This is a genomic window from Streptomyces griseiscabiei (assembly GCF_020010925.1).
Classification (GTDB): domain Bacteria; phylum Actinomycetota; class Actinomycetes; order Streptomycetales; family Streptomycetaceae; genus Streptomyces; species Streptomyces griseiscabiei.
Genome location: NZ_JAGJBZ010000004.1, coordinates 288,358 through 398,047, shown reverse-complemented (window position 1 = coordinate 398,047; position 109,690 = coordinate 288,358). Strand labels below are relative to the sequence as shown.

At 71.6% G+C, this 109,690-nt stretch carries 112 protein-coding genes, 1 tRNA gene and 1 pseudogene (2 of these 114 running past the window's edge); 34 read left to right on the top strand and 80 right to left on the bottom strand.

Going from position 1 to position 109,690, the window contains the following annotated elements:
- Positions 1 to 416, top strand: partial view of an MFS transporter gene (locus tag J8M51_RS41225; RefSeq protein ID WP_086760412.1) — the 3' portion only. 1,045 nt of this gene lie to the left of the window's left edge; only the last 416 of its 1,461 coding nucleotides appear in the window; its start codon lies beyond the left edge, outside the window; its stop codon occupies positions 414 to 416.
- 6 nt (positions 417 to 422) lie between these two features.
- On the opposite strand, the gene J8M51_RS41220 is transcribed toward J8M51_RS41225, so the two are convergent.
- Positions 423 to 1,856, bottom strand: coding sequence for an NAD(P)/FAD-dependent oxidoreductase (locus J8M51_RS41220; RefSeq protein WP_086760415.1), 1,434 nt, complete (start codon positions 1,854 to 1,856; stop codon positions 423 to 425).
- A 116-nt stretch (positions 1,857 to 1,972) separates the two neighbouring features.
- Between J8M51_RS41220 and J8M51_RS41215 the strand changes: the two genes are divergently transcribed.
- Positions 1,973 to 2,863, top strand: coding sequence for an aminoglycoside phosphotransferase family protein (locus tag J8M51_RS41215; RefSeq protein ID WP_398857921.1), 891 nt, complete (start codon positions 1,973 to 1,975; stop codon positions 2,861 to 2,863).
- A 16-nt stretch (positions 2,864 to 2,879) separates the two neighbouring features.
- Here J8M51_RS41215 and J8M51_RS41210 read toward each other — a convergent pair whose 3' ends face one another.
- The 4 genes from J8M51_RS41210 to J8M51_RS41195 form a co-directional block, all read right to left on the bottom strand.
- Positions 2,880 to 3,446 (bottom strand): AMIN-like domain-containing (lipo)protein, encoded by a 567-nt coding sequence (locus J8M51_RS41210; protein WP_216588929.1) that lies wholly within the window; start codon positions 3,444 to 3,446, stop codon positions 2,880 to 2,882.
- Positions 3,447 to 3,595: 149 nt separating this feature from the next.
- Positions 3,596 to 5,185, bottom strand: coding sequence for an MFS transporter (locus tag J8M51_RS41205; RefSeq protein WP_216588903.1), 1,590 nt, complete (start codon positions 5,183 to 5,185; stop codon positions 3,596 to 3,598).
- The gene (locus tag J8M51_RS41200; RefSeq protein WP_086762840.1) at positions 5,182 to 6,501 is read right to left on the bottom strand and encodes a nucleotide disphospho-sugar-binding domain-containing protein; all 1,320 of its coding nucleotides are present in this window, start codon (positions 6,499 to 6,501) and stop codon (positions 5,182 to 5,184) included. Before J8M51_RS41200 ends, J8M51_RS41205 begins: the two co-directional genes overlap by 4 nt.
- A 36-nt stretch (positions 6,502 to 6,537) precedes the next feature.
- Positions 6,538 to 8,028, bottom strand: coding sequence for an FAD-dependent monooxygenase (locus J8M51_RS41195; protein WP_267299967.1), 1,491 nt, complete (start codon positions 8,026 to 8,028; stop codon positions 6,538 to 6,540).
- Positions 8,029 to 8,337: 309 nt separating this feature from the next.
- On the opposite strand from J8M51_RS41195, the gene J8M51_RS41190 reads away from it, so the two are divergent.
- Positions 8,338 to 8,892 (top strand): antibiotic biosynthesis monooxygenase, encoded by a 555-nt coding sequence (locus tag J8M51_RS41190; protein WP_216588906.1) that lies wholly within the window; start codon positions 8,338 to 8,340, stop codon positions 8,890 to 8,892.
- Between the two features lie 7 nt (positions 8,893 to 8,899).
- Here the strand turns inward: J8M51_RS41190 and J8M51_RS41185 are convergent, their stop codons facing one another.
- From J8M51_RS41185 to J8M51_RS41155, 7 genes are all read right to left on the bottom strand, one after another.
- Positions 8,900 to 9,847 carry an alpha/beta hydrolase gene (locus J8M51_RS41185; RefSeq protein WP_216588907.1) on the bottom strand — a complete coding sequence of 316 codons (948 nt, stop codon included), beginning with the start codon at positions 9,845 to 9,847 and terminating at the stop codon, positions 8,900 to 8,902.
- A 101-nt stretch (positions 9,848 to 9,948) separates the two neighbouring features.
- On the bottom strand, positions 9,949 to 10,080 hold the full coding sequence (locus J8M51_RS41180) for a hypothetical protein (RefSeq protein WP_267299966.1): 132 nt from the start codon (positions 10,078 to 10,080) through the stop codon (positions 9,949 to 9,951).
- Positions 10,081 to 10,176: 96 nt separating this feature from the next.
- A complete protein-coding gene (locus J8M51_RS41175; RefSeq protein WP_267299965.1) occupies positions 10,177 to 11,139 on the bottom strand; it encodes a Gfo/Idh/MocA family protein in 963 nt (320 codons plus the stop codon).
- The gene (locus tag J8M51_RS41170; RefSeq protein ID WP_216588909.1) at positions 11,136 to 12,533 is read right to left on the bottom strand and encodes an NDP-hexose 2,3-dehydratase family protein; all 1,398 of its coding nucleotides are present in this window, start codon (positions 12,531 to 12,533) and stop codon (positions 11,136 to 11,138) included. Before J8M51_RS41170 ends, J8M51_RS41175 begins: the two co-directional genes overlap by 4 nt.
- On the bottom strand, positions 12,530 to 13,834 hold the full coding sequence (gene rfbH, locus J8M51_RS41165) for a lipopolysaccharide biosynthesis protein RfbH (protein WP_216588910.1): 1,305 nt from the start codon (positions 13,832 to 13,834) through the stop codon (positions 12,530 to 12,532). The genes J8M51_RS41170 and rfbH overlap by 4 nt, the downstream gene beginning before the upstream one ends.
- Entirely contained in the window at positions 13,831 to 14,826 is a 996-nt protein-coding gene (gene rfbB / locus J8M51_RS41160) for a dTDP-glucose 4,6-dehydratase (protein WP_216588911.1), read from the bottom strand. The genes rfbH and rfbB overlap by 4 nt, the downstream gene beginning before the upstream one ends.
- Positions 14,823 to 15,893 carry a glucose-1-phosphate thymidylyltransferase gene (locus J8M51_RS41155; protein WP_086757661.1) on the bottom strand — a complete coding sequence of 357 codons (1,071 nt, stop codon included), beginning with the start codon at positions 15,891 to 15,893 and terminating at the stop codon, positions 14,823 to 14,825. The genes rfbB and J8M51_RS41155 overlap by 4 nt, the downstream gene beginning before the upstream one ends.
- Before the next feature lie 150 nt (positions 15,894 to 16,043).
- Here J8M51_RS41155 and soxR point away from each other — a divergent pair, with 150 nt between their 5' ends.
- Positions 16,044 to 16,496: a redox-sensitive transcriptional activator SoxR gene (gene soxR, locus J8M51_RS41150; protein ID WP_086757663.1), complete on the top strand. Its 453-nt coding sequence runs from the start codon at positions 16,044 to 16,046 to the stop codon at positions 16,494 to 16,496.
- Between the two features lie 113 nt (positions 16,497 to 16,609).
- Here soxR and J8M51_RS41145 read toward each other — a convergent pair whose 3' ends face one another.
- The 23 genes from J8M51_RS41145 to J8M51_RS41035 form a co-directional block, all read right to left on the bottom strand.
- The gene (locus J8M51_RS41145; protein ID WP_086757665.1) at positions 16,610 to 17,203 is read right to left on the bottom strand and encodes an NADPH-dependent FMN reductase; all 594 of its coding nucleotides are present in this window, start codon (positions 17,201 to 17,203) and stop codon (positions 16,610 to 16,612) included.
- Positions 17,204 to 17,275: 72 nt separating this feature from the next.
- Positions 17,276 to 18,637 carry a nucleotide disphospho-sugar-binding domain-containing protein gene (locus tag J8M51_RS41140; protein WP_086757667.1) on the bottom strand — a complete coding sequence of 454 codons (1,362 nt, stop codon included), beginning with the start codon at positions 18,635 to 18,637 and terminating at the stop codon, positions 17,276 to 17,278.
- Positions 18,638 to 18,666: 29 nt separating this feature from the next.
- A complete protein-coding gene (locus J8M51_RS41135; RefSeq protein WP_086757669.1) occupies positions 18,667 to 19,275 on the bottom strand; it encodes a dTDP-4-dehydrorhamnose 3,5-epimerase family protein in 609 nt (202 codons plus the stop codon).
- A 3-nt stretch (positions 19,276 to 19,278) separates the two neighbouring features.
- On the bottom strand, positions 19,279 to 20,430 hold the full coding sequence (locus J8M51_RS41130; RefSeq protein WP_086757671.1) for a DegT/DnrJ/EryC1/StrS aminotransferase family protein: 1,152 nt from the start codon (positions 20,428 to 20,430) through the stop codon (positions 19,279 to 19,281).
- An 86-nt stretch (positions 20,431 to 20,516) separates the two neighbouring features.
- Entirely contained in the window at positions 20,517 to 22,049 is a 1,533-nt protein-coding gene (locus J8M51_RS41125) for an MFS transporter (RefSeq protein WP_086757673.1), read from the bottom strand.
- Positions 22,050 to 22,153: 104 nt separating this feature from the next.
- The gene (locus J8M51_RS41120) at positions 22,154 to 22,306 is read right to left on the bottom strand and encodes a hypothetical protein (RefSeq protein WP_179203194.1); all 153 of its coding nucleotides are present in this window, start codon (positions 22,304 to 22,306) and stop codon (positions 22,154 to 22,156) included.
- Positions 22,303 to 23,214 (bottom strand): SCO6745 family protein, encoded by a 912-nt coding sequence (locus tag J8M51_RS41115; RefSeq protein ID WP_086757675.1) that lies wholly within the window; start codon positions 23,212 to 23,214, stop codon positions 22,303 to 22,305. Before J8M51_RS41115 ends, J8M51_RS41120 begins: the two co-directional genes overlap by 4 nt.
- A gap of 73 nt (positions 23,215 to 23,287) precedes the next feature.
- On the bottom strand, positions 23,288 to 23,794 hold the full coding sequence (locus J8M51_RS41110) for a nuclear transport factor 2 family protein (RefSeq protein WP_086757676.1): 507 nt from the start codon (positions 23,792 to 23,794) through the stop codon (positions 23,288 to 23,290).
- Between the two features lie 244 nt (positions 23,795 to 24,038).
- Positions 24,039 to 24,269 (bottom strand): acyl-CoA carboxylase subunit epsilon, encoded by a 231-nt coding sequence (locus J8M51_RS41105; protein ID WP_256965225.1) that lies wholly within the window; start codon positions 24,267 to 24,269, stop codon positions 24,039 to 24,041.
- A 47-nt stretch (positions 24,270 to 24,316) separates the two neighbouring features.
- Positions 24,317 to 25,882: an acyl-CoA carboxylase subunit beta gene (locus tag J8M51_RS41100; protein ID WP_086757678.1), complete on the bottom strand. Its 1,566-nt coding sequence runs from the start codon at positions 25,880 to 25,882 to the stop codon at positions 24,317 to 24,319.
- Between the two features lie 30 nt (positions 25,883 to 25,912).
- Entirely contained in the window at positions 25,913 to 26,854 is a 942-nt protein-coding gene (locus J8M51_RS41095) for an ACP S-malonyltransferase (RefSeq protein WP_086757679.1), read from the bottom strand.
- A complete protein-coding gene (locus tag J8M51_RS41090; protein ID WP_086757681.1) occupies positions 26,851 to 27,735 on the bottom strand; it encodes a 4'-phosphopantetheinyl transferase family protein in 885 nt (294 codons plus the stop codon). Before J8M51_RS41090 ends, J8M51_RS41095 begins: the two co-directional genes overlap by 4 nt.
- Positions 27,732 to 28,109 carry an acyl carrier protein gene (locus J8M51_RS41085; protein WP_086757683.1) on the bottom strand — a complete coding sequence of 126 codons (378 nt, stop codon included), beginning with the start codon at positions 28,107 to 28,109 and terminating at the stop codon, positions 27,732 to 27,734. The genes J8M51_RS41090 and J8M51_RS41085 overlap by 4 nt, the downstream gene beginning before the upstream one ends.
- A complete protein-coding gene (locus tag J8M51_RS41080; RefSeq protein WP_086757685.1) occupies positions 28,106 to 29,596 on the bottom strand; it encodes an MFS transporter in 1,491 nt (496 codons plus the stop codon). Before J8M51_RS41080 ends, J8M51_RS41085 begins: the two co-directional genes overlap by 4 nt.
- Positions 29,597 to 29,761: 165 nt before the next feature.
- A complete protein-coding gene (locus J8M51_RS41075) occupies positions 29,762 to 32,080 on the bottom strand; it encodes an SDR family oxidoreductase (protein WP_086757686.1) in 2,319 nt (772 codons plus the stop codon).
- Positions 32,081 to 32,082: 2 nt separating this feature from the next.
- Positions 32,083 to 33,027, bottom strand: coding sequence for an aromatase/cyclase (locus J8M51_RS41070; RefSeq protein ID WP_086757688.1), 945 nt, complete (start codon positions 33,025 to 33,027; stop codon positions 32,083 to 32,085).
- A 49-nt stretch (positions 33,028 to 33,076) separates the two neighbouring features.
- Positions 33,077 to 33,862, bottom strand: coding sequence for a 3-oxoacyl-ACP reductase FabG (gene fabG, locus J8M51_RS41065; RefSeq protein WP_086757689.1), 786 nt, complete (start codon positions 33,860 to 33,862; stop codon positions 33,077 to 33,079).
- Positions 33,863 to 33,975: 113 nt separating this feature from the next.
- Positions 33,976 to 34,245, bottom strand: coding sequence for an acyl carrier protein (locus J8M51_RS41060; protein ID WP_086757691.1), 270 nt, complete (start codon positions 34,243 to 34,245; stop codon positions 33,976 to 33,978).
- A 111-nt stretch (positions 34,246 to 34,356) separates the two neighbouring features.
- Entirely contained in the window at positions 34,357 to 35,574 is a 1,218-nt protein-coding gene (locus J8M51_RS41055) for a ketosynthase chain-length factor (protein WP_086757693.1), read from the bottom strand.
- On the bottom strand, positions 35,571 to 36,839 hold the full coding sequence (locus J8M51_RS41050; protein WP_086757695.1) for a beta-ketoacyl-[acyl-carrier-protein] synthase family protein: 1,269 nt from the start codon (positions 36,837 to 36,839) through the stop codon (positions 35,571 to 35,573). The genes J8M51_RS41055 and J8M51_RS41050 overlap by 4 nt, the downstream gene beginning before the upstream one ends.
- 37 nt (positions 36,840 to 36,876) lie before the next feature.
- Positions 36,877 to 37,206, bottom strand: coding sequence for a TcmI family type II polyketide cyclase (locus J8M51_RS41045; protein WP_086757697.1), 330 nt, complete (start codon positions 37,204 to 37,206; stop codon positions 36,877 to 36,879).
- 28 nt (positions 37,207 to 37,234) lie between these two features.
- Complete coding sequence (locus J8M51_RS41040) at positions 37,235 to 37,894, bottom strand: TetR/AcrR family transcriptional regulator (protein WP_086757698.1); 660 nt, start codon at positions 37,892 to 37,894, stop codon at positions 37,235 to 37,237.
- A gap of 181 nt (positions 37,895 to 38,075) precedes the next feature.
- The gene (locus tag J8M51_RS41035) at positions 38,076 to 39,560 is read right to left on the bottom strand and encodes an FAD-dependent monooxygenase (RefSeq protein WP_086757700.1); all 1,485 of its coding nucleotides are present in this window, start codon (positions 39,558 to 39,560) and stop codon (positions 38,076 to 38,078) included.
- A gap of 390 nt (positions 39,561 to 39,950) precedes the next feature.
- On the opposite strand from J8M51_RS41035, the gene J8M51_RS41030 reads away from it, so the two are divergent.
- Positions 39,951 to 40,865: a hypothetical protein gene (locus J8M51_RS41030; protein ID WP_143673252.1), complete on the top strand. Its 915-nt coding sequence runs from the start codon at positions 39,951 to 39,953 to the stop codon at positions 40,863 to 40,865.
- A gap of 255 nt (positions 40,866 to 41,120) precedes the next feature.
- On the opposite strand, the gene J8M51_RS41025 is transcribed toward J8M51_RS41030, so the two are convergent.
- From J8M51_RS41025 to J8M51_RS41015, 3 genes are all read right to left on the bottom strand, one after another.
- On the bottom strand, positions 41,121 to 42,893 hold the full coding sequence (locus J8M51_RS41025; RefSeq protein WP_267299964.1) for an acetyl/propionyl/methylcrotonyl-CoA carboxylase subunit alpha: 1,773 nt from the start codon (positions 42,891 to 42,893) through the stop codon (positions 41,121 to 41,123).
- Positions 42,894 to 42,981: 88 nt separating this feature from the next.
- A complete protein-coding gene (locus tag J8M51_RS41020) occupies positions 42,982 to 44,043 on the bottom strand; it encodes an NAD-dependent epimerase/dehydratase family protein (protein WP_086762954.1) in 1,062 nt (353 codons plus the stop codon).
- Positions 44,044 to 44,069: 26 nt separating this feature from the next.
- A complete protein-coding gene (locus tag J8M51_RS41015; RefSeq protein ID WP_086762952.1) occupies positions 44,070 to 45,095 on the bottom strand; it encodes a ScbA/BarX family gamma-butyrolactone biosynthesis protein in 1,026 nt (341 codons plus the stop codon).
- Between the two features lie 344 nt (positions 45,096 to 45,439).
- On the opposite strand from J8M51_RS41015, the gene J8M51_RS41010 reads away from it, so the two are divergent.
- The 3 genes from J8M51_RS41010 to J8M51_RS41000 all read left to right on the top strand — a co-directional run bounded on the left by J8M51_RS41010 (position 45,440) and on the right by J8M51_RS41000 (position 47,761).
- Positions 45,440 to 46,237, top strand: a complete 798-nt coding sequence (locus J8M51_RS41010) for a response regulator transcription factor (protein ID WP_086762950.1) — start codon at positions 45,440 to 45,442, stop codon at positions 46,235 to 46,237.
- A 109-nt stretch (positions 46,238 to 46,346) separates the two neighbouring features.
- The gene (locus J8M51_RS41005) at positions 46,347 to 46,994 is read left to right on the top strand and encodes a ScbR family autoregulator-binding transcription factor (RefSeq protein ID WP_216591101.1); all 648 of its coding nucleotides are present in this window, start codon (positions 46,347 to 46,349) and stop codon (positions 46,992 to 46,994) included.
- A 227-nt stretch (positions 46,995 to 47,221) separates the two neighbouring features.
- Positions 47,222 to 47,761, top strand: coding sequence for a TetR/AcrR family transcriptional regulator (locus J8M51_RS41000; protein ID WP_086760293.1), 540 nt, complete (start codon positions 47,222 to 47,224; stop codon positions 47,759 to 47,761).
- A gap of 140 nt (positions 47,762 to 47,901) precedes the next feature.
- On the opposite strand, the gene J8M51_RS40995 is transcribed toward J8M51_RS41000, so the two are convergent.
- Positions 47,902 to 47,975 (bottom strand) — tRNA-Thr (locus tag J8M51_RS40995).
- A gap of 233 nt (positions 47,976 to 48,208) precedes the next feature.
- Here J8M51_RS40995 and J8M51_RS40990 point away from each other — a divergent pair.
- From J8M51_RS40990 to J8M51_RS40980, 3 genes are all read left to right on the top strand, one after another.
- Positions 48,209 to 49,339 (top strand): ABC transporter ATP-binding protein, encoded by a 1,131-nt coding sequence (locus J8M51_RS40990; protein ID WP_086760295.1) that lies wholly within the window; start codon positions 48,209 to 48,211, stop codon positions 49,337 to 49,339.
- 243 nt (positions 49,340 to 49,582) lie between these two features.
- Positions 49,583 to 50,032, top strand: a complete 450-nt coding sequence (locus J8M51_RS40985) for a hypothetical protein (protein ID WP_086760297.1) — start codon at positions 49,583 to 49,585, stop codon at positions 50,030 to 50,032.
- Positions 50,033 to 50,334: 302 nt separating this feature from the next.
- Positions 50,335 to 51,066: a nucleotidyltransferase family protein gene (locus tag J8M51_RS40980; RefSeq protein WP_086764745.1), complete on the top strand. Its 732-nt coding sequence runs from the start codon at positions 50,335 to 50,337 to the stop codon at positions 51,064 to 51,066.
- Positions 51,067 to 51,247: 181 nt separating this feature from the next.
- On the opposite strand, the gene J8M51_RS40975 is transcribed toward J8M51_RS40980, so the two are convergent.
- From J8M51_RS40975 to J8M51_RS40950, 7 genes and pseudogenes are all read right to left on the bottom strand, one after another.
- Positions 51,248 to 53,008 (bottom strand): DoxX family protein, encoded by a 1,761-nt coding sequence (locus J8M51_RS40975; RefSeq protein WP_267300036.1) that lies wholly within the window; start codon positions 53,006 to 53,008, stop codon positions 51,248 to 51,250.
- Between the two features lie 110 nt (positions 53,009 to 53,118).
- A pseudogene (locus J8M51_RS46190) lies at positions 53,119 to 53,226 on the bottom strand (TrmH family RNA methyltransferase); the annotation flags it as partial.
- A 92-nt stretch (positions 53,227 to 53,318) separates the two neighbouring features.
- Positions 53,319 to 54,257, bottom strand: a complete 939-nt coding sequence (gene rlmB, locus J8M51_RS40970) for a 23S rRNA (guanosine(2251)-2'-O)-methyltransferase RlmB (RefSeq protein WP_086756063.1) — start codon at positions 54,255 to 54,257, stop codon at positions 53,319 to 53,321.
- A gap of 132 nt (positions 54,258 to 54,389) precedes the next feature.
- Positions 54,390 to 55,793: a cysteine--tRNA ligase gene (cysS, locus tag J8M51_RS40965; protein ID WP_086756061.1), complete on the bottom strand. Its 1,404-nt coding sequence runs from the start codon at positions 55,791 to 55,793 to the stop codon at positions 54,390 to 54,392.
- A gap of 228 nt (positions 55,794 to 56,021) precedes the next feature.
- Positions 56,022 to 56,534: a 2-C-methyl-D-erythritol 2,4-cyclodiphosphate synthase gene (gene ispF, locus J8M51_RS40960; protein WP_267299963.1), complete on the bottom strand. Its 513-nt coding sequence runs from the start codon at positions 56,532 to 56,534 to the stop codon at positions 56,022 to 56,024.
- Positions 56,524 to 57,300, bottom strand: a complete 777-nt coding sequence (ispD, locus tag J8M51_RS40955) for a 2-C-methyl-D-erythritol 4-phosphate cytidylyltransferase (protein WP_086762312.1) — start codon at positions 57,298 to 57,300, stop codon at positions 56,524 to 56,526. Before ispD ends, ispF begins: the two co-directional genes overlap by 11 nt.
- A 367-nt stretch (positions 57,301 to 57,667) precedes the next feature.
- Complete coding sequence (locus J8M51_RS40950; protein WP_003953493.1) at positions 57,668 to 58,150, bottom strand: CarD family transcriptional regulator; 483 nt, start codon at positions 58,148 to 58,150, stop codon at positions 57,668 to 57,670.
- 667 nt (positions 58,151 to 58,817) lie between these two features.
- Between J8M51_RS40950 and J8M51_RS40945 the strand changes: the two genes are divergently transcribed.
- Positions 58,818 to 59,519: a copper chaperone PCu(A)C gene (locus J8M51_RS40945; protein ID WP_086762306.1), complete on the top strand. Its 702-nt coding sequence runs from the start codon at positions 58,818 to 58,820 to the stop codon at positions 59,517 to 59,519.
- A gap of 83 nt (positions 59,520 to 59,602) precedes the next feature.
- Here the strand turns inward: J8M51_RS40945 and J8M51_RS40940 are convergent, their stop codons facing one another.
- Together J8M51_RS40940 and J8M51_RS40935 are read right to left on the bottom strand one after the other, a co-directional pair.
- On the bottom strand, positions 59,603 to 60,283 hold the full coding sequence (locus J8M51_RS40940) for a response regulator transcription factor (protein WP_009340348.1): 681 nt from the start codon (positions 60,281 to 60,283) through the stop codon (positions 59,603 to 59,605).
- Positions 60,280 to 61,596 (bottom strand): sensor histidine kinase, encoded by a 1,317-nt coding sequence (locus tag J8M51_RS40935; RefSeq protein WP_086762304.1) that lies wholly within the window; start codon positions 61,594 to 61,596, stop codon positions 60,280 to 60,282. Before J8M51_RS40935 ends, J8M51_RS40940 begins: the two co-directional genes overlap by 4 nt.
- Before the next feature lie 298 nt (positions 61,597 to 61,894).
- Between J8M51_RS40935 and phoU the strand changes: the two genes are divergently transcribed.
- From phoU to J8M51_RS40910, 5 genes are all read left to right on the top strand, one after another.
- Complete coding sequence (gene phoU / locus J8M51_RS40930; protein WP_086762302.1) at positions 61,895 to 62,584, top strand: phosphate signaling complex protein PhoU; 690 nt, start codon at positions 61,895 to 61,897, stop codon at positions 62,582 to 62,584.
- A gap of 239 nt (positions 62,585 to 62,823) precedes the next feature.
- Complete coding sequence (locus J8M51_RS40925; protein WP_179203598.1) at positions 62,824 to 62,985, top strand: hypothetical protein; 162 nt, start codon at positions 62,824 to 62,826, stop codon at positions 62,983 to 62,985.
- A 160-nt stretch (positions 62,986 to 63,145) separates the two neighbouring features.
- The gene (locus J8M51_RS40920; RefSeq protein WP_267299962.1) at positions 63,146 to 63,394 is read left to right on the top strand and encodes an SCO4226 family nickel-binding protein; all 249 of its coding nucleotides are present in this window, start codon (positions 63,146 to 63,148) and stop codon (positions 63,392 to 63,394) included.
- Between the two features lie 159 nt (positions 63,395 to 63,553).
- Entirely contained in the window at positions 63,554 to 63,853 is a 300-nt protein-coding gene (locus tag J8M51_RS40915; RefSeq protein WP_216591369.1) for a class I SAM-dependent methyltransferase, read from the top strand.
- Positions 63,854 to 63,973: 120 nt separating this feature from the next.
- Positions 63,974 to 64,294, top strand: coding sequence for a DUF6234 family protein (locus J8M51_RS40910; protein ID WP_256966399.1), 321 nt, complete (start codon positions 63,974 to 63,976; stop codon positions 64,292 to 64,294).
- 141 nt (positions 64,295 to 64,435) lie between these two features.
- Here the strand turns inward: J8M51_RS40910 and J8M51_RS40905 are convergent, their stop codons facing one another.
- Positions 64,436 to 65,197: a phosphoglyceromutase gene (locus J8M51_RS40905; RefSeq protein WP_086761865.1), complete on the bottom strand. Its 762-nt coding sequence runs from the start codon at positions 65,195 to 65,197 to the stop codon at positions 64,436 to 64,438.
- Positions 65,198 to 65,385: 188 nt separating this feature from the next.
- Here J8M51_RS40905 and J8M51_RS40900 point away from each other — a divergent pair, with 188 nt between their 5' ends.
- On the top strand, positions 65,386 to 66,696 hold the full coding sequence (locus tag J8M51_RS40900) for an MDR family MFS transporter (RefSeq protein ID WP_086761863.1): 1,311 nt from the start codon (positions 65,386 to 65,388) through the stop codon (positions 66,694 to 66,696).
- Positions 66,697 to 66,724: 28 nt separating this feature from the next.
- Here the strand turns inward: J8M51_RS40900 and J8M51_RS40895 are convergent, their stop codons facing one another.
- The gene (locus J8M51_RS40895; protein ID WP_086761861.1) at positions 66,725 to 67,183 is read right to left on the bottom strand and encodes a DUF2000 domain-containing protein; all 459 of its coding nucleotides are present in this window, start codon (positions 67,181 to 67,183) and stop codon (positions 66,725 to 66,727) included.
- A gap of 49 nt (positions 67,184 to 67,232) precedes the next feature.
- Here J8M51_RS40895 and J8M51_RS40890 point away from each other — a divergent pair, with 49 nt between their 5' ends.
- Positions 67,233 to 68,087, top strand: a complete 855-nt coding sequence (locus tag J8M51_RS40890; RefSeq protein WP_086761869.1) for a helix-turn-helix transcriptional regulator — start codon at positions 67,233 to 67,235, stop codon at positions 68,085 to 68,087.
- Positions 68,088 to 68,108: 21 nt separating this feature from the next.
- Here the strand turns inward: J8M51_RS40890 and J8M51_RS40885 are convergent, their stop codons facing one another.
- Together J8M51_RS40885 and mshA are read right to left on the bottom strand one after the other, a co-directional pair.
- A complete protein-coding gene (locus J8M51_RS40885) occupies positions 68,109 to 68,684 on the bottom strand; it encodes a type III secretion system chaperone family protein (protein WP_256966152.1) in 576 nt (191 codons plus the stop codon).
- A gap of 38 nt (positions 68,685 to 68,722) precedes the next feature.
- Positions 68,723 to 70,063 carry a D-inositol-3-phosphate glycosyltransferase gene (gene mshA / locus J8M51_RS40880; protein WP_267299961.1) on the bottom strand — a complete coding sequence of 447 codons (1,341 nt, stop codon included), beginning with the start codon at positions 70,061 to 70,063 and terminating at the stop codon, positions 68,723 to 68,725.
- Between the two features lie 341 nt (positions 70,064 to 70,404).
- Between mshA and J8M51_RS40875 the strand changes: the two genes are divergently transcribed.
- From J8M51_RS40875 to J8M51_RS40865, 3 genes are all read left to right on the top strand, one after another.
- Positions 70,405 to 71,214 (top strand): class I SAM-dependent methyltransferase, encoded by an 810-nt coding sequence (locus J8M51_RS40875; protein ID WP_267299960.1) that lies wholly within the window; start codon positions 70,405 to 70,407, stop codon positions 71,212 to 71,214.
- Between the two features lie 281 nt (positions 71,215 to 71,495).
- Positions 71,496 to 72,620 carry a C40 family peptidase gene (locus J8M51_RS40870; protein ID WP_086765134.1) on the top strand — a complete coding sequence of 375 codons (1,125 nt, stop codon included), beginning with the start codon at positions 71,496 to 71,498 and terminating at the stop codon, positions 72,618 to 72,620.
- 420 nt (positions 72,621 to 73,040) lie between these two features.
- On the top strand, positions 73,041 to 74,498 hold the full coding sequence (locus J8M51_RS40865; protein ID WP_267299959.1) for a PP2C family protein-serine/threonine phosphatase: 1,458 nt from the start codon (positions 73,041 to 73,043) through the stop codon (positions 74,496 to 74,498).
- 175 nt (positions 74,499 to 74,673) lie between these two features.
- Here J8M51_RS40865 and J8M51_RS40860 read toward each other — a convergent pair whose 3' ends face one another.
- The 3 genes from J8M51_RS40860 to J8M51_RS40850 all read right to left on the bottom strand — a co-directional run bounded on the left by J8M51_RS40860 (position 74,674) and on the right by J8M51_RS40850 (position 76,465).
- Positions 74,674 to 75,027 carry a DUF2516 family protein gene (locus tag J8M51_RS40860; RefSeq protein WP_398857899.1) on the bottom strand — a complete coding sequence of 118 codons (354 nt, stop codon included), beginning with the start codon at positions 75,025 to 75,027 and terminating at the stop codon, positions 74,674 to 74,676.
- A 245-nt stretch (positions 75,028 to 75,272) separates the two neighbouring features.
- On the bottom strand, positions 75,273 to 75,878 hold the full coding sequence (locus tag J8M51_RS40855) for a hypothetical protein (RefSeq protein WP_216591340.1): 606 nt from the start codon (positions 75,876 to 75,878) through the stop codon (positions 75,273 to 75,275).
- Positions 75,879 to 75,979: 101 nt separating this feature from the next.
- On the bottom strand, positions 75,980 to 76,465 hold the full coding sequence (locus J8M51_RS40850; protein ID WP_086762871.1) for a helix-turn-helix domain-containing protein: 486 nt from the start codon (positions 76,463 to 76,465) through the stop codon (positions 75,980 to 75,982).
- A 132-nt stretch (positions 76,466 to 76,597) separates the two neighbouring features.
- Between J8M51_RS40850 and J8M51_RS46390 the strand changes: the two genes are divergently transcribed.
- On the top strand, positions 76,598 to 77,617 hold the full coding sequence (locus tag J8M51_RS46390; RefSeq protein WP_398857896.1) for an NUDIX domain-containing protein: 1,020 nt from the start codon (positions 76,598 to 76,600) through the stop codon (positions 77,615 to 77,617).
- A gap of 144 nt (positions 77,618 to 77,761) precedes the next feature.
- Positions 77,762 to 78,670 (top strand): GNAT family N-acetyltransferase, encoded by a 909-nt coding sequence (locus J8M51_RS40840; protein WP_267299958.1) that lies wholly within the window; start codon positions 77,762 to 77,764, stop codon positions 78,668 to 78,670.
- Here J8M51_RS40840 and J8M51_RS40835 read toward each other — a convergent pair.
- On the bottom strand, positions 78,607 to 79,032 hold the full coding sequence (locus tag J8M51_RS40835; protein WP_256966293.1) for a hypothetical protein: 426 nt from the start codon (positions 79,030 to 79,032) through the stop codon (positions 78,607 to 78,609). The genes J8M51_RS40840 and J8M51_RS40835 overlap by 64 nt on opposite strands.
- Between J8M51_RS40835 and J8M51_RS40830 the strand changes: the two genes are divergently transcribed.
- Positions 79,031 to 79,192: a hypothetical protein gene (locus tag J8M51_RS40830; protein WP_179203496.1), complete on the top strand. Its 162-nt coding sequence runs from the start codon at positions 79,031 to 79,033 to the stop codon at positions 79,190 to 79,192. The genes J8M51_RS40835 and J8M51_RS40830 overlap by 2 nt on opposite strands.
- On the opposite strand, the gene J8M51_RS40825 is transcribed toward J8M51_RS40830, so the two are convergent.
- Positions 79,173 to 79,931: a dienelactone hydrolase family protein gene (locus J8M51_RS40825; protein ID WP_086763581.1), complete on the bottom strand. Its 759-nt coding sequence runs from the start codon at positions 79,929 to 79,931 to the stop codon at positions 79,173 to 79,175. The two genes, J8M51_RS40830 and J8M51_RS40825, sit on opposite strands and share 20 nt — an antisense overlap.
- A 213-nt stretch (positions 79,932 to 80,144) precedes the next feature.
- Here J8M51_RS40825 and J8M51_RS40820 point away from each other — a divergent pair, with 213 nt between their 5' ends.
- A complete protein-coding gene (locus J8M51_RS40820) occupies positions 80,145 to 80,783 on the top strand; it encodes a DinB family protein (protein WP_086763575.1) in 639 nt (212 codons plus the stop codon).
- Between the two features lie 361 nt (positions 80,784 to 81,144).
- Positions 81,145 to 82,047: a nitroreductase/quinone reductase family protein gene (locus tag J8M51_RS40815; protein WP_086763577.1), complete on the top strand. Its 903-nt coding sequence runs from the start codon at positions 81,145 to 81,147 to the stop codon at positions 82,045 to 82,047.
- A gap of 237 nt (positions 82,048 to 82,284) precedes the next feature.
- On the opposite strand, the gene J8M51_RS40810 is transcribed toward J8M51_RS40815, so the two are convergent.
- The 4 genes from J8M51_RS40810 to J8M51_RS40795 form a co-directional block, all read right to left on the bottom strand.
- Positions 82,285 to 84,447, bottom strand: coding sequence for a HelD family protein (locus tag J8M51_RS40810; protein ID WP_267299957.1), 2,163 nt, complete (start codon positions 84,445 to 84,447; stop codon positions 82,285 to 82,287).
- A 40-nt stretch (positions 84,448 to 84,487) separates the two neighbouring features.
- A complete protein-coding gene (locus tag J8M51_RS40805) occupies positions 84,488 to 85,138 on the bottom strand; it encodes a TetR family transcriptional regulator (RefSeq protein WP_086761373.1) in 651 nt (216 codons plus the stop codon).
- Between the two features lie 113 nt (positions 85,139 to 85,251).
- Complete coding sequence (locus J8M51_RS40800) at positions 85,252 to 87,447, bottom strand: phosphotransferase (RefSeq protein WP_179203221.1); 2,196 nt, start codon at positions 87,445 to 87,447, stop codon at positions 85,252 to 85,254.
- A gap of 353 nt (positions 87,448 to 87,800) precedes the next feature.
- Complete coding sequence (locus J8M51_RS40795) at positions 87,801 to 88,871, bottom strand: aminoglycoside phosphotransferase family protein (protein ID WP_086758300.1); 1,071 nt, start codon at positions 88,869 to 88,871, stop codon at positions 87,801 to 87,803.
- Between the two features lie 246 nt (positions 88,872 to 89,117).
- Here J8M51_RS40795 and J8M51_RS40790 point away from each other — a divergent pair, with 246 nt between their 5' ends.
- Positions 89,118 to 89,891 (top strand): HAD family hydrolase, encoded by a 774-nt coding sequence (locus J8M51_RS40790; protein ID WP_086758299.1) that lies wholly within the window; start codon positions 89,118 to 89,120, stop codon positions 89,889 to 89,891.
- A 78-nt stretch (positions 89,892 to 89,969) separates the two neighbouring features.
- Here J8M51_RS40790 and J8M51_RS40785 read toward each other — a convergent pair whose 3' ends face one another.
- Positions 89,970 to 90,857 carry a GntR family transcriptional regulator gene (locus J8M51_RS40785; protein WP_256965387.1) on the bottom strand — a complete coding sequence of 296 codons (888 nt, stop codon included), beginning with the start codon at positions 90,855 to 90,857 and terminating at the stop codon, positions 89,970 to 89,972.
- Positions 90,858 to 91,051: 194 nt separating this feature from the next.
- Between J8M51_RS40785 and J8M51_RS40780 the strand changes: the two genes are divergently transcribed.
- A complete protein-coding gene (locus tag J8M51_RS40780; RefSeq protein WP_086758296.1) occupies positions 91,052 to 91,234 on the top strand; it encodes a hypothetical protein in 183 nt (60 codons plus the stop codon).
- A 23-nt stretch (positions 91,235 to 91,257) separates the two neighbouring features.
- Here J8M51_RS40780 and J8M51_RS40775 read toward each other — a convergent pair whose 3' ends face one another.
- Both J8M51_RS40775 and J8M51_RS40770 read right to left on the bottom strand, forming a co-directional pair.
- Entirely contained in the window at positions 91,258 to 92,112 is an 855-nt protein-coding gene (locus tag J8M51_RS40775) for an HAD family hydrolase (protein WP_086758294.1), read from the bottom strand.
- Complete coding sequence (locus J8M51_RS40770; protein ID WP_086758293.1) at positions 92,061 to 92,951, bottom strand: GntR family transcriptional regulator; 891 nt, start codon at positions 92,949 to 92,951, stop codon at positions 92,061 to 92,063. Before J8M51_RS40770 ends, J8M51_RS40775 begins: the two co-directional genes overlap by 52 nt.
- Positions 92,952 to 93,116: 165 nt before the next feature.
- Here J8M51_RS40770 and J8M51_RS40765 point away from each other — a divergent pair, with 165 nt between their 5' ends.
- Entirely contained in the window at positions 93,117 to 93,308 is a 192-nt protein-coding gene (locus tag J8M51_RS40765) for a hypothetical protein (protein WP_086758291.1), read from the top strand.
- Positions 93,309 to 93,368: 60 nt separating this feature from the next.
- Here J8M51_RS40765 and J8M51_RS40760 read toward each other — a convergent pair whose 3' ends face one another.
- From J8M51_RS40760 to J8M51_RS40750, 3 genes are all read right to left on the bottom strand, one after another.
- Positions 93,369 to 94,223: a winged helix-turn-helix domain-containing protein gene (locus tag J8M51_RS40760; protein WP_086758289.1), complete on the bottom strand. Its 855-nt coding sequence runs from the start codon at positions 94,221 to 94,223 to the stop codon at positions 93,369 to 93,371.
- 395 nt (positions 94,224 to 94,618) lie between these two features.
- Complete coding sequence (locus J8M51_RS40755) at positions 94,619 to 95,884, bottom strand: GNAT family N-acetyltransferase (protein ID WP_267299956.1); 1,266 nt, start codon at positions 95,882 to 95,884, stop codon at positions 94,619 to 94,621.
- Between the two features lie 259 nt (positions 95,885 to 96,143).
- The gene (locus J8M51_RS40750; RefSeq protein WP_086752951.1) at positions 96,144 to 96,785 is read right to left on the bottom strand and encodes an RsiG family protein; all 642 of its coding nucleotides are present in this window, start codon (positions 96,783 to 96,785) and stop codon (positions 96,144 to 96,146) included.
- 215 nt (positions 96,786 to 97,000) lie between these two features.
- Between J8M51_RS40750 and dtd the strand changes: the two genes are divergently transcribed.
- Positions 97,001 to 97,426, top strand: coding sequence for a D-aminoacyl-tRNA deacylase (dtd, locus tag J8M51_RS40745; RefSeq protein ID WP_086752974.1), 426 nt, complete (start codon positions 97,001 to 97,003; stop codon positions 97,424 to 97,426).
- Between the two features lie 58 nt (positions 97,427 to 97,484).
- Here dtd and ygfZ read toward each other — a convergent pair whose 3' ends face one another.
- The 6 genes from ygfZ to J8M51_RS40715 form a co-directional block, all read right to left on the bottom strand.
- Complete coding sequence (ygfZ, locus tag J8M51_RS40740) at positions 97,485 to 98,450, bottom strand: CAF17-like 4Fe-4S cluster assembly/insertion protein YgfZ (RefSeq protein WP_086752953.1); 966 nt, start codon at positions 98,448 to 98,450, stop codon at positions 97,485 to 97,487.
- Between the two features lie 9 nt (positions 98,451 to 98,459).
- Entirely contained in the window at positions 98,460 to 98,972 is a 513-nt protein-coding gene (locus J8M51_RS40735; RefSeq protein WP_086752955.1) for a Fur family transcriptional regulator, read from the bottom strand.
- A 15-nt stretch (positions 98,973 to 98,987) separates the two neighbouring features.
- Entirely contained in the window at positions 98,988 to 99,563 is a 576-nt protein-coding gene (locus tag J8M51_RS40730) for an FABP family protein (RefSeq protein ID WP_086752957.1), read from the bottom strand.
- Positions 99,564 to 99,812: 249 nt separating this feature from the next.
- On the bottom strand, positions 99,813 to 100,739 hold the full coding sequence (locus tag J8M51_RS40725) for a hypothetical protein (RefSeq protein ID WP_256964065.1): 927 nt from the start codon (positions 100,737 to 100,739) through the stop codon (positions 99,813 to 99,815).
- Positions 100,736 to 101,599, bottom strand: coding sequence for a hypothetical protein (locus J8M51_RS40720; protein ID WP_256964066.1), 864 nt, complete (start codon positions 101,597 to 101,599; stop codon positions 100,736 to 100,738). The genes J8M51_RS40725 and J8M51_RS40720 overlap by 4 nt, the downstream gene beginning before the upstream one ends.
- A complete protein-coding gene (locus J8M51_RS40715; RefSeq protein WP_256964067.1) occupies positions 101,596 to 102,303 on the bottom strand; it encodes a hypothetical protein in 708 nt (235 codons plus the stop codon). The genes J8M51_RS40720 and J8M51_RS40715 overlap by 4 nt, the downstream gene beginning before the upstream one ends.
- Before the next feature lie 174 nt (positions 102,304 to 102,477).
- On the opposite strand from J8M51_RS40715, the gene J8M51_RS40710 reads away from it, so the two are divergent.
- Positions 102,478 to 102,840: a DsrE family protein gene (locus tag J8M51_RS40710; RefSeq protein WP_059084269.1), complete on the top strand. Its 363-nt coding sequence runs from the start codon at positions 102,478 to 102,480 to the stop codon at positions 102,838 to 102,840.
- 216 nt (positions 102,841 to 103,056) lie between these two features.
- Here the strand turns inward: J8M51_RS40710 and J8M51_RS40705 are convergent, their stop codons facing one another.
- From J8M51_RS40705 to J8M51_RS40675, 7 genes are all read right to left on the bottom strand, one after another.
- A complete protein-coding gene (locus tag J8M51_RS40705) occupies positions 103,057 to 103,320 on the bottom strand; it encodes a DUF3099 domain-containing protein (protein ID WP_086752961.1) in 264 nt (87 codons plus the stop codon).
- A 90-nt stretch (positions 103,321 to 103,410) separates the two neighbouring features.
- Positions 103,411 to 103,698: a DUF1416 domain-containing protein gene (locus J8M51_RS40700; protein ID WP_004986406.1), complete on the bottom strand. Its 288-nt coding sequence runs from the start codon at positions 103,696 to 103,698 to the stop codon at positions 103,411 to 103,413.
- 66 nt (positions 103,699 to 103,764) lie between these two features.
- Positions 103,765 to 104,604, bottom strand: a complete 840-nt coding sequence (locus tag J8M51_RS40695; protein WP_086752963.1) for a sulfurtransferase — start codon at positions 104,602 to 104,604, stop codon at positions 103,765 to 103,767.
- 428 nt (positions 104,605 to 105,032) lie between these two features.
- Positions 105,033 to 105,767, bottom strand: coding sequence for an LmeA family phospholipid-binding protein (locus tag J8M51_RS40690; RefSeq protein WP_216591474.1), 735 nt, complete (start codon positions 105,765 to 105,767; stop codon positions 105,033 to 105,035).
- A gap of 301 nt (positions 105,768 to 106,068) precedes the next feature.
- Entirely contained in the window at positions 106,069 to 107,268 is a 1,200-nt protein-coding gene (locus tag J8M51_RS40685) for a hypothetical protein (protein ID WP_267299955.1), read from the bottom strand.
- 10 nt (positions 107,269 to 107,278) lie between these two features.
- A complete protein-coding gene (locus J8M51_RS40680) occupies positions 107,279 to 107,533 on the bottom strand; it encodes a MoaD/ThiS family protein (protein WP_086763195.1) in 255 nt (84 codons plus the stop codon).
- A gap of 72 nt (positions 107,534 to 107,605) precedes the next feature.
- On the bottom strand, positions 107,606 to 108,565 hold the full coding sequence (locus tag J8M51_RS40675) for an alpha/beta hydrolase (protein WP_179203481.1): 960 nt from the start codon (positions 108,563 to 108,565) through the stop codon (positions 107,606 to 107,608).
- A gap of 159 nt (positions 108,566 to 108,724) precedes the next feature.
- Between J8M51_RS40675 and J8M51_RS40670 the strand changes: the two genes are divergently transcribed.
- Positions 108,725 to 109,513 (top strand): winged helix-turn-helix transcriptional regulator, encoded by a 789-nt coding sequence (locus tag J8M51_RS40670; RefSeq protein WP_086763199.1) that lies wholly within the window; start codon positions 108,725 to 108,727, stop codon positions 109,511 to 109,513.
- A gap of 94 nt (positions 109,514 to 109,607) precedes the next feature.
- Positions 109,608 to 109,690: the 5' end (the start) of a LacI family DNA-binding transcriptional regulator gene (locus tag J8M51_RS40665; protein WP_086763201.1), read on the top strand. Its footprint extends 940 nt past the window's final position; only the first 83 of its 1,023 coding nucleotides appear in the window; the start codon lies at positions 109,608 to 109,610; its stop codon lies beyond the right edge, outside the window.

Sequence of the window (109,690 nt, the reverse complement as noted above, 5' to 3'; positions counted from 1 at the left end):
TGGTCCCCGGCACGCTGCTCGCCGCGACCGGCATGCTGATCCTGACCCGGCTCACGGTCGACTCGGCGTACACCACCGCCGTCCTCCCGGCACTGATCCTGATGGGCCTCGGCATGGGCATGACCTTCATGCCGGTCTTCTCCACCGCCACCGCCGGGGTCGCCCCCGAGGACGCGGGCATCACCTCCGCCGCCCTCAACACCGCCCAGCAGGTGGGCGGTTCCCTCGGCACGGCCCTGCTCAACACCATCGCCACCACCAGCGCCACGGCCTACCTCGCGACCCACCCGGCCCGCGAGAGCGTCGTCCACGGCTACACCACCGCCCTCTGGTGGGCCGCCGCCATCCTCGCCCTCGCGTCCGTGACCGCCGCGACGATGATCACGGCGAGGGCGCCGCAACGCACCGCCGCCTGAGCGCGCCTACCGCCCCGCCACCCGGTCCGCCAGCCGCGCCAGCCTCGACGACTCCCCGCTGGACGAGGCGGCCTCGCGCCGGTCGGCGGTGCGGTACGTCGCGTACATCCCCTGCACGCCCACCCAACGGAACGGCTCCGGCTCCCACTTGCGCACCCGGTGGTTCACCCACGGCAGCGAGGTCAGCTCCGTGGCCCCGCCCTGCCCCGAGTCCCGCCGGACCAGGTCGCGGAGCGTGCGGGCGGCGAGGTTGGTGGTGGCCACACCGGAGCCGACGTAACCACCGGCCCAGCCGAGCCCCGTGGCCCGGTCGAGGGTGACCGTGGCGCACCAGTCGCGGGGCACCCCGAGCACCCCGGACCAGGCGTGCGCGACGCTCACCCCCGCCAGCGAGGGGAAGAACCGCACGAGGATCTCGTACAGCGCCTCGATCGTCGCCGGCTGCGTCCGCCCGTCGTTGTCCGTCCGCGACCCGAAGCGGTACGGCACCCCGCGCCCGCCGAGCGCGATCCGGTCGTCGGCGGTGCGCTGGGCGTACATATAGGCGTGCGCCATGTCGCCGAGCGTCTCGCGCCCCTCCCAGCCGATCTCCGCCCACTGCTCGGCGGTCAGCGGCTCGGTGGCGATCATCGAGGAGTTCATCGGCAGCCAGGTCCGCCGCTGCCCCCTGAGGGCGGCCGTGAACCCCTCCGTGCAGCGCAGCACATAGGGCGCCCGGACGGTCCCGTACGGCGTGACCGCGTGCCCCGGCCGGATCTCGGTGACCGGCGTCAGCTCGTGAACGGTCACCCCGAGTCCCTCGACCAGGGCCGCCAGCCCGGTCACCAGCTTCACCGGGTTCAGCCGCGCCCCGTGCGGCGTCCACGTCGACCCCACGGCGTCCGCGACCCTGATCCGCCCGGCGGTCTCCCGGGCGCCGTACAGCTCACGGTCGTCCTCCCCGAAGGCGGCCTCATGCTCGTGAAAGGCCTTCAGCCGCCCCAACTGCGCCGGTGTGCGGGCGACTTCGAGCACCCCGCCCCGATGGATGTCGGCGTCGACGCCCTCCTCCCCCGCCACCCGCACGACCTCGTCGACGGTCTCGTTCATGGCCCGCTGCAAGCGCACGGCGGCCTCCCGCCCGTGCAGCCGCGCGTACCGGTCCCGCCCGGCGATCCCGTTGTAGAGCCAGCCGCCGTTGCGCCCCGAGGCCCCGTACCCGCAGAACTTCTGCTCCAGCACGGTGATCCGGAGGGAGGGGTCGGCCTTCTTCAGGTAGTAGGCGGTCCACAACCCGGTGTACCCGCCCCCCACGATCACCACGTCGACCGCCGCGTCCCCGGCCAGCGGCTCCCTCGGAACGGGAAGCCCGGCCTGCGCGTACCAGAAGGAGACCCCGCCGTTGACGGTGCCGGCCGTACCGGCGGTCGCGCCCGGGGTGCTGCTCCGCGAACTGCTCATGCCCGGACGCTAACCCTTCCCGACAGCCCTGTCTCCTACGGATTCCGTGGCGTACGGGCGTCTCGGGGCCGGAAATCCAAAGGAATACGGGCGGGGGCGCGCGTAGGGTCGACGGCGTGATCAATATTCCGATCGATGTTCCGGAGGAACTGGCCGAGACTCAGGAGGAGATCAACGGGGAGGCGGGGCGGCGATTCATCGCGGACCTCCCCCGCCTGACCGCCGACTTCCTGGACCGCTGGGACCTGCGCCTCGACGGCAGCCCCATGCACGGCATGTGCGCCCTGGTGGTGCCGGTGGTCGGCATCAGCGACGGCACCCCGGCCGTCCTCAAGCTCCAGATCCTGGACGACGAGAGCGAGGGCGAGCCGGTCGCGCTGCGCGTCTGGGACGGCGACGGGGCCGTACGACTCCTGGACCACGACCCCGGCACGGGCACGATGCTGCTCGAACGCCTCGACCCGGCCCGCATGCTGTCCCACGAGCCCGACACCCACCAGGCCATCGAGGTCATCGCCCGCCTCCTGGCCCACCTGACCGCCACCCCGGCCCCGCCGACCGTACGCCGCCTGTCGGACATCGCGGCGGACATGCTGGACCGCACCCCGGCGGTCCTGGCCGACATCGCCGACCCGGCCGACCGCCGTCTGATCGCGGACTGCGCGGCGGCGCTCCGCGAAGTCGTCACCGAGCCCGGCGACCGGCTCCTCCACTGGGACCTGCACTTCGACAACGTCCTGGCCGCCGACCGCGCCCCCTGGCTGGCCATCGACCCCAAACCGCTGGCCGGCGACCCCGGCTTCGACCTCTGGCCCGCCCTCAACAACCGCTTCGACCCGGCCGACGTCCCCTGGCGCTTCGACGCGATGACGGAGGTCCTGGACCTGGACCGCGAACGGGCGAGGGCCTGGACCCTCGCCCGCCTCCTGCAGAACGCCCTCTGGGAGATCGAGGAGGACCGCTCCCTCGACCCGGACGACCTGGAACTCGGCCGGCGTCTGCGCTGACCGGTCCCGGCCGGGCTCACCAGGTGTGGGCCACATCCACCACGACACGGTCCGGCAGCTGGATCACCCGGAACGGCAGCCGGGCCCGGACCCCCAGACCGACCTGGCTCTGCCCCTCGAAGGTGCCGCCGAACTTGGCGTCCCGGAAGGTGCTGTACCCACCGAGGTTCACCCCGGGCAGGGCCTCCCCGTACTCACCGGGGTACGTCGGCTCCCCGGCCTCCAGGTCATAGCTCCACGCGCCGATCCGGATGTCGAGGATCGCCCCGCCGGCCACCGGGATGTACTCACCCGAGGGGTCCGCCTGGAAGCGGTCCACGTACTGCACGTAGTACCCGACCGCGCCGCCCCCGCCGGGCACGTCGAACACCATCCGGTCATAGCACTCGTGCCGCCCGGCCCGGATGTCCACCAGATGCTCGGCTCCCTGAGCGGCACCTCCCTTGGCCCCACTCCCCCACCCGGTCGCACAGGCGGCAGCCGCCTTGGAGGCCTCCCCCGCGGCCCCCGCGGTACCCGCCGCCATCCCCACCGTGGCCCCCGCCAGCACGAGCACCGCCGCAGCCGCTCCGAATCGCCGCATCATGTCCCCCTGTGTGTCCGTCACTCGACGTCCCTGATGCCGGTAGAGACGACTCGGTACGCCGGAAGGTTGTACGACAGAAAGGGGCAAACCCGGGAATCCCGCACTCCGCTTCACGATGCCCGGTGCCCTGTGCCCTGTGCCCTGTGTCAGCCGGCCCCGGGGCCGACCGCGGCCTCGCGGGCAGTGGGGGTGCCGGACTCCTCCCCGTCGCCGGAGGGCACGTCGCCGGTCGCGGGTGCCTGGCGCAGGAACACGGCCACCAGGGCAGCGGTCACCAGGGCGATCGCCACACAGACGAGCGCGGTGACGTGGAAGGCGTCGGTGAAGGACTGCCGGGCGGCGTCGACCAGCGGGCCGGTCCAGGCGGTCTCGCCGTACTGCTCGACCGCCGCCAGGGTGCCGCCGAGGGTGTCGCCGACCGCGGCGTCGGGTGCGGCGGACGGTGCCCTGTCGCCGATCTCGGTCTGGTAGGCGGCGTTGAAGACGCTGCCGAGGAGGGCGAGGCCCAGGGCCCCGCCGAACTCGGTGCTGGTCTCCTGGATCGCGGACGCCTCGCCGGCCCGTTCCGGCGGCGCGGAGCCGACCAGGATGTCGGTGCTCAGCACGCCGGCCGGGCTGAGGCCCGCGGCGAAGACGACCGAGGCGGTCACGATCATGCCGACGCCCGAGGAGCTGTCGAGCCGGGTGAGCATGAAGAAGCCGACGGCGGAGACGGCCAGGCCGGCGGCGATGATGACGGCGGGGCGCACGGTCCGGACCAGGGTCGTGGAGATCATGACGGCGATCATCGCCATCACGGTCATCGGCATCATCCACAGTCCCGCCTTGAACGGCGGGAGATCGGCGACCAGTTGGAGGTACTGGGCGACCAGCAGGTTGATGCCCATCATCATGAGCGTGCTGAGCGTCATCGCGGTCAGTGCCGTGTTGAAGGACCGGCTCCTGAAGAGGTTCAGGTCCAGGAAGGGCGTGCTCAGGGCGCGCTGCCGGCGGACGAAGACCGTGCCGAGGGCAAGTCCGGCCAGCAGGAAGGCGAGCGGCACCGGCCCGAGGCCGTCCGTGGCGGTCTTCTTCGCTCCGTAGACGACGCTGAGCACGGCGAGCAGCGACAGCAGGGCGCTGGGCAGGTCGAGCCGGCCGGCGTCCTCGTTGCGGTACTCGGGCAGGACCAGGGGGCCGACGATCAGCAGCAGCACCATCACGGGGACGGCGAGCAGGAAGACCGAGCCCCACCAGAAGGAGCCGAGCAGCGCACCGCCGACCAGCGGGCCAGCGAGGGCGCCGACCATGAAACTGGTCATCCACACGCCGATGGCGACCGACCGCTGTCTGGCGTCGAGGAACATGTTGCGGATCAGCGACAGGGTGGACGGCATCAGGGTGGAGGCGGCGATGCCGAGCAGGGCGCGGGTGACGATGAGCATCGTGGCGCTGGTGGACAGGGCCGCGAGCACCGAGGCCGCGCCGAAGGCGACGCCTCCGATCAGCAGCAGCCTGCGGCGGCCCACGCGGTCGCCGAGGGTGCCCATGCAGATCAGGAACCCGGCCAGGGTGAAGCCGTAGATGTCGGTGATCCACAGCAGCTGGGCGGCGCTGGGGTCGAGGTCCGCGCTGATCATGGGTACGGCGAGATGCAGCACCGTGAGGTCCATGGACAGCAGCACGGTGGGGAGTGCGAGGGCAACGAGGCCGATCCACTCGCGCCGCCCGGCGCGGGGGGCGGGTGCGGTGCTCATGAGGCATCCTTCGGGTCGTGCGGGGCGGAGGTGCCACGGTGTGCGGCGATCAGGGCCTCCAGCTGCGGGACGATGTCGGCGGGGGCCGGTTGCGCCGCGATGTCGGCCCGGAGCGCGGCGGCTCCGCCGCGGAAGGCCGGTTCGGTGAGCACGCGGTGCAGCCGGGCCCGCATGGCCTCGACGGTGGCCTGGCCGGCCTCGACGACGAGCCCCGCCTTGCGGTCCTCGACGTACCGCGCCATGTCGACGTACTCGGAGCCTTCGAGCGGAAGTATCAGCTGGGGCAGTCCTGCGGCGACGGCGGCGGAGATCGTGCCGCCGCCGCCGTGGTGGATGACCGCCGCGCAGGTCGGCAGGAGCTGAGTGAGGGGGACGTAGTCGACGGCGCGGACGTTGTCGGGCAGGTCTCCCACTCCGGCGAGCTGCTCGGCGGTGAGGGTGGCGACGAACTCCATGTCGAGGCCGTCCGCGAGGGCGAGCAGTCGTGCGGTGAACTCCTCGTTGCCGGCGAACAGGGCGCGGGCGCTGGTGCCGAGGGTCACGGCGACGCGGGGCCGGGCGGGGCGTTCGCGGAGCCAGTCGGGCAGGGGCGCGGCACCGGTGTAGGGGACCCAGCGCACGGGCACGGTGACGCCCTGGACCGGGAGCTGCATGCCCGGGGGTGTGGGGTCCACGCTCCACTGGCCGAGGAGGACCTCCTCGTCGAAGGTGTCGCCGTAGCGTTCGAGGAGGGGTCGGATCATCTCCGCCATGAGGTCGCGGCCGGGCGGGCTGGTGCGCCGGAGCGCCTCGACGTACTGTCCGCGGACCCAGCCGAACTGGTCCAGTCCCCACAGGAACCGGGCGTGGGGGACTCCGGCGGCACGGGCGGCGACGGGGGACGGTGTGAACAGCGGGTCCCAGAGCACCAGGTCCGGCCGCCAGTTCCGCAGGAACCCGGTGAGTTCGTCCACGGCCGACGGTGGTCCGTCGGCGTCCGGGGCGCGTTCCCCGGCCGCGGTGTACATCGCGTACAGGGCCGGCAGGTAGTGCCGGACCATCTGCCAGCGATTGGTGTCCCCGGGGTCGACGCCGAGGGTGCGGGCGATGCGCTCCAGCCGCTCGTCGTCGGCCGTCGCGGCGACGGCGGCACCGATGTCGATCTCTTCGCGCAGCGGTACGGCCGTCAGGCCCGCGGCGGTGATGGCGTCGACGGTCTCCGGGTGCGCGTGGGTGACCACCCGCACCTCGTGGCCCTGGCTCTGCAGGGCCCAGGCGAGTGGCGTCAACGGGAAGAGATGCGCCGTCACCGGCAGCATCGTGAAGACAACACGCAAGGGTCTCTCCGTCGGTCGGGAGCGGTGCGGCGCGGTTCAGCCGCGTCGGCGATGGGGGGTGCCGAACCAACGGTTCAGCGCGGTCTCCAGCCCGTCGTCGGTGCCGGGGGAGGTCCACACGACATGGCCGTCGGGTCGCAGCAGCACCGCGTCGGTCCCGGCGAACGGGTGGGCGGGGGGCAGGTTCTGGAGGGTGCCGGTGACCACGTCGACGCGGTCGTCCCAGGGTGCGGCGAGGGCGCGCGGTCCGGGGTCGTCGGCGAGGTCGAGGAGGACGCCGCGGGCGGGTCCGAGCAGTTCGTGGACCGGGGTGGCGGAGGTGGGGGCCTGTGCGGTGACGACGTCGAGGGCGGGGACGCACAGGCCGAGGGCCGGGTGGGTGCCGGTGCCGACGTCGTAGCGGATGTCGAGGCCGCTGGCCTGTCCGATGAGGAAGCGGTTGGGCTCGTCGAAGCCGATGAGGCGGCCGACCACGTCGCGCAGCGGCTGGGTCTCGGAGCCGCCGAAGAAGAGTGTGCCCTGGGCGAGGGTGTTGGTGATGAGGGTCCGGCCGACCGGGTGGCGTTCCTCGTGGTAGGTGTCGAGCAGGGACGCGGGCGCACGGCCCGTGACGACGGAGCCCAGCTTCCAGCCCAGGTTGAAGCTGTCCTGGAGGGAGACGTTCATGCCCTGTCCGCCGGCGGGGAGGTGGATGTGGGCGGCGTCGCCCGCCAGGAGGACGCGTCCGCGGCGGTAGGTGTCGACGAGGCGGGCGGCGTCGGTGAAGGAGCTGACCCAGTGCGGGGTGGCGTCGCCGATGTCCTCGCCGGTCAGCTTCTCCCAGGCGGTGGCGACTTCGGCGAATTCCACGGGGCCGGTGCGCTGCCGGGGGCGGGTGCCGTGGAGGCGGATGACGATGCGGGTGACGTCGGGGCCGAGGGGGGCGGCGAGCACGATGCCGGCGGTTGACCGCTCGCCGGTGAAACGGGGGGCGACGGCCGGTCCGCTGATGTCCGCGAGGAGCAGTTCCACGGTGGCGTCGTGGCCGGGGAAGCCGAATCCGCCGAGTCGGCGCACGGTGGAACGCCCGCCGTCGCATCCCACCAGGTAGGCGGCGCGGACGCGTTCGGTGCCGTGCGGGCCGGTGATCTCCGCCTCGACGGCGTCGCCGTCGTCGGTGAGGGCCGTCAGCTCGCGGCCGTACGCCACGGTGACGCCGAGGCTCGTGACCCAGTCGTGGAGGACCTGCTCGGTGAATCGCTGCGGGATGCCCGAGACGCCGGCGTGTGCGCCGTTCTCGGGAGTGAAGTCCAGGGGAAGGCTGCCGAAATGGCCGGCGATGGGGGTGATCACGTCACCGAAGTGGTGGAGCAGACCGCGCTGGCGGAACATCTCCATCGTGCGGGCGGTGAAACCCATGCCGCGCGATTCGCCGGTCAGGCCGTCGAGACGGTCCACGAGGACGACGTCGGCGCCCGCCAGGCGGAGCTCCCCGGCCAGCATCAGGCCCGCGGGGCCGGCACCGACGACAATGACGGACGTATCCATTTTCCTCCCTCGCGTGCCGAAAGCACTGACGCGTCCAGGATCGAGGAGAGCGGCTGCCGGGCTCAATGGCTTCAGGTACAGAGCTTTGTCAAATCACGTCATATCTCTGAAAAGCCTTGCCGGAATGGGCTGTTCGGCCCCGACATTAGAATTGCCGAACGCTCAGCAGTCGACGACTACGGGAGATTCACCGTGATGACCAGCAGCGTCCCGTTGCCTCGTATGGACAGGCCGGACGCGGAATGCGTGCTTGTGAGCCGCCGGTTCGTCGGGGACCGGGACCGTCAGAAAATAGCCGTGGAAAGCGTCATGGCTCAGTGGTCGGCCCTCGATCCGCCCGCCGGATTCCGCTCACTGAGCTGTTTCGAAAGTGTCGACGGCGAGCATGTGATGACCGTGTCGCAGTGGGCGGACGACGCGTCGGCCGACGCGTTTCTCAGGGCTCGTCCGCCGCTGCCGGTCCCCGGTCTGGAGACGGAGGCGGACGCCGGCCGGCTGCGTCCGCAGGTCTTCCACCGCTACCGGAGCAACACCTCGGGCGGAGCGGGCGACGCCGTCTGTGTCGTCACCCCGGTCTTCGACGTGGACGGTCCGGAGCGCCAGCGGCGGGCGGTGGACGCCCTGCTCGACGGGCCGCTGGGCGAGCCGTTCCCGGGGCTGAAGGCGATGCACTTCCATCTGAGCAACGACGGGGTGCACGTCCTCAACTACGCCGAGTGGACCTCGTTGGACGCCCACCGGGCCTTCCTGGAGAGCGAACTGGCCGACCGGGCGTTCGCCGCGCTGCAGGGGCTCGGCGGGGTGCGCGGTCTCGGCGGCAAGGCGTATGTGCTGCACAACCGGCTGCGCGACCCGCTCTCCTGACGGCCGGTCACGCCACGTGCGCGGCCCGGCCTCGCGCGGCCGGCACCGGGCGGCCGGCCGACGGTCCGCGGGCCGGTGCCGCGTCACGGGCCAGGAGGCACTCCTCCAGGAAGCCCAGGGCCCTGAGGTGGTAGGTACGGGCCGCCCAGCCGAGGCTGATGTTGTGCCCGGCGTCCGGCTGGTGGTCCACCGTCACCCGGGCGGCGGCCAGGGGTGCCGTGAGCGCCGCCAGGGCCTCCGCGTCGCATCGCCACCACTGTTCCTGCTCGGCGAAGGTGAAGCGGACGGGGACGGTGACCCGGGCGGCGATGCCCGGATACAGCAGGGGCCACAAGGGGCCCTCGCTCGCCTCCAGTCCGGGCACCGGCGACACCAGTGCGCGGCTGAGGCGGAACGCGTCCGGCGGGTAGAACCGCAAGGAGCCCCAGTGCCGGCGCCAGTCCCCGTGCCCCTCCGGCCCCGGCAGCCGGTGCGCGTCCACGGCCAAGGTGCTGCCGAGTCCGGAGATGTCCAGGCCCACGAGGCGGCAGGCCGCCTCGCCCGGGGGGTGCGCGGCGGGCCACCCGGCAGCGGTGACCAGAGCGAGCTTGCCCCCGTTGGAGTGGGCCACCAGGAAGACCTCGGCACCGGTGCAAGAGGTCACCGCGAAGTCGCCGAGCGCGGCGTGGAGGGTCGCCGCCTGCTGGTCGAGGGTCTGTCCCTCGGGGAGGTACGGGGCGGAGGCCCCGTATCCGGGCCGGTCCACGGCGAGCACGGCGTAGCCGAGGCGGGCGCCCAGTGCGAGCAGGGAGAGGCCGGGGCTGGAGCGGCTGTCGAAGTAGCCGGCGCTCATGCCGGCGCCGTGGATGGCCACCACCAGGGCGCGGGGCGGGCCGGCGGGTTCGGCGAGCAGGGCGGACAGCGGGACACCTGCGGCGTCGAGGGTGATGCTCCGGATCTCCGGTGGCTCGGCCATGTCGGTTTCCTCTCTGGGCCGTGCGGTGGACCCGCCGGGGCCGGCCCCGCCGCGCGGGGGCGGGCGCGGGGCGGGCCGGCCGGGCGGGCGCGGGAGCGCGTTCAGTCGGTGCCGCGGTAGATGCACCGGTCGGGGACGTCGTCCTCCTCGCCCGCGAGAAGGACGGGCGGGCCGTACCCGGGGACCGGCGGCTCGTCGGCTGTCCGTGCGCGCTCCATGCTCTCGGCTTCCATCGGTGTCCTTCCAGTCAGGGATCTCGCGGCGGCTGGGCCGCCCGCGGGTCAGGGTGGCGGTCGACGCGGCGACGGACGACCTGCGCCCGGGTGAAGTCAACGTCCCGCGGCCCGGCGGATCGCGAGGAGCAGCTCCGCCTGCCGCAGGAGCGTGCCGTCGGGCGCGGCACCCGCGCGGACGCCCCGGACGAACGCCTCGACCGTCGCGAGAACCTGGTCCTGGGCGGGCAGACGCAGCGTCCGCGCCTCGGCGCCCCGGCGGAGCCGCACCTCGGGCCGGTGGTCGGCGGGCGGGGTGAACACCCGGTCGACGGTCAGGCTGCCTTCGCTGCCCCAGAGCTCGTAGCGGGAGCGGTAGGCGTGGTCGAGGCCGAAGGACAGCTGGACGGCGACGCCCTCGGGAGTGCTGAGGAGGGCCGTGCCGGCGGTGTCCACCTCACGGCCGGGACCGTCGGTGAGGACGGCGCCCCGGACGGTCAGCGCGTCGCCGAGCAGGTGCATCGCGGCGCGCACCGGGTAGACGCCGGTGTCCCACAGAGCGCCACCGCCGAGGTCGGCGCGGTAGCGGATGTCGTCGTCGGCGAGCCGGGGCACGGCGAAGGCGGCGCTGAGACCGCGGAGTTCGCCGATGGCGCCGTCGGCGAGAAGCCGACGTACGGCCTCGTGCTGTCCGTGGTGGACGAACATGACGTTCTCCATCAGGAACAGGCCGGAACTCCGGGCCAGGGCGAGCAGCCGTCCGGTGGCGGCCGGGTCGGTGGTCAGCGGCTTCTCGGCGAGGACGTGCTTGCCGGCTCTCAGCGCCGCCTCGGTCCACTTCTCGTGCAGCGCCGCGGGCAGCGGCACGTACACGGCGTCGACGTCGTCCCGGTCCAGGAGCTCCTGGTAGCCGCGGACGGGGCGGGCGCCGTACGGGGCGGCCGTCTCGCGGGCCCGGGCCGCGTCACGGCCGGCGACCGCGGTGAGCGCGGCGCCCCCGGCCGCGGCGATCGCCGGGAGTACGCGGCGCCGGGCGATGGCGGCGCAGCCCAGGACGCCGATGCGCAGGGCATCGCTCACGTGCGGCCCACCGTCGAGTTGAGGCAGGCGAGGAGGGTGCGGGCCTGCACGTTGACATAGTGGCCGTGCCGGACGAGAGAGGTGAGCTGCCCCGGTGTGACCCAGCGGTACCCCTGCGGCGGGTCGAGCGGCACACGGGGGTCGCCGTCCGCGTCCACGAGGAGGTAGCGGCTCTGGGCGTCGAGGAACCGGCCGCCTTCCTCGGAGTGCACGGCTTCGTAGCGGACGCGCTCGGCGGGGACGGTGAGCACCAGGTCGAGGAAGGGCGGGCGGCGGTCGCCGGGCAGGTGGGCGAAGTTGCCCGGGGTGTACTGCACGGTGGGTCCGAGCTCGACCGTGTCGAGGAAGCCGCCCTCGACACGGGCGTGGGCGAGGACGTGCCGGACACCGCCGATGTCCCGGGTCAGAAAGGCCGTGACGCCGAGTCCGTGGGGCTCGAACATGGGCTGGGTCCAGCGGGACACCTCCCGGTTGCCGGCCTGCACGCCGAGGGCGACGACGCGGAAGTGACGGCCGTCCTCGTGGTCGATCGACGACTCGCCGCGGTGCCACCCGCGCACCTCGCGGAGCGGGACGCGCTCGGCGCGCACGTCGTGGCGGGAGCGCTCGGCGGTGAACCAGGACAGCAGGTCGGTGTCGCTGTGCAGGGCACCCGCCTCGTCGTGCGGGAACGGCGCGCAGGCGAGGACGGTGCGCGAGTCCATGTTGACGACGTTGTCCCGGTGGAGGAGTTCGCCGATCTGGCCGAGGGTCAGCCAGCAGAAGTCGTCGTCGAGGGGCACGTCCTCGACGGTCTCGACGATCATGTTGCGGTTGCTCTTGCGGAAGAACCAGGAACCGTGCTCCGACTGGAGGACGTCGGCGACGACACTGCCGCGGCCGGAGCGGACGAAGTGGTCGATGTACTTCACGTCCGCGCCCCGGTGCACCTTGGTGTAGTTGCTCCGGGTGGCCTGCACCGTGGGGGAGAGCTGCAGCAGGTTGGGGTTGCCGGGTTCCATCTTGGCCTGCATGAGGAAGTGGAGGACTCCGTCGAACTCCTTGACGAGGAGTCCGAGGATGCCGACCTCCGGCTGCTTGATGATGGGCTGGTGCCACTCGGGGTGGGGTTCCTCGTCCGTGCGCACATGCAGCCCCTCGACGGTGAAGAACCGTCCGCTGCGGTGCCCGAGGTTGCCCGTGACCTCGTCGAAGGCCCAGCCGTCCAGGTCGGCGAAGGGGATGCGGTCGACACGGAACCGGTGGGCGCGGCGGCGGCCGTCCAGCCAGTCGGCGACATCCTCGGTGCGCAGATGGGCACCGGTGACGGCGGTCGCCGACCGGGCGATGCGCCGGGCGGTGCCGGTGTCCTCGCGGGCGGTCAGGGCGGCCGGGTGCCGAAGGGTCACGGTCATGAGCGGGCCTCGACGAACTCCTTGACCGAGGCGATCACATAGTCGAGCATCTCGTCGGTCAGGCCCGGGTAGACGCCGACCCAGAAGGTGTGCTCGGTGACGATGTCGCTGTTGGTGAGGTCGCCGACGACGCGGTGCGGCTGGTCGATGTAGGCCGGGTGCCGGGTGAGGTTGCCCGCGAACAGCCGGCGGGTGCCGATCTTCCTGTTCTCCAGGAAGTCGACGAGTTCGGAGCGGTGGAAGGGCGCCTCGGGGTCGACCGTGACGACGAAGCCGAACCAGCTGGGGTCGCTGCCCGGGGTCGGCTCGGGCAGCAGCAGGTGCGGCACGCCGTCCAGCCCCTCGCGCAGGCGGCGCCAGTTGCGGCGGCGGGCCTCGATGAAGCCGTCCAGCTTGGTGAGCTGCGTCAGGCCCAGCGCCGCCTGCAGGTCGGTGGCCTTCAGGTTGTACCCGACGTGGGAGAAGATGTACTTGTGGTCGTAGCCCTGGGGCAGGGTGCCCATCTGGTACTCGAACCGCTTGAAGCACGTGTTGTTCTTCCCCGGCTCGCACCAGCAGTCGCGGCCCCAGTCGCGCAGGGACTCCACGACCCGCGCCAGCTTCAGGTCGCTGGTGACGACGATGCCGCCCTCACCCATGGTGAGGTGGTGCGCGGGGTAGAAGCTGACGGTGGTCAGGTCGCCGAACGTGCCCGTGAGCCGGCCCTGGTAGGTGGAACCGACCGCGTCGCAGTTGTCCTCGACGAGGAACAGGTCGTGTTCCTCGGCGAGCTGGGCGATCTCGGCCACCTCGAAGGGGTTGCCGAGCGCGTGCGCGATCATGATGGCCCGTGTCTTCGGACCGATCGCCCGCGCCACCCGCTCGGCGGTCGTGTTGTAGGTACCGAGCTCCACGTCGACGAAGACCGGCACCAGGCCGTTCTGAACGATCGGATTGACCGTGGTCGGGAAGCCGGCCGCGACGGTGATCACCTCGTCGCCGCGGCGCAGCCGGCGCTCCCCGAGGGTGTGGGAGGTCAGCGAGGTGAGGGCGAGCAGGTTGGCGGAGGAACCGGAGTTGGTGAGGTGTGCCTTGCGGCGGCCCAGGAGCCGCGCGAAGGCCGACTCGAACTTCTTGGAAGCCGGTCCGGCCGCGATCCTCATGTCGAGGGCCGCCTCGACGAGCGCGGCCCGGTCGTCCTCGTCGAGGACGGCGCCGGAGGGCCATATCTCGGTGGTGCCGGGCACGAAGCCGCCGGTCGGCTGGAGGTCCTGGTGGTACTTGCGGGCGGCGTCCAGAACCTCTGACTTGTACTGGCTCATGCTCGGGCTCCTTCGGTGTCGGCGGGGCGGTGCTTGACCGCCTTCCACCAGTCGGGGTTGTCCTGGTACCAGGTGACGGTGTCGGCCAGGCCGGCCTCGAAGGAGACGGCCGGGGCGTAGCCGAGCTCCTCGCGGATCTTGGTCTCGTCGAGGGCGTAGCGCAGGTCGTGGCCCTTGCGGTCCGCCACCCGGCGCACCATCGACGGGTCGGCGTCCAGCAGGCCGAGGAGGCGTTCGGTGATCTGCAGGTTGGTCTGCTCGTTGCCGCCGCCGACGTTGTAGATCTCGCCGGCCCGGCCGCGGGTGAGGACGAGCTGGATGGCCCTGCAGTGGTCGTCGACGTGCAGCCATTCGCGGACGTTGCGCCCGTCCCCGTAGAGCGGGACCTGTTCGCCTTCCAGGAGGTTGGTGACGAACAACGGGATCAGCTTCTCGGGGTGCTGGTAGGGGCCGTAGTTGTTGGAGCAGCGGGTGAGGGAGACGTCCAGGCCGTGGGTGCGCCAGTAGGACCGGGCGATCAGGTCGGAGGCCGCCTTGGACGCCGCGTAGGGCGAGTTGGGCAGCAGCGGCCACTCCTCGGTCCAGGCGCCCTCGGCGATCGAGCCGTACACCTCGTCGGTGGAGACGTGGACGACGCGCTCGACGCCGGTGGCGAGGCAGGCGTCGAGCACCGACTGGGTGCCGCCGACGTTGGTGCGGACGAAGTCGGCCGCCGAGTGCAGCGAGCGGTCGACGTGCGACTCGGCGGCGAAGTGGACGACGGCGTCGTGTCCCGGCAGGAGCTCGCGCAGCAGGCCGGCGTCGCAGATGTCGCCCCGGACGAAGGTGAGCCGGGGGTGGGCCTCGGGAAGGTTGGCCCGATTGCCCGCGTAGCTGAGCAGGTCCAGGACGGTGACCTGGGCGTCCTCCCAGCCGGGGTGGCCGCCGTCCAGGATCATGCGTGTGTAGTGCGAACCGATGAAACCGGCGCCACCGGTGACCAGGACCTTCACGCCGCCACCTCGATCCGGGTGTGGTCGCCGACGACCAGGCGGTGGTAGGTGCCGACGTCGTCGCCGGCGTCGACGGTCGCGCTCCGGCCGATGATCGACCCCCGGATGCCGGGGACGCGGGAGATCGCGGCACCGTCGAGGACGATGGAGTCACGAATACGGGTCTCACGCAGGGTGCAGCCCTCACCGATGGCGGTGTCCGGGCCGATGTGGGAGTCCTCGATGACACTGCCGGCGCCGACGACGACGGGTCCCTCGATACGGGAACGCATCACGCGCGCGCCGGCCTCGATGCGCACCCGGCCGATGAGCTCGCTGGCGTCGTCGGCCTCGCCGAGAACGGCCGGACGCAGACTTCCGAGCAGGTGACGGTTGCACTCCAGTACGTCGTCGGCGCGGCCGGTGTCCTTCCAGTAGCCGTGGTACTCGCTGGCCCTGATCTCCGCCCCGTCCTCCAGGAGCCACTGGATCGCGTCGGTGATCTCCAGTTCCCCGCGGGCGCTGGGGGCGATGGACGTGACGGCCCGGTGGATGTCCGCGGTGAAGAAGTACACGCCGATCAGGGCGAGGTCGCTCCTCGGTTCCCGCGGCTTCTCCACCAGGCGTACGACCCGGCCCTCGGCGTCCAGTTCGGCCACGCCGAAGGCCCTCGGGTCCGCCACCTTGCGCACGACGACCTGCGCCGCCGGCCGGGCGGTGCGGAACTCCTCGGCGATGGAGGCGGTGCCCTCGGGCAGCATGTTGTCGCCCAGGTACATCACGAAGTCGTCGACGCCGAGGAAGGGTTCGGCGAGCGCGACGCAGTGGGCCAGGCCCAGCGGCTCGTCCTGGTGGATGTAGGTGACCCGCACACCGAGCCGGCTGCCGTCGCCGATGACCTCCGCGATCTGCGGGGCCCAGCCGCTGTTGACGACGACGCCGATGTCGGTGACGCCCAGGCCCCTGATGTCCTCCAGCACATGCTCGAGAACGGGTTTGTTGGCGATCGGGATGAGCTGTTTGGGCATGGAGTAGCTGAACGGCCGCAATCGCGTGCCGGACCCCCCGGACAACACCAGTGCCTTCATGGACGAGTTCTCCTCACCGTGTCGGGAAATGCGCGTACGCGGCCGGATCACCGGCACGTGCTCCGCGCCCCGCACCGAAGAACCCCGCGGCCGCCTCGTCGGGCGGTCACGGGGCGGCACGGGTGCTGTTCATTCGGTTACCGTGAGTCCATGGCCACCGTTTCGTGGAAAGCGCAAGAACTCACTGTCGGCGAATTGGCCGAGCGCAGCGGGGTCGCCACCTCGGCGCTGCGCTATTACGAACGGCACGGGCTGATCATCAGCCGGAGGACCACGGGAAATCAGCGCCGTTACAGCCGGGACACGCTCAGGCGCGTCGCATTCATCCGGGCCTCGCAGCGGGTGGGGATCGCGCTGGAGACCATTCGGGAGATCCTCGAGCTGCTGCCGGGCAACCGGACGCCCACCGAGGAGGACTGGGCCAGGGTGTCCCACTGCTGGCGGAAGGACCTCGACACCCGCATCAGACGGCTGGAGGAGCTGCGGGACGAACTCAGCAACTGCATCGGCTGCGGCTGCCTGTCGCTGAAGCGGTGCGCGCTGACCAACCCTCAGGACGTGTGCGGCCGGCAGGGGGCGGGGCCCGTGCGGCTCACGTCCTGAGGGCCGCCGCCGCGGCACCCACGGCAGAGGGGCGTCCGTGAGGCCTTCGCCACTGGCGAAGACCCCCGCGGACGCCCCTCGTTCATCGGGGGACAGCGGCGAGGCCTCCCGGACTAGCCCGGGTACGGGCGGCTCTCGCGGCCCTCGCGCAGCACCGTGGCCCACCAGTCGAGTTGGGTCAGCATGCTCTTGGCGGCCGCGGCGCAGGCGCCCTCGTCGGTGGCTTCGCCCTGCTCGTCGAAGAGGTCCCAGGCGTTGTGGAGGCTCATCGCGTCCCGCACGGTGACCGAGTGCAGTTCGGCGACGATCTGCCGCAGGTGCTCGGCGGCCCGGATGCCGCCGCCCTGTCCGCCGTAGGAGACGAGGCCGAAGGCCTTGGCGACCCATTCGGCCCGGAACCAGTCCAGGACGTTCTTCAGCGCGGCGGGGTAGCTGTGGTTGTACTCGGGGGTGACGAGGACGAAGGCGTCGGCCGCGGCCAGGCGGCCGGCGATCTCGTCCCGGACGGCGGTCGTCGCGGCGTCCGGCTGACCGCCGAAGTCGGGCATCGCCATCGGCAGGGCGTGCTCGGCGAGGTCCAGGACGTCGACCTCGAACCGGCCGAACTGCCGGGCCTCCTCGGCGAACCACCGGGACACGGGCAGGCCGAAGCGTCCCTCGCGGACGCTTCCGACGACGACAACAAGACGGAGCGGCTTCTCCGGCATTTCTCTCTCCTCGAAAAGGTGATGTGCTCTCTCGGCGACATGAAAAGCTTCGTAGTTGAACCCAGGTTCAAGTCAAGCGGCGGTTCTGCCTCCTCCGTGCGGACGTCGGGATCCGGTCCGGTGCCGTTCGGTCAGCGCCTCCAGGACCGGAACGGTGTCGCGGGGGCCGGGGACGGACCGCAGCTCCTCGTGCAGGGCCGCCGCGCCCGCCCGGAAGGCGTCGTCGCCGAGGAGCCGGGTGAGCGCCTGCCGCAGCGTCGCGGGTGTCAGGTCCTCGGCGCCGAGGGCGAGTCCGGCACCGCGGCCGGCCACATAACGGGCCAGGGCCGGCTCGTCCCACCGGGGGACGGGGACGACCAGCTGCGGCACCCGGTGCGCCGCCGCGGCGGCGAAGGTACCCGCGCCGCCGTGGTGGACGATCGCCGAGCAGGTCGGCAGCAGCAGATCGAGCGGGACGTAGTCGACGGGGCGGACGTTGTCCGGCAGACCGCCCGCGGCGGCGAGCTGGTCCGGGGAGAGGGTGGCGACGATCTCGGCGTCCAGACCGCCGAGTCCGGCGAGCAGGTCGGCCAGTGCGACCCCGCCGTCCGCGGCCCCGCGGTGCGGCCGCAGCCGGGCCGTCGTCCCGAGGGACAGGCACACTCGGGGCCGCTCCGGTGCCTCGCGCAGCCAGGCGGGGAGCGCCCCCGCGCCGTTGTACGGGAGGCGGCGTACGGGCACCCGCGGGTGGTCCACGGGCAGCGCCATCGGCGACGGCGTGAGATCGATGCTCCACTGGCCCAGGAGGAACTCCTCCTCGAAGGTGTGCCCGTAGCGCTCCAGGAGCGGCTCCAGCCACGCGGTCAGCGGGTCGGCCTCGGGCGGGGCACCCCGTCGCGCCGCCTGCCGCTGCTCCTGCCGGGAGCGTTCCCTGACCCAGCCGACATGGTCCCGGCCCCACAGGAACCGGGCGTGCGCGGCCCCCACTTCGCGCGCGGCGATCGCGGCCGGGAAGCAGAGGGTGTCCCAGACGACCAGGTCGGGGCGGAACGCACGGGCGTGGTCGACGAGATGGTCGACGTAGGGCCGGTGGCCGGCGGGCAGGCCGTCGAGCGGATAGGTCATGCCGAACTGGGTGGCCATGCAGTGCCGGTTCCACCGCCAGCCGGTGGTGTCCCCGGCGGCGGCCGTCTCGTCCACGGCCAGCGCGTCGGGGGCCAGTTCGGGCATCCGTCCGGCCCGGCGGGCCGCGGTGAGCGGGGCCAGGTCCGCAGGGTCCCCCAGCGCCGTCGCGGGCAGTCCGGCGGACCTGATCAGCTCCGCCACGTCGTCGTCCGTCATGCCGGACTGGCTGACGACGTCGACCTCGTGGCCCGCGCTCCGCAGCGCTCGGGCCAGCGGGACCAGGTCGTAGAAGTGGGCTCTCAACGGAAACGCCACGAGCAGGACGCGCATCGGGGTTCTCCCTTCGGCTGTGCCGGGTGTCAGGGCGGCGGTGCCGCGGGGGCCGCCGCGGCGGCGAGGGCTTCGTCCCAGGTGGCGAGCAGCCCTGCCGCCGCGGCCTCGGCCGCCGTGGGGGCGCCCGCGTCCTTCTCGGACAGCAGCGGCGGCTCGTCCGCGTCCCAGGGCAGGGCGAGGTCGGGGTCGAAGGGATCGATGTCGACCTGGGTGCCCGGTACGTGGGCGCTGGACAGTACGTAGCAGATGCAGGCGTCGTCGGTGAGGGTGAGAAAGCCGTGCCCGACGCCTTCGGGGACGAGCACGGAGAGACCCGACGCGGCGTCCAGGACGCTGGTGTCGTACACGCCGTAGGTGGGGGATCCGAGGCGCAGGTCGACGATGATGTCGCGCAGCGCGCCACGGACGCAGGTGACGAACTTGGCCTGGGCGGGCGGGACGGTGACACTGTGGATGCCGCGCAGGGTGTTGCGCCGCGAGACGGAGTAGTTGATCTGCCGCGGGACGAACGGGCGGCCGGTGGCCTGCTCCAGCAGGTCGGTGCGCAGGCCCTCGTGGAAGGTGCCGCGCGCGTCGGTGAACCGGTCGGGCGCGATCCGGTACGCCCCGGGCACCCTCGTTTCCGTGATGCGCACGGCTCAGCGTCCGGCGTCGGCGGTGCGGCGCTCGACCGAGGCCCGCAGGGCCGCCGCCACGGTGCGCGCCTGTGCGTCGTCCAGGCCCTGGTGCAGGGGCAGCAGGAGGGTGTTCTCCGAGCAGACGTCGGTGCCGGGCAGGATCTCGCCTCCCGCGCGGTAGGCGGGCACCTTGTGCAGCGGCGGATAGCGCAGGGTGGTGTACACGCCCTGGTCGAGGAGGTCCGCGGCGACCTGGTCGCGGATCGCGGAGTCCAACTGCACCCAGTAGAAGTAGTACGAGGACTCGTGGCCCTCGGGCAGCGGCGGCGGCGGCACGATGCCGTCGGCGCCGGCGAGGAGCCGGTCGTAGGTCTCGGCGATGCGCCGGCGCCGCTCGACGAAACCGGCGAGGCGACCCAGTTGCACGGAGCCGATGGCCGCGGTGACGTCGTTGCCGATGACGCGGCGGCCGTAGTTCCGCACGTTCAGCTCCCACCAGCGGTGGGACACCTTGGCGGCGTTGAAGCCACTGGACTGCTCCAGCCCGTGGTAGGCGAGCTGCCGGGCCCTGCGGGCGAGTTCGGGGTCCTTGACGTACAGCATGCCGCCGTCGCCGGTGACGAGGACCTTCATCGAGTCGAAGCTCCACATGGCGATGTCGCCGAAGGTGCCGCAGGCCCGTCCACCGGCCCGGGAGGCGACCGCGCAGGCGGCGTCCTCGATCAGGGTGATGCCGCGCTCGCGGCAGAGCGCGGCGATGGCCTCGACGTCGCCGGGGTAGCCGCCGTAGTGCAGGATCAGCACGGCCCTGGTGCGCGGGGTGAGGGCGGCTTGCACGTGGGCGGCCGTGGGGTTCAGGGTGCGTTCGTCGACGTCGCAGAAGACCGGGCGGGCGCCGCTGGCGGCGACGGCGTTGGCGGCGGCCACGAAGCTCATCGAGGGCAGGACCACGTCGTCGGCCGCACCCAGTCCGAGGAGTTCGGTGGCGAGGAAGAGGCCGGCGGTCGCCGAGTTGATGAACAGGGTCTGCTCTGGGGCGACACCGAGGTGCCCGGCGAACTCCTCCTCGAACTTCCGGGTGCGCGGTCCGTGGCCCAGCCAGTTGTCGGCGAACACCTCGGATATCGCGGCCAGTTCCTCGTCGCCGAGGCTGGGCTGGAATACGTTGATCATGAATCCTCCGGACATCGGGACATCGGGACATCAGGGCGTCGGCCCGGTCGTCGTGCCCACCCCGCGGCGGGAACGGACGCGCTGGCTCAGTGCGCCGCCTCGGGGGCGTCGGCCCGGCGCAGCACGGAGGCGACGAGGGCGGCGGTGAGCAGCACCACGGCGATGGACACCAGGGCCGTGGTGTGGAAGGCGTCGACGAAGCCGTTCCGGGTGACGTCCAGGAGGTCGTCCGTCCACGGCTGGCCCGGTGCCCGGGAGGCCGCGTCCACCGCGCCGCCCAGAGTGTCGCGCGCCGCCGAGGCGGCCGCCTCCGGGGTGCCGCCGGGGACGGCGTCGGCGACCTCGGCGCGGTAGGCGGCGTTGAAGACGCTGCCGAGGACGGCCAGACCGAAGGCGCCACCGAGTTCCGTGCTGGTCTCCTGGATCGCGGACACCTCGCCGGCCCGCTCCGGCGGGCCCGAGCCGAGCAGGATGTCCGCGCTCAGCACACCGGGCGCGGCGAGCCCGAACGCGAAGACGCAGGTGCCGGTGAGCACCATGGTGAGGGAGTGCGGGCCCTCGGAGCGGGTGATGACGGCGAAGCCGAGCGCGGCGATGACGAAGGAGACGCTCATCAGCAGGGCGGGCCGGTACCGCCGCACGAGGCGCTGCACCACCATGACGGCGGTGATCGACGCGAGGGTGCTCGGGATCATCCACAGTCCGGCCCTCAGCGGCGGCAGACCGAGCACCAGTTGGAGGTACTGGGCGACGAAGAGGTTGCTGCCCATCATGACCAGGGAGCAGACGGTCATGGCCGTCAGCGCGGTGGAGAAGGTGCGGTTGCGGAACAGGGCGAGGTCGAGGAGCGGTTCCGTCAGGCGCTTCTGCCGGCGTACGAAGATCACGGCCAGCACGGTCCCGGCGACGGCGGAGGCGAGGGCCGCGGCGGTGAAGCCGTGCGACGCGACGGTCTTGACGGCGTAGACGACGCTCAGGACGGCGAGCAGCGACAGCAGGGCGCTCGGCAGGTCGAGCCGGCCGGCGTCCTCGTTGCGGTACTCGGGCAGCACGAGCGGTCCGATCACCAGCAGCAGCGCCATCACCGGCAGGGCGAGCAGGAACACCGAGCCCCACCAGAACCATTCGAGCAGCAGGCCGCCGACGGGCGGGCCGAGCATCGCGCCGACCATGAAGCTGGTCATCCAGACGCCGACCGCGGCCGAGCGCTGGCGGGGGTCGAGGAACATGTTGCGGATGAGCGACAGCGTCGACGGCATGAGCGTGGAGGCGGCGACGCCCAGCAGCGCGCGGGTCGCGATCAGCATTTCGGGGCCGGTGGACAGGGCCGCGAGCACGGACGCCGCGGTGAAGGCGACGGCGCCGGTCAGCAGCAGCCGCCGGCGGCCCACACGGTCGCCGAGGGTCCCCATGGTGATGAGGAAGCCGGCGAGCGTGAACCCGTAGATGTCGGTGATCCACAGCAGTTCGGGGCCACTGGGCCGCAGTTCGCTGCTGATGCTCGGGATCGCCAGGTGGAGCACGGTGAGATCCATGGAGAGCAGCACGGTGGGCAGTGCCAGTACCACAAGGCCGACCCACTCGCGTCGGCCGGCGCGGGGCGGGGCCGTCATGGTCATGAACGTGTCCTCACTGTCGGGTTGTCGGGTGGTGCACAGGTGCGTCCGACCGCCGAAGGGGACGGGCGGACGGGCAGGACGGAACCGGGACCGGCGCCCGGGGTTCAGGGATCCGGGCCGGTGACGCGGTCGTCGAGGCGGAAGAGGACCGCCTCCGCGGTCCGCGCGGCGCCCACCGCCGGGGTCTGCGCCGTGCAGAAGAGCAGCACGGCGGCGGTGAGCGCCGACCAGACGGCCAGGTGGGGTCCGCGGATCACGCGAGTGTCTCCGCCGGGGTCCGTCCGCCGCCGGGTACGAAGAAGTCCACCAGCGGCGGGGGGAAGATCCCCGCCGCGGCCGCCGAGCGGACGAAGCCCTCGCAGAGCTCGGTCAGCCGGACCACACCCCGCGTGCCCAGGTGCTCGTACGGGGCCCGGTCGCGGCGGTCGGTCTCGTCCTCCAGGGCGGCGCGCAGTTCCTCGCCGCGGGCGGTGAGGGCGCCGTCCGCCGTCATCAGTCCGCGCCCGCGGAGCCGGTCCTCGGCCGCGCTCCAGTCCTCCTCGGTCCAGCCGCGCTTGGTCATCACCATCTCGCGGGGCATGCCGGCGGCGCTCGCGCAGTGGGAGACGAGGGCTTCGAGGCCGTCGAGTCCGGCCGCGGCGAGTGCGCCGATGTGGCTGTCACCGCGGTGCTCGCGCAGCAGGGTGGCCGCGTACCAGAGCACCAGGTGCGGCTTGTGCGGGACGGGCAGGTCGGCGAGGGCGGCGAACATCGGACGTCCCTCGCGGCGGCCCCCGGTCGCGGCGGCCAGGGCGAGGCGTGCCGCCTCGCGCACCCGCGGTCCCGTCAGGGTGCCGGCGCCCAGCGCCCGGTGCAGGGTGGCGTCGGCGGCGCGCAGCCGCTCCTCCCAGACCTGCGCGGGGGTGATGCGCTCCCAGGCGCCGGGGAGGTGCCCCGCGACCATGCCGTGCTCGAAGCTGTAGAACAGCGCGGTGACCACACCGGGGCCGGCCGGCCCGAGGGCCGCGGCCCGGCCCACGAGGTAGCCGCCCATGTCGTCGGTGATGCCGTACCCGGCGAGCGCCCCGGCGAGATCCGGGGCGAAGTAGATGGTGGAGTGCAGGCTGTTGAGCGCCTCCTGGCAGCGCCTGACGTCCTGCGCGGACGGCGGGTCGGGGGTGTGCATCGCAGTGGGCTCCTTCGAGGTGGTACGGCTCGGGGCACGGCCGCGACCGCCGTGCGGGACGGCCGCGGGGATGTCAGGCGAGTTCGGCCGGCGACACCCCGTCGGTCCACACCACGTGGAAGGTCCAGCGCGAGAACCGCCATCCGTCCGGGGTGCGCACGGTCTCGCCCTCGTAGTGGCCACCGATCCTGAACAGCTCCCCGGGGTCCACCTGGGCCCGCTCGCGGACCGCCCGTGGGTGGAGGTGGACGGCGATCATCTGGAAGCGGACGTCGGCACGGTCGCCGTCGAGCCGGATCAGGTGGTTGGAGCTGAGGTGGTGGGTGGCCGTGAAGTTCCGCTTGGCCCGGTGGTGGAACTCCGCCAGGCCGTCGAGGCCGTGGTGTCCGCCGATGGGGAAGTCGAGCCGGCAGTCCTCGGTGAAGAACGCGCGCGGCCAGGTGGCGTCGAAGCCGTCGCGGTCCTGGTCGTCGAGGATCACGGTGTAACGGTCGATGAGGTCCGAGATCGCCGCCCGCTCGGCCAGCCGGGACAGCTGCCGCGCCAGGGGTTCGGTGAGGTCGGCCGGTGTCGGCGTCATGGTTCTTTCCCTGCTCTCCGCCCGAGAGATCCGCGTGTGCCTCGTACTCCGCCGGACCGTCCGGAAGACACGGCGCCGGACACTGCCTATGAGCTTCTTCGGCGTGAGACCGCGGATCAACGGGCTTGTACTCGAATTGACATGAGACGCACTCGGCTCTGACACAAGGGGCCGGAAGGCGTCGCCGTGGCGCGGAATGCGCCGTTCGTCCCGGGCGGCCGGCGCCGGCCGCCCGGGACGGTGCTCAGGGCCGGCGCCAGGTGCGCGGACCGACGAAGGGAGGACGGCGTTCCGGCCTGCGCCAGCCCGCGACGGCCGGTTCGGTTCCGGCCGTGCCGGTGCCGGTGTCGTCGTCCGGCGCGGCCAACCGGGCCACCAACAGGGCGGTCACCGCGGCCAGTTCCTCGGGGCTGGGGCTGCCCCTGACGACACGCAGCACGGCGTCGGTCCGGGGCACGCTCCGGTGGTCGGGCACGTTCCACTCCTCCTGTCCTGGGGCCTCGTCAGGGCCGGCGGGCCGGGTCACTGCGGCGGGTTTCCGTGCTTGCGGGTGGGCAGGTCGGCGTGTTTGGCGCGGAGCATGTCCAGTGAGCGGATCAGCACCGAGCGGGTCTCACGCGGGTCGATGACGTCGTCGATCAGGCCGCGCTCGGCCGCGTAGTACGGGTGCATCAGCTCGTCCTTGTACTCGGCGATGCGCTGCCGGCGTACGGCGTCCGGGTCCTCGGCGGCGTTGATCTCGCGCCGGAACACGACGTTCGCGGCGCCTTCCGCGCCCATCACCGCGATCTCGTTGGTGGGCCACGCCAGGGCGAGGTCGGCGCCGATGGAGCGGGAGTCCATCACGATGTACGCGCCGCCGTAGGCCTTGCGCAGCACGAGCGAGATCCGCGGCACGGTCGCGTTGCAGTACGCGTACAGGAGCTTGGCGCCACGCCGGATGATGCCGTTGTGCTCCTGGTCGACGCCCGGCAGGAAGCCCGGCACGTCCACCAGAGTGACCAGCGGGATGTTGAAGGCGTCGCAGAACTGGACGAAGCGCGCGCCCTTCTCCGACGCCTCGATGTCGAGCACCCCCGCCATGGCCGCGGGCTGGTTGGCGACGACGCCGACGACATGGCCGTCGAGACGGGTCAGGGCGCACACGATGTTGGTGGCCCAGGCCGGGTGGACCTCGAAGAACTCCCCGTCGTCGACGATCTCCTCGATCACCTTGCGGATGTCGTACGCCTGACCGGCACCGGCCGGCACGAGGTCGAGGAGCGGGTCGTTGAGCCGGTACGCCGGGTCGCCGGAGCGCTCCACGGGGGCCAGTTCGCGGTTGTTGGCGGGCAGCAGCGAGAGCAGGTAGCGCACGTCCTCGATGCACGCCTCCTCGTCGTCGTACGCGAAGTGGGACACGCCCGACGTCGCGGAGTGCACGTCGGCGCCGCCGAGGCCGTTCTGGGTGATCTCCTCGCCGGTGACCGCCTTGACGACGTCCGGGCCGGTGATGAACATCTGCGAGGTCTCGCGGACCATGAACACGAAGTCCGTGAGGGCGGGCGAGTAGGCCGCACCGCCCGCGCACGGGCCGAGCATCACCGAGATCTGCGGGATGACGCCCGAGCAGCGGGTGTTGCGCCGGAAGATCCCGCCGTAGCCGGCGAGCGCGGTGACCCCCTCCTGGATGCGGGCGCCCGCGCCGTCGTTCAGGGAGACCAGCGGGGCGCCCGCCGCCTCGGCCAGATCCTGGATCTTGTGGATCTTCTGGGCGTGTGCCTCGCCGAGTGCCCCGCCGAAGACACGGAAGTCGTGCGCGTACACGAAGACCGTGCGGCCGTGGACGCTCCCCCACCCGGTGACCACGCCGTCGCTGTAGGGCCTCTTGTCCTCCAGTCCGAAGCCGCTCGCGCGGTGTCGGCGCAGCGGCTCCACCTCGTTGAAGGAACCCTTGTCGAGGAGCAGGGCGATCCGTTCGTGCGCGGTCAGTTTCCCCTTGGCGTGCTGGCGTTCGGTGGCCGCCGGGTCGGGGCCCAGCCGTGCCGACTCCTTGATCTCGGTCAGCTCGGCGATGCGGCCGAGGATCGTCCCGTCGCTGTCGGGCATGTGCTGTCCGTCCTCTCGGTGGGTCGGTGGTCAGACGGCCGCCGCCGCGAACGCGTCGACGGTCAGGGCCAGGTGGCGCGCGGTGTGCGTCGCGTGGACGCGGGCGCCGGGGGCGATCCGGCGGATCAGTCCGCCGAGGACCCGACCGGGTCCGGCCTCGACGAACCGGCCGGTGCCGACCGCGCCCAGCGCGCGGACCGCCTCGGGCCAGCGCACCGGGCTGGTGAGCTGGCTGCGCAGGGCGACGACGGCTTCGGTGGCGCTGGTGATCCGGGCGCCCGTGGTGCTGGAGACCAGGGGGACGCGCGGGGCGTGGAACGGGGTGGCGATGAGCGCCTCGGTGAACTCGGCCTCGATGCCGCGCAGCAGCCGGGAGTGGAAGGAGCCGCCCGCCTTCAGCGGTACGACCTGGCTCGCACCGGCGTCCAGTGCCGCCGCCGTCGCCCACGCCACGGCCGCCGCCTCGCCGGAGATCACCGTCTGGCCCGGTGCGTTGTCGCCGCCGACCTCGACGGTGCCCGCGGCCACGGAGCACAGCCGGGCCACCTGTGCCCCGTCCAGGCCCAGGACCGCGGCGGTGGCGCCGGGCACCCGGTCGTTCACGGTGGCGACGAGTTCACCGCGCAGCCGTACCAGTGCCAGTGCGTCGGTCCACTCCAGGACGCCGGCCGCGACGAGGGCCGCGTACTCGCCCAGGCTGTGGCCCGCGACGGCGTCGGGTCCGATGCCGTGGCCGCGCAGCACGTCCAGGGTGACCAGGCTGGTCAGCAGAACGGCGGGCTGGGCGACGGCCGGGTCGTCCAGGTCGCGCGCGGGCCCGTGCCGGACGAGCCGGGACAGCGGGATGCCGAGCAGGCCGTCGGCCGCGCGGAAGTAGGTGTCGAACAGGTCGGGCCGCCCGGCGAGCAGGTGGTCCGTCATGCCGACCCGCTGGGCGCCCTGCCCGGGGAAGACGAATGCGGTGCTGGTCATGTCACGTCCTTCTGGTCGGTCGTCGGCGCCCCCGGAGCGGCCGGAGGTCCGTGCGGTGCCGTGCCACCGGCGGGGTGGCCGCGGGCGCCCAGCCACGTCCCGGGCAGTGCTCGTACGGTGACCGTGCCGGGTGCGGGGCCGCTGACCGCGGCCGCGGCCGAGTGGGTCGGGGCGCAGGGGACGTCGAGCACCGTCCAGCCCCGCGGGTGGCGCGCGGCGTCGGCGCCGAGGTAGTCCAGGACGGAGGGGCGGCTCAGGCCCGTGCCCAGTCCCTTGAGGAAGGCTTCCTTGCGCGTCCAGATCCGGCCGAAGCGGAGTATGCGCTCCGCGCCCTCGGCATCGGCGAGTTCGGCGCGCTCGCCGGGGTGCAGTGCCCGGCCGCAGACCTCGACCGTCTCCGCGCGCGGCAGCCTCTCCACGTCCACGCCGACCGGGACGGAAGCCACCCCGACCATGGCGAGCCCGGCGCTGTGCGACAGGGAGAAGTGCAGCGAACGCGGGGCGAGGGCCGGTCTGCCGTGGGCCCGGCCGCACCCGGGGCACGGCTCGCGGACGAACCGCACGTCCCGCGGCGGGGTGCCGGTGTAGCGCCCCAGAAGGCGGCGCAGGGCGACATGGGCGGCGGCGTACAGCAGACCGTCGGCCGGCCGGATGAACGAGGCCGCCCGGTGGCGCTCCGCGGAGTCCAGCTCCGAGGTGTCGAGCAGGGCCGCGTCCGGGCCCTCGGGGCGGCGGATCAGCCACAGGTCGACCCGGCCCTCCGCGACGGTGAACTCCCCGCCGCCCGCGTCGGCACAGGGCGAGGGGGTCGCGGTGACCGCACGGCCCACGGCCGGCGCGCGCCGCGGCGGCGCGCTCACCGCGCGGTGGGCTCCCGTCATGCCGCTACCGCCGCCCCTTCGTGCCGCAGCGTGCGGGCGCCGCCGAGCTGGCCGGCCAGACAGCCGATCAGTTCGGCGGCGCTGTGGGCGAGGAGCAGCATCTGCAGGTTCAGTTCGACACGCAGGGCGTCCTCGATCCTGAACTGGAGTTCGAGTCCGGCGATCGAGCCGATGCCCAGGCTGTTCATGGGCCGGCCCGTGGTGTCGACGAGGTGCGGGGCGATGCCCAGGAGCAGGCCGAGCTCCTGGCGTACGTAGAGGTCGAGCATCCTGGCGCGCTCGTCGGGTGCCGCCGCGGCCAGGGCCGCGAGGTCGGGCACGCGCACCTCGGCTCCGGCCGGACGGGCGGGCCCGGCGTATGAGGTCGCTGTCATGGTGTGTCCCCGGGTCCGTGTGAGTGTCGGTTTCCGTACGGGAGGGCGGTGCCGGGCGGGCCGGAGGCGCGGGGGCGGCCGCCGGGCCGGGTACGGCGTGGCACGAGACCGTGCAGGGCGACGGCGAGCCCGGCCAGGGCGACGGCCGTGACCGGCACGAGCGCGGGCCCGCGGCCCAGCGGGTACAGCGCGGCGCAGAGCACGGTCGTCAGAGCGGCCGCCAGTTGCACCGCCGTCTGGTAGAAGCTGCCGGCGGCCGCCCGCAGCGGCTCCGGAACCGAGCCGGTGGCCTGCGTGTGGAAGGCGGTGAAGGCCAGGACGAACGCGGCGCCGACCAGCAGCATCGTGGGCAGCACGTCGGTGACGTACCGGACGGCGGCGCCCTCGCGCGGGTACAGCAGATAGCCGAGCGGTGCGGCGGCGGCACCCGCCGCGATCAGACGGGCGGGCCCGAATCGGGTGACGAGACGCCCCGAGTGCAGAGCGGTGAGGGCGAGCGGTGCGGCGGCCGGCAGGAAGGCGAGGCCCGTCTGCCAGGGGCCGTAGCCGGCCTGCTGCTGCAGGTGGAGCGTGCTCACCAGGAGCAGCCCGAGATAGGAGCCGTTGAGCGCGCCCGCGCCGAGCGCGGAGCGCACCAGCGCGCGCTGCCGGAACAGCTCCGCGGGCAGCAGGGGCTGCCGCGTGGTGCGTTCGACACGGACGAGGACCAGGGCGGACAGGGCCGCGAGCAGCAGGGTGCCGAGCGTGAGCGGATGGGCCCAGCCGACGGCGGGGCCCGCCGCGATCCCGGCCACCGCGAGCAGCGTCGCCGCCGTGAGGCTGAGGGCGCCCGCGGCGTCGTACCGGCGGGGTGTCCCCGGGGGCGGCGCGTCCCGGGGGATCAGCCGCCGGGCGAAGGCGAAGAGCAACAGGGCGACCGGGGCGGGGAAGGCGAACGTCCATCGCCAGCTCACCTCGGTGAGCGCTCCGGAGAGGACCAGTCCCGCCGAGAACCCGCTGGCACCGAAGAGGGAGTAGACCGACAGGGCGCGGCCGCGCGCGGGCCCCTCGGGGAAGGCGGACATGATGATGGCGAGGCCGGTGGGGGCGGTCAGGGCCACGCAGAAACCCTTCAGGAACCGGGTGGCGACGAGCAGGGGGGCCTGGTCGGCCAGCGCGCCGACCAGCGAGGCGGCGGCGAAGACGAGCAGCGCCCCGAGGTAGACCGGGCGCCGGCCCAGGACGGCCACGAGCCGGCCGCCGAACAGCAGCAGCGCCCCGAATCCGGCGGCGAACCCGGAGACCACCCACTGCAGCTGGTGCGGCGCCAGTCCCAGGTCGTCCCCGATGGCGGGCAGCGCCACCAGGGCGACGGACACCTCCAGGGCGTCGATGAGCATGTTGGCGGCGAGGACGAACAGCAGGCCCCACAGGGCCGGGCCCCGGTGCGGGCCGGCTCCGGCCGGTGCGGCGAAAGCCGCGGTCCGCGGCGCCGTCGGGCGTTTCATGGTGCGGGTTCCCCTCGGAGTCGGGTGACGGGCCGGCCGCGAGCCGGGGGACTCGCGGCCGGCCGCGCCTGCGGTCTCGGGGTCGGCGGACCGGCCGGTCGGGCACCGGCCCGGCGGGACGGCCGCGCGGTCGGGACCTGCCGGGCGCCGGCCGGCCCGGCGGGATCAGCCGAGCAGCGTGCCGCCGGTGGCGTCGACGAAGGAGCCGGTGATCCAGCGGGCCTCGTCGGTGGCGAGGAAGGCCACCACGTCGGCGACGTCCTCCGGTTCGCCGACCCGCTGGAAGGCGGACAGCTGCGCCATCTGCTCCACCGCCTCGGGGATGCCGAAGACGGGGTTGTCGTTGCGGGTGATGCCGGGCGCCACGGAGTTGACGGTGATGTTCCGGGGGCCGAGGTGCTTCGCGAAGTGCAGGGCCAGCTGGTCGACCGCGCCCTTCGTCATGGCGTACGCGATCTCGTCCGGGTTGGCGAACCGGGTGAGGCCGGAGGTGATGTTGATGATGCGTCCGCCGTCGGGCATGTTCTTCAGGGCCCGCTGGATGAGGAAGAACGGCGCCTTGGCGTTGACCGCGACGAGTTCGTCGAACTTCTCCGGGGTGGTGTCCTCGGGCTTCACGCCCCCCATCACACCGGCGTTGTTGACCAGGATGTTCAGGTCGGTGCCGCCGGTGCGGTCGCGCAGGCCGCTCTCCAGGCCGAGGAAGAGCTCGTGCACGTCGCCCGGGACGCCGAGCTCTGCGCGGACGCCGAACGCCCGGCCGCCGTCCTTCTCGATCTCGGCGACGACATCGTCGGCCGCGTCCTTGCGCGAGGTGTAGTGGACCGCGACGAGCGCGCCCTCCCGGGCGAGGCGTATCGCGGTCGCCCGGCCCATGCCCCGGCTGGATCCGGTGACCAGAGCGGTCCTGCCCGTGAGCCTGTTCATGTGTGTCCTCCGCTTCTTCGCCGTCGCTGTGGCCGGCGAGTCGTTGTGCGCCCGCGCCGCCGGTGCCGCCGCCGGTGGGGCGGCGGACGCGGTGAACCAGTGGCGCAGCGCCTGTTCCAGATCCGTGCCGGGCGTGTCGGCCCAGACGACGTGGCCGTCCGGCCGCACCAGAAGCGCCCCCGTGTCCGCGGCCTCGTCCCCGGTGCGGGAACGGGCGGTCACGGTGCGCACCCGGTCCGCCCAGGGCGCGGCGGCGGCGCGCAGGGCCGCGTGCCGGGCCTCGCCGCCGGGCAGCAGAAGCAGGACGCCCCGCCCGGCTCGGAGTGTCTCCGTGCTGGTGACGGCCCCCTCGTCGGTGGTGAGCCGCCAGTGCGGCAGCCGGCGTCCGAGCAGGGGGTGTCCGCCCGGTCCGACGTCGTGGCGGACGTCGAGACCCGAGACCGCTCCGGCCAGATGGGCGCGGACGTTCGCGCTGCCCGCGGTCAGTTCGGCGAGCACCTCCCGGACCGGCTCGACCTCGGCGGAGCCCAGCAGCAGCAGCGCCTGCGTCCTGATGTTGCCGAGGACCTTCCGGCCGACGGCGTGCCGTTCGCGGTGGTAGCTGTCGAGGAGACCGTCCGGGGCCCGGCCGGTCACCTCGGCGGCGAGTTTCCAGCCGAGGTTGACGGCGTCCTGCAGGCCGAGATTGAGGGCCTGCCCGCCGATCGGCATCTGCCGGTGGGCCGCGTCACCGGCGAGGAGGACCCGGCCCTCGCGGTAGCGCTCCACCTGCCGGGAGGCGTCGCCGAAGGCGTTCACCCACAGCGGGGTGCCGCCGGAGATGTCCTCCCCGGTGACGCGTTCCCAGGTGTCGACGACATCCTCGAACCGCGGCGGGACACCGCGGGGCGTCGCGCCGAACTCGTGCACCATCACCCGGGTCACTCCGTCGGGACGCCGGGCGGCGATGGCGAGTCCGGCGTCCAGCCGCTCGAAGCGGCGGCCCGGTATGTCGATGCCCGCCACGTCGCAGCGCAGCAGTTCGCGTTCCGCGTCGGTGCCGGGGAAGCCGAAGCCGCCCAAGCGGCGCACGGTGCTGTTCTCGCCGTCGCAGCCGACGACGTACCGGGCGCGGAAGATCTCCGTCGTCCCCGCCGCGGTGCGTGCCCCCACCTCGACGTGGTCACCGGTCTCGGTCAGGGCGGTCACGGTGTGACCGCGCCGGACGTCCGCGCCGAGGTCCCGCGCCCACTGCCCGAGCAGTTCCTCCAAGCGGGTCTGCCCGACCTTCCACTGGCCCGGCCAGGGGCTGGGAAGGGTGAGGTCGAGGGGGATTCCCCCGAAGTGGCCCATCGGCTCGTTCGGCACGGTGCCGAGCGGCGCGAGCAGGCCGCGGCTGTCGAGGATCTCCATCGTGCGGGCGTGCAGCGTGGAGGCCCGCGACTCGGTGGTCGGCGCGGTGAGCTGTTCGAGGACCACCACGTCCGCGCCGGCGAGCCGGAGCTCACCGGCGAGGAACAGTCCGACGGGGCCCGCGCCGACCACGACCACCTGGGTCCGGGTGTGGTCCCCGACCATGGTCAGGCCCGTGCTTCCGCGTAGTCCCTGGCGTGGCCGAGGGTGGCCCGGCTGTTGGTGGACAGCGCGCCGCGCACGTACTCCTTGGCGTCCTCGACGGTCGCGTCGGCGCCGAGAATCCTGGCGATGTTCGCGGTGTTGATGGTGACGGTGTGCTGCGAGGAGGCGAAGACGCCCGTCTCGTCCTCGGCGAAGGTCCAGTAGCCGGTGTGCAGGGTCATGAGCGCCGGCAGGGTCACCTGCTTGTAGGCGATCTTCTCGTGCGGGAACGTCACCCGGTACGACTTGGTGGTGTGCACCGAGCCGTCCTTCGCGCGGGTGTCCATCTCCAGTTCCTGGAGCCCGGGTGACGGCTCGCCGAAGCGGACGGTGGCGACGTGCGGCAGCCGCTCGGGCCAGGCCTGCGCCTCGTTGACGAAGTCGAAGACGTCCTTGGCGGAGCCGTTGACGCGGACGGTGTCCTCGAAGGAGAACGTGAGGTCCTCGGCGGCGTGCGCGGCCTCCACGTTCTCCTTCAGCGCGGCCAGCTCGGAGCGGGAGTTGCGGTCGACGGCCTCGTCGATCCACGCCAGGCTCGCGGGGTCGTCGTCGACGGCCCGGTAGTCGTGCAGGAGCCGGACCCGCGACCCGTCCTCGGAGAGGGGCTCGATGATCCAGGTACCGCCCATGGCGGCGACGGGGTGCGCGGAGACCTCCTGACGGAAGGTGATCCGCAGCCGCTCGGGGTCCAGGGTGCGGCGCGAGGTCCAGTTCTTGGCCTCGCCGCCCGCGGTGGCCCAGATGTGGATGCGCTCGGCGCCCTCGCCCTGCTCCTCGTGCTCGACGTAGATGGTCGGCGGGAAGATCCGCGGCCAGTTCCGTACGTCGGCGATCAGCCGGTAGACGGCGGCGGCCGGGGCCGCGACCGTGATCTCGTGTTGCACTTCGCGCAGTCCGGGCTGCGACATGCTGTGCTCCTCGGTTTCGGGGGTCGGTTCGGGGGTCGGTCCGGACGGCTCAGAAGTTGCCGAGGCCGCCGCAGACGTTGAGGGCCTGCGAGGTGATGGAGGCCGCGGTGTCGGAGACGAGGTAGCCGACCAGGCCCGCGACCTCCTCGGGGGTGGAGTAGCGGCCGAGCGGGATCTTCGCCTGGAACTTCTCGAGGATCGCCGCCTCGGTGGCGTCGTAGGCGGCCGCGTAGCCCTGGCGCACCCGCTGTGCCATCGGCGTCTCGACGTACCCCGGGCAGACCGCGTTCACGGTGATACCGGTGGGGGCGAGCTCGTTGCCGAGGGCCTTGGTGAAGCCGACGACGCCGTGCTTGGACGCCGAGTAGGGGGCGCCGAGGACGACACCCTGCTTGCCGGCGGTGGAGGCGATGTTGATGACGCGGCTGCGGGACTTGGCGCGCATGCCGCCGGTGGTCAGCACCTCACGGGTGAGCCGGAAGACGCTGTTGAGGTTGGTGTCGATGACATCGGCCCACAGCTCGTCGGTGAGCTCGGCGGTGACGCCGCCGCCACTGCGGCCGGCGTTGTTGACCAGCACGTCGACGGTGCCGAAGCGGTCCACCGCGGCCTGCACGAAGGCACGGGCGTCGTCCGTGGAACGCACGTCGAGGGTGGTGCCGTCGACGTCGAGGCCCTCGCTCTGGAGCTGCTTCACGGTCTTCGCGACGTTGTCGGCGTCGCGGGCTCCGATGAACACCCGGTGGTCCTGTACGGCCAGGAGTCTGGCGACGGCGAGCCCGATTCCGCTTGTGCCGCCCGTGACCAGGGCGACCCTCTTGTCCTGCTGCGACATGTCTGTGTTCTCCGTAGACGAAGGGGGCGGGGCGCGGCCGGCCGCCGCGACGCGAGCCGTCGCGGCGGCCGGGGTGATGCGGTGCGGGCCCGTGGGGATGACCCGGGCGGCCGTCAGGACGCGACGGGCTCCCTGAGGTAGCCGTTGATGGCGTCCACCAGGCTGCGCGGTGTGCGGTGGTCACTGAAGATGTCGTCGTCGAGGGATATGCCGTACTCGCGCTCGATACGGCCACCGGTCTCCAGGAGAGCCAGGGACTCGTAGCCCAGCTCCTCGAAGTCGGTGTCGAGGATGTCGCCGTCGAGGTCGACGCCCTCCTCCGCTCCGGCGCCCTCGAGGAGGATGCGCTTGAGGTCGGCGATGGTGAATTCCTTGCTGGACATACGGGGTCGTCCCTTTCTGGGTTCGCGTACCCGCGCGGGTACGGGGCGGTGAAGTGCCGCCGCCCGCGCGGCGGTCGTCGGGGCGGCGGGGTCGTCGTGGCCGCCGGGCGGTCAGCCGGCGGCGCGGACGACGAGGGCGGAGTTGAAGCCGCCGGCGCCGCGGGCGAGCACCAGGGCGGTGCGCACCGGCGCGCTGCGCGGCTGACCGGTGACCAGGTCGAGGTCGAACTCGGGCGACAGCTCGACGTTGGTGGTCGGCGGGATCAGGCCTTCGCGGATCGCCAGGACGGCGGAGACCACGTCGACCGGGGCGGCACCGGAGCACAGGCGCCCGATCATCGTCTTGGGCGCGGTGACCGGGACTCGGGACGGCCCGAAGACCGCGGTGATCGCGTCGGCCTCCCGGCGGTCCAGGTCCGGGCTCCCGGCGGCGTCGGCGAAGACCACGTCGACGTCACCGGCCGCCGCGCCGGCGTCGGCGAGGGCCACCTCGATGGCGTGCCGCAGCCCGGGTTCCCTGCCGCTGCCGGGCTTCGGATCGAAGGTCGCGCCGTAGCCCGCCACCTCGCCGTAGATCTTCCCGGCGCCCCGCTCGCGGGCGGTCCGCTCGTCCTCCAGGATCAGCAGCGCGCCGCCTTCGCCCGGCACGTAGCCGTTCGCGGCCGGGTCGAAGGGCAGGTAGGCGCGCTCGGGCTGGTCGCTGGTGGAGAGGCGGCCCCCGGCGATCTGGGCGACCCAGCCCCAGGGGCAGATCGAGGCGTCGAAGCCGCCGGAGAAGATCAGCTTGCTGCCCTTGCGGATCTGCCGGCGTGCCTGGGCGATGGCGTCGAGGCCACCGGCGTGGTCGCTGACGACGACACCGCTGGGACCCTTCATGCCGTTGCGGATGGATATCTGGCCGCTGTTGACGGCGTAGAACCAGGCGAAGGACTGGTACGCGCTGACGTACTGACTGCCCTGGCTCCACAGCTTCTTCAGCTCGTTCTGGCCGAACTCGAAGCCGCCCGAGGTGGACGCGGTGACGACGCCCATGTCGTACGCGGGGATGTTGCCCGGCTCGACCCCCGCGTCCTCGAACGCGCAGTCCGCCGCCACCAGGGCGAGTTGCGTCATCCGGTCGGTCTGTGGGATCAGCCGGCTGGGCAGGTGGTCGCCCGCCTCGAAGCCACGGATCTCCCCGGCGAGCCGGGAGGGGTAAGGGGACGGGTCGAAGCGGGTGACAGGGCCGATGGCGTTCTTGCCGACCCGGGTGGCGGCCCAGAACTCTTCCACGCCGAGCCCGTTGGGCGTCGCCACGCCGATGCCGGTGATGACTGTCCTGGAGCTCATACGGTGTTTCTCCCGTGTCGGGCGAGGACCATCGCGCTCTGGAATCCGCCGAAACCGCTGCCGACCGTCAGGACCGTGTCGACGCGCTGTTCGCGCGCGGTGAGCGGCACGTAGTCGAGATCGCACTCGGGATCGGGGGTGTGCAGATTGGCGGTCGGCGGCACCACGTGGTGCTCCATCGCGAGGACGGACGCGGCGATCTCGATGGAGCCGATGGCCCCGAGCGAGTGGCCCACCATGGACTTGATGGAGCTGACCGGGGTGCGGTACGCGTGGTCCCCGAGACTCAGCTTGAACGCCGCGGTCTCGTGCCGGTCGTTCTGCTTGGTGCCGGAGCCGTGCGCGTTGACGTAGTCGATCCGGTCGGGGTTCGTCCGCGCCTCGCCGAGGGCGACGTCGATCGCCTCCGACATCTCCCGGCCGTCGGGACGCAGTCCGGTCATGTGGAAGGCGTTGCAGCGCGAGGCGTACCCGGCGATCTCGGCGTAGATGTGCGCGCCGCGCCTGCGGGCGTCGTCCAGTTCCTCGAGGACGAAGACGGCGCTGCCCTCACCGAGCACGAAGCCGTTGCGGGTGCTGTCGAAGGGCCGGGAGGCGTGCTCGGGGTCGTCGTTGCGGGGCGTGGTGGCCTTGATGGCGTCGAAGCAGGCCATGGTGATCGGCGAGATCGGGGCGTCCGTCGCCCCGGCGATCATCACGTCCGCCGTGCCCTCGCGGATCAGTTCGACGGCGTGGCCGACCGAGTCGAGGCCGGAGGTGCACCCGGTGGAGACCACCGTGGCCGGGCCCTCGGCGCCGACCGCCCACGCCACCTCGGCCGAGAAGGAGCTCGGCACGAAGTAGTTGTAGAGGTGCTGCGGCGCGTAGGTGTGGTCGACCAGGTCGAGGGCGCCGTTGTCACTGACCACGCGGTACTCGTCGTCGAGCCCGGTGGTCGCGCCGACGGCGCTGCCGATCGTGACACCGGTGCGGTACGGGTCGAGGCCGGCGAGGTCGAGCCCGCTGTCGGCGAGCGCCTCGCGGGCGGTGACCACGCCGAACTGGGCGGCGCGGTCCATGCGGCGGATCTCCTGCGGAGTCAGCCCGTGCAGTTCGGGGTCGAAGTCGGCCTCGGCCGCGACCCTGGACCGGAAGGAGGAGGGGTCGAAGAAGGTGATCCCCCGGGTCGCCGTGCGTCCTTCGCTCAGCAGACTCCAGAAGTTCTTGGTGCCGATTCCGCCCGGCGCGAGCACTCCCACTCCGGTGATCACTACCCGGCGGCCCACTGTCGGTGGCCCCCCTTCGTGTCGGTGTGCGACGGCTTCACCGTTCGGCCGTCCAGTCGTAGAAGCGGCTGGCCATCGCGTCGGCGGGAGAGCGCCAGGTCGCGGGGTCGTACGCCGCGACGAACGGCTTCAGGTCGTCGCTGATCCGCACGAACCGCGGGTCGGTCCTGGCCTCCTGGATCAGTTCGCCGCCGTTCTCGCCGTCGAAGTCCTGGAGGTGGAAGTACAGGCCGTTGTACGAGAACAGCTGACGGCGCCGGGTGCCCATGCGGTGCGGCATCTCGGACCGGTCGAAGTCGGCGAACAGCTCGGCGACTTGCGCGCTGGACTCCACGTCCATCCGCGCCACGATCAGGGTGCTGTGCATCTCTTCTCTCTTCCTGGTGTTGAGCGGTTCAGCGGGCGGACCCGGGGCTGAACAGGCGGATGAAGTCGGCCACCCCGGCGGCGATCAGCTCGTCGGTCTCGAAGTCCGGCAGCGGCAGGGCGCCGTGGAACGAGTGCTGGACGACCGGACCCGAGACGAGCTGCACGAACCGTCCGGCGGCGTGCCCGGCATCGGGGATGTCGAGCAGCCCCCGGCGGGCGGTGGCCTGCAGTCGGCGGGCCAGCTCCCGCTGGGCCTGGCGCGGCCCGGCGGTCTGCCACATCTCGAGCACCCCGGCGGGCAGCCGGGTGGCCTCGGCGCCGACGTGCCGCACGATCGCGAAATGCTCGGGGAAGGCGGTGAGCGGCGTCAGCCAGGCGCGGCCGAGGGCCGCGAGGTCCTGCTCCAGGTCGGTGACCTCGCCGAGGTGCTCCTCGGCGGCGACGGTCAGCGCGGCGGCGACGGAGGCGGAACCGTCGAGCAGGACCGAGAGCAGCAACTGCTCCTTGTCCTTGAAGTAGTGTCCGACGGCCTCCGGTTCGAGGCCGGCCTCGTCGGCGACGGCCGCGAGGGTGGTGTGCGTCCAGCCCTCACGGGCGAAGACGCGACGGGCGGCGGAGAGGACGTTCCGGCGTTCTTCGGCCGGCCCGGCCTTGACCCGTGTGATCGTTGCCTGCGGCGTGCCCATGTGTGTTCCTCCCGTTGCGTGCTGTTCCGGACCGCGGCGCGGGGCGCGTGACCGCGGGCGCGGCGGCGCGTGACCGCCGACGTGGCGGCGCGTGACCGCCACCGCGGCGTGGTGGACCGTCGGCGGGGTGCGGGTGACCGCCCGGTTGCGTTCTCCGTGCGGTGTGGTCCGGCGGTGCCGCTCAGCCGGTGAGCGGCGCGCCGAACCAGCGCTCCAGTGCCATCGGCAGATCGTGGTGACTGCCGGGCGCGGCCCAGGCGACGTAGCCGTCGGGGCGGACCAGCACGGCCGCGGTGCCCCGCAGTCCGCCGTCCGCGGAGATCCCCGCGGGCTCGGCGGGCTCCGCGGTGACGATGTCGACCCGGTCGGACCAGGCCGCGGCACGGGCCCTCAGGCGGGGGTTGTCCGTGAGGTCGAGCAACACGCCGCGGGCGGAGTGCAGCAGTTCGGTGCTCGTGGTCGCGCGGGTCGCGGTGGTGAGGTCCAGCCGGGGCATCCGCCTGCCGAGCAGGGGATGGCTGCCGGTCCCGACGTCGTAGGTGATCTCGAGGCCGCTCACCATGGCGGCGAGGTGCCTGGCGACCTCGTCGTACCGGATGAGTTCGCCGAGCACGTCGCGCAGCGGCTGCACCTCGGCGCCGCTCAGGAACAGCAGGCCTTGGGCCCGGGTGTTCATCAGCAGCCGCCTGCCCACCGCGTGCCGCTCGCCGTGGTAGGTGTCGAGAAGCTCTTCGGTGGCGGTCCCCTTGACCACGGCGCCGAGCTTCCAGCCGAGGTTGACCGCGTCCTGGATGCTGGTGTTCATGCCCTGCCCGCCGGCCGGCAGGTGGATGTGGGCCGAGTCGCCGGCCAGGATCACCCGGCCGCGGCGGTACTCGGTGACCTGCCGGGTGGCGTCGCCGAAGGCACTGACCCAGACGGGCTCGGCGTGTGAGATGTCGTCGCCGGTGAGCCTCTTCCAGGCGTCGGCGACCTCGTGCCAGGACGGGGGCGCCTCGCGGCGCTGCGGCGGCGTGCCGCGCTCGCAGACGATGATGCGGGTGACGCCGCCGGGCAGCGGGCCGACCATGACCATGCCGCCGGGCAGCGTCTCACCGATCATGCGGGGCGGGAGGTCGATGCCCTTGATGTCGGCGAGGTACATCTCCATCGTGGCGGCCGTGCCCGGGAAGTCGAAGCCGGCGGCCTTGCGGACCTTGCTGCGGCCGCCGTCGCAGCCGACCAGATAGGCGGCGCGCAACGAGTGCTCGCCGTCGGGCCCGCGCACCCCGACGGTGACGCCCGAGCCGTCGTCGGTCAGCGACAGCACCTCGTGGCCGCGCCGGATGTCGGCACCCAGGCTGATCGCCCACTGTTCGAGGTGGGTCTCGGTCACCGACTGGGGCACGGTCTTCGCGGCCTGGTGGGCGCCTTCGAGCAGACCGAAGTCGATGGGGAGCCCGCCGAAGTGCCCCTGGGTGCTGGTCTCGACCTCGCCGAACCGGGACAGGACGCCCCGCTGGTCGAAGACCTCCATGGTGCGTGCGGTGAAGCCGAGGCCCCTGGACTCTCCGGTGCGCTCCGTCAGACGCTCCAGGACGACGACATCGACTCCCGCGAGCCGCAGTTCGCCCGCCAGCATCAGTCCGGCGGGGCCCGCGCCCACGACAATCACGGCAGCGTCCATGTACCTCTCCTTGGCGTGTAGAGGATTCCTTCAAGGGATGACGTATGCGTCAGCCGGGCACATGAATGCCGGGCGGCCCGTGCAGCTCGACACAGAACTGCGGAAGCTAGTAACGAGCTTCTTCGGCCGGGAAAAGAAAGACAAGGCCCCCTTGGTCACGTCTGTGTGAGGTTCCGTCAGGCGATCGCGCGAATCGTAGGCGCAGTGCAGATGAAGTACAGAGGAACGCAAAGCCGACCCCGGAACGGACTTTTCTCCAGAACACCTGCAGAATGCGCCGAGTTCCTCACGGGCATGTCAGAGATTCCCCAGGGCATGCAATTCCGGTTGCCCTCCGCCGCGGCACCGAATTAGTTTCGGTGGCTGCAGACCATGAAAAGGGGGATCACGGTGAGCGAGGGAACGATCCGTAGGGCCATGGTGACCACGGCGTGCACGGGCGCGGGCTGCCGGCGCAGAGAGGCTGCCGGGCAGGCCGTGCGACGCGCGGCACGGGGCACGGCGCTGTGCCTGCCGTGCCGGGAACGGCTGATGCGGGAACTGCGAGGGCTGCCCGCGCTGTACGCGGAGTGCGCGCGGCGCCTCGACATCAGCGCGGGGCCCGACAGGGACCGCGTCTCCGGCGGCTCACTGCCGGGACTGCCGCTCAACACCGCGGCGGTGGAGGCCCGCTCGGCGATCGTCTCGGTGCTCGCCTCCTGGTCGGCCACGGTGGCCGAGCAGCGCGGCATCGGCGCGCCGCAGCGCGCGGTCGAGCAGCTCGCCGGGTTCCTGCTGCGGCACACCGACTGGCTGGCCGCGCACCCGGCGGCGGGCGAGTTCTCGCAGGAGGTGGCCCGGTTGGCACGCGGCGCCGCACGGGTGGTCGACCTGGCGCCGAACCGGCGCGTCCCGATCGGCGGCTGCGTGGAGGACGGCTGTCCGGGCCGGCTGACGGCGGCGGTCCGTCCGGACCGGCCCGGGGTCCCCGCCGAGATCACCTGCGACGCCGGCACCGGGCACCGGTGGATGGGCCACCAGTGGCTGCGCTTGAGCCGCCTGCTCGGCGTGCGGAGGGACCCGGGCACGGCGGGCGGGGGCGCCACGACCGGGGTACCCGCGGCCGGGGGTGCGGCAGCCGCCGGGGCACCGCGGACCCGCTGGCTCAGCGCGGCCGGTGTCGCGCGTCTGTGGAACGTCCCGCCGGGCACGGTCTACCGACACGCGAGCCAGCAGCAGTGGCGCCGCCGCACCGAGCAGGGCCGTACCTACTATCACGAGGCGGATGTCGTCCAGACATTCCGCACACTGCGCCGCACCGCCTGAAAATCATCCGCGCACCGCCCGGCCGGTGCCGCTTCCGGTGACAACACCGGGACGGCACCGGCCGGGCACAGCCATGTTTCCCTTTCGTTTCCCCGCAGTCGAGTCCCCACCATTTTGGGGGTGCGGCCGGTATTGCCGCCGACCCCGGAACGACTGCTTCCGACAGGAAACGGAAATCAGTAATCCGATTCCCCGGCACCCTCGGCGGAAATGCCTCACCAAGCGGCATCACGGATGATGCCGGCCGGGCCGTCGTCAGTCCTTGATTTCGCAGATCGTGGCGCCGGAGGTGATGGAGGCGCCGACTTCCGCGTTGAGGGCCTTGATGGTGCCGGTGCGGTGGGCGTTGAGGGGTTGTTCCATCTTCATGGCTTCGAGGACGACGACGAGGTCGCCTTCCTTGACTTCCTGGCCCTCTTCGACGGCGACCTTGACGATGGTGCCCTGCATGGGGGAGGCGAGGGTGTCGCCGGAGGCGGCGGGGCCGGACTTCTTGGCGGCGCGGCGTTTGGGTTTGGCTCCGGCGGCGAGGCCGGTGCGGGCCAGGGTCATGCCGAGCGCGGCGGGGAGGGAGACCTCCAGGCGTTTGCCGCCGACCTCGACGACGATGGTCTCGCGGTCGCTGTCGTCGTCGGTGTCGGTGTCGGCGGGGGCGGCGAAGGGTTTGATGTCGTTGGTGAACTCGGTCTCGATCCAGCGGGTGTGGACCGTGAACGGGTCGGTGGAGCCGGTGAGTTCGGGGCCGAAGGCGGGGTCGGTGACCACGGCGCGGTGGAAGGGGATCGCGGTGGCCATGCCCTCGACGTGGAACTCGGCCAGGGCGCGGGCCGCGCGCTGCAGGGCCTGCCGGCGGGTGGCGCCGGTGACGATCAGTTTGGCGAGGAGGGAGTCCCAGGCGGGGCCGATCACGCTGCCGGACTCCACGCCCGCGTCGAGGCGGACGCCGGGGCCGGTGGGCGGGGCGAAGGTGGTGACGGTGCCGGGGGCGGGGAGGAAGCCGCGGCCGGGGTCCTCGCCGTTGATGCGGAACTCGAAGGAGTGGCCGCGCAGTGGCGGGTCGTCGTAGCCGAGGTGTTCGCCGTCGGCGATGCGGAACATCTCGCGGACCAGGTCGAGGCCGGTGACCTCCTCGGTGACCGGGTGTTCGACCTGGAGGCGGGTGTTGACCTCCAGGAAGGAGATCGTGCCGTCCGCGCCGACGAGGAACTCGACGGTGCCGGCGCCGACGTAGCCGGCTTCCTTGAGGATGGCCTTGGAGGCGGCGTACAGCTCGGCGTTCTGCGCCTCGGACAGGAAGGGGGCCGGGGCCTCCTCGACGAGTTTCTGGTGGCGGCGCTGGAGGGAGCAGTCGCGGGTGGAGACCACGACCACGTTGCCGTGGGAGTCGGCCAGGCACTGGGTCTCGACGTGGCGGGGCTTGTCGAGGTAGCGCTCCACGAAGCACTCGCCCCGGCCGAAGGCCGCCACGGCCTCGCGGACCGCGGAGTCGTACAGCTCGGGGACCTCGTCGAGGGTGCGGGCCACCTTCAGGCCGCGTCCGCCGCCGCCGAAGGCCGCCTTGATCGCGATCGGCAGGCCGTGCTCCCGGGCGAACGCCACGACCTCGTCGGCGCCGGAGACCGGGTCCGGGGTGCCCGCCACGAGGGGGGCGCCGGCGCGCTGGGCGATGTGCCGGGCGGCGACCTTGTCACCGAGGTCGCGGATCGCCTGCGGGGGCGGGCCGATCCAGATCAGGCCCGCGTCCAGGACCGCCTGCGCGAACTCCGCGTTCTCCGAGAGGAAGCCGTAACCCGGGTGGAGGGCGTCCGCGCCCGCGTCCTTCGCCGCCTGCAGGACCTTGCCCATGTCCAGGTAGCTGGTGGCGGGGGTGTCACCGCCCAGGGCGAACGCCTCGTCCGCGGCCCGCACATGCAGCGCGTCCCGGTCCGGATCGGCGTACACGGCCACGCTCGCGATCCCGGCGTCCCGGCACGCCCGGGCGACGCGGACAGCGATTTCGCCTCGGTTGGCGATCAACACCTTGCGCATGGACCAACTCTCCTGTCAGTACGAATACGTCGGATCACCCTCCCCGCGATAGGCCTCAGGGATCTACGCGGGTCCGTACAGGTTTCGGTCAACTCCCCCGGCGCACAGGGAGACGGTGTCCGTGCCCGCCGGGTACGACGGGGCTCGTGGCGGCCACCACACCCGTCGGACGCGGCCCGCCACACCCGTCGGACGCGGAACGTCCCGCCGTACGGCCGACCGATGCCGCCGCCCGCCGCGCGTACCACTCGCGCAGGCGCGGAAGGTGCACGTCCGCGGGCGTGCCCGGCACCGTGTGCCCCAGATCGGCCCAGACCGGCGTGCTGTCGAACCAGTGGTCGGTGGCGACCATCTCCAGAGCGTTCGCGGCCTCCCGGTCCCCGCGCAGCCGGAGCCGGGCCGCGGCGGGAGTGGTCTCCGGCGCCGGCGCGACCCCCGCCGCGGCGGCGACGGCGCCCAGCAACTGCGAGGCCTCCACCGGTGCGGGCAGCGCCGCGTGGTAGAGGGACGCCGACAGGCGCTCACGCGGGGCGAGTCCGACGCCCACCAGCAGGCCGGCCAGTTCCGTCACGGAGATCACGGAGAGCCTGGCGTCCCAGCCCGACGTGCCGCCGGCCAGGGCGTGCAGCAGCCGGACCAGCCCGGGAACCACCCAGGCGTCACCGGGGCCGTACACCAGGTACGGCCGCAGCACGAAGCCCCCGGCGGCCAGAACGGCGTCCTCGGCCAACGCCCGCGTCCGTGACGTCGCCGACCGCGGCCTGCGTTCGAGGTCCGCCGGAAGGGCGCCGCGGAAGACGCCACGGCCGTACACCGACGCGGTGCTGAGGTAGACGATCCGGGAGACCCCCGAGCGCTGCGCCTCGGCGACGAGCGCGGCGGTCCCCCGGGCGTTGACGGTGTGGCTGTCCTGGGGGGTCCCTCCGATCAGGGAGGCGCAGTGCAGCAGCACGTCCACGCCCTCACACACACCGCGCAGCGAGTCCGGATCGGCGAGGTCGGCCCGCACGGAACGCATCGGGCCCGGTCCCGGGCGCTCCAGGGTGCGGTGGTGCGACATCAGGGTCAGGGCCGCTCCCCGCCGGGCGGCCTCGGCGGCGGCCCGACGGCCGGTGAAACCGGCCGCGCCGGTGATCATCACGGTCGGCACCGGGTGTCCCCCCGGTCCGCGGAGCGTCAACGGACCGGAGTGCTCAGGATGATGTCGGCGGTGAAGACGGTGGTGCCGCCCTGCACCCCGGTCACCCGCACCGGCGTCCGTCCGGTGACCGTCTCCTGCGGGGCCGCCTCGATCAGGCAGGGCGTGTCGAGTTCGGCGTAGCGCGTGAAGGTGCTCTGGACACCGGTCACGAGTCCGCCGACGCGGCCCGTGGTGGCGTACGCGGCCTGCCGGGCCGCCTCCAGGAGCACCATGCCCGGTATGTGGTCGACCGGGTGGTCGAAGAAGACCGGGTGCGAGCCGTCGACGCGCAGGGTGAAGGAGCGGCCGCCGCCGGATGTGGCCACCTCGTCGGTCAGCACGACGTTCTCCGCGCCGGAGCGCCCCACGGACGCCGGGTCGACCGTCGTGCCCGTCTGCTGGGGTACGCCGGTCGACCGGTCGCCCCGAAGTCTGCGGTAGACGGCCGGAGCGATGCAGGTGAAGGACGCCGTCGCGGTGGCCAGCGCCTTCTGGCCCATCCGCACCGTGACGTCGTAGCGCATGCCGGAGAGATTCGTGCCCCGGCGGACCACGTCGCGGCACTGCGTGTGCAGTTCGACCTCGGTGGGTTTCGGGGTCGCGCGCAGCAGTTCCGGAGTGGTGCTGATCGCGATGTCCCGCATCATGAACTGGTGCCCGAACGGCACCGAGAACTCGGCGTGCGCCAGCAGGGAACCGATCTGACGGACCGACTCGACGAGGAGCATCGGGTCCTGATAGCCGCCGGACGGGGCGAAGAGGCAGTGGCCGCGCGGCCACTGCGCTCCGACCACGAAACGCTCTCCCGGCCCCTGCGGATCGAGCGGCTCCCAGCCGGTGAGCAGGACTTCCGAGACCGCCGCGCGGTGCACTAACTCGCGGGGCACCGTGCTGGTGAGGACGGGAGCCGCCGGGGCCGCACGCAGGACCGCGGCCGGCAGGCCCTCGATGGTGCCCAGCCGGTGCGTCCGCGTGGTCCGCTGAGGCTCGTGTACCGAAAAGGCGTGGGTCTGGGTCGACATGTGTGCCACTCCTGAACTGCTTCGGGGCAGGGCAGGGCACACCAATCGGCGGCGCCCCCTGAGCCGGGTGATCGGACTCTTTAAGTACAGACAGGTCTGTCGGATAAATCAAGTAGAGACTTGACTCGGCTTTTACCGAAACCAGCCACACCCGCCCCTTGGCACCCACCCCTCAGGTCCACCCGGGAGAAAAATGGAGCGCAGGACTCCTTTTGACAGTCCGTCAAGAGATTCAGACGTAACTTGCCCTGCTCTTTACAAACAGACACGTCTGTTTGTTATCGTGGGGGATACCACCGGACTCCGACGGCCCTCATCCCTGCGTGTCACTCGGGAGCGAATCCATGAACTTACAGGTTGTCGACCCTCACGGCGCTCACCGCAGCAAACGCCACAGCCCCACGGCGCCGGCACAACCGCGCACGACCGTGCCCGGTCCCAGACTCTCTCCGGCGTCCGGCGCCGAACACCGGCCCCTGCGCATCCTGGTGGTGGAGAACCGGCCCGCCGACGCCGACGCACTGGTCCAGGACCTCCAGCGGCAAGGGCACCACGCCGAGCACGTGGACACCGGCGGCGCCGCCCTCGACGCCCACCACGACGCCGATCTGGTCCTGCTCGATCTCGACCTGCCGGACCTCGACGGCCTCGAGGTCTGCCGCGGCATCCGGGCGGTCAGCGACACCCCCGTCATCGCCGTCACCGCGCGCGGCAACGAGCTCGACCGGGTACTCGGCCTCCAGGCCGGCTCCGACGACTACCTGGTCAAGCCGTACGGGTTCCGCGAACTCCTGGCCCGCATGGAGGCGGTGATGCGGCGCTGTCGGCCCCGCACCGAGACGGCGCGCACCTACGCTCACGGCCCGCTGCACATCAACGCGGCCACGCGCGAAGTCACCCTGGACGGCGAGGCGGTGGAGCTGACCCGCAAGGAGTTCGACCTGCTGCACCTGCTCGCGGTGCGCCCCGGCGCCGTCGTCTCGCGGCGTCAGCTGATGATGCAGATCTGGGACGACGCCTGGTCGCAGCGGGGACGCACGATAGACACCCATGTCAGCAGCCTGCGCGGCAAGCTCGGTTCCAGCAGCTGGATCATCACCGTCCGCGGCGTCGGCTTCCGCCTCGGCCACCCCCGACAGTGAGACGACCGCCCCGGCCGGCCGGGGCGGTCATCCGCGGGCCAGCCGTCCCTGGAAAGGTTGGGCATATGATGCAGACAAGTCGGTTTGCCAACGAATACAGGGACGAGACATGGCACTGCAGGAACGCGGGATCAAGTCCCGGAATCTGATCTTGAGGGCGGCCGCAGAGGTCTTCGACGAACGCGGATACGACTCCGCGAGCACCACCGAGATCCTCGAACGGTCGGGGCTGACCCGTGGCGCCCTCTACCACCACTTCCCCTCCAAGGAGGCCATCGCCGTCGCCCTGCTCACCCTGCACGGCGAGGCCGTCTCCTTCACCGCGCAGCCGGTGAAGATCCAGGCCGTCATCGACCACACCTTCACCTTCGCCAGCGGACTCCAGCACGATGCGGTCCTGCGCGCCTGCGTGCGCCTCGCGGTCGAGCAGACCAGCTTCCGCAGCCACGCGGTCACGCCGTACCAGCAGTCCGGCGAGTCCGTGCGGACAACCCTGGCCCAGGCCCAGGAGCAGGGCGAACTCCTGCCCGGCCTGGACCTGACCGAGGCCGCGGACATGATCACCGGAACGTTCACCGGGATCCAGGTGATGTCGCGGGTCCAGACGAACCGGGAGGACCTGCCCGAGCGCGTGGGCGTGATGTGGCGCTTCCTGCTGCCGGGCCTCGTGGTCCCCGGCATGATCGGCCGGCTGCGGCTCACCCCACCCCTGGCGACCGAACCCGCCGACGCCGTACGCGAGCCCACCCCCGTCTGAGCCCCGGGGCTCCCCACCGCGCCGCCCCTCTCTTCCCCTCCCCTCACTTCCCGAGGACCGCCGCGCGAGAATCCCACCTCTTTCCCGGCGACACACTGTCAGAAGAAACAGACAAGGCTGTACGCTTTACGGAAGGGCGTACCCCCGTCGCCCCTTCCTGCCCCTGTACGTCACAACGGGTGCGCAGACGTACGCGGGTCGGAGCGGAACAGAAGAGTGGGAACCTGATGGACAAACGTTCCGAGCACACCCGCCAGTTACTCGTCGACGCCACAGCGGGTCTCATAGCCGAAGGCCGGTTCACCGATGCCGGGCTCGTGAACATCTGCCGGGCGGCCGGGGTCAGCAGAGGCGCGCTCTACCACCATTTCGACTCCATCGCGGACCTGGTGGCAGAGGTGTACGCGCAGGCTCGCGTGCGGGTGGACGGCCTCGTGGAGGAGGCGTTCAGCCATCCGCCGGCCAAGGCCCCGGCCGGGTTCAGCATCGCCCTGTGCCGGGCACTGCTCGACGAGCACATGGTGCGCGCGGGCGTCCGGGTCGGGCCCGACGGCACGAGCGACCCGCCCCGGCTGCGCGAGGAGGCTCTGACGAGGATGCGCGAGCAGATGGTCACGAACCGCCCCGGAAGCGACGCCGCCGCCGACCTCGCCGTGGTCGTCACCGCCGGACTCGAGTCGCTCGGCCACACCGACGTCTACTGGTGGCAGCCGAAGACCGTCCAGCGCATCTGGGGCCTGGTCCATCACCTGGACGGCGTCTCCTGACACCCGACACCCGGCGACGAGCGGTTCCGAAGCCCCTCCGGCACTCCCGGACCGGCCGCTACGCCAAGGCCAGACCCCACCTCACCAAGGCGGCCACGCAACCCCAGGTCAGACAAGATCCGACCTGGGGGTTCCAAAAGAGCCCCCTGTCGGATTCGAACCGACGACCTACGCATTACAAGTGCGTTGCTCTGGCCAGCTGAGCTAAGGAGGCGTGGCCCCTCGCGGGGGCGTCCGTGCAGTGTACCCACGTCACAGGGGGTGCTCGTCGAAAATTTCCGCGAAGTTCACAGGGGTCCGGGTACTGACAGACCGGGTGAACGGGAGGTACCGTCCTGACCCAATCCACTCCCGTGGACTACACCACCGCGGCCCGGCCGTGGTGGATCACCACCTTTACAACGGATCGTCCGGCACGTTCCTGCCGGTGAAGGGGGCCTACGACCCATGGCCACAGTTACGTTCGACAAGGCGACCCGGATCTACCCGGGTTCCACGAAGCCCGCCGTGGACGGTCTCGAGATCGAGATCGAGGACGGCGAGTTCCTCGTTCTGGTCGGCCCGTCCGGTTGCGGCAAGTCCACCTCGCTCCGCATGCTCGCGGGGCTCGAGGACGTCAACGGCGGCGCCATCCGCATCGGTGACCGCGACGTCACGCACCTGCCGCCGAAGGACCGGGACATCGCCATGGTGTTCCAGAACTACGCGCTCTACCCGCACATGACCGTCGCCGACAACATGGGCTTCGCCCTCAAGATCGCCGGCGTCAACAAGGCGGAGATCCGGCAGAAGGTCGAGGAGGCCGCGAAGATCCTCGACCTCACCGAGTACCTGGACCGCAAGCCGAAGGCCCTCTCCGGCGGTCAGCGCCAGCGTGTCGCGATGGGCCGCGCCATCGTGCGTGAGCCGCAGGTCTTCCTCATGGACGAGCCGCTGTCGAACCTCGACGCCAAGCTCCGTGTCTCGACCCGTACGCAGATCGCGTCGCTCCAGCGACGCCTCGGCATCACCACCGTCTACGTCACCCACGACCAGGTCGAGGCCATGACGATGGGCGACCGGGTCGCGGTCCTCAAGGACGGTCTGCTCCAGCAGGTCGACACCCCGCGCAACATGTACGACCGCCCGGCCAACCTCTTCGTCGCCGGCTTCATCGGCTCCCCGGCCATGAACCTGGTCGAGGTCCCGATCACCGACGGCGGTGTGAAGTTCGGCAACAGCGTCGTCCCGGTCAACCGTGAGGCCCTGAAGGCCGCCTCCGACAAGGGTGACACCACCGTCACCGTCGGTGTCCGCCCCGAGCACTTCGACATCGTCGAGCACGGCGGCGCCACCACCCTGTCGAAGGACAGCGAGGACGCCCCGGCCGGCCTCGCCGTCTCCGTCAACGTCGTCGAGGAGCTCGGCGCCGACGGTTACGTCTACGGCACCGCCGAGGTCGGCGGCGAGACCAAGGACCTCGTGGTCCGCGTCAACGGCCGCCAGGTCCCGGAGAAGGGCGCGACGCTGCACGTCGTCCCGCGTCCGGGCGAGAACCACGTGTTCTCGACCTCCACGGGCGAGCGCCTCTCCGACTGAGCCGGTCAAGGCCGACCGCCGTGATCGTCCGCGAAACCACCGACCCGGGATAAATCACCCAGGTTGACGAAAAAGGCCCCGCAAACATCTGCGGGGCCTTTTTCACTGCCCCCAACTACCCCGGCAAACACGCTCATTTCGACCGGCGTTCGTCAACACGGCGCCCAGGAAACGGCGCTTCGACATCCCCCGTATCGGTGACCTAATGTCGCCATATCACTACCCCGCGCTACCCTCACTCGCGTGAAGCACACCCACACCCACACTCAACGGACGCGGCACGGTCGCGGCCCCGCCCGCCGGATCGGCCGCTCGCTGGCCCTGGTCCTGCCCGTCGTCATGGTCCTCTCCGGCACCCTCGCGGTGACCCGGGTCAACTGGTCGGGCTCCGAGCCCTCGGAGTCGATGCTCGCCGCCTCCGAGGTCTCCCAGCGCACCAAGACCCGCGCCCCGCACGAGGTGCTGCGCGACAAACTCCTCGTGGAACTCCAGGAGGAGGACCCGGGCGTCGCCCTCACCCACCTCCAGCAGGCGGTGAACGGCCGACCGGCCCTCGCGAAGCACTGCACCTCCATCGCCCGCGCCCTCGGCCGCGCGGCCGTCCGCGCCTACGGCCCCACGCGCGCGCAGTCCTTCGCCCGCCCGGTCTGCGACACGTCCTTCGCGACAGGGGTGGCCGCCCAGTTCGGCTGACGGCCGCACAGGGCACCGCCGGCCACGCAGGGCACCGCTGAGGGCTTCCCGGCGCCGCAGGGGCTCCCCCGGGGCTCCCAGCGGCCCCCGGGAAGCCCCGAGGGCGCCACGGCTCGCACCCCTCGTACATCCATGTACAGCCATGTACATCCGTGTACGGCCGTGCATCCCGGACAGCCCCCACACCCCGTGCAGCGCCGCCGCACCGCCCCGTTCCGACCCCCGTACCCCCGCACACCGACCCCCGTACACCGATCCCAGGGCCGTGCTCCCGCGAACGGGGCGCCACGTACAGTTCGGTCATGACCGATCCGAACGCCGCGTCGCGCCCCGTTCAAGCCGTGGTCCTCGCCGGTGGCCAGGGCTCCCGGCTGCGCCCGTACACCGACGACCGGCCCAAGCCCATGGTCGAGATCCCCGGTACGGGCACGCCGATCATCGGCCATCAGCTCACCTGGCTCGCCGAGGAGGGCGTGACCGACGTGGTCGTCTCCTGCGGCCACCTCGCCGAGGTCCTGCAGAAGTGGCTGGACTCGGCCGACCTACCGGTCCGCGTCACCACGGTCGTCGAGACGGAGCCTCTGGGCCGCGGCGGAGGCCTCAAGTACGCCGCCTCCCACCTTCCCCACCCGGACCAGCCCTGGTACGCCACCAACGGCGACATCTGGACCCGTTTCTCGCTGCGCGACATGGCGGACTTCCACACCGAGCGCGACGCCCTCGCCACCCTCGCCCTCGCCCGCCCCCGCATCCCCTGGGGAGCCGTGAAGACGGACGGCTTCGGCCGCGTGACCGACTTCATCGAGGCCCCGCCCACGACGTACGAGATCAACGCCGGCGTCTACGTCTTCTCCCCCGAGTTCACCGACCTCCTCCCCGCCCTCGGCGACCACGAGCGCACCACCTTCCCCCGCCTCGCCCGAGAACGCCGCCTCGCCGGCTTCCCCATCCCCCAGGGCGCCTACTGGCGAGCCATCGACACGGCGAAGGACCTGACGGAGGCCGCGAAGGAACTGGCCGCCCTGGGCCGTTAGAGCCCCTTCCGCAGCCACGGTCCGCAGACACGGGCGCGGGGAACCGCGCGAGACGCCTCACCGGACCCGCGCCCGCCAACACGCCCGCACCCCCGAGCCATGGGGCGCCCCGCCCTCACGCCGATGGGCCCCGCGCAGAAATCACGCGGGGCCCATCGCCACGTACAGACAGCCGACCGAACTACCCGAGCAAGCCCCCCACCAGCCCCGGCTGCCCACCGGAGGAGCTCCCCCCGGTCGACCCCCCGGAGGACCCGGTGGCCCCACCGGTCGCACCGCCGGAGGCCCCTCCACTGGAGCTGGGCCCGGCCGTCGTGCTCGGCACCTGCTGCTCGACCGGCGACGACTGCTGCGGCGGCGCCTGCCCGGCCGTCGCCCCCTGCGTCTGGCTCGGCTGCCCCCCGGTGACCGCACCGGTGTCCCGCGTGGCCCCCGGCGTGGTGGCCGCCTCCGAAGGCGACGCCGAAGTCGCGCCCGCGGTGGGCGAGTTGGACGCGGACGGGCTGTTCTCGCGCCGCGCGCTCGGCTCACCCGGCAGCGGCGACCCCGGCAGTTCGTTGCGCGGGGCCTCCCCGGGCCCGGGGACGACGATCCGGTCGGCGTCCCGTACGGCACCGCCGAGCAGGGAGCCCACCAGCAGCGTGAACCCGACCACGATCGCGGTGATCAGCGCGCCCCGGCGCAGTACGTAGCGCCGCAGCTCCCAGATGTCGGCGCGCGGCCCGAGCGTGCGCCAGGCGCCGCCCGCGAGCCGTCCGTCGATCGAGTACACCGGCGCGCCCGCGATGATCAGCGGGGACCAGGCGGCGAGGTAGATGATGTCGGGCGTCTCGTAGACGGGGACGGTCTTCCAGCTGACGGTGACGAGCAGCGCGGCCGACAGCAGCGCGCCGACCCCGGCGGCGAGACGCTGCCACAGGCCGAAGACGGTCAGCACACCGACGATGACCTGGGCGAAGGCGATGACCAGCCCGGAGCCCACCGGGTGTTCGAGGGCGAACTGCCGCAGCGGCTCCGCGACTTCCCACGGGTGCAGCGTGTTCAGCCACTTCACCATGGAGCCGCGCTTGCCGCCGTCGAAGTAGTGCGGGTCGCAGAGCTTGCCCATGCCGGCGTAGACGGAGATGAAGCCGAGGAAGACGCGCAGCGGCAGCAGCACCACGCCGAGGTTCATCCGCCGACCGGGGTAATAGGCGTGCCGGACGGGCTCGTTGCCGGTCCGGCGTCCACCGCGTTCGCCCGCGTCACCGTCGTACGGATCGGCGAACTCCCCGTCCGCGAACTCCCCGTCGGCGTACGCGCCCTGGCCGTACGCCGCCTGGTCGTAGCGGGGTTCGTCGTACGCGCTGTCGACCGTGCGCATCGCGGGCAGCAGCCGCGTTCCGTCGGCGGCGTGGTCCCCGTGCGTGCGCTGGCTGCCGACGATGGGCGTCTCGACGGTCTCCACGGTCAAGTCGGCGCCGTAGCGCCCGGCTTCGTCGCCGTAGCGTCCGCTCTCGGTGTCGTAGCCACCGCCGCCCGTGCCGTCGACGCGGGGGATGACCTGGGTCGAGCCCGTGTCGCCCAGCGGGTCGGGCGCGCCGCCGACGACACCGCCGCGTACCGCCTGGAGGAGCCGGTGGGCTCCGGTGTCGTCCGGCGCGGACTTCCCGCTCCAGACGACCGGCGCACGCCGGCGCCCGGGGGCGGGCGCGCCGGAGCGCCCCGCCGCGCCCACGGCGGGCATGCGTGCGGTGTCCTCGCTGGCGCTCAAGTGCCGTGCGATGCGCGGGGACGCCCGCGTGGAGACGCCCAACTGAACGCGGAAGCTCGCGTGGTTGACGATGACCTGCGCCGGATCGCTCGGCACCTTCACCATGCTCAGCGCGGGAGCGTCGTCGAATCCCGAGTCGAATCCCGACGAACGGTCCCCCGTGGGTGTGCGGGGTGTTCTGGTGTCCACACTCATCTAACCGAGTGACGTGTCGTTAGGACACTGTCTTGACCGCCCCGATCTGTCCGGACCCCGTCAAGGTGATCCAGAACGCCCCGAACCCCCGGTCAGAGCCCTTCTCAGGCCCGCCGCCGCGCCGCCTCGTACAGCACAACTCCCGCCGCCACACCCGCGTTGAGCGACTCCGCCCCACCCGGCATCGGAATCCGCACCCGGAAGTCGCACGACCCCTCCTGTCTGCCGACCTCGCACGCTGCGCGGCTTCGGACGGCTGCGCCGGCCTCCGACCGGCGGGCTTCGCCTGCCGGCCCCACAGCCATCAGGCCCGCCGCCGCGCCGCCTCGTACAACACAACTCCCGCCGCCACACCCGCGTTCAACGACTCCGCCCCGCCCGGCATCGGAATCCGCACCCGGAAGTCGCATGTCTCGCCGACGAGGCGGGACAGGCCCTTGCCCTCGCTGCCGACGACGATGACGACCGGGCCGCCGAGGGCCTCCAGGTCACCGATCTCGGACTCGCCGTCGGCGGCGAGGCCGACCACCACGACACCGGCCTTCTTGTAGGCCTCCAGCGCGCGCGTCAGGTTGGTGCAGCGGGCGACGGGCGTACGGGCGGCCGTACCGGCGGACGTCTTCCACGCGCCGGCGGTCATCCCGGCCGCGCGCCGCTCGGGCACGACGACGCCGTGGCCGCCGAACGCGGAGACGGACCGGACGACGGCACCGAGGTTGCGCGGGTCGGTCACCCCGTCGAGGGCGACGATCAGCGGGTCCTCGCCCTCGTCGTACGCGGCGGCCACCAGGTCCTCGGGGTGCGCGTACTCGTACGGCGGGACCTGGAGGACGAGGCCCTGGTGGTTGAGGCCGTTGGTCATCCGGTCCAGCTCGGGCCGCGGCGCCTCCATGAGGTTGATGCCGCCGCGCTCGGCCGCCAGCTGCAGCGCCTCGCGCACCCGCTCGTCGTTGTCGATGAACTGCTGGACGTACAGCGTCGAGGCGGGCACGCCCTCGCGCAGCGCCTCGACGACCGGGTTGCGGCCCACGACCATCTCGGACGTGCCCTTGCCGCCCCGGCGCGCGACGGGCCGACGCGCGGCCTGCTTCGCCTTGGCGTTGGCGATCCGGTTCGCCTTGTGCTTCTTGCGCATCTCGGCGGGCGGGGTCGGACCCTTGCCCTCGAGACCCTTGCGCCGCTGGCCGCCACTGCCGACCTGCGCGCCCTTCTTGCCGGACATGCGGCGGTTGTTAGCGGCCATGACCTACCCGTCTCCTGAGAAGCGTGCGTGTGTACGTGAACGTGTGCTCAACAACGTGTGCTCAATGCAGTGTGCCGCCCGGACGGCCGGGCGGCACAATCGATCAAGGTGACCGGAGGTGGTTTGTCCGGTTCAACGCGGACCGAGCGTCCAGCGCGGACCGTCCGCGCCGTCCTCGATGACCAGACCGGACTGGTTGAGCTGGTCGCGGATGGAGTCCGCCGTGGCCCAGTCCTTACGGGCGCGAGCGGCCTCCCGCTGCTGCAGGACCAGCCCGACGAGCGTGTCGACGACCCCGTGCAGATCCTCGCCGCGGTCGCCGCCGTCACCGGCCCACTGCGCGTCCAGCGGGTCGAGGCCGAGCACACCGAGCATGGCCCGCACCTCGGCGAGCCGGGCCACGGCCTCTTCCTTGTCGTCGGCGGCCAGCGCGCTGTTGCCCTGCCGGACCGTGGTGTGCACGATGGCGAGCGCCTGCGGCACCCCGAGGTCGTCGTCCATCGCCTCGGCGAACGCCGGCGGCACCTCGGCCGCGGGTTCGACGACCCCGCCCGCCTTCTCGACGACCCGCTGCACGAACCCCTCGATCCGGGCGAACGCCGACTCGGCCTCGCGCAGCGCGTCCTCGCTGTACTCGATCATCGACCGGTAGTGCGGGGTGCCCAGGTAGTACCGCAGGACGATGGGCCGCCAGTGCTTGACCATCTCGGAGACGAGGACGCTGTTGCCCAGCGACTTCGACATCTTCTCGCCGCTCATGGTGACCCAGGCGTTGTGCACCCAGTACTTCGCGAACTCGTCGCCGAAGGCCTTGGCCTGGGCGATCTCGTTCTCGTGGTGCGGGAAGATCAGGTCGAGGCCGCCGCCGTGGATGTCGAAGGCGCTGCCCAGGTACTTGTGGGCCATGGCCGAGCACTCCAGGTGCCAGCCCGGCCGCCCGCGCCCCCAGGGCGTCTCCCAGGTCGGCTCTCCCGGCTTCGCCGTCTTCCACATGGCGAAGTCACGCGGGTCGCGCTTGCCGGTCTCGCCCTCGCCCGAGGGCTGCAGCAGATTGTCCAGCTCCTGGTTGGACAGCTGCAGATACCCGGGGAAGGACCGCACGTCGAAGTAGACGTTCCCGTCGGCCTCGTACGCGTGGCCGCGCTCGATCAGCCCGCGCATCATCTCGACCATCTCGGTCACATGCCCGGTGGCACGCGGCTCGTAGGTCGGCGGCAGGCAGCCGAGCGCGTGGTACCCGGCGTTGAACGCGCGCTCGTTCTCGTACCCGATCGACCACCACGGGCGGCCCTGGTCGGCCGACTTGGCGATGATCTTGTCGTCGATGTCCGTGACGTTCCGGACGAACGTCACGTCATAGCCCCGGTACTCGAACCACCGGCGCATGATGTCGAAGTTGAGCCCCGACCGGATGTGCCCGATGTGCGGGGCCGCCTGCACCGTGGCGCCACACAGGTAGATCGAGACACAACCCGGCGTGAGCGGGGCGAAGTCACGAATCTGCCGGGCGCTGGTGTCGTACAGGCGAATAGTCACGCCCCCAAGCGTAGTGGCCCGTCACGCATGCCCCGAGCCCTTCACCCCAAGGACGACAGATTCGTGACGTATGCGCACCGACACCCGCGCCCCTGAGCGGCCGCAGGCCGTGAAGGGGCGCGGGGAACGGCGCGAGAACCCCCACCGGACGGACGCGCGGGGGTCAAAGGGGCGCAGCCCCTTGAAGGGAGGGGACGGGTAGGGGCGGCGGGGGCGAGAAAACGCCCCTCAGCCCACCCGCACGACCAGCGCCGTGGCCACCGCCATCAGCCCCTCACCCCGCCCCGGAAACCCCAGCCCGTCGGTCGTCGCCCCCGACACCGACACCGGCGCCCCCACCACCTCGGACAACACCCGCTGCGCCTCGTCCCGCCGCTTCCCGATCTTCGGCCGGTCCCCCACCACCTGCACGGCCACGTTCCCGATCACGAACCCCCCGGCCCGCACGATCCGCGCCGCCTCCGCCAGCAGGGTCACCCCGGACGCCCCGGACCACTCCGGCCGCCCGGTCCCGAAGTGCTGACCGAGGTCCCCCATCCCGGCGGCGGAGAACAGCGCGTTGCACGCCGCGTGCGCCACGACATCCGCGTCGGAGTGCCCGGCGAGCCCCGGCCCCTGCCCCTCCCACTTCAGCCCGGCGCACCACAGCTCCCGCCCCTCCTCGAAGGCGTGGATGTCGGTACCGATCCCGACCTGCGGCAACACCACGGAACCCGGCAGCGACACCGTCTCAGAACCCATCGTTCAGCCTCCTGCGCGCCAGAACCGCCTCCGCGAGCACCAGGTCCAGCGGCCTGGTCACCTTGAACGCCTCCTCGTGCCCCGGCACGACCACGACGCCCAGCCCGAGCCGCTCCACCATGCTCGCGTCGTCGGTCACCTCCCCGGTGACCGTCTCGTGCGCCCGCACGAGCGTCTCGCGGTCGAACCCCTGCGGCGTCTGCACGGCGCGCAGCCGCGCCCGCGCCGGTGTGGCGACGACCGGCTCCGGCGCGCCCGGCGCCTCCGCCGGTTCGACCTCCTTGACCGTGTCGGCGAGCGGCAGCGCGGGCACCACGGCCGGCGCCCCGTCCCGTACGGCCTCGATGACGGCGTCGACCGTGTCGACGGGCACCAGGGGACGGGCCGCGTCATGGACGAGGACGATGTCGAAGCCGGGCGGGAGCGCGTCGAGCCCGAGCTTCACCGATTCCTGGCGCGACTCGCCCCCGGGGACGACGAGGAAGTCGGTCCGCTCGGGCAGGGCGTGCGCGTCCAGCAGGGTCTTGACCTCGGGCGCGCCGTCGGGCGGCGCCACGACGATCACGAGGGAGACGGCACGGGACGCGGCCATGGCCCGCACCGCGTGGATCAGCATCGGAGTGCCGTTCAGCGCGCGAAGTGCTTTGGGGGCGCCCGGGCCGAGGCGTACGCCCCGGCCGGCGGCCGGGATCACGGCCGCCGTACGGGTCGGCGCGGGGGCCGCCGTGCCGGTTCCTGAAGGCGAAGGGCGCGAATCGTCAGACATCGGTTCCTGTCAGGTTTGTGTGCTCGGCCTACGTGGGTATGGCCACAGCGTGCCGGGCGCGACACCTTGACCGGACCCTTCCGTGACATCTGGTCGAGCCAGCTGCCCGGGCCCGGCACGCCAAGTACGAGTACTCGGTACCGATGAGCGCGGTGCTCGGCAGTACCGATGAGCGCACCGGGGCACACCGGGCATCGCCCAGTATCGGTGACCCCACACAGGCGTACGGCATCCGGGTACGAACATGCCGCAGCGCCCGGCGACAATACGTATGTCATCGGGCACCGCGGCATTTCGATGTGCTGCTGCACTGAACGGCTGAGCGGGCTGGCTGCCTGCCACAGGTCAGTTCGGACGCGCAGTCAGTTCAGGACGCGAGGACCTCGTCGAGCAGGGCCTCGGCCTTGTCCTCGTTCGTGTTCTCCGCGAGGGCGAGTTCGCTCACCAGGATCTGGCGGGCCTTGGCGAGCATGCGCTTCTCACCGGCGGACAGTCCGCGCTCGCGCTCACGACGCCACAGGTCACGCACGACTTCCGCGACCTTGATGACATCGCCGGAGGCGAGCTTCTCCAGGTTTGCCTTGTAGCGACGCGACCAGTTCGTGGGCTCCTCGGCATACGGCGCGCGCAGCACCTCGAAGACCCGGTCCAGGCCGTCCTGGCCGACCACATCACGTACACCGACGAACTCCGCATTGTCCGCTGGCACACGCACCGTCAGATCGCCTTGAGCGACCTTGAGCACCAAGTAGGTCTTGTCCACGCCTTTGATCTGGCGAGTTTCGATGGCCTCAATCAGCGCGGCCCCGTGATGGGGATAGACCACGGTGTCGCCAACCTTGAACGTCATGTGACAGGTACCCCTTCCGTGGCTATCCAGGGTAACACGGAAACGGCGGGTTCTGAATGGCGTTTTCGCAGGTCAGGGCGCATCTCGGGGCTTGACAACTGCGACAGGAACGTGCTGCGGGGGCCGAACGGAAGAGGGTATTCGCAGGTCGGAGCGGCTCTCCGGGCGGAGTGAAACGCGTACGGTACACGCATCCGGAGGGGTCCACGAGCGGCTGAACGTCCCGCTTTGTCCGCCCCCAAGTGTGCGACTTCCGCTACTCCGTTCGATGAGTGGAGTCGGGTACGAGACGAATCCGGAATTGATCAAGGAGTTCGATCCGGGGGCGATGTTCCGCCGTTACCGGATCGTGTTCTGGCGCTGTTCCGGGGGCGTTCCGGCGGCTGATCGATTTTTCGCGGAGGCCCGCATTCCTCGGCGGAAATCCACGACACCGCGGCGGCGAGTTCGACGACGGTTATCTGAATGCGGACCGGTGTACGGGTGGCGTGCTCTCAATTGCCTCCGAGGACATGCCGGAGACATGCACGGGACTTGCCGAGTACTCGCCGGGACTTGTCGGGGACTTGGGGAGGGTCGGGTGCGGCGGCGGCGGGGCGGCTCGGTAACCTAAGGCCGCTACAGACCAAGACCACGTACCGCCCACGTTCAAGGAGTTGCCGCCGCCGTGAGCAGCAGCCTTCGACGCGGCGCACTCGCCGCCGCCGTCCTCGCGTTCTCGATCGCCTCACTCGCCGCGTGCGCCGCCGGCAACAACGCCCAGACCCTGGAGGTCAAGCCGGACAACGCGGCGACCAGCGTCGGCGACATCAAGATCCAGAACGCGATCGTGGTCACCCAGCCGGGCGCCGAGACCAAGGGTCCCGCCGTGGTCTCCGCGACGCTGTTCAACGCCGCCACGACCGACCAGACCCTGGACTCCGTCACCGTGGACGGCGCCGGCACCGCCGAGCTGACCCCGGCCAAGGGCGAGGGCAAGGGCGGCAAGGTCGTCGTCCCGGCCGGCGGCTCCGTGATCCTGGGCGGCGAGAACAACGCCTCCGCGGTCCTGACCGACCTCACCGACACGGTCAAGGACGGCAACGCCCAGCAGGTCACCTTCACCTTCAGCGAGACCGGCGAGGTCGGCCTGCGCGCCTTCGTGGTCCCCGCCGAGCACTACTTCGAGAAGTGGGGCCCGAGCGACATCCCCGAGGCGCCCACCGCCTCCGCCTCCCCGTCCGAGGAGACCACCGGCTCCCCGTCCCCCTCCGGCACGGGCTCGCCGGCCGCCGACGGGACGGCCACCGAGGAGGAGGGCACCGCCGCCGGCTCGACGGCCTCCCCGTCCACCTCGAACTCGGCCTCCGAGGAGACCGCGGGCCACTGAGTCCCGCACCCGCACGGCGAAGGGCGGCACCCCCCGCGAGGGGTGCCGCCCTTCGGCGTACGGCGTCCGTGCGGCCGTAGGGCCTACGGCTCGAACTTGTAGCCGAGACCGCGCACCGTCACCAGGTAGCGCGGCGCGCCCGGGTCCGGCTCGATCTTGGCGCGGAGGCGCTTGACGTGGACGTCGAGAGTCTTGGTGTCACCCACGTAGTCGGCGCCCCAGACACGGTCGATGAGCTGCATCCGGGTCAGGACGCGGCCCGCGTTGCGCAGCAGCATTTCGAGCAGGTCGAACTCCTTGAGGGGGAGGTCGACCTTGGAGCCCGAGACGGTGACCACATGACGGTCGACGTCCATCCGGACGGGACCGGCCTCCAGCGCGGCCGGAGTGACCTCCTCGGGCTCGCCGCGGCGGCGCAGTACGGCCCGGATACGGGCGACGAGTTCGCGGGAGGAGAAGGGCTTGGTGACATAGTCATCGGCTCCTATTTCCAGGCCCACGACCTTGTCGATCTCGCTGTCCTTGGCGGTCACCATGATCACCGGGACATTGGAACGGCCGCGCAGCTGACGGCAGACCTCGGTGCCCGGCAGACCGGGCAGCATCAGGTCGAGCAGGACGAGGTCGGCTCCGTTGCGCTCGAACTCGTCGAGACCGTCGGGCCCGGTGGTCGCGATGGCGACCTCGAAGCCCTCCTTGCGGAGCATGTAGGACAGGGCGTCGGAGAAGGACTCCTCGTCCTCGACGACGAGCACTCGGGTCACGGAAGGACCTCCGGGGCGGGATGCGATTCGTACGGTCCGTACGGGGATGGGTCGGTGTGAGGCTGTCCGTCCTCGTCGTCGAGGTCCGGGTGCTGGGCCGCACGGTCACGGGACGCGCCCGCCTCCGGCAGCCTGAGGGTGAACGTGGAGCCCTGTCCCTCCGAGCTCCACACCGTGACCTCCCCGCCGTGCGAGGCGGCCACGTGCTTGACGATCGCGAGACCGAGACCCGTACCGCCGGTCTGGCGGGAGCGGGCCGGGTCGACGCGGTAGAAGCGCTCGAAGATGCGCTCCTTGTCCTTGTCCGAGATGCCGATGCCCTGGTCGGTCACGGCGATCTCGATATGGTCCCCGCCGGGCGCGGTCACCCGGCGTGCGGCTATGCCGACGCGGGTGCGGGCCGGGGAGTAGTTGACGGCGTTCTCCACGAGGTTGCCGAGGGCCGCGGCCAGCTGACCGCGGTTGCCCCAGACGCGCAGCTCGGCGGTGCCGCCGGTCCCTCTCCCGCCGCCGCCCTGGGGGAGCCCTTCGGGCGCTCCCGTGTTCGAGGCCATGGTGATCTGCTTGGTGCCGGCCTGGTGGCGGCAGCGGTCGACGGCCTCGGCGACCAGCTCGTCCACCCGAACGGGCTCGGCGTCCTCCAGCGGGTCGTCGTTCTGCACCCGGGAGAGGTCGATCAGCTCCTGCACGAGGTTGGTGAGCCGGGTGGCCTCGATCTGCATGCGCCCGGCGAACCGTTCCACCGCCTCGGGGTCGTCCGACGCCCCCATGACGGCCTCCGAGAGGAGGGAGAGCGCGCCGACGGGTGTCTTCAGCTCATGGCTGACGTTGGCGACGAAGTCCCGTCGCACGGCCTCTATCCGGCGGGCCTCGGTGAGGTCCTCGACCAGGAGCAGCACCAGCCGGGAGCCCAGCGGGGCGACCCGCGCGGAGACGGCGAGCGCCTCGCCGCGTCCCGTGCCGCGCCGGGGCAGGTCCAGCTCGACCTGCCGTATCTCGCCGTCCCGGCGGGTCTCACGGGCCATCTTCATCATCGGCTCGACGGCGAGCTTCCCCCCGCGCACCAGCCCGAGGGCGTACGCGGCGGAGCTGGCCTTGACGACGGCGTCCGACTCGTCGAGCACCACGGCGGAGGAGCGGAGCACGGACAGCACGGTGTCGACGCCCGACGGCAGCACCGCGTCCGTGTGCAGCGAGGTCCTGGTGGGACGCTTCTGCTCGCGCTCGCTGACACGGAACGCGAGCATGGCGATGACGCCGGTGAGCACTCCGGCGATCGCTGCCACTGCGGCGACCGCCGCGTTCACGTCCATGCATCCAGGTTAGGCACGAGGTCGGACATCCCCACAGCGATCGGAGGGCGACCTCGAACACTCGTCGCCCAGAGTTCACCTTGGAGCCAGTGTTGGTTCATTTGAGATGGCTGAAACGGACGCGTACGAGCCGGAACGTGGGAGCGTGGGGTTCGTCCGGGCCCCGGTCACCGTTCGTCCTCGCCGTTCATTCGGTCGTTCCATTCGGTCGTTCGGTCGTCCTGGCCTGGCGGAACGGCTTCCGGCACGGCTTTTCTGGTTACCCACGAGCAGACGTACGTAAGAGAGGGACACCCTGATGCGGGACGCGTACCACGAGGAACTTGACTCGATCGGTGAGGGCCTGGTCGAGATGGCCCGACTGGTGGGGTCGGCTATCGGACGCGCCACGACGGCGATGCTCGACGCCGACCTGAAGCTGGCCGAGAGCGTGATCGAGGCCGACCAGAAGGTCGACGACCTCCAGCACGACCTGGAGGCCCGTGCGATAGCCCTGCTGGCCAGGCAGCAGCCGGTGGCGACGGATCTCCGGATCGTCGTGACCTCGCTGCGCATGTCGGCCGACCTGGAGCGCTCCGGCGACCTCGCCCAGCACGTGGCCAAGCTGACCCGGCTCCGCTTCCCCGACAAGACAGTGCCACGCGACCTGCACGCCACGATCCTGGAGATGGGCCAGCTCGCGCAGCGCCTGATGGCCAAGGCCGCCGAGGTGATCATCACCAAGGACGTCGACCTCGCGCTCCAGCTGGAGCAGGACGACGACGCGATGGACCTCCTGCACCGCACTCTCTTCCAGCACCTCATGGACGACCGCTGGAAGCACGGCATCGAGACCGCGGTCGACGTCACCCTCCTCGGCCGCTACTACGAGCGCTTCGCCGACCACGCGGTGTCCGTCGCCAAGCGGGTGGTGTACCTGGTGACGGGGGAGCACGCGGACGAGCTGCAGGCGGACATCCAGCCGGTCACGGGGGTGGAGGGGGCGTAGCCCTCCGAGGTCGGGGGGCTACGGGCGAGGCGGGGGCGCTGGGGCGGCGACGTTCCGGTGCTGCGGCGCTCCGGCGCTCGATGGTTCGGCGCTCGATGGTTCGGCGGGGCGTGCGGACGCCTCCATGCGCCGCTGATGCGCCGTTGATACGCCCGGCCGAACGGGCGTGCAATGGGGCAACCAACGGGCACGGGCACCAGCCTTCGCTGCGTCGCCTTCCGTGCCTTCGAGGAGGGACCATGGCCGAATCCCCCGCCAGCCCCAGCACACCGGACCCGACCCTGACCCGGGACACCCATCAGCCCACCGACATCAAAGCCCTGCCGCTCCTCGGCGCCTGCGGCTGCGGCTCCGGCTGTGCGTGCGGGTGCCAGTCCGGCAACCCGTGCCAGTGCGGCTGACCGATACGCGGTCGCCCCGTACGGCGGTGAAGGGGGCCTGTCGCTCGCGACGGGCCCCCTTCGCCGTGGAGTCGCTCGTACGGCTGTACGGGCGGAGCATGAAGAGGGGGAGGGGGAGGGGGACAGGAGAACGGGGGCAGAAACGAAGGAGGTGCGGGCCATGACCAGGTTCATGGACGTCCACCACGACATGAAGGGCATCACGGAGGAGCAGCTGCAGGCCGCGCACAAGGCCGACGTCGACATCCAGGGCGACGAGAACGTCCGCTTCGAGCGCGCCTGGGCCGACCCCCAGTCCGGCACCGTCTACTGCCTCTCCGAGGCACCCTCCGCCGACGCCGTCCAGCGCATCCACGAACGCGCCGGCCACAAGGCGGACGAGATCCACCCGGTGCCCTTGACGATCTAGGTACGCCGTCCGGAGAGACCGGCGCCGACCGTCGGCGCAACGAGCGCACGAGCGCTTTCGCCCCGCCCGGCACGCCTCCGCACGCCCTGTCCGGCGACATCCACCAGATGGAACCATCCCCATGCCGACACCGGCAGTGACCAACAGGGGGTTCCGCACATGTCCGTTGTGATGTCGATGCACTGGCCAGAAGTGACTCCGGAGCAGTACGACACCGTGCGCGACGCGGTCGACTGGGAGGGGGTGCCGGCGGCCGGGGGCCAGGTCCACGTGGCCTGGTTCGACGATCAGGGCCTCCACGTCACCGACGTCTGGGAGTCCCAGCAGGCGTTCGAAGCCTTCTTCGCCGAGAGGCTCGCCCCCGTCATCCAGAAAGCCGCCCTCCCCGGCACCCCCGAAACCACCTTCAGCCCCCTCCACCGCCGCTTCGTCGCGCCCGACGTCACGGGGGCGGCGTAGGGCAGGGTCCCGACCGGAGGCATCTGAGTAGCCGTACTCATGTGCGGTGACTGCCTCCCCGGCATGCTGGGCGGCATGGGGCCGACGGACGGTCGCCCGCAGTCGGGGGAGGCAGTGGCGGTGGCGGACGTGAGACATGGCAACGCGCCGACGACCGGTCAGCAGATAGGGGCCGGCACGGCCCTGCTCATCATCGACCTGATGGTCATCGCCTGGCTGGTGTTCGCCTACGGGATGGCGGGCTGGGCCGACGGCTACGACTCCGGGAACACGCCCAGCGCACCCGGGCAGGCGTCACAAGGCATGTGGATCCTGATCAGCGGCGCGGTCGTCACTGGCGGCGCCCTGCTCGCCCTCCGGTGGCGTATCACCGCCCTCGTGCAGCTGATCGTCCTCGGAACGGGAGCGGCCCTCCTCGCCGGCTTCGCCACACCGCCGTAGCCCCCGCCCCACCCACCACGACGACCCGTTCCCGTTCCCGGCTCCGGCTCCGGCTCCGGCTCCGGCTCCGGCTCCGGCCTCAACGAACAAGCCCCCTGCCAGCGGAGAGAAACCGCAGGTAGGGGGCTTGTTCGTGCGGGCTTACTTCTTCTTGCCCTGGTTCTTGACAGCCTCGATCGCCGCGGCGGCCGCGTCCGGGTCGAGGTAGGTGCCGCCGGGGTTCAGGGGCTTGAAGTCGGCGTCGAGTTCGTAGGAGAGGGGGATGCCGGTCGGGATGTTGAGGCCGGCGATGTCGGCGTCCGAGACGCCGTCGAGGTGCTTGACGAGGGCGCGGAGGGAGTTGCCGTGGGCGGCGACGAGGACCGTGCGGCCGGCGAGGAGGTCGGGGACGATGCCGTCGTACCAGTACGGGAGCATGCGGGTGACGACGTCCTTGAGGCACTCCGTGCGGGGGCGCAGCTCCGGCGGGATCGTCGCGTAGCGCGCGTCGGCCGCCTGGGAGTACTCGTTGTCGTCCGCGAGCGGGGGCGGCGGGGTGTCGTACGAGCGGCGCCACAGCATGAACTGCTCCTCGCCGAACTCCGCGAGGGTCTGGGCCTTGTCCTTGCCCTGGAGGGCGCCGTAATGGCGCTCGTTCAGACGCCACGAGCGGTGTACGGGAATCCAGTGGCGGTCGGCGGAGTCGAGGGCCAGCTGCGCGGTGCGGATGGCGCGCCGCTGGAGGGAGGTGTGGAGTACGTCCGGGAGCAGGCCGGCGTCCTTCAGCAGCTCACCGCCGCGCGTCGCCTCCTTCTCTCCCTTCGGCGTGAGGTTGACGTCCACCCAGCCGGTGAACAGGTTCTTCTCGTTCCACTCGCTCTCGCCGTGGCGGAGGAGGATCAGCTTGTACGGTGCGTCGGCCATGGCCCCGAGCGTAATCGACGGCTGGAAACGATCACACGTCCGGCCGACAGGCGGACAGGTCCACCATGCATTGCTGACAGTTGACCGGGGTTGCTAATTGGGTGGCCCGGGATCCATGTGCGTTCGTAAGTTGTGTTCGCCGCCTTAGCCGCTTACACCTCAGCCGCATACGTCCGTGGGGGACCCTCATGCCACTCGTCGCTGTCAGACGTGCCGTCCGGGAGTCCGTCTCGGGGCTCCCCCGGGAGTTCTGGTGGCTGTGGACCAGCACCCTCGTCAACCGGCTCGGCGCGTTCGTCGCCACCTTCATGGCGCTGTATCTGACGCTGGACCGCGGCTACTCCGCCTCGTACGCCGGGCTCGTCGCCTCGTTGCACGGGCTCGGCGGTGTCATCTCCTCGCTCGGCGGCGGGGTCATGGCCGACCGGCTCGGGCGGCGGCCCACGCTGCTCGTCGCGCAGGCGTCGACCGCCGGGTCGGTCGCGCTCCTCGGCTTCGTGCAGCACCCCGTCGCCATCGCCGGCGTCGCCTTCCTCGTCGGCGCGACCAGCAACGCCTCCCGGCCCGCCGTGCAGGCGATGATGGCCGACATCGTCCGGCCCGAGGACCGCGTCCGCGCGTTCTCCCTCAACTACTGGGCCATCAACCTCGGTTTCGCGATCTCCTCCATGGCCGCCGGGTTCATCGCCGAGGTCAGCTACCGCGCCGGGTTCCTCATTGAGGCGGGGATGACGCTGACCTGCGCGGTCCTCGTCTTCCTGAAGCTTCCGGAGTCACGGCCCGAGAGCGGTGCGGCAGTGGTGGGGAAGACCGGCGGCACGGACGCGGTCGGGCTCGGGACCGTCGTGCGCGACGGGCGGTTCATGGGGGTCGTGGGGCTGTCCTTCCTCGTCGCGCTGATCTTCCAGCAGGGGTCGGTGGGGCTGCCCGTCGCCATGGGTGAGGCCGGTTTCGCACCGGTCGACTACGGTCTCGCCATCGCCGTCAACGGTGTGCTGATCGTCGCCCTGCAGATCCCGGTCACCCGGTTCATCGAACACCGGGACCCGGGGCGGCTCCTCGTCGTCTCCTCCGTGCTCGCCGGGTACGGCTTCGGCCTGACCGCGTTCGCCGGGTCGATCGGCGTCTTCGCCCTCACCGTCTGCGTCTGGACCCTCGCCGAGATCGTCAACGCGCCCACCCAGACCGGCCTCGTCGTCCGCCTCTCCCCCGTCCAGGGGCGCGGCCGCTACCAGGGCATGTACACGATGTCCTGGTCCGTCGCCGCGCTGGTCGCCCCGCTCATGTCCGGTGTCGTCATCGACCGCTGGGGGGCGGAATGGCTGTGGGGCATGTGCGCGGTGATCGGGACCGTGGCGGGGGTGGGGTACTGGGCGTTGATGCGCCGGATCGCGGAGGACGAGGCCAAGGAGGAGGCCAAGAACGAGGACGGAGCCGACGCCACCCCAGCCGTTGAGGCGACGACTCCGGAAGCGGCTGCCGGTACCGGCTCGGGCTGACCACCGGAGACGCACGGGCTTCGCGTCGTCACGGATGCATCCGCGCCCCCTTCACCACCTTGTCCACCGCGTTGCGCGGGCCGTACACCGCCAGCCCCACCAGGTCCAGGTCCCCCGCGCCCACCGCGCGTACGGCCGCCCGGTTGTCGCGGTCGTTGCCCGTGGCGAAAAGGTCGGACGTGAAGACGGCGCGGGGCAGGGCGCGGGAGAGGGCGCGCGCGTGGGCCGACTTCAGGACCTCCTTCGTGCCCTCGAAGACGAGCACCGGCTGACGGAACATCGGGAGGTACGCCGTGCCGTCGGCGTCCTCGTACGGCTCGCCGATCACCTCCGGCACGGCCGGGCCGAGGCCGCTGACCAGGAAGGACGTGACGTTGAGGCGTTGCCAGGTCGCCAGGTCGTCGCGGAGGAGGACGGCGATCTTGGTGTCGAAGCGGACGGGGGGCAGCACGTCCACGGGGGGCTCCACAGGGGTCTCGCTGTTCATGGGACGAGACTGCCGACCGGCGTACGACCCCGTCTTGTACGTTCTTTGCATGCGCCCCCAGCGTGAAGTGTCCGCCTGGCGGCCCCGTGTGCCCGGCGTCGTCGAGGTGTTCCACGCGCACTACACCGAGTACGCGTACCCCATGCATGTGCACGACGTCTGGACGCTGCTGATCGTGGACGACGGGGCCGTGCGCTACGAACTGGACCGGCACGAGCACGGGACGCCGGGCGACACGGTCTCGTTGCTGCCGCCGTTCGTGCCGCACAACGGGGAGCCGGTCACGGAGGCCGGGTTCCGTAAGCGGGTGCTGTATCTGGACCCGGCTTCGAGCACGTCGGTGCTGGACGAGAGCCTCATCGGGGCGGCGGTGGACGGGCCCGACCTCCGGGATCCGTTGCTACGGCGGCGGGTGGCGGAGTTGCACACGGCACTCGCGCGACCGGGGGACGAGCTGGAGGCGGAGAGCAGGCTGGCGCTCGTCGGGGAGCGGCTGCGGGAGCATCTGGGGAAGCACCACGGGACGCGTCAGCAGACGTATCAACGGACTCGTCAAGGGACTCGTCAGGTTCTGCAGGGGCCCGGCGGTCACACCGTCGCCCATCGGCTGCGGGAACTGCTCGACGAGCGGGTCGTGGAGGGGCTGACGCTGGAGGAGGCCGCGGGGGCGGTGCATGCCCACCCCGCCCATCTCGTACGGGCGTTCGGGGCGGCCTTCGGGATCGCGCCGCACCAGTATCTGATGTCCCGGCGGGTGGAGCGGGCCAGACGGCTGCTGCTGGAGGGGATGCGGCCGGGTGAGGCGGCGGCGGTGGCCGGGTTCTACGACCAGGCGCATCTGACGCGGCACTTCAGGCGGTGGGTGGGCGTCACCCCCGGTCGCTATCGGAGCGGGTCGCCGTAGTCGCGTCAGGCACGTCGCGTGTCAGGCACGTCGCGTGTCAGGCGTACCAGTCGTGCGAGTCGTGCCAGTTGCGTCGGCCCCGTCAGTCGCGTCAGTCGCGTCGCGCGTCAGGTGACTGAACGCGTCCAGGTTGCGCGTCGACTCGCCCCGGGAGACGCGCCACGCGTACTCCTTGCGGATGGCGGAGGCGAAGCCCAGTTCGAGGAGGGTGTTGAAGGCGCCGTCGGCCGCCTCCAGGACCTGGCCGAGGAGGCCGTCGATGCCCTCGGGGGTGACGGCGGAGAGGGGCAGCCGGGCCGTGACGTAGATGTCGCCGAGCGGGTCGACCGCGTAACTCACGCCGTACAGCTTGAGGTTGCGCTCCAGGAGCCAGCGGTGGACACCCGCCTCGTTCTCGTCGGGGTGGCGGATCACGAAGGCGTTGAGGGAGAGGGAGTGCCGGCCGACGATCAGGGAGACGGTCGTCGAGAGCTTGCGGGTGCCGGGGAGCCTCACCACGTACGTGCCGGGTGCCGGGCTCTCCCACTCCAGCTCGGCCTCGGTGAGGACCTGCTCGATGATCGACACCTGCTCGATGATCGACGCTTTGTCAGCCATGGAGCGAGCGTACCCGCCGGTACGGACAGGCCGTCCCCTCACCCGTAGTAGCCGCGCACCCGCTGGCGGCGGTGGTCGTGCACGGCGGCCGTGTACACGTCCGCGGTGGCGGCGGCCGAGGTGTCCCAGCCGAAGGACTCGGCGTGGCGGGCGGCGGCCGCGCCCATGCGGGCGGGCAGTTCGGGGGTGTCCGCGAAATCGCGGAGCACGCGCGCGTAGGCGCCGGGTTCGTGGCCCTGGACGAGGAAGCCGGTCTCCCCGTCCCGCACGGCGACCGGGAGGCCGCCGACCGAGGCCGCCAGCACCGGCGTACCGGCCGCCTGCGCCTCGATCGCGACCAGCCCGAAGGACTCGCTGTACGACGGCATGACCAGCACGGACGCCGCCCGGAACCAGTCCGCGAGCTGCTCCTGCCCCACGGGCGGCCGGAACCGTACGACATCGGCGATGCCGAGCCGCGCGGCCAGTTTCTGCAGGCCCTCGGGTTTGGCGAGGCCGCTGCCGCTCGGCCCGCCGACCACCGGGACGACGATCCGCGAGCGCAGCTCGGGGCGTTCGTCGAGGAGGACGGCGACCGCGCGGAGCAGGACGTCGGGCGCCTTCAGGGGCTGTATGCGGCCGGCGAAGAGCGGGATCAGGGCGTCCTCGGGAAGACCGAGGCGGGCCCTGGCCGCCGCGCGGCCGTCGGCCGGGCGGAAGCGGTCGAGGTTGACACCGGGGTGGACCACGGCGACCTTGGCCGGGTCTGCCTCGTAGTGGCGGACGAGTTCGTCGGCCTCCTCGGCCGTGTTGGCGATGAGGCGGTCGGCGGCGCGGACGATCTGGGTCTCGCCGATGACACGGGCGGCGGGCTCGGGGGTGTCGTCGGTGGCGAGCGCGGCGTTCTTGACCTTGGCCATGGTGTGCATGGCGTGCACCAGGGGGACGCCCCAGCGCTCGGCGGCGAGCCAGCCGACGTGGCCGGAGAGCCAGTAGTGCGAGTGGACGAGGTCGTAGTGGCCGGGGCGGTGGCCGGCCCAGGCCTGCATCACGCCGTGGGTGAACGCGCACAGCTGGGCCGGGAGTTCCTCCTTCGCCAGCCCCTCGTACGGGCCCGCGTCGACGTGCCGGACCAGGACGCCCGGGGCCAGCTCGACCGCCGGGGGGAGGGCGCCGGTGGTGGCCCGGGTGAAGATCTCCACCTCGATGTTCTGCGCGGCCAGCCGCTGCGCCAGCTCGACGATGTAGACGTTCATCCCGCCCGCGTCGCCCGTGCCGGGCTGGTGCAGCGGTGACGTGTGCACCGAGAGCATCGCGACCCGGCGCGGCTTCCGGTGCAGCCGCAGCCGCGCCGCGCCGGCCGGGGAGCGTCGCCCGAGCCTGCTGACGTAGTGGCTCACGTGGCGTTCCTCCTCGCTCCGGGCATGCCGTTCGGAGGGCGTGGGGTCCCTCTAGGCAGGGGGAACGCCGGAGGAGGCTGTTCCATTTCCTCTTTGCAGAAATATTACCGAGCTTCGCTCAACCGTTCGAGGAGGTGGGGAGTGGGGGGCGCGGGGGGAGGGGGTGGGTACGCCGACGCCGGGACGGGACGGGAACGGGGACGGGGACGGGGACGGGGACGGGGACGGGGACGGGGACGGGGACCGATACCAACACCAACACCAATACCGAGACCGGGGCCACCGCCCCCGGGACCACCGCCCCGAGACCCCACCCCGCCCGGCCGGAATACGCTCACCCCATGGCAAGACCAGTCGGCACCATGACGCGCGGCACCACCAACCCCAACCGTCTGCGCCGCATGGACCGCTGGATCGCGGCGACGCACGGCGCCGAACTCCGCCGCGCCCGCACCCCCCTCGCCGTCGACCTCGGCTACGGCGCCGCCCCCTGGACCGCCGTCGAACTCCTCCACCGCCTCCGCGCGGCGGCGCCCCGTACCCAAGTGGTCGGCGTCGAGATCGACCCGGCCAGGGTCGCGGCGGCGAAACCGTACGAGTGCGAGGGCCTGACCTTCCGGCACGGCGGCTTCGAGGTGCCGGTGCCGGGCCGCCCGACCCTGATCCGGGCGGCGAACGTCCTGCGGCAGTACGACGAGGACGAGGTCGCCGCCGTCTGGGAACGCCTGTGCGCCCGCCTCGAACCGGCCGCCCCCTCCCGCCCCGGAGGAGCCCGCGGGGGACTGCTCGTCGAGGGCACCTGTGACGAGATCGGCCGCCGGCACGTCTGGGTCGCGCTCGGTCCGGAGGGCCCCCGCACCCTCACCTTCGCCACCCGGCTCGGCTCCCTGGAGCGACCCTCCGACCTCGCCGAACGCCTCCCCAAGGCGCTCATCCACCGCAATGTCCCCGGCGAACCGGTGCACGCCTTCCTCCGCGACTTCGACCGCGCCTGGGCGGCCGCCGCCCCGTACGCCTCGTACGGCGCCCGCCAGCGCTGGATCCGCACGGTCCGCAGCCTGAGCGCCGACTGGCCGGTCCGGGACGGGGTGACGCGCTGGCGGCAGGGCGAAGTCACGGTGGCGTGGGAGGCGTTGGCGCCGGGGCGCTGAGCGACGACACCGCCCCCGCCACCGCCACCCCCAACCCCTCCCTCCGTAACTCAGAGCGACGAATGCGCGACGTACGGGAACGATCACCTCGGGCCGTTCGTCACACGGACGGGGCCCATGTCGCGCAGGTGAGAGCGGGAGGGAGACAAGTGGGAGCGAGGAGACGTGAGTTCTTGCCCACCTCTGTCGCATTCCGCGACGCCGTGACACGATCACCCGGGCACCGGCAAGTTACTGACGGTTAACCAATGCTGTTTCTCTTGGGGTTGGGGGCAAGGGGTATGGGAGTCGGCAAGCGGAAGCTGACCATGGCGGCCGTGGCCGTGGTCTGCGCGATAACGGTGCTGGGCGCACCGGTGAACGCGTACGCGAGCCAGTCCAAACCGACCGAGCCGACCCCGGGCCCCTCCGCCCCCGCCTCGCCCTCGGCGTCACCGTCGCCGTCGCCCCCGGTGTCGACCCCGGTGACGAACGAGGAGCTGGAGGTCGTACGCGCCAAGCTGGAGGGCCTCTACCACGACGCGGCGGTCGCGACGGACGCGTACAACGCGGCCGAGGAGAAGGCCGACCAGCAGTCCGAGGAACTCGTCGATCTGGCCCACGAGGTCGTCAAGGGCCAGCAGAAGCTGGACAAGCTGCAGGACCTCATCGGCGCCGCGGCCCGCGCCCAGTACCGCGGCGGGGGCCTTCCGCCCGAGGTCCAGCTGTGGCTGAGCGAGAACCCCCAGGACTTCCTGGAGGGCGCGGACCGGGTGCGCCAGGGCCAGCTCGCGAGCAAGGGCCTGCTCGCCGAAATGACGCGGACCCAGCAGGACTTGGAGCAGTACTCCAAGGACGCCTCGGCGCGCTGGGAGAAGCTGGAGACCAACCGCAAGGCCAAGGAGAAGGCCAAGAAGAAGATCAAGAAGCAGATCGCCGCCGCCGAGGAGCTGGAAGCACAGCTGGAGGACGACGAGCGGGAGCGGCTGGCGCAGTTGGAGGAGGATGCCGCGCAGCAGTCACAGGCCGCGTGGCTCGACTCCGGCATCCTCGACGAGATCAACGGCAAGGCGTCCCCGCAGGGCAAGAAGGCCGTGAAGTTCGCGACGGACCAGATAGGCAAATGGTACGAATGGGGCGCCGAGGGCCCTGACACGTACGACTGTTCCGGCCTCACCAGCCAGGCCTGGGCCGCCGCCGGCCTGACCGTCCCCCGCACCTCCCAGGAGCAGTGGCGCCGGCTCAAGCACATCGACATCCAGGACATGCGCCCCGGCGACCTGATCATCTACAACGCCGACGCCAGCCATGTGGCCATGTACCTGGGCAACGGCTCGATGGTCCACGCCCCCCGGCCGAACCGAAAGGTGACGATCGCGGGCGCGGGGACGATGCAGATCCTGGGAGTCGTACGACCCGACGCGTGAGCCGGAGCCGTTGGGCGCGCCGGGACCGTCGGGCGCGCCGGGACCGCCGGACGCGCCGGGGCCGCCGATCCGGCGGGAGCCCAGGGGGCGCAACCCTTGGGGACGGGACAGCGTGGGGGGCAGGGACGGGGCACGGACGGGGCGGAGACGGGGCGGAGACGGGGCAGTGACCCACCCCACGTGACTCTCACCACCTTCCCCCGGCCCGCTCAACCTCCACCGCGTGACATACGTCATCCCAGGAGAAAGCCCTGCCATGTCCAAGTGCGGTACAGGATGCGGCATATGACACCGGCTGTTTGCCGCCCGGCGCCCCGCCGACCATTCCGCTGCGGCGGCGCCGGGCGCTATGGTCCCCGTCGGTGGGTCGAGGTCCCTCGCCCCGCCGTGCCCTCGGGGGGAGGGAAGGAACCCAACACGATGCCCGTACCCGTACCGCGGCAGAGAGCGATCCCGGCCGTGGAAAGTGGTCAGGCGCACGCCGTGTCCGCGCCCAGCGGACCGTCCGGAGAGGGGGCTGCCATGAACGCCTCGGCCCTGGCCCCTGCAGACAACTCCACACGCCCGCCCGGCCCCACCGGCGACCGCGCCCCGGGCCCGGGCCCCTCGGCCACGGCCCCCGCCGGCCCGATCGCCCAGCCCGGCGGCCCCACCAACCTCACGGTGCTCCTCATCGAGGACGACCCGGCGGGTTCCCTCAACGTGCCCGAACTGCTCGACTCCACGGGCAGGCCGATCCGCGTCCGCACCGCCCGCAACCTCACCGAGGCCCAGCGGCTGCTGACCGACGACGTCAACTGCATCCTCCTGGACCTGGCGCTCCCGGCCCCGCCCCGCCCCGCCCCCGCGGACCCCGAGGCGGACACCGAGGCCGCCGACCACCCCGACGACGAACTCGCCGTCCTCAAGCACGTCCTGGAGCTGGCCCCGCGCCACGCCGTCCTGGCCCTCACCGACTCGGGTGACGCCGAACGCGGCACGGAGGCGGTCCGGGTCGGCGCCCAGGACTACCTTTTCCGGGACGAAGTGGACGGCCGCCTCCTGAGCCGCGCGATCCGCTACGCGGTGGAGCGCAAACGGTCGGACACGGCCGAGCGCCGTCTGACGGAGTCCAAGCTGCGCGCCCAGGAGAACGCCCGCCTGGAGCGCGGCCTGCTGCCGACGCCCCTGCTGGAGGGTTCGTCCCTGCGGTTCGCCGCCCGCTACCGGCCGGGCCGTTCCCGCGCCCTGCTCGGGGGCGACTTCTACGACACCGTCCGCACCCCGGACGGCACGGTCCACGTCATGATCGGCGACGTCTGCGGGCACGGCCCCGACGAGGCGGCGCTCGGTGTGGAGCTGCGGATCGCCTGGCGGGCGCTGACGTTCGCGGGGCTGTGCGGCGACGAACTGCTGTCCACGCTCCAGCGCGTCCTGGAGCACGAGCGCGAGAGCGACGAGATCTTCGCGACGCTCTGCACGGTCGACATCGCCCCCGACGGCCGCCGCGCGGGCCTCTGCCTGGCCGGCCACCCGGCCCCGCTGATCGTCCGCCACGGGCGGAACGGCCTGCCCACACCACCGGCCGAGCTGCTGCCGTACGACAACGGCGGCCCCGCCCTCGGCCTGCTCCCGAACGCCCGCTGGCCCCGCACCCAGATCGAGCTGGGCGCCGCCTGGAGTCTGATGCTCTACACCGACGGCCTGATAGAGGGCCGGATCGGTCAGGGCAAGGAGCGGCTGGGCCAGGACGGGATGGTGGAGATGGTCCGCCGCCAGCTCACCGAGGGGCTGCGCGGCGAGGATCTGCTGCGCGCGGCGGTGAACGAGGTCCGCGACCTCAACGGCGGCGAACTGACCGACGACGTGGCGGTCCTCCTACTGGACCGCGAAGCCTGACCGCACCGAGGGCCGTGCGATCACACCGCACCAAGGTCCGTGCGGTCACGGACGGCCGCAGTACGGACGGCCGTAGTACGGACGGCGGCCCGTACGGAGGTGGTCACCGGCGGCCGTGGTACGGCCCCTGGAGAGGTGGTCACCGGCGGCCGTGGTACGGCCCCTGGAGAGGTGGTCACCGGCCGCCGTTGTACGGCCCGTACGGACCGTCGCTGCTGGAGCCGCGGCGACCGCCGCCGCCTCCACCGCCGGAGACCTGCTTGACCGCGGGCCGCACATCCACGATGTAGACGATGCTCGCGATGACGCCGATGATCGGCAGGAACGACAGGATCGAGAACAGCCAGCTCACGACGAGGGCGATCCCGAGGATGATCAGCCAGAACACCTTGGTCTGCTTGTCCGCCGCACGGAACGCGTCCTCACGCCGGAACGCGGCGTCGAACAGCCCGAACGCGGCGAGGGCCATCAGGACGATCTTCAGAAGTCCCAGGAACCCCGCGAAGCCCGTCATCAGCATGCCGCTCACACCACCCGTTCCGTTCGCTCTCTCGACTGACGACTCCTACGCGGCCACCGTACCCGTAGAACGGGCCGGTCACCCCAAAGGTGCCCGGCCCGTCTCCGTACCGTGAGGTGCCGGACGGTCGTCACACGGACAACCCTGATACCTCCGGCATCTCCGGTACCTCCGAAGCACCACGCGGATGCCTCTCGCTCTGTCGCCGACCTCGCCGTCGGCTATGTCGCCCACGCGGAAGCGCGCCCTGCCGCCTACTTGGCGGGCGGGGTGGTCTTCTTCGCGGTCGTGGGCTTCCGGGCCGGGGCCTTCTTCGGCGCGGGCTTCTTGGCGGCGGCGGGGGCGGGGGCGGCCTGGGCCGGGACCGGCTTCACGGCCGGCTCGTCCTTGACCTCGACCGGCTGGGCCTTGGGCTCGACGGCGATCGCCAGCTCCTCGATCTCCTCCGCGGCCTCGCCACGCCAGGTCTTCACGGCCTGCTCACCGTGCTCGGCGACCTTCTCGTACGTCTCCCGGGCCTTCACCGCGTACTCGGCGGCGACGCCGACGCTGCGCAGCGCGAGGTCCTGGGCGGTCTCACCGAGCTTCTTCAGGTCGGTGTCGAGGGTGCCGATCAGCTCAGTGACCTTGGTCTGGAGGTTCTCCTGGGTCTCCTTGACCCGGGCGGTCGCCTTCTCCTGCACGGCCTTCGGGTCGGTCTGGCGTACGGCGTCGATCCGGGCCGGCGCATCGGCGCGCAGCTGCTCGACGATGCCGGGCACCTTCTTGGCCTGCTGGAGGGCGAGGTCGGCGGTGCCGGCGGCGAAGTAGAACGGCGTCGGGTCGGTGACGGCCTTACGGATGTCGTCGGTGATGGCCATGGTGAGAATCCTCCGAATTGCTTTCAGCTGAGGGTTTTATGCCGTACTCATACACGCACACGCACTCGTACACGTACTTGTGCTCGTACCGGTCCGCGTCATCAACTCGCCGTCTCACGCGGAGCGACATCGCCGCCGCCGGCCGCGGCGGAGCCGGGTGCCGAGACCTCGTCGGTACCGGTACCGGTGCCGGCACCGAGCCCGACCCCGCCTTCGCTGCCGATCTCGCTGTCGATCTCGAACCCGTTCTCCTTGCGGAAGGACTCGTAGATCTGGAGCAGCACCTGCTTCTGCCGCTCGTTCAGCGTGGGATCGGCGAGGATGACGGCACGTGTCTCCACCTCGTCGCGATCCCGCTCGGCGTCGAGGATGCCGGCCCGCACGTACAGCGTCTCGGCGGAGATCCGCAGGGCCTTGGCGACCTGCTGCAACACCTCCGCGCTCGGCTTGCGCAGCCCGCGCTCGATCTGGCTCAGATACGGATTGGACACCCCGGCGGCGTCGGCGAGCTGCCTGAGCGACAGCTGCGCGTTCCGCCGCTGTTCACGCAGATACTCACCAAGATTGCCGACGTTGAGCGATGCCATGCCTCCACCATGCCCCACCCCCGCTAACTATTGCAAGCAGCCGCTTGCAAAAGTGCGCTAGACCACTGCGAGCCCTGTCGTGCCCGGGCTCCGGGAAGCGGCGTTGTCGGTGGGCTCTGTCAGGGTTGCCTCGTGGACGAACTGGTGGAGCGTGTCGACGATCGAGATCGTGCGCTGGGGGTGGTCGTCAGCCGCCGGCAGGCCGTCCGGGAGGGCTGGCTGCACCGGGTCGCCGTGACGGTGTGCCGTGATGAGGGCGGCCGGATCCTCGTTCACCGGCGGTCGGAGCGGCTGTCGCGCTTCCCCGGGCTCTACGAGGTCGTGGTCGGTGGCGCCGTGGATGTGGGTGAGTCCTATGAACAGGCCGCCGCGCGTGAGCTGTCCGAAGAGCTGGGCATTCGTGTGCTGCCACGCCTGCTGTTCACGTTCCTCAACCGCGGCGGTCTGAGCCCTCACTGGCTCGGCGTGCACGAAGCCGTGGTGCCCGACACCGTGGCCGCCGATCCCGACGAGGTCGCCTGGCACGGCTGGCTGACCGGGCCGGAGCTGCGGGCGGCGCTTCCGGACCGGCGCTTCACCCCCGACAGCCACGAGGCCTTCGGCCGGTATCTCGCGTTCAGGGCCGCGCGGTCCGCCCCTCTCGTCTCAGGAGGTCCCGGCATGCGTATCACCTGGGTGCTGGGCACCCACGGCTGGGCCGACTGCGCCCTTGAGGATCAGCACGCCAAGGTCGAGCTCACTGCGTCCCACATCACCAGTGCACCCGAGGAGTTCCTGACCGCGGTGGCCCGACTCCTCGCGGGGGCGGCGGAGAGCCGTGTCCAGTTCGAGGCCGAACCGACCGCTTACCGGTGGATCTTCTATCGCGAAGGCGACGACATCTGGATCCGCGTGCTGGAACTGCGCGACGGCAGCGATCACGACAACAGGGGAACAGAGATCTGGTCGAGCCAGCTCGGCATCAACGCACTCGCCCGCGCCGTGATCCGCTGCTTCGACGAGGTCGCGCAGACCTACGGCGAGAGCGGCTACCGAGGCAAGTGGGGCGAGCACTTCCCCCGAGCCGAACTCGAAGCCCTCAGACGGCTCTGGCGCGCTCGTCGGCAGCTTCCGGACACGTCGTCGTCCCGGATACATGGTCCTGATACGTAATGCGTAGTGCCCGATACGGAGTGGCGGAGTCCCGGACCCGCCGCCGGTCCGGCGCGAGGAGGCGTCGGTCCGGCACCGCCAGGTCGGTGGATCGGGCTGGCTGGAAAGTCCGGGGTGGGGTGGTGGGGTCCGGGAGCATGGGGCATGCGTTCCGATGACTGGCATCTCACCGAAGACGTTCACGTTTTTCATGCCCGAGCAGGGGAGTTCCTGCGCTCGCGGCCCGCCCTGCACACCATGCAGCTGACAGTGACCGAGAAGTACCGAGCGAACGGCGTCGCCGCGCACGGCTCCGAAGCGCCGGTATTCGGCCGACTGGAGCGAGACGGCGAGGTCCACGCCGCCTTCATCCAGCGCACCCGCGCGTCCTTCCTGAGCCTCGCCCCCGCCACGCGCGAGCAGGCCGACGCGCTCGCCGACCGCCTGGCCGACCTCGGTCACCCCGTCCCCGGTGTCAGCGCGGACCACGAGACGTCCACCGCTTTCGCCGAGGCCTGGCAGCGGCGGAGCGGTGCCACGCCGGTGGCCACCACGCGGCTCCATCTCTACCGCCTCGGCACGCTCACCCCGCAGGAGCCGTTCCCGGAGGGCCGGGGGCGGGTCGTGGGCGAGGGGGACCGGGAGCAACTCATCCGCTTCTGCCGGGAGTTCTGTGTCGCCGTCGGGGAACAGGTCTCCATCGACCTGATCGACGCCGGCGCCTGGGACGACTCCCGCTTCGGCGACCGGCACTACACGTTCTGGGAGACCCCAGACGGCACCCCCGTCTCCATGGCGGCCGCGACCTCGGTCGTCGGCGGCATGATCCGGGTGGACCCCGTCTACACCCCGGCCCATCTCCGGGGCCGCGGCTACGCGGGTGCCGTGACCGTCGAGACGAGCCGCGCCGCGCTGGCCGCCGGCGCGACGGACGTCGTGCTGTTCACCGACCCCGGCAACGCCACCAGCAACGCCCTCTACCGGCGCCTCGGATACGTCCGCCTCACCGACTACACCGTGTACGAGTTCCCGTCCACCGCGGCCGAGGCCGAGGCCGCGGCCGAGGCCGACTGACGGTGACTTGGCCTCAGGCGGCCCGCCCAGCGGCGTAGGCCTCGGCGGGCGTGGCCCGGACGCGGTCGGGACGCCGATGTCGTCGACGACGACGCCCCGGTGCGGGTGGCCGCCCGGCCGGGGCTTCGGGCCCAGTGGTCGTCGGGCGACGGGAGCGGCGCCCTGCGTTCGGCCTGGGCCCTGATCTCGACGTACGACGCGTGCGCGGTCGCGCGGAACGCCTCGTCGTACGCGGCCAGGGCCCCGCTCATCGCCCCACCACCCGCGCCCCGGCGGCGGATACGCACCCCCAGCCACACAAAGGGGACCAGCGCCACCGCGAAGCCGACCACCGCGATCAGGAACGGTAAGAACGCATCCATGGCCACGACCCTACTGACCGGCACGGTCCTCGGGGTTCCTCCGGCGATGCACCGCAAGAAGCCTCCGCCGTGGGCGGGTGGTGAACCGGCCGTCGGGCATCACGGCCACCGTCTGCCGGTGGCCCGACGGCCGGGCGTCATCACCTCAGGTGTCGGGTGAAGAACTGTGCCGCGGCCTCCCCCGCGAACTGCGGGACGCCGGTGTGGCCGCCCATGTTGGCGTGCAGCGTCTTCTCCTTGGAGCCGAAGGCGTCGAACAGTTCCAGGGCCGCCCGCCGGTCGTTGCCTTCGTCGTCCCACTGCAGCAGGACATGCAGGGGAATGGTGACCTGGCGGGCCTCGTCGAAGATCACGCGAGGGACGAAACTCCCGGCGAACAGCACAGCGGCCGAGATACGCGGCTCGACCACCGCCAGCCGGGTCCCGATGGAGATCACTCCCCCCGAGTACCCGACCGGGCCGCCGATCCCGGGCAGCGCCAGGAGGGCGTCCAGGGCGGTCTGCCATTCCGGGACCGCCATGTCGACCAGGGGCAGGACGAGGGCGTCGATGATCTCGTCGGTGACCGGCTCGCCGGCCTCCATGGCCCGGCGCAGGTCGGCGACGGCCCGCTCGGTGGCGGGCAGGCGGGGCCGGTCGCCGCAGCCGGGGAACTCGATGGCGGCCGTGGCGAAGCCGTCCGCCACGGAGTGCCGGGCCCGGCCCACCAGCCGGGGATACGCCTTGCGCATCCCGAGCGGAGGAGGGCTGAGCAGGATCAGCGGCGCGGGCGCCTGTGCCGAGGCGGTTGCGGATGCGGAGGTAGACGCGGGCGTCCACAGGATTCCGGGGATGTCACCGAGGATGAATTCGCGTTCGAGGACAGCGTCGTCGAGACGGCGTTCAGAGGTGAAGCGCATGGTCGTGCCTTTCGGGAGTGCCATGGAACGGCGCTCCCGGACGACCTATCGCCCGACCGTGACCCCGGAGGGGAGCACCCATGTCGATACGTTCACGGGTACCACCTCCTCACTCCATTGCACGGCCTCCGGAAACGTAGCGCAGGCCGCCGCGCTCGCGCCAACGGGTTTCACCGGAGGCTCCAGCAGGCCCGGGCACGGCAGACTTGCCCCATGACCGCCACCGCCCCGGACGCCAAGGCCGACCTCCTCTTCTATCTGCGGTCCGCCCGCGACGCCCTGCTGTGGAAGCTCGAAGGGCTGTCGGAGTACGACGCCCGCCGCCCGCTGACGCCGACCGGCACCAATCTCCTGGGGCTGCTGAAGCACGCGGCCGGTGTCGAACTCGGCTACCTCGGCGACACCTTCGGGCGCCCGTCCGGCGAGGCGCTGCCCTGGCTCGACGCCGACACCGACGCCGGGTCCGAGCCCAACGCGGACATGTGGGCCACCGCCGACGAGTCCCGCGAGGACATCGTGGGCCTCTACCGCCGGGCCTGGGCCCACGCCGACGCGACGATCGACGCGCTGCCGTTGGACACCGTGGGCCGGGTGCCGTGGTGGCCCGACGACAGGGACGAGGTGACGCTGCACCACGCCGTGGTCCGCGTGATCGCCGACACCCACCGGCACGCCGGGCACGCCGACATCCTCCGGGAACTCCTGGACGGCGCGGTCGGAATGAACGAGCACAACACCAGCGTCCCGTCGAACGACCCGGCGTGGTGGGAGCGTTATCGCGACCGGCTGGAACAGGCGGCCGAGGAAGCCGAGGAGGCCGAGAAGGCCGAGGAGTCCGACCGAAAGGCGTGACCCGATTCCGCCGGGAGGCCGGTCCATTCAGGCCGGATACACATTGCCCCTTCGCACCCTCTGCCCCTAGTGTTGACCGTATGACTGCCGGGTCGGCCTTGGGCCGTGAGCGGATCGGTTACCCGGCCTCCGAGTGAGGCCGGGGCGGGCCAGGAGCCCGCCTGCCTGCCGAGGTTCCGCGCCACCGAACACCATTCTCTTTCTTCCGAGTTCCCAGTTTCCGAGTTCTGAGTTCTGAGTTCTGAGTTCCTTCAACTCCCTCGGCTCCCTTGGTGTTCCTTTCACACGCGTTGAACCCTTCCCGCGCTCACCCCTGCCCGAATTCCGCGACAAAGCATGTCGCCATCCCCGAAAGCAGAGAATGCCCAACCCCTTCAACCAGCAGGTCATCGACGAGTTCCGCGCCCGCCACGGCGAGGTCGGCGGATATTTCGAGGGCGCCCGCCTGATCCTCCTGACCACCACCGGCGCCCGTACCGGCAACCGGCACACCACCCCCCTCGGCTACCTCCCCGACGGCGACGGCGCGATCCTGGTCATCGCGTCGGCCGGGGGCTCGCCGAAGCACCCCGACTGGTACCGGAACATCACCGCCGACCCCCGGGTCACCGTGGAGAGCGGGGTGTTCACCTACGAGGCAGAGGCCGTCGTCCTGGACGGCGAGGAGCGGGACCGGGCGTTCGCGCGGGCGGTCGAGAGCGAACCGGGATGGGCCGAGTACCAGGCGAAGACGGACCGTACGATCCCCGTCGTCGCGCTGCGGGAGATCCCCGTGGCCGGTCCGCCGAACGTCAACGCCGGTTCCATGGGCGAGGGTCTCAAGGTCATCCATGACGCCTTCCGCCGCGAACTTGCCCTGATCAAGCAGGAGTTGATCGCCAGCGGCGGCAGGGCCGGCCTCGGCGCACAGCTCCGCGTCAACTGCCTCACCTTCTGCCAGGGCCTCCACAACCACCACACCGGCGAGGACATGGGCCTGTTCCCCTTCCTCGGCGAGCGCCACCCCGAGCTGGCCCCGACCCTCGCGCGCCTCGACGAGGAGCACCGCGGCATCGCCGCCCTCGTCGAGGATCTGCGCCGCGTGGTGACCACCGAGAACGCCGACCCGGCCGCCGTACTCCCCGAGGTGGAGCGGCTCATCGCCGCGCTCGAAGCCCATCTCACGTACGAGGAGGAGCAGTTGATCCCGGCGCTGGACGCGGCGACGAAGCCCGAGGGGTGGACGGCCGGACAGGAGAGCGAACCCGCGGTCCCGTCCCCGTAGAGAGCCTGCGGCCCCGTGGACAGCGGTCGGTCGACCAACCGACCAATCGACCGACCGACCGGTGAGCGGCGTACGAGCCCCCTGGGGGGAGGGAGATCGGGCTCGCGTACCGCCGCTCACCGGCGCCCGCTCACCGTAGCCACGGCCTCGATCACCGAGGTGCCGGTACGGTCATGACTCCGCCGCCGTCCGGTAACACCCCCACCCCCCACACTCCCCTGCCTCCCATGACCGCCGTCACCACGGCAGCGCCCGCGCGTGCACCACGTCCAGGCGCGACACCGCACGGGTGAGCGCGACATACAGCCGGTGCAGCCCCCGCTCCTCCGCCGCCACGATGGCCGCCGGTTCGACGACCACGACATGGTCGTACTCGAGTCCCTTCGCCGCGCCCGCGCCCAACACCGTGACAGGCACCCCGAGTTCACCCGGACCGCCCACCGTCACCCCGGCCTCGGAGAGGGCGCCCCGCAGCCGTACGACATCCGGACCGTCGGCCACGACGACCCCGATGGACCCCTCGTGCGCGAGCGCGTCCAGCACGGCGGAGACCACCTCCGAGCGGACCGCCTCCTCCGAACGGACGGCCTCCTGCGCGCCGTCCCCGCCCCTGCCCGCACCCCCGCCACCACCCACCCTCCTGATCCGCAACTCCCCGTCACCGCGCAGGGACCGGGCGGCGGGCACGTCCACCCCGAGGCGCCCGAGCAACCCGTTCGCCAGCCCGACGACGGCCCGCGGCACCCGGAAACCGGTGGTGAGGGCGACGACATGGGCGTCCGGCTTGCCCAGGTGGGCGAGGAGGCCGGGCCAGTCGCGGGCGGCCCAGGGGGTCGTCCCCTGGGCGAGATCGCCGAGGACGGTCACCGAGCCGTAGGCCGCCCGGCGGGCGATCGCGCGGCACTCCATCGGGGAGAGATCCTGGGCCTCGTCGACGACGACATGGCCGTAACCGTCGGGGTGGGCGAGGAGCCCCGCGACCTCGTCGAGCAGGACGAGGTCGGCGGCCGACCAGCGGGCCGAGCGCCAGGTCCGCGGCGGCTTCGCCCACCCGACCGCCTTCCGCTCCTCCGCGTCGAGCAGCCCCTGCGCCGCGCCGGCCAGCGCGTCCGGGTCCCCCAGCAGCCGTGCCACCACCTCCTCCGGCCGGACCTTCGGCCATACGGCGTCGATGTACGCGCCGACCGGCCGTGACCGCGAGATCCGGTACAGCCACGCGTGCGGACGCGGCCCCGACCGCCGCTCCGCCTGCTCCCGCACCAGCGCCACCACCCGCGCCCGGACCCGCTCCCGCCCGACGTCGTACGGCGGTTCCTCCGCGCGTACGTCCGCCACGATCCGCCGCAGCTCGTCCCCGGACACCCGCCACCGGTACGAACCCTCCGCCAGCACCAGCGACTCGAACCGCTCCCCGGGCCCCCCACCACCCGCGACGCCCGCGTACAGCGCCCGGCGCAGCACCCCCGCCATCCGGGGGTCGTGCTTCAGCACCGCGGCCCGTTCGTCGTCCTCCCCCGTGACCGGATGCCGGGCGATCTCGTCCGTGACCGTCGACTGGCGTACCCCCGACTCGCCGAGCGCGGGCAGGACTTCGGCGATGTAGGAGAGGAAGGCGCGGTTCGGGCCGAGGATCAGCAGGCCGCCGCGGCGGATGCGCCGGGGGTGGGTGTAGAGGAGGTACGCGGCGCGGTGCAGCCCGACGGCGGTCTTGCCGGTGCCCGGGGCGCCCTGCACACAGACGGAGGTGGAGAGGTCGGCCCGGACCAGGTCGTCCTGCTCCGGCTGGATGGTGGCCGCGATGTCCCGCATGGGGCCGAGCCGGGGCCGCTCGATCTCGGCGGCGAGAAGGCCACCGGGGCGGGCGGGGTGGGCGGGGTGGGCGACGGGAAGGCCCCCGGCGGCGTGACGGCGGTCCAGATGCTCGTCCTCCAGCCCCGTGAGGTCGGCCGAGTCACCTCGGCTGCCCGGCGCCCACCCGAAGCGGCGCCGGACGGCGACACCCCGGGGATCACGGGAATGGGCCTGGTAGAAGGCCCGCGAGACCGGCGCCCGCCAGTCCACGACGAGGGGCGGCACACCCGGATCCTCACTGATCCGCAGCCGTCCGAGGTGATAGCTCTGCCCGGCGTGGTCGCTGCGGGCCGCGGCGGCGAAGTCGAGCCTTCCGAAGAACAACGGCCCTTCCGGCAGCTCCCGCATCTCCTTGGCACGGCTGCGCAGCCGGTACCCGAGCACCTCGGCGTCGGCGCCCGAGGCGGAGACGTCCTCCCCTACGACGACCTGCTCGCCCGCCCCCTCGACCATGGCGGCGAGGGCGGCCCGGCAGGTGTCGTGGTACGCGCGTTCCTGGGCGAGGGCGTCCCGGAGGGCGGGGTCGGCGGAGGCTTCGCTTGGCGTCATTCCACCGAGCGTACAGAAAAACGTAACCGAGTTACATTATTTACCGAGCCTCAACGATCCCGAGAGTGCTCTCGGGCCGCGGCCCCAGCGGCAGCGCCCCCTCCAGCCGCCCGAACACCCGCTCGGCGGCGGCCACGGCGTCCCGTTCGACCTCCGCCAAGGACTCCCCGGCCTCCACCCGCCGCCGGTTCTCCTCCGCGAGCACCCGCCGTACGGCCACGATCTGCCCGGCGGCGACCCGCGCGTCGAGCCCGCCGCCGAGCACTTCGGCGAGCGCGGCCTCGGCCCGCTCCAGATGGCCGTACGCCCGCGCGACCAGCGACGGCGTCCCGTACAGCAGCCGGTGGAACGCGAGCACCTGCGGGTGGTCGTTCAGCCCGGTCACCGGGTCCCGGCGGGCCAGCCCCGCCAGGAAGTGCGCCCGTACGGCCCCGACGACCGACTCCCCCTCGGCCCGCCCCGCCACCACCCGCGCCGTCTCGTCCTCGTGATCGGCGATCCGGTACAGGACGAGGTCCTCCTTCGCCGGGAAGTACCGGAAGAGCGTCGGCTTGGAGATCTCCGCCGCCGCGGCCACCTCCGCCACGGACACCGCGTCGAACCCCTTCTCCAGGAACAGCCCGATCGCGATCCCCGACACGTTCTCGTACATCCGCCGCCTCTTGCGCTCCCGCAGCCCGCTCTCGCTCATGGCGCCGAGCCTACGCAGCGGTACGCGCCCGGCCGCGGGACGCCGGACCCGCAGCCGCCCCGTCCCGTCCCGTCCCGTCCCGTCCCGTCCCGTCCCGTCCCGTCCCGTCCCGTCTACCGCAGCATGAGGGTCAGGTACGGGTTGACGTTCCGGTGGTCCAGGAGGCCGAGGGCACTGGTCGCCCTGCTGAGCGTGGTCACGTAGTCGCCCGCGGTGCGGCGGACGTGCGGGACGTCGAATTCCGCCCCGGTCACCAGGCGGTGCAGATCGAGATAGGCGGAGCGGGCGGCCTCCAGCCTGCGGTACGTGTCGTAGTCCTCGTACATGTCCGCGGTGTACCTGCCGTCCATCCGGCTCGCCCAGCGGCAGAGCATCCGGTCGCGGATCATCCCGTCGGTGGGCGTCAGATGATGGTGTCGGGCCAGGTCGTACAGGGGGTCGCCGACCAGCGCCCGTTCCCAGCCGACGAGGGTCAGGGCCGACTCGTCGTCGCGGCGTACGAGCTTCTGCGGGCGCAGGTCACCGTGGAGCAGGACCGGCGGACGGCCCGCCATGAAGCGCCCGAGACTCCGGCCGAGGCTCTCCGCGTCGGGCAGACCGAACAGCTTGGCAAGCTGACGGGTCTCCTCCGGGAACCCCCCGACCTGGGCGAGGAATTGGGCCAGCAGGGTCGCGTAGAAGTGGCCCGGGGTCCACATCGTCGGATCGAGATACGCCCCGTTCGTCCACCTCAGGGCGACGAGCTGATCGACCAGCGCGTCCGCCTCACGCTCGTCGAGCCCGCGCTCGGGGTGGTTGTACGGCGCCCCCGCGTTCCGCTCGTCCACCCCCACGCCTCCTCGGCCGTCGCCCGCCCAGGTCTGGACGGAGAAGCGTTCTCCCCGCGCGGTCTCACCCGACGCGAGCAGGAGCGGCGCCTCGACCCGTGCCTTCGAGTCCTCCAGGAACCGCAGTACGGCGTGCTCGCTGAGGTGCCCGCGTTCGAGGGGAGCGGCGCCGGGGCGCCGGCCCCGCACCAGGACCCAGCGGCCGGCCTCCTGGCTCCGCACGATCGTGTTCACATGGGCGGTGTCCGTGAACACCCGTCGGGCCGGGGCCTCACGCCGCAGCCCCAGCACCTCGGTCACGGCGCCGCGCGGGAAGTCCGCGCGCTCCGGGACACGCGGGTCCGACACCCATACGACCGGCTCCGCGCCCCGGCGGCCCGCACCGGCCCGCAGACCGGCCAGGGCACCGACCCGCGCGCCCACACCCGCACCGCCCCACGCCCTCGTCCGGCCGGCACCGACGCCCCGGCCGCCGTCACGCCGCCCGGCCAGCCACCCGGTCACCACGCGCTCGATCCTGCGCTGGTCGAGCACCGGCTTCCGCAGCTCCAACGGGTCTTCCGCCGCCGCCAGGGCCAGACCGATCGTGCCCACGGCGGCGTCGAGGCTGATTCGGTCCGGCAGTTCGTTCTCCATGGACCCCGAGGACCCCGAGGACCCCGAAGGCTCCAAGGGCCCCACGGCCCGTATCACGTCGGGAAAGACGGACTGGGCCCGCTCGAAGTTCACGTAGTGCCGCAGGTCCTCGTGCAGTCCTGCGACCGCCGCGGGGAACTCGTCCCGCATCTGCCTCTCCCAGGAGGCGATGACCTGATCCCACCGCTCCTGCGGGTACTTCGTCCGCACGAGGTGCGTCGCGAGATCGTGGAGAGGGTCGCCGTACAACGCCAGCTCCCAGTCCAGGCAGATCAGGGGCGGTCCCTTCACGGACGACACGATCACGTTGCCGGGGTGCAGATCACCATGGAGCATGCGGGACCGCCGTCGGGTCATGCTCGGCACCCGCCCGGCCAACCGCCTCAGCGCGTCCTCCGGAACGCCGAGCGCCTCGAACAGGGAGCCGTACTCCGCCCAGTTGGGCTCCCTGATCTGCCGATCCGCCTCGCCCGCGAGGGTCCGCAGGAAGCCCTGGCTGTCGTCCTTCTCGGTGGGCCAGCCGGGCGGGCGGCGCGGCACCCACCGCGGGGGCACGGTCGCCGTCTGGACGAGCAGTCCGCACAGCGCGTCGACGAGTCCGGGATCCTCCGGCCGGCCGTTTCCGCGCAGCCGGGACAGCGGGACACCGTGCGCATAGGTGTTGATCATGCAGGTGTCGTCCTTGTAAAGACACCTGGGCACGTGGCGCAGTTTGCGGCCGACAGCCCACAGGATCTCCCGCTCGTCGGTCCAGGTACGGATGACGACCGGCCGCTTCCGTACGTCCTTGAGCTGGATCCGCAGACTCACGAGGGTGCCGGGCGGGAGGTGGAGGAACCTGGCCATCTCCTCCGACAGGGAAACGGGAATGTTCCTGTTGTGATACCCCTCGCCCACTTCACCGACGGGCTGTGCGTCCTTGAGGAAATCGGCGACGACCGGGGGAACTTCGCGAGCGGAACCGACCGAACGGATGGAATCGACTGAGCGGATGGAACTGACCGAACGGATGGAACGAGGTGCGGGGACGACACCCACTGGCTGCTCCGTTGAACTTGAACTCTTGAACTCTTGAAATTGAGCAACACCTGGGCGATCTTGAGCGACGAAACTCATTGATCACCCGGTGCACAGAAATCCCAGGACTCAAAGACAACTTACTGCGCCACACTGTCAAATACATTCACTCTCGGGCGAGTTCACCCCTGCGCACGATGCCACCGCACCAGCGCCCCCATGATCTGCGGATGGCTCGGCACCCGGTCCAGCACCAGCGCAGCCGCGCCGCCCACGAGCACCTTCTGCAACTTCCGCGCGGCCCAGGGCAGTGCCGCCCAGTCGAACCCCGTACCGTCGCGCACCAGCAACGACTCCGACACCCGCACCACATCCGTGAACACGGACTGCGCTTTCTTGAAGTCGAGAAGCTTGCGAAGATCCTCTTCCCACCCGCGTGAACTGCCGGCCCAGGTCTGCTCGACGACCTCGCACCAGGCACGGGCCATCCGACGTTCCTGATCCGCCGGATATCCCATCAGATGGAGGTGGGTGGCGAGGTCGTACAACGGATCGCCGAACATCGCCAACTCCCAGTCGATCGTCCAGAGTCGGCCTTCGGGATCGACGATCAGGTTGTTCCGATGGATGTCCCCGTGAAGAAGGCAGAAAGCGCGTTCCCGCAAACCGGAAACGTTCTTTCGCAGCCGAGTGAACGATTCGCCCTCCAGGCCGAGTTCACCGAAGAGCGTGCCGGAGCGGTCGTGGTTCCGCTCGAAGACCTGCTCTTCGCAGAAGGCGATCAGGCGGTCGAGAAAGCCGTCACAGTCGCCGTCCGCGGGCCGGTCCTCGTCCCCGCAGCGCCGTGCCACCGGCAGGGCCTCCGGGGCGATCCTCGTCAACTCCCGGAAGAGTCCGAGGATCTGGTCGAAGACGGCGTCGGGGACGCGACCGCCCCGCCACAGGTGCCGGCCGACGGTCCGGCCTTCGATGAAACCCTGGAAACCCATCCCCTCGACGTCGACGATGTCGGGGACCCGGCTGATCCGTCCGCGCAGGGCACGCAGCAGCTGCTCCTCCGACAGGAAACACCGGCGGTCGAACCACAGGATCTCCGCACGCGGTTCCCGGACCTTGACGACCCGGCTGTCACCCGGCAGACACAGGACGTACGTCTCGTGGTGGTACCCCTGGAGCGGGCCCTTGACCACACCGGAGTCACCGCCCAGTTCGGCGGCGATGCGCCTCGCCTCGGAAACCAGTGGAGGAGTCATTCGCTGGGTTCTGCCTGTTCCGGTGGTGCCACTCCTGTAAGGGATGAGGCACGTTACTCCACCTGTGACGCCCGCCGACGACGAACGCGGCCATTGGGGGAGGCACCCCGGCCCGGCCCGCCCGAACTGGCATGCGCCCCGCTCCGTGCCGCACTTCCCCTTGGCCTCAATCGTTCGCAGGCGGACGCCCGTCGGGATACCGCGAGACCCCCGGGGGTAGGCAGAGCCGGGACGGCAAGGAGGCCCATGACCGACACGATGGACGACCAGGAAACCGTGGTGCGCCTGCTCACCGGCGCCCGAGCGGTGCTCTTCGACTTCGACGGCCCCGTCTGCGATCTCTTCCACGGTGCGTCCACCGCGGGAGTGGCGGAGAAGATCAAACAGGACGCCCTGCGGTACTGGCCCGTGCTCGACCCGGATGTCGCGGAGTGCGACGACTCGCACGGCATCCTCCGGCACCTGTGGACCATGTACGACAGCTCGGCCCCGACGCCGCGTCGGCGCCCGCTCCGCCTGGCCGAGCGCACCGTCGCCGCCCAGGAGCGCGCGGCCGTCCGGTCCGCGCGGGAGACCCCGGGCGTCGTCACCCTCGTGGACCTGCTGACAAAGCTGACGATCCGGCCTGTCATGGTGAGCAACAACGCCGAGGGCCCGATCAGGAGCTATCTCAAGCGCTCTGAGCTGAAGGGGAAGTTCAGGAAGGTGTGCGGCCGGGATCCGAAGAACGCGGGGCTCATGAAGCCGCACCCGGACTGTGTGCACCGCGCGCTCAAGGCGCTGTCCCTGAAGGCTCCCGACTGCCTGCTGATCGGCGACCAGTTGACCGATCTCATGGCGGCCCGGTCGGCCGGGGTCGCCTTCCTGGGCTTCACCCAGGACGCCTCCCGGGCCCGGCAGATGACCGAAGGCGGCGCCGCCGCCGTGGTCTCCTCGTACGCCCCGGTCATCTCGGCCGCCGAGCGACTGCTCGACGGCCGCGCCCTGCCGGAGAGAAGGCTCTCCCCCGCCACCAGATGAGGCACCTTCGCGAGCGCCGCTCGGGCGAGCCCTCCGGCAGGCGGCCGTCCCTTCACGTCCACCGGCCAGAGGCCCCGCTCAGTCAGGAACCCGGCCGGTCAGCAACTCCCAGACCGCCTCGAACCATTCCCGCATGCTCTCCACGAACACCGTCCCCGGAGCATGCGGATCGTTCGGGTCCTTCACGTGGTGGGTGAGTCCGGCGCCCAGGCCCACCACGTCGAGGGCCCCTTCGATCTCACGGCCGTCGTCGAGCACGATGGAGCGTCGGTAGGGCTTGTAGGGGCCGGAGACCGCCTCGACGCCGTTGAGCAGGTAGAGCTTGTGGTGCGGCATCAGCGCGCCGTACCGGATCAGCACCCGCACCGAGGCGACCAGCCCCTCCGCCTCCAGATTGCGCAGCACCGACCGTACGGACGCGGTGTGCCGGCCGGAGATGGCCAGGTAGCGGTGGCGCAGCAGTTCGTCGTCGGCGGGACGCCCGGTCCTCCAGTACGGGGGCTCCAGCGACTCGGCGGGCAGCAGCATGCGCACGGTGATGCGCTGCGGGGTGATCTCGCCCTGCCGGATCCGCTCCGCCTGCAGACGGACATGGGTGTCCAGGGACTCGGAGGTCAGCGTGAACACATCGAGCGTGACCTCGGGCTGTTCGAAGGCGTGGTCTATCAGGGGGCGCAGGGTGACCATCCGGTCCGGCTGCAGGCTGCTGGTGGGTGAGTGGATGCGCTGCCCCCTGACCACCCGGGACCCGCTGCCCTGCCGCGAGACGATCCAGCCCTCGCTGACCAGCTCGCGCAGCACCCGCTGGACCGTGTCCCGGGACACGCTGAACTCCTCGGCGAGGTCGCGCTGGGACGGCAGCAACGAGTTCACCGGATAGGCGCCGTCGGTCAGCCGCGCCCGCAGCCGCTCCGCGACGCGCTGGAAGGCCCGGCCGCCGCTTTCACCGGCCGCACTGTCACTCACCTCTCGACCGTACCGCGCGACTCCGTCAGGCATGCCATTTTCAGTCAATTTCAGTCCAGTGGTCCGCTCAACCATCTGACCAGTTAAGAGATCAGTCGACCAGGGCATCTCCCTAGCAAGTCAACCAGTCCAATTGGACTGCAAGTTGATCGGCCATCAGTACGTGGTCGCCGACAGGCGGATCTGGGGGAGTCATGATCGTTCCGCAACTGCTGTTAGCCGTCCTCGCGTTGTGCGTGGACCAGTTGTTCACCTCGCGCTACGGCGCTCTCGGTGTGGTGTGTCTGTTCCTTCTCGGCGCGGGCGTCCGGGCACGCGACTCGGCCTGCGTGTACACGGGAGCGGTGATCTTCCTCCTGCTGATGGTCCAGGCATAACAGCCCCGAGCGGCGCTCAGCGCTCAGCTCGCGCTCAGCGCCCTCAGGACGGGCAGCAGCGATCTCACCGTCGAGGTGGCCCCAGCGTCCCGTAGCAGCTTTTCCTTGTCCTCATTGCGCGCGTAGCCGAGGAACGGGACGCCGGCGCTCTTCGCGGCGTGGAAGTCGGAGGGCGTGTCGCCGATCATCAGGGCGTCGGTGGGGGCGGCCCCCATCGCGCTCAGACCGCGGCTGAGGCAGTACGGGTGCGGCTTGAGGAGGTGCAGATTCTGGGTGCGGCCGTAGATGTGCGGGGCGAAGCACGAGAGGAGACCGCGGCCGGTGAGGTACTGACGGACCACCACCGGCGCGTTGTTCGTGGCGACGGCCAGCCGGACGCCCATCGCGCTCCAGGTGCGGATGAGCGGGTCGGCGTACGCGGTCGGCATCGCCGAGGACGTGGCGCGCAGTTCCTCCTTGGTCAGCCGTTCCTCCAGCTCCGTGACCAGGTCGCTGCCCGGGTGGCGGGCGTCGACGGCGCGCAGCACCACATGCGGGTCCAGGGACTTCCGCTCCTCCTCGGTGACCAGGCCGCGCAGTCCCCGCCCCTCCAGCCACCGCACCAGGTCCGTCGCCACCTGCTCCGCGGAGTGCCCGGAGAACAGGCTGCACACCGGCCCGTCGAAGTCCCAGAGCACGTACCGCGCGTGGGCGACCAGCTCCCGCACACGCCCGGCCTCGTCGCCGGTCTCGTCGCCGGCCGCGTCCCCGGTCCCCGTCCCCGCGTTCAATGCCGCCGCCCGTTCCGCCCGTTCAGTCCGCGCCGTGTCAGCCGTATCAGAAGTCACTAGGAGAGTGTCAGGTCCGTAGTGATGGTTTCCCAGAGGGCGTTGAACCATTGCTGGGACTGATCCACGAAGGCGGCGTCGCGGGGGCCGGTCTCCTTCTCGAAGGAGAAGAGGAGGGACTGGGTGCCGAAGGCGTCGTACATCTGCAGCGGGCCGTTCTCCATCTGCTCCTCGCGCTTCATGAGCATGTAGTACGCGATCAGCGCCTCCTGGCCGTTGAGGAGGTAGAGCTTCACGGGCGGGGTGAACGGGAGGGCACGGAAGGTCACCCGGACGTCGAGCTGGTGGGAGGTGCGCAGGGCCAGCAGGTTGTGGCGCAGGACGCGGATCTGGGCGTTGCGCTGGTCGAGCCAGCGCTTGTGGACCGGGTCCTCCGCGTCGTCCTCGCCGCGCGCCTCCACCGGGACCGGGAACGCCAGGTTGATCTTCCGGGAGGGGAGCAGGATACGGACGTCGATGGACTCCGGGCGGATCGTTCCCTCATGGATACGGCGGACCGGTTCGCCCAGGGCCAGCATCAGGGTCTCGGCGGTGAGGCAGGCCGCGTCGACGCGGACGTGCGGCGCGGAGAAGGCCTCGGCGAGGCGGGGGCCGAGGCCCACCATCGTCGGCTGCGGCTCATGGCCCGCGGTGTGCCCGGCCTCGGCGACCCGGGGCGGACTCCCCTTGCTCACGTTGCTCAGCAGCCCGTCCTCCTGCAGCGCGCGCAGCGCCTGCCGGACCGTGCCGCGCTCCACGCCGAACTCCTCCGCCAGCTCGGCCTGGGTGGGCAGGCGCTCGCCGGGCCTGAGGTCGCCGCCGCGGATGCGGTCCCGCAGGGTCGCCGCGATCTCCTGGGCCGAGAGCTTTCTGCTGCCGTTCACTGCAACGTTCTCCTGAGTCACGACCAAACGCTACAACTCTCACCCATCTTTGGGGAGTTCACGGAAAGGTGGTTATGAACATAGACCAAGAGGGAACCATTTAAACGAAGTTGGTTGCCAACTTGGCGAAGTTGGCGAAAGTTCCACCCCGCATCGGCCCCAGCCGCCCGGCCCCTCGGAGGAGGTACCACCATGCCCGCTGTCCTCGCCCTCGTCTCCGCCCTCGCCGTCGTCGCCCTCCAGCGATTCGTCGAGTGGCGCTACGGCACCATGGGAATCGTCGGCCTGCTGTTCCTCACCGTCGGGCTGAAGGCGAACAACCACACGTGCAGCTCGATCGGCGCGGTCATCCTCGCCCTGATGTTCGCCGGCCCGGCGATGTGACGGCCGACAGCCGGCGAACAGCCACCAGCTGGTGAACGGCGGTCAGCTGGTGAACAGCGGTCAGCTGGTCAGCAGCAGGTCCGAACTGATCGTCTCCCACAGCGCGTTGAACCACAGCCCCGACTGCTCCACGAACGTGGTGTCCCGCGGCGCGGCGACCGTGCTCCGCTCGAACGCGAACAGCGTGGACTGGGTGCCCTCGGCGTCGTACATCTCCAGCTGCTCACTGTCCACCTCGGCCTCCCTCCGCTGGACCGTGTAGTAGGCGAACAGCGCCTCCCGGCCGTTGAGCAGATACAGCTTCACGGGCGGGGTGAAGGGCAGCGCCCGGAAGGAGACATGGACCTCCACGCCGTGCGTGGAGCGCAGCGCCAGCAGGTTGTGCTTGAGCACCTGCCCCTGCGCGTTGCGCTGGGCGAGCCAGCGGCGCTGCACCCGGCCGTCGGCCGAGGCGTCGTCCAGGGTGTCGACCAGGGTCGGGAAGGCCAGCGGGATGTCACGGCTGGGCAGCATCACCCGGACGTCGACCCTGGCCGGTTTTATGCGCCCCGCGTGAATCTCGCGCAACGGCTCACCCACGGCGAGCGTGAGGGACACGGAGGTCAGACAGAGGGCGTCGATCTTCACATGCGGGGCCGCGAAGGCGGCGGAGATGCGCGGGGCCAGTTCCACCATCGTGGGTCGCGGCGCCGCCTCCGGACCGCCCACGGCCGCCGCTCCCAGGCGTGTGGCGACCGTCGCCGGGCTGCCCTTGGAAACGTTGGTGAGCAGGTGCTCCGACTGCAGGATGCGCAAGGCCTGGCGTACGGCCCCGCGCTCCACGCCGAACTCGTCGGCCAGCTTCGCCTGGGTGGGCATGCGCTGCCCAGGTCGCAGCTCGCCGGACCTGATCCGGCCGCGCAACACGTCGGCCACCTCGTGATGTGACCTCTGGGGCCGCTGTGACGACTTCCGCCCGTCGGCGGCCGTGCGTTCCCGCTCCACGCACAAACACTACAACTTCTCGCCATCTTTGGGCAGTTCGTGGGAAGGTGGTTATGAGACGAGTCCAAGCGGAGATAAGTAAGGTGGAGTTGGTCACCAACTTTCGCAACATGGTCAAACATGCTGCCGGTTGGTGACACTGGCAACTGCCGGACTGCCCCACAGCCTGTCCGGCCCACAGACCGACCGTTCGACCTCCCTTCCGGAGGGGAGCCGGGAGTTCGACCGGTCCGCACCGTCACAACTGAATGGTTCAGCCACAACTGAATGCGCAGCCACAACCACAACTGAACAGCTACGGATACCTGTCCACACCACGAAAGGTCTCAGAAGAGGTCCGGGCACCAAGGGCGCCTGGACGTCCGCAGCAGGGCGTCGGCCAGTGAGGCGGCGCCCTTCCGCTGTTCCCGCACCCGGCCGAGCGCGGCGAGCCGTACGGCCGACTCGTCGCCCAGCCACAGCGTCGCCAGGTCCGCCGCCTCCAGCACGAGATCGCCGTCCGCGCTCGTCGGCGCGCAACTCGCCCCGTCCGGGCCCGCGTCCAGCCGATAGCGCCCGGCCGCGAAGCCGTCCCTGTCCACGACCTCCAGCACCAGCACGCCCGTCCCCGCGTACGTCCGGGCCTCCAGCGCCCGTACGACGTCCAGGACGCGCACCCACAGCCAGTCCGCCTGGGTGGTGACGCTCACGGCGCGCGGGTCGGGGAAGAAGTGCGGGAGGAGATCGTCGGGGGCCCGCCAGCCCGACTTGACCTTGGTGATCCAGTCGACCGAGCAGAGGTAGTGCCACAGGGCGCGCTCGGCGACGGGGGTGGTCGCGATCAGCCAGTTGACCTCGGCCGTGTTCTGCGGCTGCTTCATCTGCCAGGTGTCGTCCGCCTCGTAGGAGACCAGGCCCTCGATCTCACCGGCCGCCGAGCGGTACAGCGCGTAGAACGGCTCGGTCCAGGAGCCGTAGAGGCGCAGATCACCGGTGTTGACCCGCCACCAGCGCTCGTCGCGGCTCACCGCGCCGGGTTGCGCGGCGCGCAGACGCTCGTGGAGGGCGGGGCCGAGGGCGCGTACGGTCGCGCCGTCGACGAGGTCGATCCGGCCCCCGTCCGCCGGGCCGGACCAGCGGGGGTCCAGGCCGCTGCGGGGTACGTCGACGGTCCACTCGGTGGTCCAGGTGGCGGGACCGAAGCCGTAGCGGCCGTAGATGGGGTACTCAGCGGCGATCAGGGTGGCGACGACGTCGCCGCGGTCCTTCGCGGCGGTGAGGTCGTGGGCCATCATCCGGGTGAGGATGCCGCGGCGGCGGTGGGTGGGGCTGACCGTGACGTTCGAGATGGCGTCGGCGGGGACGGAGCGGCCGCCGACCGTCGTCAGCTCCTGGGGGAACGAGCGGAACGTCGCCACGACGTGGTTCGTGGGGGTGGTGGGGTCGAACGCGGCGAGGGTGCGGGACGGGTCGATGTGGGACGAGCGGTCCTTGAGCTCCTCGGCGGTCAGGGTCTCCGGAGCGCGGAGGAAGCCGGTGTTCAGGGCGGTGAGCCAGGCCGGGATCTCGTCCTCGGTGACCGGGCGGACGGCTATGTCGTGGGAGGAGCTCATGAGGTCACGCTAGGGGGGTGCCTGCGGCGTGTCTCGGGGTTTTCGCCCCTGTGGGGCGCGGCAGGGGTTCGTCGTCGGGTGCGGGTGGGTGGGGGCCGGTCGCGCAGTTCCCCACGCCCCTAAGAGATCCGGGCCCCCGGCCCTGAGAGGTGACCGGCGGCGCCCCTGAGAAGCAGCGGGCGCAGCCCCTGCCTCTCAGGGGCGCGGGGAACTGCGCGAGAAGCCCCACCGGACCCGCACCCGACCACGAACCCCGTCCCTACATCAACAGATCGTCCACCTGCGCCTCACCCTCCCGGTAGCGGCGAGCGATCTCCGCGCTGCAGTCGTCGGCGGTGCGCTGCAGGTGCTGGCGGCGCCCGGAGATCTGCTGCTCGTGGTGGACGAGACGGGCGAGCCCGGCGGTGAGTTCGTCGTCGGTGCGGGCTTCGAGGTCGGAGAGCTCGACCTCGTCCAGCATCTCCGCGGCCAGCCGGCGGTGCTCCTCCCCGTGCGGGGTGCCCACGGTGACGTGCCGGGCCGAGGAACGGTGCCGGGCCGGGGCGTCCGTGAGGATCGCCGAGAGCCGGTCCACCAGCGCCGAGGGCTCGCCCGAGCCCGGGGCACCGGAGTCCGCCGCACCGCCCCGGCGGGCCAGTTCGGCGCGCAGGATGTCGATCCGGCCCTGGAGGAGCCGCCGCAGATAACTGAGGTCGGCCTCGTCCCGCTGGGCGTCCCGGCGCAGGGTGCGCAGTTCGGGCAGCCGCAGCCGGGACAGATCGTGCTCGGCCTGGTCCGGCTGCGGCAGTGGTCCGCTGTCCGTGCGCTGGACCGGTGGCCGGCGGACGCCGGGGCCGGGCCCCGGGGTCGTACGGTCAAACGTCGCAGTCCCCGGGGGCTGCCCGGTACTCGATGTGCTCATGCGCCTCAACCGTCCCCTCGACCGGTGTGTGTGAGCATGGTGCCACTCCCGGTAGCCACTTTGTGACCGAGTCCCCCCGATCCACCCCAGATGGGCGGTAATGGATCAATGAGAAAGACCGGGCAAAGCGCTCTTCAAACCCCCGTGATCACAAACCCCCCGTAAGAGGTACCCCTCGGGTACGGCCGATGGACGTCGGCGGCATGATGGTCGTCATGCGTGCGGTGGTGCAGAGGGTCGACGGCGCGAGCGTCGTCGTGGACGGTGAGACGGTCGGGGCGATCGAGGGCGAGGGTCTGTGCGTCCTGGTGGGGGTGACGCACGACGACACCAAGGAGAAGGCGGCGCAGCTGGCGCGCAAGCTGTGGTCCGTGCGGATGCTGCACGACGAGAAGTCGTGCAGTGACATCGACGCGCCCCTGCTGGTGATCAGCCAGTTCACGCTGTACGGCGACGCCCGCAAGGGCCGCCGGCCCACCTGGAACGCGGCGGCCCCCGGCGATGTCGCCGAGCCCCTGGTGGAGGAGGTCGTCGCCCAGCTGCGCTCACTGGGGGCGACGGTGGCCACGGGCCGCTTCGGCGCGTCGATGCGCGTCTCCCTGACCAACGACGGCCCGTTCACAGTGCTGCTGGAGATGTGAGCCCCACGCCCGCGCACCCGCCCCCGCACCCACCCCCGGCTACAGCCACGGCTACGGCCTACGGCTCGACCACGACCTCCTGCGCCGCCGCCGTCGTATCGGCCATCAGCCGCGCGTCCACCGGAAGATTCCGCTTGACCAGGGCCAACGCCACCGGCCCCAGCTCATGGTGGCGCACGGACGTGGTGATGAACCCGAGCTTGCGCCCCTCCGGTCCGTCCTCCGCGAGACGGATCTCCGCACCGCGCGGCGGAAGGTGCACCTCACTGCCGTCGAGGTGCAGGAAGACCAGCCGGCGCGGCGGCTTGCCCAGGTTCTGCACCCGGGCGACGGTCTCCTGCCCCCGGTAGCAGCCCTTCTGCAGATGCACCGCCGTACCGATCCAGCCCAGCTCGTGCGGGATGGTGCGGTGGTCGGTCTCGAAGCCGAGCCGCGGCCGGTGGTGCTCGACACGCAGCGCCTCGTACGCGAGGAGACCCGCCGCGGGGCCCGCCTTCTCCGCGTACGCCTCCAGGTCGGTCCGCGGCAGGAACAGATCACGGCCGTACGGCGTCTCGCGGACGACGACGCCCTCCGGGACCTCGGCGATCGAACCGGCGGGCAGATGCACGACCGCGAACTCGGCCGTCCGGTCGGCCGCTTCGACCCGGTAGAAGAACTTCATCGACTCCAGGTAGGCGAGCAGCGCCTCCTGGGTGTCGGGCTCGACATGGGCCCAGACGGTCGTGCCGTCGTCGACCAGGTACAGCGCGTGCTCGATATGGCCGTTGGCGGAGAGGATCAGCGCCTCGGTGGCCTCGCCGGTGGGCAGCTCGCTGACGTGCTGGGTGAGCAGCAGATGCAGCCAGCTGAGCCGGTCCTCGCCGGAGACGGCGACGACGCCCCGGTGGGAGAGATCGACGAAGCCCGTGCCGTCGGCGAGGGCGCGCTGTTCACGGAACAGGTCGCCGTAGTGCGCGGCGACCCCTTCGTCCACCCCCTCCGCGGGGACGGCACCGGGCAGGGACAGCAGAGGGCTCTTCATACGCCAAGCCTACGACTCGGTAGTTGAACTCTTCAGCGCGCTCCCGGCACTCCCGGCATCCTCGCCGCTCCGGGCCTTCTCGGCGTCCTCGACGTCATCGGCGTTCCTGCGGGAGCAGTCCTCGCAGCGGCCGAAGATCGCGAAGTGCTTCATGTCCGTGTCGAAGCCGAAGGTCTCGCGCAGCTTGGCCGTGAAGTCCGCCGCCACCGACACATCCGCCTCGATCACGTTCGTGCAGTCCCGGCAGACGAGGTGGATGTGGTGGTGCCGGTCGGCCAGGTGGTACGTCGGCGCCCCGTGCCCGAGGTGGGCGTGGCTGACCAGCCCCAGCTCCTCCAGCAGCTCCAGGGTCCGGTAGACCGTCGAGATGTTGACCCCCGACGCCGTCTTCCGCACTTCCACGAGGATGTCGTCGGGGCTCGCGTGCTCAAGGGTGTCCACGGCTTCGAGCACGAGTTGCCGCTGCGGCGTCAGCCGGTAGCCGCGCTGCCTGAGATCGCTCTTCCAGTCGGTGCTCACCACACCACGAGTCTAGAACTACTTGAAGAACGCGATGCCGTCGTCCGGCATGTCGTCCGGCAGGGCCTTGGCCCAGCGCTCGACGTCCTCGGGGGTGACGACCTTCTTGAGGTGCGCGGACATGTACGGGCGCAGCTCGACGTCGGGGGTGGACTTCTCGCCGACCCACATCAGGTCGCTGTGGACGTAGCCGTACAGGCGCTTGCCGCCGCTGTACGGCCCCGAGGCCGCCGTCCTCGCCACCGCGTCCGTGACCACGTCGATCTGCGGCTTCTGCTTGGCCAGCTCGCCGTACCAGACCTCGACGACGCCGTCGTCACGGGTCATGACGATCTCGACCTTGCGGCCGGCGTCGATGCGCCAGAACCCGGACTCGGTCTCCAGCGGACGGACCTTGTTGCCGTCGTTGTCCAGGACCCAGGTGTGGGAGTGGTACTCCAGGAAGTCCCGGCCGTCGTGGGAGAAGGTGACCTCCTGGCCGAAGTTGCACTTCTCGGCACCGGGGAAGTCGTGGACGCCCGCGCCCGCCCAGTCGCCGAGCAGAAAGGCGAGGGGGACGAGGTCCTTGTGCAGGTCGGACGGGATCTCGATCATGAGTGGCGTTCCTGGATGTCCTCGACGTGGGTCAGCGCTGGCCCTGGTACAGCTTCTTCACGGTCAGCCCGGCGAAGGCGAGCACGCCGACGGCGACCAGGACCAGCAGGGTCTCGAAGAAGATGATCACGGGGTGCTCCTCGGATGAGCGGAGGGTCGGTACTGCACGGGGCCGGGCCCCAGCTTACGCGGCTGGGGCCCGGGGTCCGGCGTGAGGTCGGCCCTACCCGCCCGGCGGGCGGGCGGACGTCAGCCGAGCAGCTGGCTCTGCAGCACCACGGTCTGCCGGAACGGGACCGCCCGCGCCCCCGACTCGCGCGACTGCAGGATCACCGCGTACACGTCCCCCGCCGAGAGATAGGCCTGGCGGACCTGCTCGGCTCCGTACGGCTTCGCCTCGGCGTAGGCGGTCCGGGAGATCTCCGGTACGGCTGCCGCCTCCGGGAAGTCCTCGTCGTAGACGACCTCGCCCGCGCCGCGCACCCGGTAGGTCGGGCTGACGTGTGCCAGGGCGTGGACCGCCAGCTCGGTCTCCACGACGTTCGCCGTGCCGAACCGGAGCAGATAGACCCGGGTCCGGGTGCCGTCCGGGGTGGTCCAGCCGCGGGCGGCGATGTGCCGCAGACCGGTGTCGACGAGCTTCTGCCGCAGCTCCCCGCGGTCCTCCGGCTCGAACTCCGCCAGGTACTCCTTCACCGGCAGCCAGCCGTCCGAGCCACGCAGCGCCCTGTCCTCCTTCGCCCCCTCGGGCGCGGGCAGGAGCAGCGCGCGCAGATCGGCGTGATGGGCGCCGGCCGGGTTGTCCTCGGCGAAGGGTTCCGGGCTTCCGGACGGCAGCGGGGGCCGGACGAGCCGGGGGAAGACCCAGCGCCCGTCCGACTCGGTGGCCAGTCCGGGTACGTCCGTACGCTCCGTCCCGGCGATCCCGTACGCCGTGGCCGTCCCCACCGAGGCGAAGACGGCGACGGCGGCGGTCCACCGCAGGACGGCCCGCAGGGCGCGGCGGTCGCGGCGGGGCGGGACCTGCGGCGGCGCGGGCACCGAGGGTTCCGAGGGTTCCGCGACGTCCGACGCCGACGCCGACGCCGGGGCCGGGGCCGGGGCGTCGGCCGTCTCCGGCGCGGCCTCGTACGTCTCCGGCACGGCCTCCTCCGTGGTGCGTGACTGCTCGCTCATACGGCCACCCCCTGTCCGGCGACACGGTCGAGCTGGGTGCGCAGGAGTTCGGCCACCGCCCGCTTGTCGAGGGGTTTCGCCGCGCTCGCGGTGAGGGTGACGAGGACGTCGCCGGCGTAGGCGGAGCAGAACATCCCGTCCAGGTCCTTGTCGGTGCCCTTGGGCGAGAGGAAGCACTTCGCGTCGTCGTGGCCCTTGATCTTCGGGCCGTCGCGGAAGACGTCCAGGGAGGCGAGGAACTCGTTCTGGAACGTCGAACCGTCCCGTACTGCGGTCCTGTTCTCCATCCGGGCGAGCGTGATGCTCACCGAGGAGATGCCCTCGTCGCTCCGCCAGCCGAACGAAGCCCCGCTGAAGTAGCTGCGCATCGCCATGCCCTTGATGCGCTGCCGGTCGATCTGCTTCTCCAGCCGCTTGCGCTGCGCCCGGGGCAGCCCGCTCAGGGACTCCTTGCGCAGGGCGGTGGCCTGGGCGCCGCTGAACTCCGCGTCGGAGCCGAACTCCGCGAGGTCCGGCCCCTGGACCCAGGTGTCGGCGCCGTACGGGACCAGCAGCGCGGCGAGTCCCGGCTGCGCCGCCGCCTTCTTCGCCCCGGCCCCCGTCTCGGCCTCGGCCTCGGCCGCGGCTTCGGGGAACTTCCAGGTGGCGGCCCCCGCGTCACGGTCCGCGCCCCGTACGGTCACGACCGTGAAGCCCACGCCCGCGACCAGGGCCCCGGCGAGCACCACGGACCCGGCGACGGCCGCGACACGCCTCAGCGGAGCGGACCGTGCGGTATCCGGCACCGCCGGCACGGCGTCCGTCCCCTCCGGCCTCTCCTGTTCCGGCCTCTCCTGTTCCGTCGTCTCGTCCGCGCTCACAACCGCTCCATCTGCCGCCGGGCCAGGTCCATGATCGTTTTCTTGGGGACCGGCCTGCCGCCGTAGATCCAGATCTCCATCGCGACGTCTCCGCGCCAGGCGTGCGCCTCGGCGCTGTACACCGGCTCGTAGCCGGGCTCGGTGTGCGGCCGGGAGTGGACGTACGCCGTGCCGTCGCCCGTGCCGGGGATGCCCCAGCTGTCGGTGTCCGGCTTCTCCTCCGCCCAGCTCTGGTGGTTGTTGCTGGAGTCGACGGCGGCCAGGCTGTTGTGCTGCCGGAACTGGACCAGCCGGATCTCCACTCTGTACGAGCCGCCGGCCTCCCAGCCGACGACGGCGGCCCGACGGAACTCGTCGTTGACGAGGTCGCCGAACTTCTCGCCCGGGTCGGTGAAGTCGTCGGCGTAGGCGGCCATGCCCAGCCAGCCGTCGGTGCCCTCCAGCCACTCGGCCTTCTTGGCGCCCACGGGCTTCTTCAGCAGCAGCCGGCGCAGATCGCCGTCCGTCCTCACCTTGCGGTCCCGGACGGCGGAGAGCGGCTCGGGTCCCTTGCCCCCGGCCCGGTCCATCACCGGCTGGGAGAGCGGGGGCAGCGCGGTGGGCTCCCGGTCGGCCTGGACGAGGTAGCCGGCGCAGGTTCCGGCGATCACCCCCAGGACCGCCGCCGCGGCGACGAAGAGGACCCCCCGTCCCCGACGCGGCACGCGGGCCGCGGGCTCCACCGGCTCCGCGGGCTCCCCTTCGGGTCTTTCCGGCACTTCCAAGGCACTCCCCCACAGAACTCGTGGCGCGGACTCCGCGACCGCGCGCACAGGAGACCCATGGACCGCGTACGGGGTTGCGCCGAGGATGATCACGATTCGGACTAGCATGCGGCCATGGCGAAGAAGCTCGTGATCAAGGTGACGGCGGGGGCGGACGCCCCCGAGCGGTGCTCGCAGGCCTTCACGGTGGCGGCGGTGGCCGTGGCCAGCGGCGTCGAGGTGTCGCTGTGGCTGACGGGCGAGTCCGCGTGGTTCGCGCTGCCGGGCCGGGCCGCCGAGTTCGAACTCCCGCACGCGGCCCCGCTCCCCGACCTCCTCGACTCGGTCCTCGCCGGCGGCCGGCTCACCCTGTGCACCCAGTGCGCGGCCCGCCGGGACATCACGGAGAAGGACGTCATCGAGGGCGTACGGATCGCCGGCGCCCAGGTGTTCGTCCAGGAGGCCCTGGCGGACGACGCGCAGGCGCTCGTCTACTGAGCGTGTGAGGCACGTGGGCGAGTGCGGGTCGTGTGTGGTTGCTCGCGCAGTTCCCCGCGCCCCTGAGAAGTCCGGGCTGCGCCCGGGTTCTTTTCAGGCACGCAGGGCCTGCGTTTCTGGGGGCGCGGGGAACTGCGCGACCAGCCCCCACCGGCCCGCAGGCGAACACAACCTGCCCGGGGGCGGAGGCGAGAAAGCACAGGCCCGCCCCGCCCCTTACCTCGGCGGGCGCCGCTTGCCGTCCAGTTCGTCCCACCACTCGTCGGACTTCGGGTCGCCGGAGGGGTCGTCCCACCAGCGGTCGTCGGGGCCTCGGCGGTTGGCGACGACGGCGGCGAGCGGGGGGATCAGCATGGCGATCACGCACATGCCGACCGCGACCGGGACCGACCAGAGCCGTACGACGCCCCAGGCCAGGACGAAGAGGGCGAGGCAGGTGCCCATCATGGCGAAGTAGGTGTGGCGCCGGCGGGCGTACATGACTCCAGGGTAGGTCCGCGTACGGCGGAGGGCCGCACTCCGGGTGGGAGTGCGGCCCTCGGCCGTTCGACGTGGTCCGACGAGGCCGTCTCAGACGGCGATCGCGACCTCCGCGAGGCCGCCCTGCTGGGCGACGACGGTACGGTCGGCGGTGCCGCCGGGGACCAGCGCGCGGACGGTCCAGGTGCCCTCGGCCGCGTAGAAGCGGAACTGGCCCGTCGCGGAGGTCGGGACCTCCGCCGTGAACTCGCCGGTCGAGTCCAGCAGACGGACGTAGCCCGTCACCGGCTCGCCGTCGCGGGTCACCTGACCCTGGATCGTGGTCTCACCGGGCTTGATCGTCGAGGCGTCGGGGCCGCCGGCCTTCGCTCCACACATGTCTTTCTCCAGATTCAGATAGGGGTCTGACCGGAAGGAAGGCCGGTCGGGTCGGACTTGGGGGTCTTACTTGTTGGCGCCCAGCTCGATCGGGACGCCGACGAGGCTGCCGTACTCGGTCCAGGAGCCGTCGTAGTTCTTGACGTTCTCCACGCCGAGCAGCTCGTGCAGGACGAACCAGGTGAGCGCGGAACGCTCACCGATGCGGCAGTAGGCGATGGTGTCCTTCGCCAGGTCGACCTGCTCGTCGGCGTAGAGCTCCTTCAGCTCGTCGTCCGACTTGAAGGTGCCGTCGTCGTTGGCGTTCTTCGACCACGGGATGTTGCGGGCGGACGGGACGTGGCCCGGACGCTGCGACTGCTCCTGCGGCAGGTGGGCCGGGGCGAGCAGCTTGCCGGAGAACTCGTCGGGCGACCGGACGTCGACCAGGTTCTGCGCGCCGATGGCCGCCACGACGTCGTCGCGGAAGGCACGGATCGCGGTGTTCTGCGGCTTCGCCTTGTACTCGGTCGCGGGGCGGGCCGGCACCTCGTCGGTCAGCTCGCGGGCGTCCAGCTCCCACTTCTTGCGGCCACCGTCGAGCAGCTTGACGTTCTCGTGGCCGTACAGCTTGAAGTACCAGTAGGCGTACGACGCGAACCAGTTGTTGTTGCCGCCGTACAGGACGACGAGGGTGTCGTTGCCGATGCCCTTGGCCGACAGGAGCTTCTCGAAGCCCTCCTGGTCGACGAAGTCACGGCGGACCGGGTCCTGGAGGTCCTTCGTCCAGTCGATCCGGATCGCGTTCTTGATGTGGTTCTTCTCGTACGCGGTCGTGTCCTCGTCGACCTCGACGATGGCGATGTTCGCGTCGTCGAGGTTGGCCTCGACCCAGTCGGCGTCTACCAGGACGTCGCTGCGGCTCATGCTCGTTCTCCTCCGGGGCAGTTACGGCGGGGGCGGGTTCGCGGGTGCCTCCGGCTGTTCGGCCGGGGCGCGCAGGGATGGGCCCTGGCTCGAACAGGGCAGGCATCGGGGGACGCGGCGGCGGTGCTGGTCCGCCGCTCGCTCAGAAAGTGCGACAGAGCATGGCGGCGACGCGGCACAGGTCTACTGCCCGCCGCTTCGTGAGATCCGCCTGTCGCTTCATAGGGATCGATCGTAGGGACGGACAGGCGGGCGTGTCACCGGCATGTCGTATTCTGAGACGCGATCGTCCGGAATGTGGGATGCGAACGCCCTCGGAGCGGCGGGGACTGGGCCGCCGGGCCGCTGTAGCCGTCGTCACATCTGCGGTGCGGACGGCCCTGTCTCGCCCTTCGGACACCGGGCGGGGCGGTGCGCCGCCCGTCGTCCTACCCCGCCAGCCTGACGTTCGAACCCTTGACCGTGATCTCCACGCCGTCCGGCGCGGCCTCGACCTTGTCGAGCTTGATGCCGCCGGGGAGGTCGTCGATGGCCTGCTGGAAGTCGGTGATCGAACGGACGACGCCCTCGGCGAGGTCGGCGCCGCCCAGGGAGGGCAGGGAGTCCGCCTGCACCTCGACCTTGTCGTCCTTCACGCTGACGGTGCTGAGGACGGAGACGGTCTGCGGGTCGAGGGCCGGCGGGTCGATCTCCACATTGACCTTGATCTTGCCCTTGCCCCCGTCGGAGAGACCGACGACACGGGCCGTGAACCCGAGGCCGACGTCCGTGGGCTCCGACTTGGCGGCCTTGAGGAGTTCGTTGTACGAGATCGTCGCGGTGCCGGTGGCGCTGGTGGCCGTCGCGGAGCTGTAGTCGCTGGAGAAGCTGACGCCGCGCATGTTCGCCTTCAGATCGGCGATGCGGATGCTCTCGTCGGCCTTGCCGGTGCCGGCCTCGAAGTCCGCGATGCCGACCTCCACGTCGTCCAGTTCGCCGCCGGCGACCTGGGTGAGGAACGGGAAGCCCTTGATGGAGACCTCGGGGGTGGTGGTGAGGCCCTCGCTGGTCTTCAGCTGCTGCGCGGCCTCGTCCTCGGCGAAGCCGACGGCCACGCGGTCCGCGATCACGAAGAGGCCGCCCAGGATCACGGCGACGATGACAAGTATTCGCAGTGCGCGCATGGTTTCCGGGTTCCCCACGTAGTCCGCTCGACAGCCGGTGTCCGTATCTACGCGAGAGTAATCGGGTGGGGGCGGGGGTGGGGCGGGTTCGTGCGGCTTGTTGATCAGCTGTGACAGGGGTGTGTTGTCGGGTGCGGGTGGGTGGGGGCTGGTCGCGCAGTTCCCCGCGCCCCTGAGAAGCAGGGGCTGCGCCCCGTGCTTCTCGCCCCGAAAAAGCTGGGGCGCAGCCCGGCTTTTTCAGGGGCGCGGGGAACTGCGCGAGAAGCCCCACCGGACCCGCACCCGACCACGAACCCCCTCGTCAGACCAACGCCCGCCCCAGCAGATACACCGCCGGCGCCGCAGCCGTCAGCGGCAGCGCCACCCCCGCGGTGAAGTGGACGAAGCGGGACGGGTAGTCGTAGCTGGCGACCCGGTGGCCGATGAGCGCGCAGAGCGCCGCGACGGCACCGAGAAGCGCACCGGACGTCCCGAGCCCGGTCGCACCGCCGGCGGCGATCCCCGCCCCGGTCGCGGCCAGCAGGGACACGATCACCGAGGCCGCCGTGGGCAGCGGCAGGGCGCGCGCCAGGACGGCGACCGCCACCGCCGCCCCGCCCACGGTCACCGCGTCCGCCACCGCCGCCAGATACCCGGTCGCGATGATCGCCAGCGCCGACGAGGCCACGGTCGCCATCAGCCCGTACATCCGCTCGTCCGGGTCGGCGTGGCTGCGCAGACCGAGGACGATGCCGAGCAGCACCCACACCCCGAGCGTGCCGAGGATCGCGGCGGGCGCGTGCTCCCGGCCGGCCGTGAAGAGGGCCACGTCCGCCGCGAGGGCGCCCGCGAAGGCCAGCACGATGCCCTGCCGAGCCGGCCACATGCCGTTCAGCCGGAACCAGCCCGCCGCGGTCACCGCCTGGAGGACCACCAGGGGCACGGCGAGCGCGTACTCACCGAGCGCCGCGGCACCGGCCAGCAGCAGCCCCAGTACGGCGGTGATCAGCGCCGGCTGCATCCCGGGCTCGATGATCGGCGACCGCCCCTCGGCCCGCGCCCGCTGGGCGTCGGTGACCCGGGCGTTGCCGGTGAGCGTGGGCGGACCGTAACCGGAACCGCCCGCCGGGGCGGGCTCCGGCGCGGGCGCCTGAGGATGCGCTTGCTGGGGCTGGGGCTGGACCTGGGCCTGAGGCTGGCCCTGGGGGGCGTACTGGCCGTACGGGCTGTCCTGGCCGCCCTGGGCGTACTGGCCGCTCTGGGCGTACGGCCCGTGCGGCGCGTCCGTCTGCGGGGGCAGGTACGCCGTCTCCGTGAGGCTGGCGGCCGGCGGGGTCTGGGGGTGGACCTGGGTGTCCCAGGTCTGGCCCTCCCACTGCTGGGTGTACTGCTGGGCGTGGGCGGCCTGGCTCTCGTCGTACCCCTGCCACTGCTGCTGCGGCGGCTCCGGCTGCGGTTGGGGCTGCTGGTACGCGTCGTAGCCCGGGTGGCCCTCGTACCCGTACGGCGGCTGGTTGCTCATGTTGTGGGGGTCACCCTCCTGCGAACGGCGGGAGCACCTCGACCGTGCCGCCCTCGGCCAGACGTACCGTCTCATGCGCACGGGTGCCCACCGGGTTCCCGTCGACGAGGAACGAGCATCGCCGCAGTACGCGGTCGAGTTCGCCGGGGTGTCGGTCGCGGGCCGCGGTCAGGGCGTCCGCGAGGGTGGCCGCGTCGTAGGGCTCCTCGGCGATGCCGGCGGCGGCCTTCGCCGCGGCCCAGTAGCGGACGGTGCCCTTTGGCATCTGCGTTCCTCTGTATTAGTCGTGACGGGGTCAGGCTACGGGGCGGTCCGGACGGTGGGGAAACCGCCGACCCTACGGGGCGGGCGGACGGGCCGCGTTCTTCTCCGCCCGCTCCTCGATCCGCTCCTCGATCCACTCACCGATCCGGTCCAGCAATTCCCCGCTCGCCGCGTTCTCCGCGTGGCCCATGCCCCGCTCCAGCCAGAGTTCCCCGTTGTCGCCCGCCGCTGCCGCCAGCATCTCGGGGTGGTCGAGCGGGAAATAGCCGTCCCGGTCGCCGTGGACTATCAGGAGCGGGGTCGGCGCGATGAGGGGGACGGATTCCACCGGGGAGAGGGGGACGGGGTTCCAGTCGCGGTGGTGGATACGGGTGCGCAGACCGTAGCGGCCGACGAGACGGCCCTCGGGGCGGGTGATGAGCCAGTGGACGCGGCGCATGGGGGCCGTGCCCCGGTAGTACCAGCGGGCCGGGGCGCTGACGGAGACGACGGCGTCCGTACCGGTATCCGCGCTGGCGTCCGTACCGGCGTCCGTGCCGACGTCCGGCAGCGCCGCGTGGCGCAGGACGACCGAGCCGCCCATGGAGAAGCCGACCGTGACGACGCGCTCATGGCCGAGTTCCCGGGCCCAGCGGACCGCCGCCGCGAGATCGAGCACCTCGCGGTCGCCGACCGTGGAGTGGCCGCCGGATCTTCCGTGACCGCGGAACGAGAAGGTGACGACGGCCCCGTACCGGGAGAACGCCTCCACCACCCTCCGAACATGTGGACGGTCGGCGTCACCCGTGAAGCCGTGTGCGACGACGACCGCGAGGTGGCCGCGGGGTGGCGTCCCTGTGTCGCCCGAAGCGCCGCCGACCACGTTGTATACAACGGCTTTCGGATCGTATACGGCCTCGATATTCACCCCGTCGTCAGTGCGCAGAAACCTGCGCAAAGGGGTTGCGGGTGGTGTCGAAAGGGCTCCGTGGGCCGTCTCAGAGTTCGGAATACCGAAAGATCGCATCACATCACCTGCCGGACCAGCACTCATGTGGGCTATTCTGCTGGACAGAGGACTCGGGCAAGGTCGCCCCCGGGTCCTTTTGTGCTTTCGGGCAAGAGTTGTATACGAGTGGGAAACGCCAGGTGACCGCGGATATACAGCCTGCGCCGCCCACGTCCTCGCAGGGACCGAGGAGGAACCAGACGTATGAGTTCTCTGCTGCTCCTGACCAACGCCCTCCAGCCGTCCACGGAGGTGCTTCCCGCCCTCGGGCTGCTGCTGCACAACGTGCGCGTGGCCCCGGCGGAGGGCCCCGCCCTCGTCGACACCCCCGGCGCGGACGTCATCCTGATCGACGGGCGCCGTGACCTCCCGCAGGTCCGCAGCCTCTGCCAGCTGCTCCGCTCCACCGGACCCGGCTGCCCCCTCATCCTCGTCGTGACCGAGGGCGGTCTCGCCGCCGTCACCGCGGACTGGGGCATCGACGACGTCCTCCTCGACACCGCCGGACCGGCCGAGGTCGAGGCCCGGCTGCGGCTGGCCATGGGCAGGCAGCAGATCGTCAACGACGACTCCCCGATGGAGATCCGCAACGGCGACCTCTCGGTGGACGAGGCGACCTACAGCGCCAAGCTCAAGGGCCGCGTCCTCGACCTCACCTTCAAGGAGTTCGAGCTCCTCAAATACCTCGCCCAGCACCCGGGCCGCGTCTTCACCCGCGCCCAGCTGCTGCAGGAGGTCTGGGGCTACGACTACTTCGGCGGTACGCGGACGGTCGACGTCCACGTACGGCGGCTGCGCGCCAAGCTCGGACCCGAGCACGAGTCGCTGATCGGGACCGTCCGGAACGTCGGTTATCGATTCGTTACGCCCGAGAAGGCGGAGCGCGCCGGTGACGACGCGAAGGGCAAGCCGGCCCCCGTCTCCTCCTCAAAGGCGGCGGATGCGGACGAGACGGCGTCCCTGGCGCCCGTCGAGATCGCGGCCGAGGCGTAGTGGCGGCCCCGCCGCCGGGGCCGCGCACAGGCAACTCACAGGCGGGGCGGCGTACGCCCTGCCCAGGGGCGTTTTATCCGCGTAGACTCCGCGCGTGGCCAAGGTGACTCGGGATGACGTGGCAAGACTGGCGGGTACGTCGACCGCCGTCGTCAGCTACGTCATCAACAACGGACC

What these genes read in the sequence shown, in the direction of transcription:
- J8M51_RS41220 (WP_086760415.1), bottom strand. Translation starts at nt 1,856, where the DNA reads ATGAGCAGTTCGCGGAGCAGCACCCCGGGCGCGACCGCCGGTACGGCC.
- J8M51_RS41210 (WP_216588929.1), bottom strand. Translation starts at nt 3,446, where the DNA reads ATGCGGCGATTCGGAGCGGCTGCGGCGGTGCTCGTGCTGGCGGGGGCC.
- J8M51_RS41205 (WP_216588903.1), bottom strand. Translation starts at nt 5,185, where the DNA reads ATGAGCACCGCACCCGCCCCCCGCGCCGGGCGGCGCGAGTGGATCGGC.
- J8M51_RS41195 (WP_267299967.1), bottom strand. Translation starts at nt 8,028, where the DNA reads ATGGATACGTCCGTCATTGTCGTCGGTGCCGGCCCCGCGGGCCTGATG.
- J8M51_RS41190 (WP_216588906.1), top strand. Translation starts at nt 8,338, where the DNA reads ATGGCTCAGTGGTCGGCCCTCGATCCGCCCGCCGGATTCCGCTCACTG.
- J8M51_RS41185 (WP_216588907.1), bottom strand. Translation starts at nt 9,847, where the DNA reads ATGGCCGAGCCACCGGAGATCCGGAGCATCACCCTCGACGCCGCAGGT.
- J8M51_RS41180 (WP_267299966.1), bottom strand. Translation starts at nt 10,080, where the DNA reads ATGGAAGCCGAGAGCATGGAGCGCGCACGGACAGCCGACGAGCCGCCG.
- J8M51_RS41170 (WP_216588909.1), bottom strand. Translation starts at nt 12,533, where the DNA reads ATGACCGTGACCCTTCGGCACCCGGCCGCCCTGACCGCCCGCGAGGAC.
- rfbH (WP_216588910.1), bottom strand. Translation starts at nt 13,834, where the DNA reads ATGAGCCAGTACAAGTCAGAGGTTCTGGACGCCGCCCGCAAGTACCAC.
- J8M51_RS41155 (WP_086757661.1), bottom strand. Translation starts at nt 15,893, where the DNA reads ATGAAGGCACTGGTGTTGTCCGGGGGGTCCGGCACGCGATTGCGGCCG.
- soxR (WP_086757663.1), top strand. Translation starts at nt 16,044, where the DNA reads ATGGCCACCGTTTCGTGGAAAGCGCAAGAACTCACTGTCGGCGAATTG.
- J8M51_RS41145 (WP_086757665.1), bottom strand. Translation starts at nt 17,203, where the DNA reads ATGCCGGAGAAGCCGCTCCGTCTTGTTGTCGTCGTCGGAAGCGTCCGC.
- J8M51_RS41140 (WP_086757667.1), bottom strand. Translation starts at nt 18,637, where the DNA reads ATGCGCGTCCTGCTCGTGGCGTTTCCGTTGAGAGCCCACTTCTACGAC.
- J8M51_RS41130 (WP_086757671.1), bottom strand. Translation starts at nt 20,430, where the DNA reads ATGATCAACGTATTCCAGCCCAGCCTCGGCGACGAGGAACTGGCCGCG.
- J8M51_RS41125 (WP_086757673.1), bottom strand. Translation starts at nt 22,049, where the DNA reads ATGACCATGACGGCCCCGCCCCGCGCCGGCCGACGCGAGTGGGTCGGC.
- J8M51_RS41115 (WP_086757675.1), bottom strand. Translation starts at nt 23,214, where the DNA reads ATGCACACCCCCGACCCGCCGTCCGCGCAGGACGTCAGGCGCTGCCAG.
- J8M51_RS41110 (WP_086757676.1), bottom strand. Translation starts at nt 23,794, where the DNA reads ATGACGCCGACACCGGCCGACCTCACCGAACCCCTGGCGCGGCAGCTG.
- J8M51_RS41100 (WP_086757678.1), bottom strand. Translation starts at nt 25,882, where the DNA reads ATGCCCGACAGCGACGGGACGATCCTCGGCCGCATCGCCGAGCTGACC.
- J8M51_RS41095 (WP_086757679.1), bottom strand. Translation starts at nt 26,854, where the DNA reads ATGACCAGCACCGCATTCGTCTTCCCCGGGCAGGGCGCCCAGCGGGTC.
- J8M51_RS41090 (WP_086757681.1), bottom strand. Translation starts at nt 27,735, where the DNA reads ATGACGGGAGCCCACCGCGCGGTGAGCGCGCCGCCGCGGCGCGCGCCG.
- J8M51_RS41085 (WP_086757683.1), bottom strand. Translation starts at nt 28,109, where the DNA reads ATGACAGCGACCTCATACGCCGGGCCCGCCCGTCCGGCCGGAGCCGAG.
- J8M51_RS41080 (WP_086757685.1), bottom strand. Translation starts at nt 29,596, where the DNA reads ATGAAACGCCCGACGGCGCCGCGGACCGCGGCTTTCGCCGCACCGGCC.
- J8M51_RS41075 (WP_086757686.1), bottom strand. Translation starts at nt 32,080, where the DNA reads ATGGTCGGGGACCACACCCGGACCCAGGTGGTCGTGGTCGGCGCGGGC.
- J8M51_RS41070 (WP_086757688.1), bottom strand. Translation starts at nt 33,027, where the DNA reads ATGTCGCAGCCCGGACTGCGCGAAGTGCAACACGAGATCACGGTCGCG.
- fabG (WP_086757689.1), bottom strand. Translation starts at nt 33,862, where the DNA reads ATGTCGCAGCAGGACAAGAGGGTCGCCCTGGTCACGGGCGGCACAAGC.
- J8M51_RS41060 (WP_086757691.1), bottom strand. Translation starts at nt 34,245, where the DNA reads ATGTCCAGCAAGGAATTCACCATCGCCGACCTCAAGCGCATCCTCCTC.
- J8M51_RS41055 (WP_086757693.1), bottom strand. Translation starts at nt 35,574, where the DNA reads ATGAGCTCCAGGACAGTCATCACCGGCATCGGCGTGGCGACGCCCAAC.
- J8M51_RS41045 (WP_086757697.1), bottom strand. Translation starts at nt 37,206, where the DNA reads ATGCACAGCACCCTGATCGTGGCGCGGATGGACGTGGAGTCCAGCGCG.
- J8M51_RS41040 (WP_086757698.1), bottom strand. Translation starts at nt 37,894, where the DNA reads ATGGGCACGCCGCAGGCAACGATCACACGGGTCAAGGCCGGGCCGGCC.
- J8M51_RS41035 (WP_086757700.1), bottom strand. Translation starts at nt 39,560, where the DNA reads ATGGACGCTGCCGTGATTGTCGTGGGCGCGGGCCCCGCCGGACTGATG.
- J8M51_RS41025 (WP_267299964.1), bottom strand. Translation starts at nt 42,893, where the DNA reads ATGCGCAAGGTGTTGATCGCCAACCGAGGCGAAATCGCTGTCCGCGTC.
- J8M51_RS41015 (WP_086762952.1), bottom strand. Translation starts at nt 45,095, where the DNA reads ATGTCGACCCAGACCCACGCCTTTTCGGTACACGAGCCTCAGCGGACC.
- J8M51_RS41010 (WP_086762950.1), top strand. Translation starts at nt 45,440, where the DNA reads ATGAACTTACAGGTTGTCGACCCTCACGGCGCTCACCGCAGCAAACGC.
- J8M51_RS41005 (WP_216591101.1), top strand. Translation starts at nt 46,347, where the DNA reads ATGGCACTGCAGGAACGCGGGATCAAGTCCCGGAATCTGATCTTGAGG.
- J8M51_RS41000 (WP_086760293.1), top strand. Translation starts at nt 47,222, where the DNA reads ATGGACAAACGTTCCGAGCACACCCGCCAGTTACTCGTCGACGCCACA.
- J8M51_RS40990 (WP_086760295.1), top strand. Translation starts at nt 48,209, where the DNA reads ATGGCCACAGTTACGTTCGACAAGGCGACCCGGATCTACCCGGGTTCC.
- J8M51_RS40980 (WP_086764745.1), top strand. Translation starts at nt 50,335, where the DNA reads ATGACCGATCCGAACGCCGCGTCGCGCCCCGTTCAAGCCGTGGTCCTC.
- rlmB (WP_086756063.1), bottom strand. Translation starts at nt 54,257, where the DNA reads ATGGCCGCTAACAACCGCCGCATGTCCGGCAAGAAGGGCGCGCAGGTC.
- ispF (WP_267299963.1), bottom strand. Translation starts at nt 56,534, where the DNA reads ATGGGTTCTGAGACGGTGTCGCTGCCGGGTTCCGTGGTGTTGCCGCAG.
- ispD (WP_086762312.1), bottom strand. Translation starts at nt 57,300, where the DNA reads ATGTCTGACGATTCGCGCCCTTCGCCTTCAGGAACCGGCACGGCGGCC.
- J8M51_RS40950 (WP_003953493.1), bottom strand. Translation starts at nt 58,150, where the DNA reads ATGACGTTCAAGGTTGGCGACACCGTGGTCTATCCCCATCACGGGGCC.
- J8M51_RS40935 (WP_086762304.1), bottom strand. Translation starts at nt 61,596, where the DNA reads ATGGACGTGAACGCGGCGGTCGCCGCAGTGGCAGCGATCGCCGGAGTG.
- phoU (WP_086762302.1), top strand. Translation starts at nt 61,895, where the DNA reads ATGCGGGACGCGTACCACGAGGAACTTGACTCGATCGGTGAGGGCCTG.
- J8M51_RS40925 (WP_179203598.1), top strand. Translation starts at nt 62,824, where the DNA reads ATGGCCGAATCCCCCGCCAGCCCCAGCACACCGGACCCGACCCTGACC.
- J8M51_RS40920 (WP_267299962.1), top strand. Translation starts at nt 63,146, where the DNA reads ATGACCAGGTTCATGGACGTCCACCACGACATGAAGGGCATCACGGAG.
- J8M51_RS40915 (WP_216591369.1), top strand. Translation starts at nt 63,554, where the DNA reads ATGTCCGTTGTGATGTCGATGCACTGGCCAGAAGTGACTCCGGAGCAG.
- J8M51_RS40905 (WP_086761865.1), bottom strand. Translation starts at nt 65,197, where the DNA reads ATGGCCGACGCACCGTACAAGCTGATCCTCCTCCGCCACGGCGAGAGC.
- J8M51_RS40900 (WP_086761863.1), top strand. Translation starts at nt 65,386, where the DNA reads ATGCCACTCGTCGCTGTCAGACGTGCCGTCCGGGAGTCCGTCTCGGGG.
- J8M51_RS40895 (WP_086761861.1), bottom strand. Translation starts at nt 67,183, where the DNA reads ATGAACAGCGAGACCCCTGTGGAGCCCCCCGTGGACGTGCTGCCCCCC.
- J8M51_RS40890 (WP_086761869.1), top strand. Translation starts at nt 67,233, where the DNA reads ATGCGCCCCCAGCGTGAAGTGTCCGCCTGGCGGCCCCGTGTGCCCGGC.
- J8M51_RS40885 (WP_256966152.1), bottom strand. Translation starts at nt 68,684, where the DNA reads ATGGCTGACAAAGCGTCGATCATCGAGCAGGTGTCGATCATCGAGCAG.
- J8M51_RS40875 (WP_267299960.1), top strand. Translation starts at nt 70,405, where the DNA reads ATGGCAAGACCAGTCGGCACCATGACGCGCGGCACCACCAACCCCAAC.
- J8M51_RS40870 (WP_086765134.1), top strand. Translation starts at nt 71,496, where the DNA reads ATGGGAGTCGGCAAGCGGAAGCTGACCATGGCGGCCGTGGCCGTGGTC.
- J8M51_RS40865 (WP_267299959.1), top strand. Translation starts at nt 73,041, where the DNA reads ATGCCCGTACCCGTACCGCGGCAGAGAGCGATCCCGGCCGTGGAAAGT.
- J8M51_RS40855 (WP_216591340.1), bottom strand. Translation starts at nt 75,878, where the DNA reads ATGGCCATCACCGACGACATCCGTAAGGCCGTCACCGACCCGACGCCG.
- J8M51_RS40850 (WP_086762871.1), bottom strand. Translation starts at nt 76,465, where the DNA reads ATGGCATCGCTCAACGTCGGCAATCTTGGTGAGTATCTGCGTGAACAG.
- J8M51_RS40840 (WP_267299958.1), top strand. Translation starts at nt 77,762, where the DNA reads ATGCGTTCCGATGACTGGCATCTCACCGAAGACGTTCACGTTTTTCAT.
- J8M51_RS40830 (WP_179203496.1), top strand. Translation starts at nt 79,031, where the DNA reads ATGGCCACGACCCTACTGACCGGCACGGTCCTCGGGGTTCCTCCGGCG.
- J8M51_RS40835 (WP_256966293.1), bottom strand. Translation starts at nt 79,032, where the DNA reads ATGGATGCGTTCTTACCGTTCCTGATCGCGGTGGTCGGCTTCGCGGTG.
- J8M51_RS40825 (WP_086763581.1), bottom strand. Translation starts at nt 79,931, where the DNA reads ATGCGCTTCACCTCTGAACGCCGTCTCGACGACGCTGTCCTCGAACGC.
- J8M51_RS40820 (WP_086763575.1), top strand. Translation starts at nt 80,145, where the DNA reads ATGACCGCCACCGCCCCGGACGCCAAGGCCGACCTCCTCTTCTATCTG.
- J8M51_RS40815 (WP_086763577.1), top strand. Translation starts at nt 81,145, where the DNA reads ATGCCCAACCCCTTCAACCAGCAGGTCATCGACGAGTTCCGCGCCCGC.
- J8M51_RS40810 (WP_267299957.1), bottom strand. Translation starts at nt 84,447, where the DNA reads ATGACGCCAAGCGAAGCCTCCGCCGACCCCGCCCTCCGGGACGCCCTC.
- J8M51_RS40805 (WP_086761373.1), bottom strand. Translation starts at nt 85,138, where the DNA reads ATGAGCGAGAGCGGGCTGCGGGAGCGCAAGAGGCGGCGGATGTACGAG.
- J8M51_RS40800 (WP_179203221.1), bottom strand. Translation starts at nt 87,447, where the DNA reads ATGGCCAGGTTCCTCCACCTCCCGCCCGGCACCCTCGTGAGTCTGCGG.
- J8M51_RS40795 (WP_086758300.1), bottom strand. Translation starts at nt 88,871, where the DNA reads ATGACTCCTCCACTGGTTTCCGAGGCGAGGCGCATCGCCGCCGAACTG.
- J8M51_RS40790 (WP_086758299.1), top strand. Translation starts at nt 89,118, where the DNA reads ATGACCGACACGATGGACGACCAGGAAACCGTGGTGCGCCTGCTCACC.
- J8M51_RS40780 (WP_086758296.1), top strand. Translation starts at nt 91,052, where the DNA reads ATGATCGTTCCGCAACTGCTGTTAGCCGTCCTCGCGTTGTGCGTGGAC.
- J8M51_RS40775 (WP_086758294.1), bottom strand. Translation starts at nt 92,112, where the DNA reads ATGGTTCAACGCCCTCTGGGAAACCATCACTACGGACCTGACACTCTC.
- J8M51_RS40765 (WP_086758291.1), top strand. Translation starts at nt 93,117, where the DNA reads ATGCCCGCTGTCCTCGCCCTCGTCTCCGCCCTCGCCGTCGTCGCCCTC.
- J8M51_RS40755 (WP_267299956.1), bottom strand. Translation starts at nt 95,884, where the DNA reads ATGAGCTCCTCCCACGACATAGCCGTCCGCCCGGTCACCGAGGACGAG.
- J8M51_RS40750 (WP_086752951.1), bottom strand. Translation starts at nt 96,785, where the DNA reads ATGAGCACATCGAGTACCGGGCAGCCCCCGGGGACTGCGACGTTTGAC.
- dtd (WP_086752974.1), top strand. Translation starts at nt 97,001, where the DNA reads ATGCGTGCGGTGGTGCAGAGGGTCGACGGCGCGAGCGTCGTCGTGGAC.
- ygfZ (WP_086752953.1), bottom strand. Translation starts at nt 98,450, where the DNA reads ATGAAGAGCCCTCTGCTGTCCCTGCCCGGTGCCGTCCCCGCGGAGGGG.
- J8M51_RS40730 (WP_086752957.1), bottom strand. Translation starts at nt 99,563, where the DNA reads ATGATCGAGATCCCGTCCGACCTGCACAAGGACCTCGTCCCCCTCGCC.
- J8M51_RS40725 (WP_256964065.1), bottom strand. Translation starts at nt 100,739, where the DNA reads ATGAGCGAGCAGTCACGCACCACGGAGGAGGCCGTGCCGGAGACGTAC.
- J8M51_RS40710 (WP_059084269.1), top strand. Translation starts at nt 102,478, where the DNA reads ATGGCGAAGAAGCTCGTGATCAAGGTGACGGCGGGGGCGGACGCCCCC.
- J8M51_RS40705 (WP_086752961.1), bottom strand. Translation starts at nt 103,320, where the DNA reads ATGTACGCCCGCCGGCGCCACACCTACTTCGCCATGATGGGCACCTGC.
- J8M51_RS40700 (WP_004986406.1), bottom strand. Translation starts at nt 103,698, where the DNA reads ATGTGTGGAGCGAAGGCCGGCGGCCCCGACGCCTCGACGATCAAGCCC.
- J8M51_RS40695 (WP_086752963.1), bottom strand. Translation starts at nt 104,604, where the DNA reads ATGAGCCGCAGCGACGTCCTGGTAGACGCCGACTGGGTCGAGGCCAAC.
- J8M51_RS40690 (WP_216591474.1), bottom strand. Translation starts at nt 105,767, where the DNA reads ATGCGCGCACTGCGAATACTTGTCATCGTCGCCGTGATCCTGGGCGGC.
- J8M51_RS40685 (WP_267299955.1), bottom strand. Translation starts at nt 107,268, where the DNA reads ATGAGCAACCAGCCGCCGTACGGGTACGAGGGCCACCCGGGCTACGAC.
- J8M51_RS40680 (WP_086763195.1), bottom strand. Translation starts at nt 107,533, where the DNA reads ATGCCAAAGGGCACCGTCCGCTACTGGGCCGCGGCGAAGGCCGCCGCC.
- J8M51_RS40675 (WP_179203481.1), bottom strand. Translation starts at nt 108,565, where the DNA reads ATGAGTGCTGGTCCGGCAGGTGATGTGATGCGATCTTTCGGTATTCCG.
- J8M51_RS40670 (WP_086763199.1), top strand. Translation starts at nt 108,725, where the DNA reads ATGAGTTCTCTGCTGCTCCTGACCAACGCCCTCCAGCCGTCCACGGAG.